At 72.2% G+C, this 81,363-nt stretch carries 50 protein-coding genes and 1 tRNA gene; 36 read left to right on the top strand and 15 right to left on the bottom strand.

All coding sequences use genetic code 11. The features are described from left to right. A partial coding sequence (locus VLK66_RS20735) for a MazG nucleotide pyrophosphohydrolase domain-containing protein (RefSeq protein WP_325311387.1) occupies nt 1–410 on the bottom strand: 410 nt, incomplete at its 3' end. A gap of 23 nt (nt 411–433) precedes the next feature. On the opposite strand from VLK66_RS20735, the gene alr reads away from it, so the two are divergent. The 4 genes from alr to VLK66_RS20755 all read left to right on the top strand — a co-directional run bounded on the left by alr (nt 434) and on the right by VLK66_RS20755 (nt 6,238). Continuing rightward, nucleotides 434–1,597, top strand: a complete 1,164-nt coding sequence (gene alr, locus VLK66_RS20740; RefSeq protein ID WP_325311388.1) for an alanine racemase — start codon at nt 434–436, stop codon at nt 1,595–1,597. A 12-nt stretch (nt 1,598–1,609) separates the two neighbouring features. Further along, nucleotides 1,610–2,899 (top strand): hypothetical protein, encoded by a 1,290-nt coding sequence (locus VLK66_RS20745; protein ID WP_325311389.1) that lies wholly within the window; start codon nt 1,610–1,612, stop codon nt 2,897–2,899. Continuing rightward, nucleotides 2,896–4,059, top strand: coding sequence for a hypothetical protein (locus tag VLK66_RS20750; RefSeq protein WP_325311390.1), 1,164 nt, complete (start codon nt 2,896–2,898; stop codon nt 4,057–4,059). Before VLK66_RS20745 ends, VLK66_RS20750 begins: the two co-directional genes overlap by 4 nt. Nucleotides 4,060–4,618: 559 nt before the next feature. Continuing rightward, nucleotides 4,619–6,238 (top strand): S41 family peptidase, encoded by a 1,620-nt coding sequence (locus VLK66_RS20755; protein ID WP_325311391.1) that lies wholly within the window; start codon nt 4,619–4,621, stop codon nt 6,236–6,238. A gap of 160 nt (nt 6,239–6,398) precedes the next feature. On the opposite strand, the gene VLK66_RS20760 is transcribed toward VLK66_RS20755, so the two are convergent. Then, nucleotides 6,399–6,578 carry a hypothetical protein gene (locus VLK66_RS20760; protein ID WP_325311392.1) on the bottom strand — a complete coding sequence of 60 codons (180 nt, stop codon included), beginning with the start codon at nt 6,576–6,578 and terminating at the stop codon, nt 6,399–6,401. A 321-nt stretch (nt 6,579–6,899) separates the two neighbouring features. On the opposite strand from VLK66_RS20760, the gene metH reads away from it, so the two are divergent. The 11 genes from metH (at nt 6,900) to cysW (ending at nt 20,556) form a co-directional block, all read left to right on the top strand. Further along, on the top strand, nt 6,900–10,370 hold the full coding sequence (gene metH, locus VLK66_RS20765) for a methionine synthase (RefSeq protein ID WP_325311393.1): 3,471 nt from the start codon (nt 6,900–6,902) through the stop codon (nt 10,368–10,370). Nucleotides 10,371–10,889: 519 nt separating this feature from the next. Then, the gene (locus tag VLK66_RS20770) at nt 10,890–11,261 is read left to right on the top strand and encodes a hypothetical protein (protein WP_325311394.1); all 372 of its coding nucleotides are present in this window, start codon (nt 10,890–10,892) and stop codon (nt 11,259–11,261) included. Between the two features lie 43 nt (nt 11,262–11,304). Beyond that, a complete protein-coding gene (locus tag VLK66_RS20775; protein ID WP_325311395.1) occupies nt 11,305–13,215 on the top strand; it encodes a bifunctional homocysteine S-methyltransferase/methylenetetrahydrofolate reductase in 1,911 nt (636 codons plus the stop codon). A gap of 104 nt (nt 13,216–13,319) precedes the next feature. After that, nucleotides 13,320–13,613: a type II toxin-antitoxin system RelE/ParE family toxin gene (locus VLK66_RS20780; RefSeq protein WP_325311396.1), complete on the top strand. Its 294-nt coding sequence runs from the start codon at nt 13,320–13,322 to the stop codon at nt 13,611–13,613. A 10-nt stretch (nt 13,614–13,623) separates the two neighbouring features. Then, a complete protein-coding gene (locus tag VLK66_RS20785; RefSeq protein WP_325311397.1) occupies nt 13,624–13,989 on the top strand; it encodes a HigA family addiction module antitoxin in 366 nt (121 codons plus the stop codon). Nucleotides 13,990–14,341: 352 nt separating this feature from the next. After that, a complete protein-coding gene (locus tag VLK66_RS20790; RefSeq protein ID WP_325311398.1) occupies nt 14,342–15,451 on the top strand; it encodes a sulfate/molybdate ABC transporter ATP-binding protein in 1,110 nt (369 codons plus the stop codon). Then, the gene (locus VLK66_RS20795; protein WP_325311399.1) at nt 15,448–15,636 is read left to right on the top strand and encodes a YezD family protein; all 189 of its coding nucleotides are present in this window, start codon (nt 15,448–15,450) and stop codon (nt 15,634–15,636) included. Before VLK66_RS20790 ends, VLK66_RS20795 begins: the two co-directional genes overlap by 4 nt. Before the next feature lie 259 nt (nt 15,637–15,895). Continuing rightward, the gene (locus tag VLK66_RS20800) at nt 15,896–17,326 is read left to right on the top strand and encodes an OprO/OprP family phosphate-selective porin (protein ID WP_325311400.1); all 1,431 of its coding nucleotides are present in this window, start codon (nt 15,896–15,898) and stop codon (nt 17,324–17,326) included. Nucleotides 17,327–17,366: 40 nt separating this feature from the next. Further along, nucleotides 17,367–18,368: a sulfate ABC transporter substrate-binding protein gene (locus VLK66_RS20805; protein ID WP_325311401.1), complete on the top strand. Its 1,002-nt coding sequence runs from the start codon at nt 17,367–17,369 to the stop codon at nt 18,366–18,368. A gap of 122 nt (nt 18,369–18,490) precedes the next feature. Next, nucleotides 18,491–19,384: a sulfate ABC transporter permease subunit CysT gene (cysT, locus tag VLK66_RS20810; protein ID WP_325311402.1), complete on the top strand. Its 894-nt coding sequence runs from the start codon at nt 18,491–18,493 to the stop codon at nt 19,382–19,384. Nucleotides 19,385–19,689: 305 nt separating this feature from the next. Next, a complete protein-coding gene (gene cysW, locus VLK66_RS20815; RefSeq protein ID WP_349260526.1) occupies nt 19,690–20,556 on the top strand; it encodes a sulfate ABC transporter permease subunit CysW in 867 nt (288 codons plus the stop codon). Between the two features lie 243 nt (nt 20,557–20,799). Here the strand turns inward: cysW and VLK66_RS20820 are convergent, their stop codons facing one another. Both VLK66_RS20820 and VLK66_RS20825 read right to left on the bottom strand, forming a co-directional pair. Then, entirely contained in the window at nt 20,800–21,864 is a 1,065-nt protein-coding gene (locus VLK66_RS20820; protein ID WP_325311404.1) for an agmatine deiminase family protein, read from the bottom strand. Then, nucleotides 21,864–22,796: a carbon-nitrogen hydrolase gene (locus tag VLK66_RS20825; RefSeq protein ID WP_325311405.1), complete on the bottom strand. Its 933-nt coding sequence runs from the start codon at nt 22,794–22,796 to the stop codon at nt 21,864–21,866. Before VLK66_RS20825 ends, VLK66_RS20820 begins: the two co-directional genes overlap by 1 nt. Before the next feature lie 464 nt (nt 22,797–23,260). Between VLK66_RS20825 and VLK66_RS20830 the strand changes: the two genes are divergently transcribed. Beyond that, complete coding sequence (locus VLK66_RS20830) at nt 23,261–24,355, top strand: multicopper oxidase domain-containing protein (RefSeq protein ID WP_325311406.1); 1,095 nt, start codon at nt 23,261–23,263, stop codon at nt 24,353–24,355. A 144-nt stretch (nt 24,356–24,499) separates the two neighbouring features. Here the strand turns inward: VLK66_RS20830 and VLK66_RS20835 are convergent, their stop codons facing one another. Then, nucleotides 24,500–26,410: an NBR1-Ig-like domain-containing protein gene (locus tag VLK66_RS20835; RefSeq protein WP_325311407.1), complete on the bottom strand. Its 1,911-nt coding sequence runs from the start codon at nt 26,408–26,410 to the stop codon at nt 24,500–24,502. Nucleotides 26,411–26,727: 317 nt separating this feature from the next. Here VLK66_RS20835 and VLK66_RS20840 point away from each other — a divergent pair, with 317 nt between their 5' ends. Further along, a complete protein-coding gene (locus VLK66_RS20840) occupies nt 26,728–28,104 on the top strand; it encodes a CHAP domain-containing protein (protein WP_325311408.1) in 1,377 nt (458 codons plus the stop codon). 177 nt (nt 28,105–28,281) lie between these two features. On the opposite strand, the gene asnB is transcribed toward VLK66_RS20840, so the two are convergent. Then, a complete protein-coding gene (gene asnB, locus VLK66_RS20845) occupies nt 28,282–29,946 on the bottom strand; it encodes an asparagine synthase B (protein WP_325311409.1) in 1,665 nt (554 codons plus the stop codon). 719 nt (nt 29,947–30,665) lie between these two features. Here asnB and VLK66_RS20850 point away from each other — a divergent pair. Beyond that, on the top strand, nt 30,666–30,878 hold the full coding sequence (locus VLK66_RS20850; RefSeq protein WP_325311410.1) for a tetratricopeptide repeat protein: 213 nt from the start codon (nt 30,666–30,668) through the stop codon (nt 30,876–30,878). A gap of 252 nt (nt 30,879–31,130) precedes the next feature. On the opposite strand, the gene VLK66_RS20855 is transcribed toward VLK66_RS20850, so the two are convergent. Next, nucleotides 31,131–31,256, bottom strand: coding sequence for a hypothetical protein (locus VLK66_RS20855; protein WP_325311411.1), 126 nt, complete (start codon nt 31,254–31,256; stop codon nt 31,131–31,133). Between the two features lie 242 nt (nt 31,257–31,498). On the opposite strand from VLK66_RS20855, the gene VLK66_RS20860 reads away from it, so the two are divergent. The 7 genes from VLK66_RS20860 to VLK66_RS20890 are packed head-to-tail and all read left to right on the top strand — an operon-like array spanning nt 31,499 to nt 39,362. Next, the gene (locus VLK66_RS20860) at nt 31,499–32,866 is read left to right on the top strand and encodes a hypothetical protein (protein ID WP_325311412.1); all 1,368 of its coding nucleotides are present in this window, start codon (nt 31,499–31,501) and stop codon (nt 32,864–32,866) included. A gap of 34 nt (nt 32,867–32,900) precedes the next feature. Continuing rightward, nucleotides 32,901–33,767, top strand: a complete 867-nt coding sequence (locus VLK66_RS20865) for a TauD/TfdA family dioxygenase (RefSeq protein ID WP_325311413.1) — start codon at nt 32,901–32,903, stop codon at nt 33,765–33,767. A 49-nt stretch (nt 33,768–33,816) separates the two neighbouring features. After that, nucleotides 33,817–35,454, top strand: coding sequence for a pyridoxal phosphate-dependent aminotransferase (locus VLK66_RS20870; RefSeq protein ID WP_325311414.1), 1,638 nt, complete (start codon nt 33,817–33,819; stop codon nt 35,452–35,454). Next, nucleotides 35,451–36,272, top strand: coding sequence for a BtpA/SgcQ family protein (locus VLK66_RS20875; protein WP_349260525.1), 822 nt, complete (start codon nt 35,451–35,453; stop codon nt 36,270–36,272). The genes VLK66_RS20870 and VLK66_RS20875 overlap by 4 nt, the downstream gene beginning before the upstream one ends. A gap of 32 nt (nt 36,273–36,304) precedes the next feature. Then, nucleotides 36,305–37,477 carry a hypothetical protein gene (locus VLK66_RS20880; protein ID WP_325311416.1) on the top strand — a complete coding sequence of 391 codons (1,173 nt, stop codon included), beginning with the start codon at nt 36,305–36,307 and terminating at the stop codon, nt 37,475–37,477. Further along, complete coding sequence (locus VLK66_RS20885) at nt 37,470–37,721, top strand: phosphopantetheine-binding protein (RefSeq protein ID WP_325311417.1); 252 nt, start codon at nt 37,470–37,472, stop codon at nt 37,719–37,721. The genes VLK66_RS20880 and VLK66_RS20885 overlap by 8 nt, the downstream gene beginning before the upstream one ends. A gap of 15 nt (nt 37,722–37,736) precedes the next feature. Next, complete coding sequence (locus VLK66_RS20890) at nt 37,737–39,362, top strand: class I adenylate-forming enzyme family protein (protein ID WP_325311418.1); 1,626 nt, start codon at nt 37,737–37,739, stop codon at nt 39,360–39,362. 335 nt (nt 39,363–39,697) lie between these two features. Here VLK66_RS20890 and VLK66_RS20895 read toward each other — a convergent pair whose 3' ends face one another. Next, nucleotides 39,698–39,943 carry a hypothetical protein gene (locus VLK66_RS20895; RefSeq protein ID WP_325311419.1) on the bottom strand — a complete coding sequence of 82 codons (246 nt, stop codon included), beginning with the start codon at nt 39,941–39,943 and terminating at the stop codon, nt 39,698–39,700. 281 nt (nt 39,944–40,224) lie between these two features. Continuing rightward, nucleotides 40,225–40,716: a hypothetical protein gene (locus tag VLK66_RS20900; RefSeq protein ID WP_325311420.1), complete on the bottom strand. Its 492-nt coding sequence runs from the start codon at nt 40,714–40,716 to the stop codon at nt 40,225–40,227. A gap of 382 nt (nt 40,717–41,098) precedes the next feature. Between VLK66_RS20900 and VLK66_RS20905 the strand changes: the two genes are divergently transcribed. The 10 genes from VLK66_RS20905 (at nt 41,099) to VLK66_RS20950 (ending at nt 71,490) form a co-directional block, all read left to right on the top strand. Next, the gene (locus tag VLK66_RS20905) at nt 41,099–42,091 is read left to right on the top strand and encodes an aldose epimerase family protein (protein ID WP_325311421.1); all 993 of its coding nucleotides are present in this window, start codon (nt 41,099–41,101) and stop codon (nt 42,089–42,091) included. A gap of 34 nt (nt 42,092–42,125) precedes the next feature. Next, entirely contained in the window at nt 42,126–42,758 is a 633-nt protein-coding gene (locus VLK66_RS20910) for a Type 1 glutamine amidotransferase-like domain-containing protein (protein ID WP_325311422.1), read from the top strand. Nucleotides 42,759–42,844: 86 nt separating this feature from the next. Continuing rightward, nucleotides 42,845–43,861 carry an NAD-dependent epimerase/dehydratase family protein gene (locus tag VLK66_RS20915; RefSeq protein WP_325311423.1) on the top strand — a complete coding sequence of 339 codons (1,017 nt, stop codon included), beginning with the start codon at nt 42,845–42,847 and terminating at the stop codon, nt 43,859–43,861. A gap of 144 nt (nt 43,862–44,005) precedes the next feature. Then, a complete protein-coding gene (locus tag VLK66_RS20920) occupies nt 44,006–46,744 on the top strand; it encodes an FkbM family methyltransferase (RefSeq protein WP_325311424.1) in 2,739 nt (912 codons plus the stop codon). Nucleotides 46,745–46,908: 164 nt separating this feature from the next. Then, nucleotides 46,909–48,234: an MFS transporter gene (locus VLK66_RS20925; protein ID WP_325311425.1), complete on the top strand. Its 1,326-nt coding sequence runs from the start codon at nt 46,909–46,911 to the stop codon at nt 48,232–48,234. 76 nt (nt 48,235–48,310) lie between these two features. After that, nucleotides 48,311–52,627 carry an AMP-binding protein gene (locus VLK66_RS20930; protein WP_325311426.1) on the top strand — a complete coding sequence of 1,439 codons (4,317 nt, stop codon included), beginning with the start codon at nt 48,311–48,313 and terminating at the stop codon, nt 52,625–52,627. 219 nt (nt 52,628–52,846) lie between these two features. Beyond that, nucleotides 52,847–54,064 carry a hypothetical protein gene (locus VLK66_RS20935; RefSeq protein WP_325311427.1) on the top strand — a complete coding sequence of 406 codons (1,218 nt, stop codon included), beginning with the start codon at nt 52,847–52,849 and terminating at the stop codon, nt 54,062–54,064. A 255-nt stretch (nt 54,065–54,319) separates the two neighbouring features. After that, nucleotides 54,320–68,455, top strand: coding sequence for a non-ribosomal peptide synthetase (locus tag VLK66_RS20940; protein ID WP_325311428.1), 14,136 nt, complete (start codon nt 54,320–54,322; stop codon nt 68,453–68,455). A gap of 201 nt (nt 68,456–68,656) precedes the next feature. Beyond that, nucleotides 68,657–70,054, top strand: coding sequence for an aminotransferase class III-fold pyridoxal phosphate-dependent enzyme (locus VLK66_RS20945; protein WP_325311429.1), 1,398 nt, complete (start codon nt 68,657–68,659; stop codon nt 70,052–70,054). A 275-nt stretch (nt 70,055–70,329) separates the two neighbouring features. Continuing rightward, nucleotides 70,330–71,490 carry a hypothetical protein gene (locus VLK66_RS20950; protein WP_325311430.1) on the top strand — a complete coding sequence of 387 codons (1,161 nt, stop codon included), beginning with the start codon at nt 70,330–70,332 and terminating at the stop codon, nt 71,488–71,490. Between the two features lie 852 nt (nt 71,491–72,342). Here VLK66_RS20950 and VLK66_RS20955 read toward each other — a convergent pair. Further along, nucleotides 72,343–72,416: transfer RNA gene (locus tag VLK66_RS20955), tRNA-Pro, on the bottom strand. 261 nt (nt 72,417–72,677) lie between these two features. Between VLK66_RS20955 and dcp the strand changes: the two genes are divergently transcribed. Continuing rightward, entirely contained in the window at nt 72,678–74,870 is a 2,193-nt protein-coding gene (gene dcp, locus VLK66_RS20960) for a peptidyl-dipeptidase Dcp (protein ID WP_325311431.1), read from the top strand. A 192-nt stretch (nt 74,871–75,062) separates the two neighbouring features. Here dcp and VLK66_RS20965 read toward each other — a convergent pair whose 3' ends face one another. The 5 genes from VLK66_RS20965 to VLK66_RS20985 form a co-directional block, all read right to left on the bottom strand. After that, nucleotides 75,063–76,865 carry a M61 family metallopeptidase gene (locus tag VLK66_RS20965; RefSeq protein WP_325311432.1) on the bottom strand — a complete coding sequence of 601 codons (1,803 nt, stop codon included), beginning with the start codon at nt 76,863–76,865 and terminating at the stop codon, nt 75,063–75,065. Further along, nucleotides 76,865–77,914: a proline dehydrogenase family protein gene (locus VLK66_RS20970; RefSeq protein WP_325311433.1), complete on the bottom strand. Its 1,050-nt coding sequence runs from the start codon at nt 77,912–77,914 to the stop codon at nt 76,865–76,867. The genes VLK66_RS20965 and VLK66_RS20970 overlap by 1 nt, the downstream gene beginning before the upstream one ends. 44 nt (nt 77,915–77,958) lie before the next feature. Further along, entirely contained in the window at nt 77,959–78,378 is a 420-nt protein-coding gene (locus VLK66_RS20975) for a hypothetical protein (RefSeq protein WP_325311434.1), read from the bottom strand. Between the two features lie 379 nt (nt 78,379–78,757). Continuing rightward, nucleotides 78,758–80,833 (bottom strand): ATP-dependent DNA helicase RecG, encoded by a 2,076-nt coding sequence (gene recG / locus VLK66_RS20980; protein WP_325311435.1) that lies wholly within the window; start codon nt 80,831–80,833, stop codon nt 78,758–78,760. A 213-nt stretch (nt 80,834–81,046) separates the two neighbouring features. Continuing rightward, nucleotides 81,047–81,363: hypothetical protein (locus VLK66_RS20985; protein ID WP_325311436.1), on the bottom strand; the 317-nt coding region annotated here is incomplete at its 5' end.

Here is an 81,363-nt window from a genome sequence, read left to right on the forward strand (position 1 = left end):
AGGATCGAGTCCGGATCTCCGCGCCCGGCCCGCTCGCGCGCCTTGATGGCCGCCCACTCTTCCCGCTCGCCGCCGTAGAGGTGCGGGTGCCTCCGGCGCATCTTTTGCTCGACGGCGCGCACCACGTCGTCGCGGCCGAAGGCGCCCGCCTCCTCCGCCATCACGACCTGGAAGGCCACGTTCAGCAGCAGGTCGCCCAGCTCGTCACGCAGCGAGGCGGCGTCGCCGGCCGCGATGGCGCGGGCGGCCTCGTGCGCTTCCTCGAGCAGGTAGGGCTGCAGCGAGAGCGGCGTCTGCGCCGCGTCCCACGGGCAGCGGGCGCGGAGGAACGCGGCCAGCGCCAGGGCGCGGTCCAGCGTGCCGCCGGAGTGCGGCCCGGGAGGCGGGTTTTCGGCTTGCGACGGGTTCACAGGCGGCCTAGAATACCGGTGTCGTGTCCGATCCGTCAACCGCGGTTTCGAGGGCCTGGGTCGAGGTGGACCTGGGCGCGCTGGGGGAGAACCTGCGCCAGGTGCGGAACGCCGCGCCCGGCGCGGGCGTCGTTCCCATGCTGAAGGCCGACGCCTACGGCCTGGGCGCCGCGCAGGTGCTCCGCGCCGTCCTGGCCGAATTCGCGCCCGACGGCCCCTGGGCCATCGGCGTGGCCGCCGTCAGCGAAGGCGAGGCGCTCCGCGCGCTGGGGTGGGCGGGGCGCGTGCTGGTCTGCGCCCCCGTGGCCCCCGGCGAGGAGCGGCGCGCGGCGCTGGCCGGCCTCACCCTTTCCATCTCCGCGCTCGACGCGCTGGACCGCTGGGCCGCGGCGGCGCGCGACACCGGCCGGAGCGTGAGCTTCCACACCGAGATCGACACGGGGATGGGGCGCGCGGGGCTCCCCGCCGGCGCCGCGGGCGAATGGGGCCCCGCGGTCGCGGAGCGGTCGGGGGATCTTATCGCATGGGAAGGGTGTTTTACGCACTTCCATTCCGCGGACGAGCCGGACCTGGGCCCCACCGAGGCCCAGGTCCGCCTGTTCCGGGCGGCGCTGGCGGAGCTTCCGCCGGAGCCGGAAGGCGCGCCCCGGAGGGTGGTCCACTGCGCCAACAGCGCGGCGGCGCTCCGCCGGGGCGGGTTCGGGATGGACCTGGTGCGCCCGGGGATCTTCCTCTACGGCGGCCAGGCCGGGGTGGAGACGCATCCGGCGCCCGTCGCCTCTGTCCGCGCCCGCGTGGTGCGGGTGGCCGACGCGCCGCCGGGGGCCACGGTGGGCTACGGCGCCACGTACCGCTCGCGTGGGCCGGAGCGCTGGGCCACGCTGGCCATCGGCTACGGCGACGGGCTCCGGCGCGCGCTGGCCACCGCGGGCGGTGAGGCGCTGCTCCACGGGCGCCGCGTGCCGGTGATCGGCCGCATCTCGATGGACGTGACCGTGGTCGACGTGACCGGCGTCCCCGGGGTTTCCGCCGGCGACGTGGCGACGCTGGTCGGCCGCGATGGAGACGACGAGATCCGGGTGGACGAGGTGGCCGCCCGTGTGGGCACCATCAGCTACGAGATCCTGACCGGGCTGGGCCCGCGCCTGCCGCGCGTGTACCGCGACGGGCCCGGGCCAAAACCTTAGACGCAGCACCGAATGCCGTTCCTGAACGTCCGCGCGCGGGCCGTGCTCGCGCTCCTTCCGCTGCTGGCGGCGGCTGCCTGCAAGGACACCACGCCCACCCTGTCGGGCGACGAGTTCTTTCCGGGCGGCGGCCGGCCGGTGACCCTCGAGGCGATCATCCCCGCCTCGCAGTTCCTGCAGACCATCGGCTCGTTCGCGGGCTTCGAGAGCGGGCACACCTTTCCCGAGCAGCTGGTGGCCAACCAGTACCAGGGCGTGCTGAACGCGCACGCGCTGGACCGGTTCGGCTTTCCCGACTCGCTGGTCTTCAGCCAGGACGGCTCCAGCAAGACCGACACGCTGTTCGGCGTGCGGAGCGCCCGGCTGGTGCTGACCATCGACACGCTGGGCAGCGCGCTGGCCGGGAGCACCACCATCCAGGCGTTCGAGCTGGCCCAGCGCTACGACGCGCTGACCGCCACCTGGGACTCGGCGTTCAACACCGACAGCACCAGGGTGCTGTGGACGCAGCCCGGCGGCACGGTCGGCGCGCTGCTGGGCCAGGGTACCTACACGCACGCCGCGGGCGACTCGGTGGTCATCGCGCTGGACTCGGCCACGGCGGCGCGCATCCGGCCGGACTCGTTTCCCGGGGTGCTGCTGGCGGTGAACAGCGGGAAGCGGCTGCAGATCGCCAGCACGGTGCTGCGGCTGGCGGCGCGCCCCAGCAACGCGGTGCGCGACACCACCATCACGGTGAACGTGAACGCCAGCGAGCAGGCCTTCGTGTTCACCCCCCAGCCGCCCACGCCGGCGGGAAGCTGGCTGGCCGGCGGGGTGACCGCGGCGCGGACGCTGTTCAGCGTGGACCTGGACCAGCCGCTTCCCGGCTGCGCGGGCCCCACGGCGTGCGCCACGGTGCGGCTGAAGGACGTGCAGCTGAACCGGGTGTCGCTGCTGCTGAAGCCGCTGCCGTCGCCCGCCGGGTTCGACCCGCTGCGGCCGGTCACCCTCACGCTGTGGACGGTCGACGAGCCCGAGCTGGGGCGGCGCGCGCCGCTGCAGCAGCTGGCGATCGACGCCGACCTGGCGCAGAACTCGTTCGTCAACCAGCTGGTCGCCGACACGGTGGTGGAGCTGCCCATCACGCTGCTGGCCCGCCAGCGCGCGCAGCTGGACTCGCTGCAGCTGTCGTTCGCGCTGCTGGGGCAGACGCCCCCGGTGAGCGGCGCCAGCTTCCGCAGCTTCGGGCTTTCGCGCTTCGACGCGCTGCCGCGGCTGCGCATCGTGTACACGCTGCCCACCCGTCCCCAGCTTCCATGATTCGCACGCTACTGCGAGGGGCCGCCCCGGCGGCCCTGCTCGCCGCCGTCATCGCGGGGCCCGCCGCCGGGCAGAGCCTGCTGGCCAGCCGCGGCCTGGGGTACCCGCTGGAGCCCATCGACGCGCGGTCGCGCGGGCTGGGCGGGGTCACCACCGGGCTGTCGGACCCGTTCCCGTCGCTGGTGAACCCGGCCTCGGCCGCGGGGATCCCTGCACCGTCGTTCATCGTGACGCTGCAGAACGACCACTACGACGCCACCGCGGGCGCCGAGCGGACCTCGGGGAGCACCGCGCGCTTCCCGCAGCTGCTGGGCGTGTTCCCGGTTTCCGGCCGCCTGGCGCTGCAGCTGGGATACGGCTCGTACCTGGACCAGCACTGGCAGGTGGCCCGCGACGACTCCATCACCCTGAGCACCGGGCGCACGGCGGTGAACGACCGCTTCATCTCGGCCGGCGGGGTGGCGCGCTTCCAGGGCGGCGTGGGGTACCGGCTGAACGAGAAGATCTCGGTGGGCGCGTCGCTCGACGTGTTCACCGGCGCGGCCAACGACAGCGTGGTGCGCACCATCACCGGGCTGGAGTCGGTGACCAGCGCGGTGACCTACACCTACACCGGCGTGCAGGTGGGTGGCGGGGTGCGCTTCCAGCCGCTCACCAACCTCAGCCTGTCGGCGGCGGTGCACGGGGGCGGGCACGTGCGCGCCAGCTCCGACAGCACGGGCACCGAGCGGAAGGACTACGCCAACCCGCTGACCGTGGACGCCGGCGCCAGCACGCTGCTGGGCGGGCGCACGATGATCGTGGCCTCGGGGCACTGGGCCCGGTGGAGCGCGCTGGACGGCGACCTCTCGGCCACCGGCGGCGCGCGCGACGCGTCCAGCGTCTCCGCGGGCGTGGAGTACACGGGGTTCCAGCTCTTCCGCAAGGTGCTGCCGCTGCGGGTGGGCGGGCGCTACGCGCAGCTCCCCTTCCGCTGGACCGGCACCGACCCGGCGTTCCCGAACGAGCGGGCGATCACCGCCGGGCTGGGGTGGCGCTTCGCGGGGCGCGGCGCCGCCATCGACATCGGCGGCGAGCGCGGATGGCGCGGCGGGACCGCGGCGGGGATCGACGAGCCGTACTGGCGGTTCGCGTTCTCGGTCCAGGTGCTCGGGCGATAGGAAGAAGTGCCGAGTGCCAAGCGCCGAGTGCCTGGTAACGGCATCGGTTGATCGAGACGCGGATCGTGAGATGATGACAATCCCCCTGCCCGGAGATCGGGTCAGGGGGATTGTCGTATGGCGCGGGTGAGGCAATCTTCCGATATACCGTCGAGATCGGCAGGGATGCATCCGGGCTGGGCCACGATGCCCGGCGAGGGCCACGCGCCGAGCGGACGCCGACGAGTGCGCCACCACCTGCGCGCCGCGGTCGAAGTTACCCCCTCCCGTTATCGGGGCCCGTTATCGGGAGGGAGTACGCGGCCCCAGCCGCGGGGGAGGGCCCCACGGGGGCCGCGGACCCGCCTCGGAGCCCCCCGTCGGAGCGGACGCGCCGTATCCCCCCATCCGGCCGTCCGCCGTCGCAGTTCAGGAAGCCCGTCGGGGGCCCGTTCCTTGCCGCTCGGGCGCGAAGCCGCGAAACCTTTTGCGCCACGCGGGTTTATCAAGCACCAGCCGCGCCGCCCCGTCCACACACCGGGGACGGCGCCCCCGCAATGCGTGACCTTCCGGAGGCCTGATGAAGCTCAAGCGTACCGTCGTTGCGCCCGCCCTGGTGGCCGGCGTCGCCCTGGTGTCGGGCGGCTGGCTGCTGCAGCGCGGGGTGACCGGCCAGCAGAGCGTGTTCCAGCGTGCGCAGCTCTTCGACGAGGTGCTGCACTACGTGGAAACGCGCTACGTGGACGAGCACGCCGAGGGCGACCTGTACCAGAAGGCGATCGAGGGGATGCTGGGGCAGCTGGGCGACCCCCACACCGTCTTCATGACCGCCGACGAGTACGCGCAGCTTCACCTGCAGACCAGCGGCGAGTACGGCGGCCTGGGGATCCAGCTCGCCCCGCGCGAGGGGTACATCACCGCCGTGAGCGTGCTCCCCGGCACCCCGGCCGAGCGCGCCGGCATCCGCGTGGGCGACATGCTGGTCGAGATCGACGGCAAGGACGCCAAGGGGTGGAACGAAGACTTCGCGGTGAAGGCGCTGCGCGGCGCCATCGGCACCCCGGTGAACCTCACCGTGCGCCGCGTGGGGGTGGACCAGCCGCTGCACTTCACCATCAACCGCGAGGAGATCCACCTGCACTCGGTGCCGTACGCCTACATGGCGGCGCCCGGCGTGGGGTACGTGGACCTGCTGGTGTTCTCGCAGACCTCGACCGACGAGCTGCGCGCCGCCATCGAGCGGCTGAAGCAGCAGGGCGCGCGCAAGCTGGTCCTGGACCTGCGCGGCAACCCCGGCGGGCTGCTGGACCAGGGCGTGGCCGTGTCGGACCTGTTCCTGCGCCGCGGCCAGAGCATCGTGGAGACGCGCTACCGCAACCCGATGGAGAGCGAGACCTATCGCGCCAGCAGCGACGAGGCAGTCGACCTGCCCATGGTGGTGCTGGTGGACGCCTACAGCGCCAGCGCCGCCGAGATCGTCTCGGGCGCACTGCAGGACCACGACCGCGCGCTGGTGATCGGCACCACCAGCTACGGCAAGGGCTCGGTGCAGTCGGTCTACCGGCTGTCGGGCGGCAACTTCCTGAAGCTGACCACCGGCAAGTGGTACACGCCGTCGGGGCGCTCCATCCAGAAGCCGTACCGCCCCGGCCAGACCGAGGCCGACGCGGACGCCGACAGCGCGTCGGCGGCGGCCGACACCACGCGGCGGCGGGCGTACCGCACCGACAGCGGGCGCACGGTGATGGGCGGCGGCGGCATCGTGCCGGACCTCACGGTGCGCGATACCACCACGCTGGCCGAGCGCGCCTTCATCACCGCGGTGTCCAGGAAGGCGTCGGTGTACAACAGCGTGGTGATGCGCTACGCGCTGGAGTACGAGCGCCGCATGCCCAACCTGCAGCCGAGCTTCCCCGTGACGCCGCAGATGCGCCAGGAGCTGTTCACCCGGCTGCGCGCCGCCGGGGTGGAGATCACCCCCGAGCAGTACGCCGGCGCGCAGCGCTGGGTGGACCGGCAGCTGGCCAACCAGATCGCGGTCTCGCGCTTCGGCCAGTCGGCGGCGGCGCAGCGCAACGACGTGGACGACAAGGCGCTGCAGGAGGCCGTGCGCCTCCTGCAGGCTTCGCCCAACCAGGCGGCGCTCTTCCGCGCCGCCGAGCAGGCGCAGGCGCGGCAGCGGGTGGCGACGGGGCAGTAAGAAAGTACGGAAGTACGAGAGTACGGAAGTACGGAACGACACGGGCGGGCTCGCGAGGATGCGAGCCCGCCCGTCTGCTGTCGCGTCTCCTGGGCCTCGCGGGATCTCACGCGGAGACGCGGAGGGCGCGCAACGAAGCTTCGCCGCGCGCCCCTCGTCTTCAGCAGTAGATGCCGCAGGTCGCGCAGGCGGAGTAGACGCAGTTGGAGAGCGGCAGCGTCTTCACGAGGGGCGTGGGCTCGGCCTCGAGCGCGTGGACGGTGCCGGGGCTCGCGGCCTCCGCGGCGGCCTCGAACGACTCCACGGCCAGGCTCTCCACGTCCAGCTTCAGCTTGTGCATCGGTCGGATCTCCAGGTTTGCGAGGATGAAAAGGACTGGCGCGAGGTAGCAGGTGCCGTGCCCGCGACTCCCCCGCATCGCTGGATCTCCGGGTGGCTGGGGACGCGGGAAGATGCGCGGGGTTGCGCCGGAAGGAATTCGGGATAGATTCGACGGTGCATGCTCCCGCGTGCCGAGGATGGATTTGCGACCGCTTGCGACCTCGATAAAAAAACGCTAAAGAGTCGGGATCAGCCCGGAGCCGGAACAAACCGGGCCCACCATCCCCGCACTCGGATCGAGTCGCGGGGCTTTTTGTATTCGAGAAAGATCCGAACGCCGATGTCCGACCAGACGACCAGCCCGTACCTGTCCGCGCTCCGCGAGCGCGTGCTCGTGTTCGACGGTGCCATGGGCACCTCCATCCAGCGCTACGACCTGACCGCCGCCGACTTCGGGGGCGAGCGCCTTGAGGGGTGCAACGACTACCTCGTCATCTCCAGGCCGCAGGTGATCGAGGAGATCCACTCCGGCTACATGGAGGCCGGGTGCGACGTGCTGGAGACGGACACCTTCCGCTCCAACCGCATCACCCTCCGCGAGTACGGGCTGGAGGACGAGGTCCGCGAGATCAACGTGGCCGCCGCCTCGCTGGCCCGGCGCGTGGCCGACCGCTTCGCGGCGGACGGGCGGCCGCGCTTCGTGGCCGGCTCCATCGGTCCCAGCGGGTTCCTTCCCTCGGCGTCGGACCCCACGCTGGGCAACATCACCTTCGGCGAACTGGTCCCCGTCTTCGCCGAGCAGGCGCGGGCGCTGATCGAGGGCGGCGTGGACGTGCTGCTGATCGAGACCAGCCAGGACATCCTGGAGGTGAAGGCGGCGGTGTTCGGGTGCCGCGAGGCCATCCGCGAGGCCGGCCGCCCGGTCGCCCTGCAGGTGCAGGTGACGCTGGACACATCGGGGCGCATGCTGCTGGGCACCGACATCGGCGCGGCGATGGTCACGCTCGAGGCGCTGCGGGCCGACGTCATCGGGCTGAACTGCTCCACCGGCCCCGAGCACATGCGGCAGGCCGTGCGCTTCCTGGGCGAGAACAGCCGGCTTCCCATCTCCTGCATCCCCAACGCGGGGATCCCGCACAACGAGGCGGGGTGCGCCGTCTACCCGCTCGAGGCCGACCCCTTCGCCGCGCAGATGCGCGAGTTCGTGGAGGAGTTCGGCGTCTCCATCGTGGGCGGGTGCTGCGGGACCAACGCCGAGCACATCCGCCGCCTGGTAGAGGCCGTGCGCCCGCTGAAGCCGAAGCAGCGCGAGGTCGACTACGTCCCCCGTCTCTCCTCGGCCATCCGCGCGACCGACCTGGTGCAGATCCCCGCGCCCACCATGATCGGCGAGAGGGTGAACGCGCAGGGGAGCCGCAAGGTGAAGCGCTTCCTGCTGGCCGACGACTACGACGGCGTGCTGGAAGTCGGGCGCGAGCAGACGGAGAGCGGCGCGCACGTGCTGGACGTCTGCGTGGCGCTCACCGAGCGGCAGGACGAGGCGGCGCAGATGCGCACGGTCGTCAAGCTCCTGTCGCAGGGGGTGGACGCGCCGCTCTGCTTCGACAGCACCGAGGCCGACGTGCTGAAGGCGGCGCTGGAGCAGTCGCCCGGGCGGCCGATCGTGAACTCCATCAACCTGGAGAACGGCCGTGAGCGCGTGGACGCCGTCCTCCCCCTCGTCGCCGCGCACGGCGCCGCCGTCATCGCCCTTACGATCGACAAGGATCTCGGCGGGATGGCGAAGACGGCCGAGACCAAGCTGGCCGTCGCGCGGAAGATCCACGAGATCGCCACGCAGGAGTACGGGCTGGCGCCGGACGCGCTGATCTTCGACGCGCTGACCTTCACGCTGTCCACCGGCGACGAGGAGTTCCGCCGCAGCGCGCTGGAGACCATCGAGGGGATCCGCGCCATCAAGCGCGAACTGCCGGGCGTGCTGACCACGCTGGGCGTGTCCAACGTCTCGTTCGGGCTGCAGCCGCACGCGCGCACGGTGCTGAACTCGGTCTTCCTCCATCACTGCGTGGAGGCAGGGCTGGACACGGGGATCATCAACCCGGCCCACGTGAAGCCGTACTTCGAGATCGACTCGGACGACCGCAAGCTGGCCGACGACCTGATCTTCGACCGGCGCACGGAGACGCACGACCCGCTGGCCGCGTACATCGCCCGCTTCGAGAGCGCGTCGGTCGAGCAGGAGAGCTCGGCGGACCCCACCGCGGAGATGACGCCCGAGGCGGCGCTGCACTGGAAGATCCTGCACCGCAAGAAGGACGGGGTCGAGGAGCTGATCGACGCCGCCGTGGAGAAGCTGGGCGCCGTGCCCGTGCTGAACGACGTGCTGCTCCCGGCGATGAAGGAGGTGGGCGACAAGTTCGGCGCCGGCGAGCTCATCCTCCCCTTCGTCCTCCAGAGCGCCGAGGTGATGAAGAAGGCGGTGGCGCGGCTGGAGAACTATCTCGAGAAGACCGAGGGGCAGACCAAGGGGAAGGTGGTGCTGGCGACCGTGTACGGTGACGTGCACGACATCGGCAAGAGCCTGGTGAACACCATCCTCACCAACAACGGCTACACGGTGTTCGACCTGGGGAAGCAGGTGCCGGTGAACACCATCATCGAGAAGGCCGACGAGGTGGGCGCCGACGCCATCGGCCTTTCCGCGCTCCTCGTCTCCACCAGCAAGCAGATGCCGCTCTGCGCGCAGGAGCTGTTCCGGCGCGGGAAGGAGTATCCGCTCCTGGTCGGCGGCGCGGCCATCAACCCCAGCTTCGTGCGCGCCGCCGCGGTGATCGGCGACGGCCAGCCGTACCCGTCGGGGATGTTCTACTGCAAGGACGCGTTCGAGGGGTTGTCGGTGATGGACCGGCTGATGAGCGGCGAGCGCGACAGCTGGGTGCGCGAGCACAACGAGGCGATGGTGCGCCGGAGCGAGGAGTACGCGCGCTCGAAGGCGCGCGCGGGCGAGCTGCGTCCGGCCTCGCGCGCGGGGGCCACGGTGCCCGAGGCGGACGTCCCATCGCCGCCGTTCTGGGGGTGGAAGGTGCTGGACACCATTCCCGTGGACGACGTGGTGGAGTGCATCGACCGCAACACGCTGTACCGCATGCAGTGGGGCGCGCGCAACCTGAAGGGCGAGGAGTGGGAGCGCCTGCTGCGCGAGGACTTCGAGCCGCGGCTGAAGCGCTACACGCTGGAGGCGCGGACGCAGGGATGGCTCCGCCCGCGGGCCATCTACGGCTACTTCCCCGTGGGGCGCGAGGGCGACGACGTGGTGGTGTTCGACCCGGCGGACCGCGCGAAGGAGATCGGGCGCTTCTCCTTCCCGCGGCAGGAGGACCGCGAGGAGCTGAGCCTGGCCGACTACTTCCGCCCGCTGAACGGGAACGGGCCCGGGGACGTGCTGGCGCTGCAGGTGGTGACCAGCGGCGACCGCGCGGCCGACTTCATCGCCAGGCGCAACGCCAGCGGCGACTACACCGAGGGGTACTTCCTGCACGGCTTCAGCGTGCAGACGGCGGAGGGGACGGCGGAGTACATCAACCGCCGCGTGCGCAGCGAGCTGGGGCTCGCCGAGCCGCGCGGGCTGCGCTACAGCTGGGGGTACCCCGCGTGCCCTGACATCGAGCAGCACGAGGTGCTGTTCGGCATCCTTCCGGTGAAGGAGACCATTGGCGTGGGGCTGACCAGCGCGTGGCAGCTCGATCCCGAGCAGAGCACGGCCGCGATGGTGGTGCATCACCCGGCGGCGAAGTACTTCTCGGCGGGGTGAGAGGGGCTGGCTTTCACCCCCCACCCCCGAATGAATTCGGGGGCAACAACCGCACAAAGTCCCTGCGGGACTGCGGCCGCGGCATCCCGGCTCGAGAGTGGCTGAGGTGCGGGCGAGGTGAGGTTGCGCGGCGAAGCCTGAACCCCGGCCAACCCTCTCCTGCTGTCGGGAGAGGGTGGCGAGCCTGGGCGAGCCGGGTGAGGGCTGCACGGGCGCGGCGGATCCGCTCCGGTGGTTCGGCCCGCACGGTTGGGCTGTGGGATGTCGAGTTGGGACGTCGAGTATGCGGATTGGGAGATGGGATTTGGGGGATGGGGTGGGATGGCGATGGGGATGGGCGGTGATCGGGGATGAGCATTCCGGCGCCAATCCTGCAGCGGGGGCGGCGTCCGCGAAACCGCCCACCCGCACCGCGCCACCGCCGCGCAGGAGGACCGCATCGCCGCAGCGTACGACTCCATCGACCGGGCGCTGAAGACGCACAAGCCCGGGTCGCGGCGGCTGAGCCTGCTCATCCTGGTGCTCGGGCTGATCGCCGTGGCCGTGGCGCTGTACTTCTCGCCCGACAACCGGCGCCGCCGCGCCGCCGGGGCCCTGCCGGCACGGGCCGACACCGCGCTGGTGCTGCGCACGCTGGGGCCGCGCCCCACCCGCTGCCCGCCGGGGGCGATGGAGCACGTCCGCGGCGAGCTGAGCGAGTCCGACACCGACTCGGTGATGGCGCAGCTGCGCCGCGGCACGCGCCAGCGCTGGATCTACCCCGGCCGCCACGGCTGCACGCCCCAGAAGGGCGAGACGGAGCTGGGGATCGACGCCGCCGGCCGGATGCTGTGGATCCAGCCCGGCGCCGGGAAGGGGGACGTGAAGCTCTCCCCCGCCATTTCATTCTGAGCGCGCCCGGACGTGGCGCGCGACCTGACACGGATCGCACGCCATGCCCGACTTTCGCGAGCTGCTGGCCGACGGACGCCCGCACCTGTTCGACGGTGCCATGGGCACCATGCTGTACGGCAAGGGCGTCTACATCAACCGCTGCTACGACGAGCTGAACGTCAGCCAGCCGGACCTGGTGCGCGACATCCACCGCGCCTACGTGAAGGCCGGCGCCGAGATCCTGGAGACGAACAGCTACGGCGGCAACCGCCCCAAGCTGGCGCGCCACGGGCTGGAAGACCGGCTGGAGGAGATCAACCTCAGGGCCGCCCAGGTGGCCCGCGCGGCCGCCGGCGACCGCGCCTGCGTGGCCGGCGCGATGGGGCCGCTGGGGATGCGCATCGAGCCGTACGGGCCCACTTCCGTCGCCGAGGCGCGCGGCTTCTTCCGCGAGCAGGCGGCGGCGCTGGCGGCCGGCGGCGTGGACCTGTTCGTCCTGGAAACCTTCAGCGACCTGGACGAGATCGAGCAGGCGCTGCTGGGCGTCCGCGACGTCTCCGACCTCCCCGTGGTCGCGCAGATGGTGATCCGCGAGGACGGGCGCACGCCGTTCGGCACCGAGGCCGCCGTGCTGGTGGAGCGGCTGGACGAGCTGGGTGCCGACGTGGTCGGGCTCAACTGCTCGGTGGGGCCCAACGCGATGCTGAACGTGGCCGAGCGGCTGGTGGCGGCCACCACGCGCCCCATCTCCATGCAGCCCAACGCCGGCCTCCCGCGCGACGTGGACGGGCGCACCATCTACATGGCCAGCCCCGAGTACATGGCGACGTATGCCGCGCGGATGATCCGCAAGGGCGTGCGCTTCGTGGGCGGGTGCTGCGGGACCACGCCGGAGCACGTCGCGCGCATCTGTGGGGCGCTGCGCATGCTCTCGCCCGTGCAGCAGCCGCGCGTGTTCGTGGGCGGCGGCGAGACGGACGGCACGGCGTTCGAGCCGGTGCCGCTGGCGGAGCGCTCCAGCTGGGGCGCCAAGCTCGCCCGCGGCGAGTTCCTGACCACGGTGGAGATCGTGCCGCCGCGGGGGACCAATCCCGAGCCGATGCTGGAAGGGGTGCGGCTGCTGAAGGAGGCGGGGGTCGACGGGGTGAACGTGCCCGACGGCCCGCGCGCGCAGAGCCGCATGGGGGCGCTGGCCACGGCGCTGCTCATCCACCAGCGCGTGGGGATCGAGCCGGTGATCCACTACTGCTGCCGCGACCGCAACCTGCTGGGGATGCTCAGCGACCTCCTCGGCGCGCAGGCGCTGGGGCTGCGGAACATGCTGTTCATCACCGGCGACCCGCCCAAGATGGGCCCGTACCCGGACGCGACCGCGGTCTTCGACATCGACGCGATCGGGCTGACCAACCTGGCGGCGCGGCTGAACCGCGGGCTGGACCCCGGCGGCAACGTGCTGGGCGAGCCCACCTCGTTCGTCGTCGGCGTGGGCGTGAACCCCGGCGCCGAGGACTTCGAGCACGAGATGCGGCGCTTCTACTGGAAGGTGGACGCGGGCGCGGAGTACTGCATCACCCAGCCGGTGTTCGACCTGCGCCAGCTGGAGCGCTTCGTGAACCACATCGAGCGCGAGGGGATCAGGATTCCCGTGATCGCGGGCGTGTGGCCGCTGGTGTCGGCGCGCAACGCCGAGTTCCTGGCCAACGAGGTCCCCGGCGTGGTCGTGCCCGAGGGGGTGCTGGAGCGGATGCGCCGCGCGAGCGCCGAGGGGAAGGAGCAGGGGACGCTGGAGGGCACCATGGTCGCGCAGGAGATGCTCCGCGACGCGCTGGGGATGATCCAGGGTGTGCAGGTGAGCGCCCCGTTCGGGCGCGTGCCGCTGGCGCTGAAGGTGTTCGAGGTGCTCCCCGGCCGCGAGCCGCAGGCGGCGCCGGATGCCGCGGCGACGACGGAGGTGACGGCCGCGGTGGTGTGACGGCGGCGCTCGTCCATTCTTGTCCATTGTTTGCACTTTCACGGATGCGTGGATAGCATTCCGGCCGCGTGAACCCAAACGGCAGCCCGGAATGAATCCCATCCGTGATCATCAGCTTCCGAAACCGCGGCACCGAGGACATCTTCAGACAGGTGGACTCGCAGCAGGCGCGGAATCTCTGCCCTCCGGACATGTGGCCTGTCGCGCGGCGAAAGCTGGCCGCGGTGGACGCGGCCGAATCGCTCGCCAAGCTCAAGACACCGCTTGGAAACCGGCTCCATCCTCTCCGGCGCGAGCGCGTCGGACAGCACGCGATCCGAATCAACGACCAGTACCGCGTGTGCTTCCGGTGGACCGAATCTGGAGCTGAAGATGTCGAGATCACGGACTACCACTGAGCCGCTGCGGATGCATGGGTTCAGCCCGCAGGACCTTCTCATCCGGGTGCCAACCCACGGTCCGTCGCCTCATCCGGGCGAAATGTTGCGGGAGGACTATCTGCCCGATTACGGGTGGTCGGCCGAGGAGTTCGCGGCGCGGCTGCGGGTGCCGCTGGCAGTGGTCGAGGAACTGCTCGCGGAGCGCGTGCCGGTGACGCCGGAACTGGCGTTGCGGCTGGCGAAGCTGTTCCGCCAGAGCCCGGGGATGTGGATCAAGATGCAGCTCGCGCACGACTACTGGGACGCCTTCCGCGCCGCGGATGCGGACCTCGAGCAGATCGTACCGGTCGACGACGTCGAGGCCGAGCCCGAGCCCGTGCGGAAGGCGAGCTGACGCGTCGGGCGCTCTCCGTGCCCGTTCGCGTCACCCATCCGCACTTCGTACCTCGGGCATTGACGCCCCGCGGGAGGGTGATTACCCTTTGAATCAGGTTGCGGTCACACGCTCCACACCAGGACCCGAATCGTGCGTTCCACCTTCCGCTGCGCCGCGATGTGTTGTTCGGCCCCCCTCCCAGTGCCGGGAAGCGGGTCCGGAGAGCCGTGGTATCCAGCGGGGTGAGGTGACGCCCGCGCGCTAGCAGGGATACGAATCGGACCACGCCGCCCCGGCTTTCCAGCCGGGGCGGCGTTTTTCGTCTCCCTCCATCCCATCTGCGGTCCCGTTCGCAAAGGAGAGTCGGAAAGTGGGAATCCGAGTGCAGGGCGTCACCCGCCGCTTCGGCGCGTTCACCGCGGTGGACGACGTGAGCTTCGAGGTGGCCACGGGCGAGCTGGTGGCGCTGCTGGGCCCCTCAGGCGGCGGCAAGAGCACGCTGCTGCGCATCGTGGCCGGGCTGGAGACGGCGGACCGCGGCTCGGTGTGGCTGGACGGCGAGCGGGTGGACCACGTGCCGCCGCAGCACCGCCGCGTGGGGTTCGTCTTCCAGCACTACGCGCTGTTCCGCCACATGAGCGTGGAGGAGAACATCGGCTACGGGCTGAAGGTGCAGCGCGTCGGCAGGGCGGAGAGGCGCGAGCGGGTGGCCGAGCTGGTGTCGATCATGGGGCTGTCGGGGCTGGAGCGGCGGATGCCCGGCCAGCTCTCGGGCGGGCAGCGGCAGCGCGTGGCCCTAGCCCGGTCGCTGGCCCCGCGCCCGCGGCTCCTTCTCCTCGACGAGCCGTTCGCCGCTGTGGACGCGCGGGTGCGCGAAGAGCTGCGCGCATGGCTGCGGAGGCTGCACGACGAGGTGGGCGTCACCTCGATCTTCGTGACGCACGACCAGGAAGAGGCGTTCTCGCTGGCCGACCGCGTGGTGGTGATCCAGGGCGGGCGGCTGGAGCAGGCCGGCTCGCCGCAGGAGATCCTGGACGACCCGCGATCGGAGTTCGTGGCCCGCTTCATCGGCGACGTGAACGTGCTGGAAGCCGACGCGCGCAACCACGTGGCCACGGTCGGCGCGCTCCGCATTCCCCTGCCCCACCCCAACGGCCACGCGCGGGTGCGCCTGGTCATCCGCTCGTACGACCTGAAGTTCTGGCGCGCCGACGACGGCGTGGCCACGGTCCGCCGCGTGGTGCCGCTGGGCGACCGGGTGCGGGTCGAGACGACCATCGACGGCGCGGGGCCGCTCTTCGCGCAGTTCCCGCGGCGCAGCTCGCTGCTGGCGGGGATCGAGCCGGGCGCGCGCGTGGCCGTCGAGGCCACCCACGTCCGCGCCTACCCGGTCGAGGGAAGCGAGATCGCGCCGGAGCCCGACATCCCCGCGGAGCCCGCCGCGCCGCGCCGCCTTTCGCTCTGGGGGCAGCCCGCATGAGCCCGCCCGCCACCTCCGCCCTGCGCGCGGTCCGCGACGGCAATCCGCAACCCGTTCCGACGGTCGACGAGATGATCCTCGAGGCGGTGCGCGCCATCCGCTTCGGCACGGTCCAGATCACGATCCACGATTCGCGGGTCGTGCAGATCGAGCGGACGGAGAAGGTGCGAGTCACGAAGTCCTGAGTCCTAATATAAGTCCTAAGTCCTAAGTCCTGAGTCCTAAGTGCTGAGTGCTGAGTGCTGAGTGCTGAGTGCTGAGTGGAGATTGGGAAAGGGGATGAAGATGAAGAGCGGGGGATGACGGAATCTCCATCTCCCTGATCCCAAGCGCACGACGAGATCACGCCGGCCGGATGACCGGAGGCGGACGGAAACATCCACCGATACCACGTGACGCGACCCGACCGGACCGCCGGAGGTTCCCGCGGCAGGAGAGAGCGAGATGCGCAGGAACCGAACATTCGCGGGGGCGGCCGCGCTGTGGGCGGCGCTCGCGCTGGTGCCAGGAGGCGCGGCGGCGCAGGGCGCGTCCGCGTCGCCGCCGGCGGAGGGGCCCGCCGCGGCGCCCGCGGACACGGCGGAGCCGGGCGACACCGCCGCGCGCCACGTGGAGGAGCTGGAGCAGCGCGTCCGCATCCTGGAGCGGCGGCTGGAGCTGGACCACGAGGCCGCCGCGGCGGCGAAGGCATCGGCCTCCACCCTCACCGCCGGGCCGGAAGGGGTGCAGTTCCGCTCGGCGGACGGCGCGTACGCGGTGAGCTTCCGCGGCTACGTGCACAGCGACGGTCGCTTCTTCGTGCAGGGCGCGGCAAAGTCCGCCAGCACGCTGGAGTTGCGCCGCGTCCGCCCCATCCTGGAGGGCACCGTGGCGCGCCACTACGGCTTCCGGCTGATGGCGGACTTCGGCGAGGGGAAGGTGCTGGTGCAGGACGCGTATCTGGACGCGCGCCTCTTCCCCTTCCTGCGCGTCCGCACGGGAAAGTTCAAGCCGCCCATCGGGCTGGAGCGGCTGCAGTCGGCGACGGCGCTGGCGTTCGTGGAGCGCGCGCTCCCCACCGCGCTCGTCCCCAACCGCGACGTCGGCGTGCAGCTCTGGGGCGATGTCGGTGGTGGCGCCGTCTCCTACGCGGCGGGGGTGTTCAACGGCGTGGCGGACGGCGCCAGCGGCGATCTGGACGCGGACGGGCGCAAGGAGGTGGCAGGGCGCGTGTTCGCGCAGCCGTTCCGCAACCGGCCCAGCGGCTTCCTGCGCGGCTGGGGCTTCGGCGTGGCGGCCTCGCACGGAAGCGAGCGGGGGAGCGCGGCGGCGCCGGGGCTGGCGTCCTACAAATCGCCCGGGCAGCAGACGTTCTTTGCCTGGCGCGCCAACGGCCAGGCGGCGGGAACGGCGATCGCCGGCGGCGCGCATGACCGCATCTCGCCGCAGGCCTTCTTCTACCGCGGCCCGCTGGGCGTGCTGGCCGAGCACGTGACCTCGCGGCAGCAGGTGCGGCGCGACACCTCGGCCGCGCGGCTCACCAGCCGGGCGTGGCAGGTGGCGGCGGGATACGTCCTCACCGGCGAGGACGCGTCGTTCGCCGGGGTGCGGCCGCGGCAGGCGTTCGATCCGTCGAAGCACGCGCCCGGGGCGATCGAGTTGACCGCGCGGCTCAGTGCGCTGGAGGCCGATCCCCACGCTTTCCCGCTCTTCGCCGACCCGGCGCGGTCGGCGCGCGCGGCGCGGGAGTGGGCGGTGGGCGCCAACTGGTACCTGAACCGCAACGTGAAGGTGACGCTGGACTACGGCCGCACCCGCTTCCGCGGCGGCGCGGCGGACGGCGGCGACCGGCAGGCCGAGGAGGGGATCCTCACCCGCCTGCAGCTCGCCTTCTGACCCCACGAACCCGATCTCGAACCCGGACGTGAATCTTCGTATGCGATTTCGATCCTTCGCCCTGGCCGCCGCGCTGCTGGCGGTAGCGGGCGCGGCGCGCGCGCAGGGACGCGCGGTGACGCTGCTGAACGTGAGCTACGACCCCACGCGCGAGCTGTACCAGGAGTACAACGCCGCGTTCGCCCGCTTCTGGCGCGCGCGCACCGGACAGGCGGTGACCGTCCGCCAGTCGCACGGCGGCTCCGGCTCGCAAGCCCGCGCGGTGCTGGACGGGCTGCAGGCCGACGTGGTGACGCTGGCGCTGGGATGGGACGTGGACGCGCTGGCGCAGGCGCGGCTCATCCCCGCCAACTGGCAGGCGCGCCTCCCCGACAACAGCGCGCCGTACACCTCCACCATCGTCTTCCTGGTCCGCAAGGGAAACCCCAGGCGCATCCGCGACTGGGGCGACCTGGTGCGGCCCGGCGTCTCCGTCATCACCCCCAATCCCAAGACGTCGGGCGGCGCGCGCTGGAACTACCTGGCGGCGTGGGGATGGGCGCTGCGCGCGAACGGCAACGACGCGGCGAAGGCGCGCGACTTCGTCACCCGGCTCTTCCGCAACGTGCCCGTGCTGGACACCGGCGCGCGCGGGGCGACCACGACGTTCGTGGAGCGCGGCATCGGCGACGTGCTGATCGCGTGGGAGAACGAGGCGCTGCTGGCGCGAAAGGAGAACGGGGCCGATTTCGAGATCGTGGTCCCCTCGCTCAGCATCCTGGCCGAGCCGCCGGTGGCCATCGTGGACCGCGTGGTGGACCGGCGCGGGACGCGCGCGGTGGCGCAGGCGTACCTGAACTGGCTGTACTCCGACGAGGGGCAGGAGATCGCGGCGAGGTGGTTCTACCGGCCGCGCTCGGGGGCGGTGGCGGCGCGCCACGCGGGCCAGTTCCCGCAGGTGCGGCTCTTCACGGTGGCCGAGGTGTTCGGCGGCTGGGCCGCCGCGCAGCGCACGCACTTCGCCGACGGCGGCGTGTTCGACCAGATCTACCGTCCGCACTGAGGCTTCCGCGCGCGGCCAATCCCGGCTGATCTCACGCGGAGACGCGGAGACGCGGAGGGCCGGGGAGTGAGTCAACAGCGTCTCCGCAGCGTCCGGGTGGGGCAATCAAGAGGCGGCGGAGGATGATCGGCTACGAACCAAGAGAGGCGATGGAGATGGCGACGATGGTGATGCCGCTGCGGCGGCGACGGCGGGGCGTGCTCCCCGGGTTCGGCTTGTCGATGGGGATGACGCTGGCGTACCTGGGGGTGCTGGTGCTCCTTCCCCTGGCCGCGCTCTTCCTGCGCTCGGCCACGCTCTCGTGGGAGCGGTTCTGGGGGACGGTGACCGAGCCGCGGGTGGTGGCGGCGTACGCGCTGAGCTTCGGGGCGGCGTTCGCGGCGGCGCTGGTGAACGTCGCCTTCGGGTGCGTGCTGGCGTGGGTGCTGGTCCGCTACCGCTTTCCCGGCCGTGGGCTGGTGGACGCGCTGGTGGACCTCCCGTTCGCCCTCCCCACGGCGGTGGCGGGGATCACGCTGACGGCGCTGTTCGCCAAGAACGGCTGGCTGGGCCGGCCGCTGCACGGCCTGGGTGTGGACGTGGCGTTCACGCGGCTGGGGATTGTGGTGGCGCTGGTGTTCATCGGCCTGCCCTTCGTGGTGCGCACCGTCCAGCCGGTGCTGGAGGACCTGGGCCCCGAACGCGAGGAGGCCGCCGCGTGCCTGGGCGCCACGCGCTGGCAGAGCGTGCGCGGCGTGGTGCTGCCCGAGCTGCTGCCGGCGCTGCTCACCGGCTTCGCGCTGGCGTTCGCGCGCGGCGCGGGGGAGTATGGCTCGGTGGTGTTCATCTCCGGCAACCTGCCCATGAAGACGGAGATCGCGCCGCTGCTCGTGGTCACCCGCCTGGAGCAGTACGACTACGCGGGGGCGACGGCAATCGCGGCGGTGATGCTGATGCTGTCGTTCGGGCTGCTTCTGCTGGTGAACGGGCTGCAGTGGTGGACGAACCGGCGGCGGGCGGGGTTGGAGAAGGGATAAGTCCCAAGTCCCAAGTGCTGAGTGCTGAGTGCTGAGTGCTGAGTGCTGAGTGCTGAGTGCTGGGTGCTGAGTGCTGAGTGCTGAATGTGTGGCTGGACTGATTGACAGCTCGCGGGCTGGCCCCCGCACCGGCGACTGAAGTCGCAGCAACAACCACGGGAAGCCTCGCAAACTGCGCGAGGCTGTTCGGCTCGGAAGCTGGTTCCGGCTGCGGAGTCGACTCGCAGCGCGGGGACGACTCAGGAGGACGCCGGTGGGGTTTGGCGCGAGAGATCTACGGGAGCACGGGAGACGATTCTGACATGATGACCATCGCGATCTCCGCCGCGCGCGCGGATGCCCTGCCCGCCTCGCGCGCCGCGGCCGAGCCGGCCTGGGTGCGGCGCGCGCTGATCGGCGTTTCGCTGGCGTTCGTGGGCGTGTTCCTGGTGCTGCCGCTGGTGGCGGTGCTGGCGGGCGCGCTGAAGGAGGGCGGCTCGGCCTATCTCGCCGCGATCCGCGACCCGGACGCGCTCGCGGCGGTGAAGCTGACGCTGCTGGTGGCGGCGATCGCGGTGCCGGTGAACCTGGTGTTCGGGGTGGCGGCCGCGTGGGCGATCGCCAAGTTCGAGTTCCGCGGCAAGAGCGTGCTGATCACACTCATCGATCTGCCGTTCGCGGTATCGCCGGTGGTGTCGGGGCTCATCTTCGTGCTGCTGTTCGGGCTGCACGGCTGGATGGGGCCGTGGCTGGACGCGCACGACCTGCACGTCATCTTCGCCGTGCCGGGGATCGTGCTGGCCACGCTCTTCGTCACCTTCCCGTTCGTGGCGCGCGAGCTGATCCCGCTGATGCAGTCGCAGGGGAGCGAGGAGGAGGAGGCCAGCCTGATCCTGGGCGCGGGCGGCTGGCAGACGTTCTGGCGGGTGTCGCTCCCCAACCTGCGCTGGGGGCTGCTGTACGGCGTCATCGTGCTGAACGCCCGCGCCATGGGCGAGTTCGGCGCCGTCTCCGTGGTTTCGGGGAAGATCCGCGGCGTCACCGCCACCATCCCGCTGCACGTGGAGATCCTGTACAACGAGTATAACTCCGCCGCCGCCTTCGCCGTGGCCTCGCTGCTGACCATGCTCGCGCTGCTTACGCTGGTGCTGAAGCAGGTCGCCGGCCGGCGCATCGGGCTGCGGGAGGAATGAGGCTCGGAAGACCTGGGAAGGGCGATTGAAATCGCGGCAACAACGGCCCGAAGTCCGCCTTCGCGGCGCCTTCGCGGACTCCCACCCTGGCAACTCCGCTCGTAGCAAGCCGCCAGAAGGCCTCGAATTTCGCCTCCCCCCGCCGAACCTGGCCGAACAGCCTCGCGCAGTTTGCGAGGCTTCCCGTGGTTGTTGCTGCGGCTTCAGCCGCCGGTAGGGCCCTTCTTCCGTCTCCATCTCCCCTTAGGAGTTGCCGGACACGACGGCCGCCGGCTGCTGCTGGGTGAGGCAGTGGAGGGTGCCCAATCCCCAGACGAGGTCCACGGCGTGGATGCCGACGACCTCGCGGCCGGGGAAGAGCTCGGCCAGGGTGTTCAGGGCGATGCGGTCGTTGCGGTCGTTGAAGGTGGGGACGATCACCACCCCGTTGGCCATGTAGAAGTTGGCGTAGCTGGCCGGCAGCCGCTCGCCGTCCATGATCACCGGCCGGGGATACGGCAGCTTCACGATGCGCAGCCCGCCGGGATGGTCCTTCGCCGCATGCTCCAGGCGGCGGAGGTTGTCTTCCATGCGCCGGTGGTTCTCGTCCGCCGGGTCCGGCTCGTACGCCAGGACGACGGTGTGCGCGTCGACGAAGCGCGCAATGTCGTCCACGTGGCCGTGCGTGTCGTCGCCCACGCAGCCCTCGCCCAGCCAGACCGTCCGCCCGATCCCCAGGTACTCCGCGAAGGCTCGCTCGTAGTCTTCGCGCCCCATCCCCTTGTTGCGCACCTGCACGTCGGAGAGGAGCCACTCCTCCGTCACCAGCATCGTCCCGGCGCCGTCGGTTTCGATCCCCCCTCCCTCCAGCACCAGTCGCCCGCCGCCGTCCGGCCGCATCGCCTCGACGGCCGGGTGGCCGCTCAGCTCGGCCACGGTGCGCGAGATCTTCTCGTCCGCCGCGTAGTTGTCATACTTGGCCCACGCGTTGAAGGCCCAGCTCACCCATTCGAACCCGTCCGCACCGTACACGCCCGTCGGCCCCGAGTCGCGCAGCCACACGCGGTCGGTGGGGACCAGGTGCAGCGTCACGCGGCCGAGGTCGACGTCGTGCGACGTCAACGCGGCGATCGCCTCCTCCCGCGTCTCCTCCCCGTTGCAGAGGATGTGGACGGGCTCGTGGGCGTGCAGCACGCGGACGATCTCCGCGTAGACCCAAGGGATCGGCTCGAACTTCCCCGGCCAGTCGGGGCGATGGTGCGGCCATCCCACCCACGTCGCATCGTGCCGCTCCCACTCCGCCGGCCAGCGCCGCCGCGCCATCGCCATCACCCGATGTAGCGGTTGAGGATGGGGCCGTACGCGTCGATGCGGCGGTCGCGCAGGAAGGGCCAGTTGCGGCGCGTGTACTCGATGCGGTCGGGATCGACCTCGGCCACCAGGATGGCCGGGTCCGTCCCCGCCTCGGCGATGATCCGGCCGAAGGGGTCGGAGATGAAGGAGTGGCCGAAGAACTCGATCCCGTCGGTCCCCGGCTCCGGCTCGAAGCCCACGCGGTTGGCCGCGGCCACGTACACGCCGTTGGCGATGGCATGGCCGCGCTGGATGGTGCGCCACGCGTCGGCCTGCGGCACCGCCCACTCCTCCTTCTCGGCCGGGTGCCAGCCGATGGCGGTGGGATAGAACAGCACCTGCGCCCCCATCAGCGCGGTGATGCGCGCCGCCTCGGGGTACCACTGGTCCCAGCAGATCAGCACGCCGATGCGCCCGAACTTCGTGTCGAAGACGCGAAAGCCGCGTGGGCCGGGTCCCACGTCGTCGGCCGGCCGCGACTCGCCGTGCTGGTAGACCTCGCCGGGGATGAAGTAGTACTTCTCGTAGTAGAGCGGGTCGTCGGGGATGTGCATCTTCCGGTAGATGCCGAGCATCGCCCCGTCCGCGTCGACGACGGCGGCGGAGTTGTGGTAGACGCCGGGGCCGCGCTTCTCGAACATGGGCACGATGATGACCACGCCCAGCTCCTTCGCCAGGCGCTGCATCCGCTCGGTGGTGGGGCCGGGCATGGGCTCGGCCAGGTTGAAGCGCTCGGCGTCGGTCACCTTGCAGAAGTAGGGCGCGTCGAACAGCTCCTGCAGGCAGATGACCTGCGCGCCCTGGGCCGCCGCGTCGCGGATGGCCTGCTCGTGCGCGCTGACGGTGGCCTCCTTGTCGGCCCCCACGGCAAGCTGGACGAGCCCGATCTTGTACGGTTTGCTGGACATCTCTTCCCAACCCGGATGATGAGGATGCGTCGCCCCGGCGGCGACGGGCGCGGCAATCTCCGCCGCGCGCCCCCGTGATGCAAGCACGCGTCCGCGGAAGTGCGGGAGTGCGGGAGTGCGGGAGTGCGGGGGTGCGGGGGTGCGGGAGTGCGGGGGTGCGGGAGTGCGGGAGTGCGGGAGTGCGGGTGTGCGGAAGTGCGGGAGAGAAGGACGCCGGGGGGCGAGATGATGGTGGCGCGAAAATGCGACTCAAGTCGCGGCTACAACGGCACGCAGTCCGCCTTCGCGGACTTCACATCGGCCACGCCGAACCGGCGGCGCGCGGCCGACGCGTTCGTTGATCTCCCGGGATGCCTGGCGATGGGACGGAAGGTGACGAAACGGGCCGGGGGTGATGGGGATGGGCACGCATCTTCCGGCGCCCGTGGCCCGAACCCGGGATCACCCGCGAACCCAGGATGCAGATGAACGTCACGCTCCCGTTCCCCGGTCTGGACGAGACCACCGACCGCCGTTCGTTCCTTCAGCGCGCGGCGCTGCTCGGCACCGCCACCGGCGTGCTGGCCGGCTGCGCGCGCGAGGATGAGAGGCCCGCGGCCGGCCAGGCCGACACCACCGCGCACGCGCAGCACCCCGGCGGCCCGGTGAACAACGACGACGCCGCGGGCGCCGGCACGCAGCCGCCCTCGCAGGGGCAGCCCGCGCTGAAGCCCGACGCGGCGTACCGCCGGTACGATCCCACGCTCCCGCCGGTGGCGCCCGGCGCCGTGGTGAACCTGCAGATGACCGTGCGCGAGCTGAACCTGCACATCGCCCGCGACGTGGTGGTGCCCGCGTGGACCTTCAACGGCACCGTTCCCGGCCCGGTGGTGCACGTCCGCCAGGGGCAGACGGTCAACTTCACCCTGACCAACCAGGGAAAGCTGCCGCACTCCATGGACTTCCACGCCGCGCAGGTCAACCCGAAGGAGGCCTTCCGCTCCATCGTTCCCGGCCAGCAGGTGCAGTTCAGCTTCACGCCGAAGTACGCGGGCGCGTTCATGTACCACTGCGGCACCCAGCCGGTGCTGCTGCACATCGGCTCGGGGATGTACGGCGCCATCATCGTCGATCCGCCCTCGCCTCTGCCGCCGGCGAAGGAGTTCGTGCTGGTGCAGAGCGAGTTCTACGTGGGCAAGGACGGGGCGGGACACCCCACGCTGGATTACCAGCGGATGATGTCCACCATGCCCGACTACGTGTGCTTCAACGGGATCGCGGGGCAGTACCAGGCCGAGCCCATCGTGGTGCAGAAGGGCGACCGCGTGCGCTTCCACGTGGTGAGCGCGGGGCCCACGCACCCGTGCAACTTCCACATCGTGGGCGAGCAGTTCGACGTGGTGTACCTGGGCGCGCCGCCGGGAAATCCGCTGCGCGGCGTGCAGACCTTCTCCGTGCCGCCGGGCGGGGGGATGGTGTTCGAGCTGGACTGCGACATACCGGGCGAGTTCCCGTTCGTGAACCACGGCTTCGGCCACGGCCAGAAGGGCGCCATCGGGATCCTCGTCGTGCAGTCGTAACGGGGGACACATCGGCCACGCCGAACCGGCGGCGCGCGGCCGACACGTTCGTTGGTCTCACGCGGAGACGCGGAGGCGCGGAGAACTCAGCCATGCATTGGACCGATCAGATTAAAGGCGCGACGGTTGTGCATTGCCAGCCGATCAGGGCCGGCTTCCTCCGGCGGCAGATCGTGGAGTCGATCCGCCCTCAAGGTTCGCCCCGGTACCGCCGCGGACGTCGAAGTCGGCCCAGATCGTATATGTCCGGGAGATCCGGACGCTGTCACCCGCGTTGTTGTACATCTGCCAGTGAACGCGATAATGACCCGGTATTGACGGCCCTCTGAAGGGAGCACGGAAGGTGTACGTCCCCTGTGGAGGTACCGGCCGGCCCGTGACGGCTTGCGGAAGCGAACGGTTGGCAAACTCCGGATCGGATCGCACACCCGTCAGGCGGAGTGCGCCCTTCGGCCAGGTGCAGTCGCCTCGGTTCAGCAGCGTCCACTCCTTCGGGATCCACGCGCCCGGCGACACCGTGGAACCGTCCACGACGGATTCGGTGTTCATGAACGTCACCACCTCTTCCCCGGGCGCGCACTCGGCTGCGGATGCACGGATTTCACCCTCCCGCGACACGATCAGCCGAATGTCCACACCCGGCTCGTCCGAGACACGCACCACGCCACCGTCCGGGCCGGTCAGCTCCCACGCTTCGAGGTACGAGCCATCCGGACCGGGCGCCTGCATCGAGACGTGGAAAGCATATCCGAACGACGGCAGCACGGGCTCCTCCACACGAATGACAGACAAAGTGCTGTCGCTCAGCCTGGGACCGCTGGCGCTGCGGAAGCGCAGCGCCACCGACGAATCCCAGACGCATTCTCCCCGGTTCGCGATCGACCAGCTCACCGGGATACGTTCTCCGGGACGGACCCGCGTATCGCGCCGCGGATGACTCTGTGCCAGCAGTTCGGCCACAACCTCACCTGCGCGACACACCGGCAGCCGGGGTGGGAGCACCTGGAAACGCACGTGCAGCGCCGCGCCCTCCGCAATGCTCACGGGTTTCGCGAACCCGTCCTGAAGCACCCAGTCTTCGCCGTAACGGCCCGCCGGCTTGGGCCCGCGTAGGCCGATCCCCACCTCCGCCACGCCTCCCGGCTGCACCACGTGGCCAATTCGAGCCGCGATATTCGAGCTGAGCTGCGCCGGGCCGAAGGCGCGGACGCGGACCACCCGTGCCCCCGCGCCCCAGGCGCAGGTGCCTACGTTCCTCAGGTACCAGGTGGGTGTGTACCGCTCGCCCGTGCGTATCGCCAGGTTCGCCTCTGCCGGATAGGTCTGCCGCACCAGTTGGGCGCGCGCCTCGCCGGGCCGGCAGGTAGAGGCCGCGCCCGGCGTTCCTGGCCCCGTCAGCAGCATGATTCCCACTCCGCAGGCGGCCAACGCCATCCCCAGCCGAGGGATTCGGGCGCTTACCCGGGCCTGTTTCGCCCGGCTGGTCCACTCCTCGTCCCCCGTCCATCCGGGCAGCGACTCGCGGCCCTTCCGTGCGAGCTCGCGTACCCGGCTCCAGTCCCTTGTGGATGACGCGGCGGCGAGGTGCTCCTCCAGCCCCCGCTGCAACCCGGTGGAGAAGCCGGCGCGACGCTCCTCCATCCAGGCGAGAAAGCTCTCGGCACCTTCGCCGAGCCGGAACTCAAAGCCATCGAGGAACGGCGCCCGGTGCGCCTCCAGTGCGCGGCTGAATGCCGCCGAGTCACCCACAGCAGCGTCCGCCAACACCGCGTCGGCGTCGCACGCGAGGTCTCCTGCCAGCATCACCGGATCGGCGCCGGGCGGAATTGCCCCTTCCGGGAGCGAACGCCGGAGCGCCGAGATGGCGGTGTTGACGGAATTGTTCCGGCCGATCGAGATGTTGGACCACAGCAGCCGCCCGAGTGCGCCCCGCGTGTGCGCACGGGCCGTGACTCGCAGGTAGACGAGGAGCGCGAGTTCCTTCGCGTTCAGGCGGACATCGCCGTGCTCGCCGCGGAGGGCGGGGGTGCCGAAGGTGTGCAGGAACAGAGGCATCGCACTTCAGGAGGGCGCGCGGAACGGATGATTCGGCTTCTTTAGAGACGCTTTAGACCCCCGCCCATTCCCACGCACGACCGCCCTGGCAATCCTTGTCGCGCCTGTAAATGAGGCAACCCGCCGCCCGAACCGCCACCGTCAAGCCCGGTCGGCGACAATCTTCGGACACAATCTATCGAGAAACGCCGGCGAGTGGAACGTGTGACGGCGGCGGACCTGGAAAGGAGGTGAAGCGGACCCGCACGTGGGGATTGTCGGGAGCACCGGCTTCCGATCCATGTCACGTACGCCATCCTGAACTGGAGGAACTCCCGATGCGCAATTTCGACGCACACCCACCCCGCTCCTCGGAGTCCACTGCCGTCCCGGTTGCCGCTTCCACGTCCACGGGCGAGCGCCGATGGGCGCAGTTCGTCCTCCTCGCGCTTGCCCTCCTTGTCCTGGGCGGTTGCGGCGAATCCGGCTCGCCGCTCGGACCCGTCCGCGGTCCGGCGTCCGCCCCGGGCGCCGACGCGGTGCCGCCGTCCGGGTGCGGCCGCCTGCTCCCGGGCGAGTCGCTGCAGCAGGAACAGTTCGCCGTGTCGTGCAACGGCGTGGCGGAGCTCATTCTCCAGACGGATCAGACGCTGGTGATGTACGACTCCGCGGGTGCCTCGTGGAACGCGCCGAATACCGGCGCCCAGGGAACGGCGTTCGTCCAGATGCAGGGCGACGGCAACCTGGTCGCGTACGATGCGGCGCTGCATCCGCTCTGGGCGACCGGCACCGCGGGGCACCCGAACGCATGGCTCGCGGTCCAGAACGACTGCAACCTGGTGATCTACGCCGGACCGTTCCCGCAGGGCGGCGCCGTGCTCTGGACGAGCAACACCTCGTGCCGGGCGCCTCGGCCCGCCGCGGGCCGGATGCTGCCGGGCGACCGCCTCTCGCGCACGGTGGAGGTCAGGTCCGTTGCCGGCAATGCCACGCTGGCGGTTCAGGGCGATGGAAACGTCGTGCTCTACGGCTGGCAGGTCCCGCTCTGGACGGCCCCCAACACGGTGAACCACGGGACCAGCCTCCTGATGATGCAGGGAGACGGGAATCTCGTGGCGTCGGACGGCAACGGGGTGGCGTTGTGGACCTCCGGCACCGGCGGGCACCCCGGCGCCTGGCTCGCCATCCAGGACGATTGCAACCTCGTGATCTACGCGGGACCATATCCCCAGACGAACGGCGTGCTATGGGCATCGGGCGCCGTATGCGCGCCCAACCGCCCGATTGGGGACGACTACCCTCGCTCATGGATCATCGGCCCACCCTGCACGACCGGCGGAGACACATACAACTTCGTGAAGTCGAACTGCACTTCGTTCGCGGCCTGGCGTCTCGAACGGGATGGCAAGCGGATCAGCAACTTCGACGGTAACGTACCCTCGTACGTCTGCTCGAACGGCCAGCCGAAGACGAGATGGTCCGACGCCACCTGCTGGGATGAAGCGGCACGCAGGCTGGGCCTGCGCGTGGACAAGTCGCCGGAGATCGGGGCAATCGCGCAGTGGAACGGAACGACAGGTCACGTCGCCTACGTCTCGGCCCGGTTCCTGGACACCGGCGAGATCCTGGTCGAGGAATACAACTACTCCACCGGCTGCCGCTACGGGCGCCGCCGCATTCCCGCCGTGGCCGTGGAGAACTACATCCACTTCTGACGCGCATCGCCTCACCGGCCTTGCGAGACAGGTGGGGACCGGTGGTGTCGGTGACCACGACCGGAGAACGGAGGTGAGGCCCCTGCATCGCCGTGCGATGCAGGGCCTCACTTCCTACACACCGGGGGCCCCGCTTCTCGAACGTGGAGAAGAGGATCACGCGGCCACCGCTTTCCATCAGTACGCGTGCTGGTGGATGCCGCGGACGGCGCGGCCGGACGGGTCCGTGACCGCCGCGAGCGAGGCGTCCCACGCCAGCGCCTCGGGAGTGCTGCAGGCCACCGACGGGCCCGCGGGGACGCACGCCGCGGCCGAGTCCAGCGCGAAGTGCTCGGCGAAGAGCGAGCGGTAGAGATACGCCTCCTTGGTGGCCGGCGTGCCGATCGGGAAGCGGTAGCGGGCAACGGCAAGCTCGCGGTCGCTCACCTCGCCCTCGGCGTGCGCGCGGAGCGCATCGATCCAGCCGTAGCCCACTCCGTCCGAGAACTGCTCCTTCTGCCGCCAGACGATGGAATCCGGGAGCGCATCCGCGAAGGCCTCGCGCAGGATGTGCTTCTCCATCTTCCCGCCACCGGCCATCTTCGCCGCCGGATCGATCCCCATCGCCACGTCCAGGAAGTCGCGGTCCAGGAAGGGGACGCGCGCCTCCACGCCCCACGCGGCCATCGCCTTGTTGGCGCGCAGGCAGTCGAAGCGGTGCAGCCGGTCCAGCTTGCGCACCGTCTCGTCGTGGAAGCTCCGCGCGTCGGGCGCGCGGTGGAAGTACAGGTATCCCCCGAAGATCTCGTCCGAGCCCTCGCCCGAGAGCACCATCTTCACCCCCATCGCCCGGATGCGCCGCGCCATCAGGTACATGGGCGTGGCCGCGCGGATGGTGGTCACGTCGAAGGTTTCCAGGTGGTAGACCACGTCGGAGAGCGCGTCGATCCCCTCCTGCGCGGTGAAGTGGAACTCGTGGTGCACCAGCTCCAGGTGCGCGGCCACCTGGCGCGCGGCGGCCAGGTCGGGCGCGCCCTCCAGCCCGATGGCGAAGGAGTGCAGCCGCGGCCACCACGCGCCGCTCTTCCCCTCGTCCTCCACCCGCCGCGCCGCGAACCGCGCCGCGCACGCCGCGATCACCGACGAGTCCAGCCCGCCGGAAAGGAGCACTCCGTACGGCACGTCGCTCATCAGCTGCCGCCGCACGGCCGACCGCAGCGCCGAGCGCACCGCGGTGGCATCGGCGGGCGCGCCGCGGACCGCGTCGTAGTCGCGCCAGGCGCGGTGGTACCAGCGCCGCGGCTCGGCGTCGCCACTCTCCCACAGGTGCCCAGGCGGGAACTCGGCCACCTCGCGGCAGACGGGGACCAGCGCCTTCATCTCCGACGCCACGTACAGGTTCCCCTCCTCGTCGCGCCCGGTGTAGAGCGGCACGATTCCCATGTGGTCGCGGGCGATGAGCCACCGGTCGCGCTCCGCGTCGTACAGCACGAAGGCGAAGATGCCGTTCAGCTCGCCCAGGAAGTCCGCGCCGCGCTCGCGATGGAGCGCCAGGATCACCTCGCAGTCCGAGTCGGTGGCGAACGCGAACGGCTGGCGCAGCGACGCGCGCAGCTCGCGGTGGTTGTAGATCTCGCCGTTCACCGCCAGCACCAGCGTGCCGGTGGAGTCGCGCAGCGGCTGCGCGCCGTGCAGCACGTCCACGATCGCCAGCCGCTCGTGCGCCAGGATCGCGCGGTCGCAGGCGTACACGCCGGACCAGTCGGGGCCGCGGTGGCGCTGCAGCGCGGACAGGCGCAGCGCGCGGGCACGCAGCGGCGCCGCGGGCCCGTGGATGTCGAGGATGCCGAGGATGGAGCACATGCGAGCTACCTCCGGTCGTCGGGTGGGTGGGTCGCGGATCCGGAGGTCGAGGGGAGATGAAAAACGAAAGCGGCTCCTCGATCTCCGAGGAGCCGCCTGGTGGCCCTGCAGCGTGCGTTCGTCCGCCTACGACAATGCGCGCCCGGTCCCGCGGCTCCTGGAGGAGTCGGGATTGAGGCGATTGTTCAGGTTGCGGAAGATCGCGCGCATCGGGAAAGCCACGGTTGCAGGTGCCGGCCGCGCGCCGGCGTCTTTCGGAAGATCATCACGAAGCCGCGAGTCTGTCAACGGGGGCGGCGGCACCGCTCCGGGCTTCGTGGGAGATTCGAAAAGGTTCATCGCAGAGCTCGCTGCACTCGTACGCGAAAAGGCCCTGCATCGCAAGTCGATGCAGGGCCTTCGCTTATTCTGGTCGGGACGGCCGGATTTGAACCGGCGACCCCCTGAACCCCATTCAGGCGCGTTCCGGCACGAAGTTCGGCAAGCTGTTGGGAACCATCGATGTTCCGGAAGAGCCCTGCCGGTGTCATCGAGGAATCTGCCGGGTTCCGCCGGAAGCGCATGCCCAGAATTATACCCAGCTTGGAGCCTCCCTGACTGATCATCAGGAAGCGTCTCCGGGGCAAGCGCCGTCGGACCCGGAACCGAGCGCCACGACTCCAGCAGGGAGCGCGGAGGTCCAGGAATTCGAGCAGCAGCTGGCTCTCCTGGCCGATGCATTGCTCGCCCGCGGGCGGGCGCCCGACGCCGTGGCGCTGCGCACGCTGGAGACCGAGATCGAGCCGCGCTCCGTGGACGGCCATGCGGGGCTGGGACTGGCGCTGGTGCGGGCGGGCAGGATTTCCGAAGCCCGCGCCGCCTTCCGCCGCGCGCTGGAGCTGGACCGCTACGACACCCGCGCGATGGAGTGGCTACGCCGCCCGGGAGGCTGAGCCGGGACGCCCGCCCGTCATAACTGGCCGGAGGAATTCCACGGCAGGCGGCGACGCGCGGAGTGTCCCGCCTGTGGAACGATTCGCGTCGACGAGCGGGCACATCAGGATCAAGATCATCTTGCGACAGTCGCCTTCGCAGCGCGATGATGCGTGGCATGTCTCGCGGGTCGCTCCGGTCCCACAGTCTCGCGGCGGGGCGTGAGCCGGGCACTCGAACGAAGATGCAGTCGGCCCGTCTCCCCACGGCCGTCACATCTGCGCGCCGCCGTCGATCTCGATCACCCGGCCGGTGAAGAACCCGCACTCCAGCACGAAGCGCAGCGCGAGCCAGACCTCGCCGGGGTCGCCGAAGCGCCCGAGCGGGATCGCGGCCACGGCTTTCCAATCGAGGACGCTGCTTCCTCCCCAGGTGTGAGACTTGCGGTTCCCGTGTCCCGCTACCTGGCCCATTCGACGCGCGGCCGCGGCGGAACGGCGAGCGTCCGGGCGTTCCGACGGAATCCTTGCAACCGGAACTTGCGGTTCCTAGCTTGGCGATGCTGTCGGCGTGGGAGAGCTCCTTGCCGGAAGCGCCTCCTCCTCCGTTTCCGCCGACGTCCTTCTACCCTCCGTTCCCCATGCTGCAGATCAGCGCAGAGCCGCGCGCGACGGAAAAACGCCGGAGTGAAGCCGCGGGGGCGCCGCGGCCGGATACGGCCCCGCCGGCGGCGGAGTTCGCACCCTCCGGGAAGCTGCTTCTCACCGGGCACCCCATCGCCGAAGCCCTGGAGACGTTCGGGACCCCGCTGTACCTGTACAGCGAGTCCGTGCTCCTGGACAACCTGCGGAGGATCACGGACGCGGTTACCTATCCGGACACAAAGTTCTACTTCGCCATGGTGACGAACCGGGCTTGGCCCGTGCTCTGCCGCGCCGCCCGGTTCGGATGGCGTTTCCACTTCAACAGCCCCCTGGAGGCGGACGTACTGGCGTGTGCGCTCGAGCGCGGCGGGCTTTCGCGGGCGGAGATGGAGGCCTGCCTTGCCGAATCGGTGTTTTCGGGGGGGAGCATCTCACGGGAACAGATGATGGCGCTGGTGCGGCACGGGACGTACGTGCACCTGACCGCCTGCGACCAGATCCCTGCTTACGCCGGCGTAGCGGCCGCGACGGCGGGCGCGCCGCGGGCGGTTGGGCTGCGCGTGCAGTTCGACGACAACATGCAGCGGGCGCGGCAGGGCGTCTCCGTGTCCGAGATCCCGGAGACCCTGGCGCTCGCCCACGCCCACGGGCTGCGCATCACCTCGATCCACATGTACCGGGGGACCGGGACCGCGTCGGCCGAGCGGTTCGCTGAGCCCTTCGCCCGGTTCGCGGAGATCGCGGAAGGCTTTCCCGACCTGCTGCACGTAGACATCGGAGGCGGGTTCGGGTACGACTACGAGACCCGGGGCGCCCGGTTCGACTGGCGCGCCCTGAACGCCTTCGTGGAGGGGCTGATGCGGCGGATCAACGCGCACTTCGGCCGTACCCTGACGCTGCGGCTCGAGATCGGCCGCTCCGCCGTGGCATCGGCCGGCGTCTTCGCGACGCGCGTGCTGTCCCGGAAGCCGGGTTTTTCGGAGCGCGAGGTCATCCTGGGCGTGGATGCGTCCTCCATGAGCGTGCGGGCCGCGGCGCCGGCCGTGGTGGGCAAGCGCCACCACTACTTCCTGGAGCGGCAGCGGCCGGGCGCGGATCGCGACGATCTGTACACGCTGGTCGGGCCCACCACCTACACGAGCGACTACTTGGCGAAGCGGGTGCGGATCGCCGGATGCGGGGAGGCTGGGGTACAGCCGGGCGACACGCTCGTGTTTCTGGACTGCGGGGCGTACGGGGCCGTCACGCACAGCGAGTTCCTCACCACTCCCCGGCCGGCGGAGGCGATGATCACCGAAGACGGCGAGTTCCTGCCCATCACCCGCCGCGCGGGCGTCGAGCAGATTACCTCTCACTGGGCGTGACGGTGCAGACCACGAACCGGAGCACACCGCGCCGATGATCGAGGGCACCTTCCTGGAGCGCATGTCGGACCCGCACGTCGCCGGGCGCCGGGCGCTGCTGGAGGCGGGCCCGGTGCTGCCCGCCCCTTCCGCACCCGTGCGGGCCGCCTCCGCGGAGGGGTTTCCCCGTGCGGCCGAAGCAGAGATCCGGGACGACCTGCGGGCGCGCGGCTTGGCGGTCGTGCAGCTCGACGAGCCGGTGCCGGCGGACCGCTTCCTTGCACTGGGACGGCTGCTGGGCACGGCCATGCCCGAGACGGATCCCGCCGTGCAGCCGCAGGTGGAGCAGCAGGTGATCCTGCACCTGGTCTCCCGGCACGGGCACACCCGTGATGTTGCGCTGCAGCCCTTCGCCACCCAGGCCCTTACGCTCCACACCGAGAGCAGCGCCCGGCCGGCCGCCGCCCAGCCCCGCTACATCGTCCTGATGTGCCGCGACCCCGGAGACGACGCCACCGCGGCCCAGACGGTGCTCGTGCCGATGGCGGAGGTGCGTGCGCGGATCACGCCGGAACAGCTTGCCCTGCTCGCGAGCACCCGGTACAGGAACAGCGCCAGCGTACCCTTCATCGTCCGGCACGAGGAGGGCCGCGTGGTGTTCTCGTTCCGGGATTTCCACGAGCACCCCCTCGACTGGGCCCACGCGGCCCCGGACGCCGCCGCCGACGACGTGAACGGCGCCCTGCGGGGGCTGCTTGCGGCGATGTACGCGCCGGAGGGGGCGACGGGCATCCACTGGAACCGGGGGATGCTGGTGATCATGGACAACACGTTCCATTTCCACGGGCGTACGGCGGGTGCGGTAAACCCGTCCAGCCGCCCGCGCCACCTGCAGCGGCTGCGCATCATCGCGCCCCCGTGAGCTTCCGCGCCTGCGCGCCGAAGCACCCGGGTCACCATCGGGATTCCGAATGCCGAAGTTATTCGATACGCTCCCGTCCGCACCCACGCCGCCCGACCTGCCGGGTGCCGCCTACCAGGCGGCTGCTCGCGCCGGCGCCGTCCGTCACGCCCGTGAGAGCTACGTGCCGGTCCTGGACGCGCACGTCCTGGAGGTGTTCGAGCGCGCGCGAGACCCCCGCGATCCGTTCGAGCTGCGAGACCTGTGGCTGGGCCGGGTGGAGCACGGCGCGGGGGTGCCGGGCCACCGTCCGCGGCTGGTGGAGCAATGGCGGGGCTCTCGGCGGCGGCGCACCGTCGAGCCCGAGGAGGTCCTGTCGTCGCGCGCAGCCGTGCGCTTCGTGAAGGAGCTCTTCAACTGGTTCTTTCGGGAAGACCTGTACGGAGACCTGCGCGACAGCGCGCGGGTCATCCTTTCCAGCGGCTCCGTGGACGAGGAACGCTGGGGCCTTCCCAGGGCGTTCAAGGCATGCGTCTCGTACGCCCTGGAGCGGGACTGGTACGGGTATTCCGACTCGCGGGGGCGGGTCCCGGCGCGCGAGGCGGTGGCGGCGTACGAGACGGCGCGCATGGCCGCGGGCGGCTACGGGGCGGACAACGTGGCGCTTACCATGGGGGGCACCTTCGCGGTGAGCTCCCTTGCCGACTTCATCCTCGGGAACTCGGCCGTGGCGGCCCCGGTGCTGTGCGCCATCCCCAACTATCCCCCCCTGGTGGAAGCCGTCGCGCGGCGCGGCGGCGTGCGGCTGGTCCCGCTGACGGCCACGCACGGGACCGTGTCCCTGGACCCGCTCATTGCATCGCTCACCCCAGGCACACCCCTGGTGCTCCTGCAGACGGCGGCCAATCCCACCGGGGCCGCCGTTCCCGAGGCGGAGCTCGCGCGCCTCGTGGCCAGCGCGTCGCCCTCCACCACGATCCTGCTGGACGAGTGTCACGAGTGGCTGGGGCCCGTCCAGCCGTTCTCGGCAGCGCGCGCCGCGCCGAACGTCGTCCGCATCTCCAGCCTGTCCAAGGCTTGGTCGGCCCCAGGGCTCAAGATCGGGTGGATACTGGCGGACGCGCGGTTCATCTCGGAGTACTACGAGTACGCCTCGACCACCTTCGGGGGCCCGCCTTCCTTCTTCTATACGGCGGTGGAAGTGCTGGCCCGCATGGAACGGTGGATTCTGGAAGGTGTCGACACGCCGGGACCCCGCGAGATGGCCGAGTTCGAGGCGTCGTACGGACTGGACGTGCGCGGGCTGAGCGAGGGATATCGCAGCTACCGCGAGGAGCGGCGGTCGCGCGAGCACGCGCTCACCACCCTGCGTGCCGCGGCCGTCGCCGCCCTGGACGGGCCCTCGGCCCACGTGATCGCGCCCCGCTGCTCCATCAATCTGGCGGCCGAGTTCCCCGAGTGGAACGACTCGTACCGCTGCTTCCGGGAGCTCCTGCGGGATACCGGCGTAGCGGTGTTTCCGGGGATCCTGACCTTCTGCTTTTCCGGCGGGCTCATGCGGATCACCACGTCGCGGCGCTGGGAGGACCTGTGCTTCGGCCTCGAGCGGCTGGGCGGGCGGCGCTCCATGCGCGTCCAGCCGGACGATTGTGCTGTGGCCCCGGCGTACGGAGCCGCGGCGGCGGCGGTCCCGGGAGCGCACGCTTGACGCTCCCGCCGGCCGTCCCGTGCGGGGGCCGGCCCCGTGGCAAGCAGATCCTGGGGATGCTGCACCTGCAGCCCCTTCCCGGCACGCCCTACCACGAGCCGGGCTCGCTGGCCCGCACGGTGCAGACCGCGGTCGACTCCGCCCGCGCCCTGCAGGACGGCGGCGCCGACGGCTGCCTGGTGCAGACGGTGGAGCGGGTGTACGGGGTGGCCGACGAAAGCGACCCGGCCCGGGTCGCCGCGGCGGCCCGGGTGGTCCACGCGGTGGTCGAGGCCACGGGTCCCGGCTTCGTCGTGGGCGTGCAGCTCATGCGCAATGCGATCCGGGCCTCGCTGGCCGTAGCCCGGGTGGCCGGGGCCGGGTTCGTCCGCGCGGGAACGCTCGTGGGCGCGACGATGACGGAGTTCGGCCTCGTGCACGCCGACCCCATGGGCGTGATGGAGTACCGCAACAAGATCGACGCTCGCGGCGTGCAGATCATCGCGGACGTGGACTCCGACGCGTTCCGCTGGTTCGGCGAGGCTCGGTCCGCGGGCGACGTTGCGCGGCGCGCCCTGAAGGTGGGCGCCGACGCCGTGGCGGTCGGCCACCCCGACGAGGACGAGGCGCTCCGGAAGATCCACTCGGTCCGGCGGGAGGCTCCCGGGGCGTGCGTATTCCTTTCCGGGCACACCACCCACGCGAACGCCTCGCGCCTGCTGGCCGCGGCCGATGGCGCCTTCGTTGGCAGCTGCCTCGAGGAAGGGGGCTGGGGCGGCCGCATCGACGTGCGCCGCGTACGCGATTACGTGCGTGTCGTCCGGGAGCTGGAGGCGTGATCGTGAGTGGGCCGTCTCCCGGGGCGGATGCCATGCTCCGCCAGCTGGAGCGGCTTGCGGACGACCTGCGGACCGTGGTGGACGCGGTGGACCGGCAGCTGGCGTCGATCCTGGCCGAGAAGGCCTGGAGCCGGACCCGCTCCGTGCACCTGGTGGGATCCGGCGATTCGCGCCACGCCGCCGGCGCCGCGACCATGGCGTTCCACACGATCGGCGGAGTGGACTGCCGGTCCGCGGGGACCCTGCCGTTTCTGGGGTACACACCGCCGCCCGCTGGCGGTACCGGCGAGGGCGGGCGGCCGCTCGTGGTGGCGATCACCGCCTCGGGGGCCACCCCGCTGGTGCTGGAGGCCGTGCAGCGGGCGCGCCGCGACGGCTGCCGCACGCTCGCGCTCACCACGACCGCCGGCAGCCCCGTTACCCGCGCGGCGGACGGGGCGGTGGTGGTGGAGCTTCCGGGACTGGAGCGCTCACCGGGGGTGCGAACCTTCCAGGCGAATTTGGCGGGTCTGCTGGTGCTGGCCATCCGGCTGGGAGAGGTCCGCGGCGGAGTTGCCCCGGACCGGGCGGCGACGCTCCGCCGGGAGCTTCGCGCGCTGGCCGATGCCGTGGAGGTGACGCACGGGGCGAACCGGACCCGGTGCCGGGAGGTGGCGGAACTCGTGGCGGATGCGCCCGCTCAGCTGGTGCTGGGCAGCGGCCCCAGCCACGGGACGGCGCAGTTCGCCGCGGCCAAGCTGACGGAAGGGGCCGGGGTCTTCGCGGCCGCCCAGGACGTGGAGGAGTGGTGGCACGTGGAGCGCTTCGCGTATCCCGTGGACATGCCTCTCTTCGTGGTCGCGCCGCCGGGTCCCGCCCACCGCCGGGCAGGGGAGATCGCGGCTGCCGCGCGCGGCCTGGGACGCCGCGTGGTCGCCGTCACCCCCGCCGAGGACGTGCACGTGGCGAGACACGCCGCCGCCGTGCTCCCCGTGTGGGGAGCGCCGCGCGAGGAGTTCTCGCCGCTGCTGTATCACCTGTTCGCCGGGGCCGTGGCCGCGGCGCTCGCCGCGCTTCTGGGCCGCAGCCCGTTCCAGTCCGACCGCCCGGCGCTGCGTGCCGGCATGGACGCGTATCTCGCCCGCGCGCATGGCGGGGCGGAGAGATCCAGCGCCCCGGTTCCCCGCGCCCCTTCCGGACCGCCGCGGCCGCGCTGCGATGGATGATCTCACGCTCGCGGTCTTCGAGCTGGCGCGCGCGCAGCTTTCCGCCGCCGGAGGCGAGCTGCCCGGACCGGACGCCGGGCTCCGCGAGGCCGGGCTCGGCTCGCTCGAGACCGTGCGGCTGATGCTGGCCGTGGAAGCGCGCTTCGGCGTGCAGTTTCCGGCCGACCTGCTCCGTCCGGAGGTGTTTTCCACCCCCCGCACGCTGGCGCGTGCGGTGCGATCCCTGCTGGGCGCCCGGGACTGACTTCGCCGCCGCCGCATGAACCTCACCGTTCCACACGCCGCGGAAGACGCGTTCACCGCAGACTTCGAGGGCGCGCACACCTACCGGGGGCGCCCGTTCCGTGAGCGCCTGCCCATTCCCCACACGCTGCTGGACCTGCTGGCGCGGCGGGCGAGGGCCCAGGAGGGCCGCCCATTTCTGACGGCGATTTCCGCCGCGGGAGAGGCGGCCACGCTGACCTACGGCGCGCTGCACCTGCGGAGCCGCGCCCTGGCCGAGTGGCTGCGCCGCGAGGCCGGCGTCGCCCCCGGCGGCGTGGTCGGGCTGCTGCCGCTGAACGACGTGCCCTCCATCGTGGCCGTGTTCGGGGTGCTGCACGCAGGATGCGCGGTGTTGCTGCTGAACCCGGCGGACCCGCCGGCACGCCTGGGGCAGCAGACCGCGGCGCTCGGGGTGCGGGTCGTCCTGCGCGGCGCCGGTGTTGGCGAAGACGCGTATCCCGGCGCCCTTCTCCTTCCGGACGGTGCCGCGCTGCAAGGGATTCCGCCCGGGGCCCCGCGCGAGACCGCCGTGCTCCCCGAAGCCGATGCGTTCTTCTTCGGGACGTCCGGGTCCACCGCGGCCTCCAAGCTGGTGGCCCAGTCCCACTACAACGCGGCCGTGAACGCCGAGGGGGTGCGCCGCCACCATGCGCTGGCGGCCGGCGACCGCCTCCTGGCGTGCCTTCCGGTGCACCACGTGAACGCGCTGCACCTCACCGTCTTCGGGACGCTGGCGGCGGGCGCGCACGTGGTGTTCGCGCACGCCCTGGACCCGTTCGGATATCCGGCGCTCGTGGAGCGCGTCCGCCCGCGGATCGCCAGCGTGGTGCCCAGCATCCTGGAAGTGCTCGTGGAAACGTGGCGCGGCCGCTCCGTTCCCGCCGGGCTGGAGTACTTCGTCTCGGCGGCGGCGCCCCTGTCCGCGCGGACCGCGCGGCGGGTCCTGGAGCGGCTCGGCGCGCGGGTGATGCAGGGGTACGGGCTCACGGAAACCGTGAACTTCTCCACCACGATGCCGCGCGGCCTTTCGGACGCGGCCTACCGTCGCCTGATGCTGGACCGCGACATCCCGTCCGTGGGAACGGCGCTGTACGGGAACGAGGTGGCGGTGCTGGGCCCGGACGGGGTTCCCGTCCCGCCGGGAACCGTGGGCGAGGTATGCGTGCGCGGCCACAACGTGATGATGCGCTATGCGAACAACCGCGAAGCCACGGCCGAGGCGTTCCGCGGCGGATGGTTCCACACCCAGGACCTGGGGTTCCAGGTGCACGACGAGGCGTGCGAGCACCCCTTCCTGGTCCTGACCGGGCGCACCAAGAACATCGCCAAGGTTCGTGGCGAGTCGGTCTCGCTGGACGAGATGGACCGCGTGCTCCGGTCCCTTCCCGGAGTGGTGGACGGCGCGGCCGTTGCCGTGCCCGACCCGCTGCTGGGCGAGGCGGTGCTCGTGGCGGTGGTCTACCCGGGAGACACGCGCGAGGTGCTCGCGGGGCTCCGCGCCGCCTTTCCACCCGCGGCCCTGCCGCGGCAGATCGTGCGGCTCGACGCCATCCCCCGCACCCCCACCGGAAAGATCCTGCGGATGGAGCTCGCGCGTACGCTCGGCGCCGGGCCGCAGTGACTCCGGGGAACGGAGAGTGCCCCGGGACGGACCGGCAGAGGGAGGGGCTGGATCAGGCGGTTGGCGCCTCCACGGCTTGGTGAGGGCACCTTCGGATGCACCACCAACGGCCGAGGTAGGCGGGCTTGCGCGGGGGGGGGAACACGGACGGGTCCGCCGCGAACGGCGAGCCGCAGGTGAGCGTGGCCGTGGGCTACAGGCACGCCCTCGTGCCGAGGCAGGTGCACGGCTTCCTCGCTTGCCGCGCCGAAGTCCGCATCCCCCGCCTCATGGATCCTGGCAGACGCTTGGATGGCCGCCGTCGGTGCAGAACGAAATCGAGGACCAGTCCAGTATCACTTCTCCTCAATCACGAAGCTGTTCGCGAGTCGGCACGTTTTCGGGTCCGCTGCCTGCTCACGGGTCCCGGTTATGAGCGCTCCCACCAGCGGCACGTGATCCGTGCGCAGCATCGCGCGGTGCAGGCGTCCCGTCGCTTCCATGCGCACCGGCGGTCCGACCGTGCCGTCGGCGAAAAGAGGCGCTGCCAGCAGGGTCACGCCCGGCGAGGGAATCACCTGCGCTACAAGCACCTGCGCCATTCTGCCCGGCGGGAACCTCAACCGCAGCTCCGCACCCACATCACCGCCTCGGCGGCCCGGTGGGGCACTTCTGCACGCTGGCGACCCGGCCGTGTTGGGATTCGCTGGAGTCATACCAGATCCGGGAGATCAGCTTCTGCATCCGCACTGCACCCCACCCGACGTCATCCTGAGGCCGGTCATACTGCAAGTCGCATCAGCACAACACCTTGCAAGCCGATCTGTGGGCGGGGCAGCACGTGAGTGGGTCGGATGCACCGATGCTTCTCCCGGAGTTCGTATCAGAGCACCTGCTGCAGGTATACGCGGCGCCGGCCGTCGGAGTCCTGGGCGGCGGCATGCTCCACGAATCCGAACAGGTCGAGCAGGGCGCGGACGGAGCGCAGGTCGGGATTGGCTTCCGACCGGAGGACGTCGGCGCCCCCGGCGCGAGCCACTTCCGCGGCGCGGCGAAGGCACTGCACGCCCGCCAGGGTGCCGCGCTCCAGCCACGCGGGATGCACGGCCAGACGGCCCAGGTAGGCGGGCTTGCGGGCGGGGGGGAACACCGACGGGTCCGCCGCGAAGGGCGGACTCCAGGTGAGCGTGAAGGTGGCCACGGGCTCGCCCTGGTTCCGAAGGAGGTGCACGGCGCCTTCGCCCACCCGGCGGCGGGTGGTCTCGGGGTTGCGGACGGGCGCGGGTGCGGCGGGCACCGCCGTGTGCCGGTCGCACGCGCACAGCAGCTCGTGCACCGTGCGGGGATCGGTGGCCACTTCCCAGGACCAGGTCACGGTGCGGGCGGCGGGCGGGTGGGGAACGACGGGCGCCGGACGAACAGCCGGGTTGCGCGGACGTTGGAAGGCCGGCTTCCGCCATACTACAGGAGGCCCCGGAGGAGTGACAAGATCCCCCGGAACGCTTTCGCCTCACCCGGCCAGTCGCGCCTGCAGCGCGTACCCGACGTGGACCCGCGAGCGGCAGTGCCGGAACGTCCCGGCCCGTGCGAATCGCGCCTGGCCCTGCCCGACGCCGGCCAGTCGCCGCCTCCCTCCCTCCTGGCGGGCGCCCGCGGTTGCTGGGGGAGAGGACGGGTGATAGCATGGGGAAACATCCTTCCTTTTCAACGCCACTCCTCACGTTCCTGATTTCGCGGCAGGTGGACGGATGGCAGGGATGAAGATCACCCGCGCGCACGTCGGCACCACGCGCGGCCATGCGGGCCAGGGGCCCACGGCCGTCGACGCGTACACGCTCGACGCGGGCCCCGCGCTCTGTGTCACCGTCTGGACCTACGGCGCCACCCTGGTCGAGACGCTCGTACCGGGGCGGGATGCCGAGCGGCAGAACGTGACCGTGCGGCTGCCCGACCTGGACGCGTACGAGGACCGGACGCGGAACCCCTACGTGGGGGCCACGATGGGGCGGTTTTCCCGGTGCATCGCCCGGGGGCGCCTGCGCATCGGGGGGCGGGAGCACCGTCTGGACCGCAACGTGGGAGAGCACCACTTCCACGGCGGATCCATCGGGTTCGACCGCTACGTCTGGCAGGCCGGCGCGGAGCGTGCCGGGGACGAGCTGGTGCTGCGCCTGTCGCTGGAAAGCGCCGACGGCGACCAGGGCTATCCTGGCGCGCTTTCCGCCCAGGTGCAGTACCGCGTCCACGCAGACGGCCGGCTCGCGTTCCGATACAGCGCCCGCACGACCGCGAGCACGGTCGTGGGGCTGACGAACCACGCCTACTGGAACCTGGCGGGCAAAGACGGAATCGACGGCCACCGGCTGTCGGTGAACGCCGGGCGCGTGGTCGGGGTGGACGGGGCCTTGATCCCCGCGGGACCCCTGCTGCAGACGGCCGGGACCCCGCTGGACTTCCGGGTTCCGCGGCAGATCGGGAGGCTGGAGCTGGACCACTGCTACGCCCTGGACCATGCCGGCCCTGCCGCGGAACTGCACGATCGCGCGAGCGGTCGGACGATGCGCGTGCAGACGGACCAGCCCGCCCTGGCCGTGTACTCCGGCGAGGGGCTGCGCCCTCCGCGCGCGGGGCTGTGCCTCCAGGCAACCGCGCTCCCCGACGCCCCCAACCGCCCGGACTTCCCCTCGGCGCGGCTGGAACCCGGCGAGTGCTACCGGCAGGAGACGGTGCACCACTTCTTCGTCGGCTGAACGCGTTCCCCGCCAGGACCCGGCATTTCGTTCCATGCGGCTGTACCTGTCCTCCTTCAGGCTAGGCAACGCCCCCGACCGGCTGGTGACGCTGGTGGGCGAGAAGCGGCGCGCCGCCGTGATCCTCAACGCCTGCGACGCCATGTCTGCCGGGGACCGGGAGCTGCGCGTCCGGCAGGAGATCGCCGTCATGGAGGGCCTGGGTTTCCAGGCGGGGGAACTGGACCTCCGCGCGTACGCGGGCGCGCCCGCGAGGCTGGCGGAGCAGCTGGCGGGGTGCGGACTGGTCTGGGTGCGGGGCGGCAACAGCTTCGTGCTGCGCGGCGCCATGAAGTCGAGCGGGATGGACGACCTGCTGCGCCGCCTCCTGCGGCGCGACGCGCTGGTGTATGGCGGTTTCAGCGCGGCCGCCGCGGTCCTGGGCCCCTCGCTGCACGGCGTCGAGCTGGTGGACGATCCCCGGGCGGCCGGCGACGGTGAGATCACCTGGGATTGCCTGGGGGTGCTCCCCTATTCCGTGGCCCCGCACTACCGGTCGGATCACCCGGAATCGGCCGCGGTGGAGGCGCTGGTGCAGTATTACATCGACCACGCCATGCTCTTCAGGGCGCTGCGGGACGGCCAGGTGATCGTGGTCGACGGGGCACGGGAGGAGGTGGTGTCCTGACGCGGAGGGTTCACCCGGAGCAGACGCCGTCACGTCCTCGCGGTTCACGCCCCCACGGGGGCCATCTTCCAGGCCGACCCATCGTCATGCGGATCCTGATCGTCGGGGGAACGGGCTTCATCGGCCGGGCGGTGGTCCGGGCAATGCACGGGCACGAGCTGGCGCTGTTCCACCGCGGCGCCACGTGCCGCGAACCCCGGGACACGCACCACCTGCACGGCGACCGCGCGGAGCTGCTGGCGTACCGCGAACGGATTCGAGCGCTCCGGCCGGACGTGGTGCTGGACATGGTGCCCAGGAACGGTCCCGACGCGCAGCGGGTGATCGACGCCGTCCGGGGGATCGTGCCCCGGGTCGTCGCCGTTAGCAGCGGAAGCGTGTACCGCCGGTTCGGCGTGCTCATGGGTTCGGAGCCCGGGGCCGTGGACAACACGCCGTCGCGAGAGGATTCGCCGCTGCGCACGCGGCTTTTCCCCTACCGGAGCCACTCGGTGGAGCCCGGACCCCTGCACGACTACGACAAGATCCCCGCCGAGCAGGCGTACTTTCGCGCGACGGACCTGGCGTGCAGCGTGGTTCGCCTGCCCATGGTCTACGGCCCCGGCGACCCGGACCACCGCCTGACGCCGTACGTGCGCCCCATGCTCGACGGCCGGCCGGAGATCCCCCTGCAGGAGACGGCAGCCCGGTGGCGCAACGCGCGGTCCTACGTGGACAACGCGGCCGCCGCCATCGCCCGGGTGGTAGAAGCCGGTGCGCCGGGCCGCGCGTACAACGTGGCCGAGCTGCAGGACTTCACCGAGCTGGAGTGGATCCGCCGCATCGGCGCCGTGGTGGGGTGGCAGGGCGCCGTCCGCCTGGTTCGCGACGGGGGCAGGCTGGGACGGCCCTCGGTCTCGGAGCTGCCGGAAACCACGAACTTCGCGCAGCACCTTCTCATGGACAGCAGCCGCATCCGCGGAGAGCTGGGGTACACCGAGGTGGTGGAGCCCGAGGAGGCGCTGTGCTCCGCGGTGCGGGCGGCGGCAGCCGCCTCAGCGCCGGCCGACTCGCCGGGGGACGACGGGGTGGACGGACGGGAAACCTCGCGGCCGGGAACGTGAGCCCACGCCGGGCGGCCGCCCCGTGGGAACGTACGGTGAACGCGTTCGCGGGGGTGAGCCGATCGGCAACCGTACGGCCGCGCCGCGGCGGGCGCAGGGAATCCCTCGGGTAGGCCGGACACCTCACGCCGACATGGATCTTCCATGGCCATGCCAGACAAGCTCGACAGCGGCTCCAGCGTTCCGGCGGCGATCGCGGGAGGCGTTCCGGCCGGGGCGGCCGCCCCGACGCCGGCGACCCCCGATCCGGCGGGGGCGGCCGGCTTTCCGGCCGCGGAGCGCCTGCGCCTGCCCAACGGCATGACCATCGTCACGCAGAGCCGGGTGGAGGCCGGGCACTTCTTCGAGGACCTCTTCGTGAAGCGCGTGTATCTGCGCCACGGCCTTACCCTGCACCCCGGCGACTGTGTGTTCGACGTGGGCGGCAACATCGGCATGTTCGCCCTGTTCGCGCACTGGCACGCCCCGGGAGCGCGCATCTACACCTTCGAGCCGGCCCCTCCCCTGTTCCGCCGCCTGTGCGCCAACCTGGCGCTAAACGGCGCCGCCGCCCGCACCTTCAACCACGGGATCGCCGACGCGGAGCGCACCGCGCGCTTCACCTTCTATCCCGGCAGCTCCGGGATGTCGTCGTTCTACGCCGACCCGGAGGAGGAGCGCGCGGTGCTGCGGGCGATGATGGATCGCCGGCGCCGGGAGGGAGCGGCGGAGATGGACGCGCTGATGGAGTACGCCGAGGAGCTGCTGGACGAGCGTTTCCGGGCGGAGGAGATGGAGTGCAGGCTGCGCCCGCTCTCGGCGGTCATCCGCGAGGAGGGGGTGGAGCGGATCGACTTCCTCAAGGTGGACGTGCAGAAGGCGGAGATGGACGTCCTGCGCGGGATCGCCGACCACGACTGGCCCCGCATCCGCCAGATCGCCATGGAGGTGCACGACCTGGACGGGCGCCTGGAGGCGGTCGCGCGGCTCCTGGAAGGGCGCGGCTTCCGCGTGGCCGTGGAGCAGGACGAGGCGGTGGAGGGCTCCGTCCTGCACAACCTCTTCGCCGTGAACCGCCGCATGCCGCGTGCGCGGGACCCGCTGCGTGGCGCCGGGACGGCGGACGCATGCCCGCGGGTTTCCACGGGGGCGGCGGGCCGGGAGGCGGCCGCGGGGCCCGCCCCCTTCCCGGCCGGGGCGGAGTCCTGGCAGCTCCTCCTCCTGTCGGCCGCCACGCGGCCGGGGCTGGACGCGGGCGCGGAGCGCCTGGCGCGGCACCTGTCGGCGCACCCGGAGCTGCCGCCGGCCGGCGCCGCCCTGGCGGGGAGCTCGCGCGGGGGCGACCTCGCGTACCGCCGGGCCGTGGTCGTGGGCGCGGGGGACGACGCCTGCGCGCGCCTCCGCGCCCGCGACCCGGCATGGACCTCTGAAGGAGTGGTGGACGGGTCCGGCCGCTCCGTGGTCTTTCTCTTCCCCGGTGTGGGCGAGCAGTACCCCGGGATGGGACGCGGGGTGTACGAGACGGAGCCCGTTTTCCGGGCCGAGCTCGACCGGTGCGCCGTCCACCTGCGGACCCACCTGGGGTGGGACCTCCGCGACGTCCTCTTCGCGGCGGATCGGGAGCCGCCACCGGGGGCGCCTCCCGGCGGGCTGGACCTGCGGCGGATGCTGGGCCGCGCGCCCGCTTCCGGGGCCGCCGGGCTTCTCCATCGCACCGACGTGGCGCAGCCGGTGGCGTTCGCCGTGGGCTATGCGCTTGCCCGCCTGTGGGAGTCGTGGGGCGTGCGCGCCGACGTGGTGGCGGGCCACTCGCTGGGCGAGTACACGGCCGCCTGCGTGGCCGGCGTCTTCTCCCTCGAGGACGCCCTGGCGCTGGTGGCGCTCCGCGCCCGCGCCATCCAGGAGCTTCCCCCGGGCGCCATGCTCGCGGTCTCCCTTGCTCCCGACGCGCTGGGCCCATGGCTGGCCGAAGACGTGGCGCTGGCGGCGGTGAACGCGCCGGGGCTGTCCGTGCTCTCGGGCGCGGAGGAGGCGATCACCCGCGTCGAGAAGAGCCTGGCCGGGAGCGGACACGCCGTGCGCCGCCTGGCGGCCACGCACGCGTTCCACTCGCCGCTGCTGCAGCCGGTGGCCGACCGGGTGGCCGCGCTCGCCGCCGGGATGCGGCTCAGGGCCCCGCGCATTCCCATGCTCTCCAACGTTACCGGGAGCTGGTTGAGCGCGGCCGAGGCCACGGATCCGCACTACTGGGCGCGGCACCTGGTCCGCACGGTGCGCTTTGCCGCCGGCGCGGCGGAGCTTCTGGCGCAGCCGGGGCGCGTGCTGGTGGAGGCGGGGCCCGGCGGCTCGCTGGGCACGTTCGTCCGCCAGCAGGCCGCGGCGAGCGGGGCCGAGCCCCCCGTGGGGGTGGCCTCGCTCCCGCACGGGGCCGACGACACCCCGGAGCCCGCCTTCCTCCTGGGCGCGCTGGGACGGCTCTGGGCCGCGGGGGTGCGGCCGGACTGGACCGCCGCCGGGGGTGGCCGGCGGTGCCACAGGGTCCCGCTCCCTCCCGGGCCGGACGGCCCGGCCGGCATCGATGCCGCCTCCGCGGCGGCGCCGGCGCCCGGGGCGCCCGGAGCCATGGCCGGCGCGGAGGAGCGCGGGAGGGAGGGCGGGAGCGGCGATGGAGGGGACGTGGCGCGGGTGCTGGCAGGCGTATGGTCCGAGCTGCTGAACGTGCAGCCGCGCGGCGACGACGACTTCTTCCTGCTGGGGGGGCATTCCCTGGTCGCCACCCGGCTGATCGCCCGCGTGCGCGAGCGGTTCGGGGTGGAGATGCGCCTGCGGACGATCTTCCAGACGCGCACGGTGTCGGCGATGGCACGCTGGATCGAGGACGCCACGACGCCGGACCGGAGCTGAGCCCTCCGTGCGGCACGCGCCGCCGTCCGGCGCTCCGCGGGTTTCGTCCGCCTGCGTCCGCACGGGTATGCAGCGAGCCCGGAAAGCGGGGAGTGGCACGGCCGCCGCCGGCCGGCCGAGGGAAGGAGCAAGCATCACCGGTCACGACGAAGCCGCATCCGCGAATGACCACGCCTGCCGGCACGGCCGCCGTATCTCCCGCCCCGGTCCACCCCGCCGGGGCCGCCGGGCTGCGCACCTTCCTGGCCGTCTGGCTCGGGCAGACCGTTTCCGCGACGGGAAGCGGGCTGACCAGCTTTGCGCTGGGCGTGTGGGTATACCAGCGCACCGGCTCGATCACGCTCTTCGCCGGGATCCTGGTCTTCACCACCATTCCCGTCATCCTGCTGCTCCCCGTGGCCGGGAGCGTCGTGGACCGCTACGACCGGCGGTGGCTGATGATCGGCGCGGACACGGCGGGCGTGCTCTCGACGATCGCGGTCGCGCTGCTGGCCGGCGCGGGGCGGCTGGAGCTATGGCACGTGTACGCCGCGGTGGCCTGGAGCGCGGCGTGCGCCTCCGTCCAGCGCGCGGCATGGTCGTCGTCCGTGGCCCTGCTGGTTTCGCGCGAGCAGCTGGGGCGCACCGCCGGGCTGACCCAGCTGGGCCAGGGCGCCGCCATGCTGATCGCACCGCTGCTGGGCGGCGTGCTGCTGCTGAGCGTGGGGCTGCGCGGGGTGATCCTGCTGGACGCGGCCACCTACCTGGTCGGCGCCACCGCCACGGCGCTGGTCCGCATCCCGCGCCCCCCGGCACCCACCCGTGGCCCGGGCGGCGGCCTTCTCCGCCTGACGGCGGAGGGGTGGCGCTTCACCCGGTCGCGCCCCGGCCTGCTGGAGGTAACGCTGTTCCTGGCGGTCGTGAACCTGTCGACCAGCTTCCTCCAGGCCGTGCTCACGCCGATGGTCCTGAGCTTCACCACCGCCGACCGGCTGGGCGTGGCCGTGGCGGCGGGCGCTGTGGGAATGCTGGCCGGGGGATTGCTCATGGGCGTGTCGGGCGGGCCGGCGCGCCGCAGCCTGGGGGTCGTGGCCGGCGGCGCGCTGATGGGAATGGCGCTGCTCGCCGTCGGCGCGCGTGCGTCGGTGGGAGGCGTCGCGGCCGCGCTCGCCGTCTGCTACTTCGCGGCCACCCTGAACGGCGCGTGCAGCACGGCGCTGCTGCAGGCGTCGGTCCCGCCGGAGATGCAGGGGCGCGTGTTCACAGCCCTGCGGATGATCGCGTTCACGGCCAGCCCCATCGCCTACGCCACCGCGGGCCCGCTCGTGGACCACGCCTTCGCCCCCGTCGCCGCACGCATGCGGGGCGGGTTCGCGGGGATGTGGACGCACCCGGGCGGTGGCCCCGCCCTGCTGCTCGCCGCCGCGGGTGTGCTGATGCTCGCGGCAAGCGCCGCCCTGCACCTGAGCGCGTCGGTCCGGACGCTCGATGACGCGGCCGCGTTGCGCTAGATTCACCATCGTCCCGGCCGCCGCGACCTCCTCCGCACCCGCACCTTTCCCCGGCCCCGCAGGCACCCCTGGCCCAATGCATCTCGACAAGATCATCCAGCACTCGCACGAGAGCCCGGGACGCCTGGCGCTGGTTGCGCGGGATGCGGAGCTCGACTACGGGGAGCTGCGCCGGCAGGTCGACGTGGTGGCCGCCGCGCTGGCGAGCCGGGGGATGGGACGCGGCAGGGTGGTTGCCGTGTGCATGGAGCGGAGCGCCGCGGCCGTGGTCTCGCTGCTGGGGGCCATGCGGTGCGGAGCCGCGTTCACGGTGGTCGAGTGGGGCGGCAACGATGCCGAGTGCCTCGCCCGGCTCCGGGGCATCGCCCCCGACCTGGTCGTGGCGCGGGGCGGCGCGGCCGCGCAGGCCGCCGCGTGCGGGCTGCGCACCGTCGTGTACGAGGACGCCGTGGGGGGCCGGTCGGGCGCGGCGGTCCCCCACGCGCTGCCTGCCCCCGGGGACGTGGCGTACGTCCTCTATACCTCCGGCTCCACCGGAGTACCCAAAGGCGTCCAGGTCACCCACGCCAACCTCCGGCACTACACCCGGTCGATGGCCGGCCGGCTGGCCATCCGGCGGCCGCTGGGCTACGCGCACGTGAGCGCGCTGTCGGCCGACCTCGGCAACACGGGCATCCTGCTCTCGCTCTGGACCGGCGGAACGCTGCACGTGGTCGACGACGACACGAGGTGGGATGCGGGCGCGTTCCGCGAGTACGCCCGGTCGCGGGGGATCGGCTTCCTCAAGATCACCCCCTCGCACTTCCAGGCGCTCTTCCCGGGGCTGGCGGAGCCCCGGGGCGGCCGGGCGGCGTTCGAGTACCTGGTCCTGGGCGGCGAGGCGCTGCCCGTGGGCCTGGCGCGCGCGATCCTCGGCTCGGGGATCGCCCGCGTGCTGGTCAACCACTACGGGCCCACCGAGGCAACGGTGGGCGTGGCCGTGCACGTGCTGCGCGGCCCGGGCGACCTGGCCTCCGTGCGCGGCGGCACGGTCCCGGTCGGGTGCCCGCTCGGCAAGACCCGGCTGTACGTGCGCACCGCTTCGGGATCGTTCCGGAGCCGGGATGCCTGCGGCGAGCTGTACATCGGCGGCCCCTCGGTAGCCCTGGGCTACTTCAACGCCGAGGACCAGACCCGCGAGCGGTTCGTAACGGGGGTTGAAGGGGACCTCCGCTTCTACCGCACGGGCGACCTGTGCCGGGTGGACGGCGACGGCGTGGTGGAGTTCCTGGGCAGGGTGGACCGCCAGGTGAAGATCAACGGCCACCGCGTGGAGCTGGAACACGTGGCCGCCGCGCTCCGTGCGCACGCGGGGGTGCAGGACGCCGTCGCATTCCTGGTTGAGCGCGACACCCGGCCGCGGCTGGTGGCCGCCTACCTGGCGGCGGGCGCGGTGGACGAGGCGGGGGTGGTGAACGACCTGCGGGCGCGGGTTCCCGGCTACATGGTGCCCGCGCGGCTGGTGCGGTTCGAGGAGTTCCCGCTCAACCCCAACGGCAAGGTGGACGTCGCGCGCCTGGAGGCCGCGGTCGCCGGGGCGCTCGCGCGCCGCGACGCCCTCCCCGGCCACGCGGGCGAGCCGCCGGGGCCGGGCGCCGGCGACCCGGTCCGCCGGCACGTACGCGAGGCGTGGCGGATGCACCTGCGTCACGGCCGCTTCGGCGACGAGACCGACTTCTTCGCGGCCGGCGGCGACTCGATCACGGCCATCCAGGTGATCTCGGAGCTGCAGGTACGCGGCTACCGCCTCACTCCCGCCCGCTTCCTCGGACACCCCACCGTCCGCGGCCTGGTGGAGGCGATCCGGGACGCCGATGCCCCGCCCGCCGGCGGCCACCCGGCGCCGCTCACCGAGAGCACGGAGTTCTCGGCCGCCCAGAGATGGTTCTTCCGCCAGCGGTTCGAGGAGCCGGACCACTGGAACCAGGCGCTCCTCCTGCAGTCCGCCGCCTCGCTGGACGAGGAGACGCTCGGCAGGGCGCTGGCGTCGGTCCTGGCGCTCCACCCCATGCTGCGCTGCAGCTTCCGGAGAACGGAGGAGGGGTGGCGGGCACGCACGGTCGGGCAGCCGGCCACTCCGTGCCTCACCGTGTGCCGGGTCGTGGACGGTCCGGCCGGGTTGGCCGCGGCGGTGGAGCGGGCCTCCGAGGCGCTGAACCAGCGGATCCGCCTGGCCACCGGCGACGTGTTCAAGGTGTGCCTGCTCAGGGTGGAGCACGGCGGAGACCATCTCTTGGGCGTCTGCCACCACCTGTCGGTGGACGCCGTGTCCTGGCGGATCATCGTGGATGACCTGGTGCGATTCTACAGTGCGTACGCCCGCGGCATCACGCTGGACGTTCCTCCCTCGCCGGAGGGGTTCTGGGAGTGGGTGCGCCACGTGAACCGCGCCCGCCCGATGCTGGAGGCCGACCTCGCCTGCTGGCGCCGGGCCGGCGACCCGCCCGCCGGCCAGGACGCGCACGCCGGCGCGAACCGGGAGAGGGACGCGAGCACGGTGTGGATGCGGTTCCCGGCCGACGAGACCGAGGCGCTGTCCGTCCGCCTGCCGGCAAGGGCCGACACGCAGCCGCACGTGGCCCTGCTGGGCGCCTTCGCCTGCGCGTACGGCCGGGCGGCCGGCCGGGACCACCTGGTGGTGGACGTGGAAAGCCACGGCCGCACGTCGTTCGACGAGGGCGTGGACGTGTCGCGCGTCGTGGGGTGGTTCACCTCCACCTTTCCGGTACGCCTGGACCTGGCCGGAAAGGGAACGCACGAGTGCATCGCGGCGGCCGGGGCGGCGCTGGCCGCCGTTCCCAACCTGGGGGTGGCGTACGGGGAGCTGTACGGCGAGCCCGCCCGGAAGGGGCTGGGGCCGCTGCGGGCGGAGATCTGCTACAACTACCTGGGCGGTTTCCACATCCGCCAGGACGACCGGTTGCCCCTGACCGTCTCCCGGTACCCGCTCGCTCCCGCCCGGGGGCCGGCCAACGATCGCGTCCACGATCTCAAGCTCACGGCGCGGACGGTGAACGGCGAGCTGGTGGTGGACCTGTCGTTCTCGCGGGCCCGGCACGACGTGGCGCGGATGAGCCGCGTGCTGCTTGCCACCCGCGAGGCCCTGCTCCGGGAGATCGGCCTGGCCCCGCGGGCGGAGGCCGGGGTGGTGGTGGACCACCGTACCGGCAGCGGGCTGTTGACCTACGTGCCCCACGCGCTGGAGCCGGAGACGGCGGCGCGGCGGCCCAGGCGCTACCGCGAGGTCCTCCTCACCGGGGCCACCGGCTACCTCGGCGTGCACGTGCTGCACGAGCTGCTCCGCCAGACCGACGCCCGCATCCACTGCCTGGTGCGCGGCGGCGATCCGGACACCGCGCGCGCCCGGCTCGCCGAGGCGTACCAGCACTACCTGGGCCCCGCGGCGGAGCCGGACCCGGGGCGCGTCGCGGTGGTGCCGGGCGACGTGGCGGAGCCCATGCTGGGGCTGTCGGCCGGGGCCTTCCGGGAGATGGGGATGCGGCTCGACGCGATCTACCACTTTGCGGCGGACACGCGGCTCTTCGGGCCCCCCGAGCGGTTCGAGCGGCACAACGTGGATGCGGTGAGGTGGCTGATCCGGCTGGCGTCGAGCTACCGGGCCAAGGACCTGCACCACATGTCCACGCTGGCCGTGGCCGGGGTCAACCGGAGCCGGGAGCCCAGGGTGTTCTCCGAGCTGTGCCTCGACATCGGGCAGGACTTCCAGAACGAGTACGAGCGCTCCAAGTTCCGCGCCGAGAAGCTGGTGTTCCAGTTCAGGGCGGAGGGCGGCCCGGCGTACATCTACCGCTCCGGCAACGTGTCCGGGCGCCTGGACACCGCGCAGTTCCAGCGCAACGCCGCCGACAACCGGCTGGTGCAGCTGCTCCGGGCCATCTGCAAGGCCGGCAGGCTGCCCGGGGCGGTGGACGAGCGCATTGCGCTGAGCCCCGTAGATGCGGTGGCGCGTGCCATCGTCAGGATCTCGCTCGAGGCGGGGCTGGCCGCGGGGGTGTTCCACGTGGACACCACGCACGATGTACCGTTCGCGTCGCTCCTGGAGGGGCTCAGGGAAATGGGCTTCGCCCTGGAAAGCACGGGCGAGAAGGACTTCCGGACGGTGTTCGAGGAGTTGCAGGGCTCGCACGACCCCGACCTGGCGCTCGGCCTGTTCTGGACGGGCAGGTCGTCGCGCAACGTGGTGTACGTGCACGAGAACACGCACCGGCTGCTGGACCGGATGGGGTGCGCCATCCCGCCGGTGGACGCCGGCTGGCTGCGGCGGTACCTGGGCGGACTGGTGCGGAGCGGCGTGTTGAAGGCGGGGGGCGGCGGCGTTCCGGACCCGGCCTAGGCGGGGGCCGATCGTCCGGGCCCCGGGCCTTCCCGCCCGGTCCCACCACGGCTCCGCTGCGGTCCGTGCGGCGGATGGGACGTGGGCGCGGGCTGTCCGCCGGAGCCGCGCTTCCGGGGATCACCCCCTCCGCCGCCCGCGGGGTTGCCGGACCGAAAGGCGCGTTGCTGGTCGCTCCCCCGATATCTATAATGGCCCGGACCCCTACGGAGGCATGTCATGTATCGCTACGACCAGATCCGCCACGCACACCTGGAGCCCACGACGGTATGCCAGGCCGGCTGCCCGATGTGCGCCCGGAACGCGTGCGGAGTGACGGCCCCCGGGCTGGGCCGGGCAGAGCTGCGCATCGGCGACGTGCGGACGATCCTTCCCGAGCCCTTCGTGGCGTCCCTCACCGGCTTCGATCTCTGCGGGGCGTACGGCGACCCGGCGGCCGCGGCGGACCTTCCGGCGATCGTCGCGTACGTTCGCGGCGCGAGCCCGAACGCCCTGATCACGGTGTACACGAACGGGGGGATCCGTTCACCGGGGTGGTGGGCGTCCTTCGCGAACACCCTCGGCGCGCCCGGACGCGTGGTCTTCGCCATCGACGGGCTGGCGGAGACGAACGGGACGTACCGGCGAGGCGTCTCGTTCCAGAAGGTCGTCGACAACGCGCGTGCGTTCATCCAGGCGGGTGGCGAGGCGCGCTGGGAGTTCCTTGCCTTCCGCCACAACGAAGCCGACATCGAGGGCGCGCGTGCGCTGAGCGAGGAGCTCGGGTTCCGCGAGTTCTCGGTTAAAAAGACGGCGCGGTTCCTCGAGCCGCTGTACGAGTACATCCCGGAAGTCCAGGGGCAGCCCGACATCGACCGCTTTCCCGTCTTCGATGCCGGGGGGGCGGTCGTCGGGTACCTGGAGCCGCCGGAGGACACCGGGCTCGTGAACGCGTCGATGGTGAGGTACGAAGAGCTGATCGCACGCTACGGGTCGCTGGACGGGCTCTTCTCCGCCACCCCCATCCGGTGCCGCGTGCTGGACTCTGCGAGCGTATTCGTCAGCGCCACGGGACACGCCTATCCATGTTGCTGGACGTACGTGCAGGCGACGCGAGCCGAGCTCTTCGGCTTCCCGGCGCACGCCGACCGGCAGATGGCGGACCTGGTGCGGCAGACGGGCGGCTTCGAGCGGCTGGACGCGCGGACGCTCGGGCTGCGGGCGGTCGTGGAGGGCCCGCTCTTCTCCGCCATCGAACGCAGCTGGTCGTGCGGCTCGGTACAGGACGGACGGCTGCGGGTTTGTGCCCGTGCGTGCGGCGTCGACTTCCCGTCGTACTCCGACCAGTTCACCGAGCTGAAGCTGCAGCCGCGGGGGCTGCAGCCGCAGCGCGCGGTGTCCGGGTCCTCGTTGCCGGTGATCCCCCCCGCGCCGGCCGCGACGCCCTTACCTGCCTGAAGCCATGCGACCCGGAAGAGCCCCGCGCGGATGCGGCCGGGCGACGATCCGGTGCCCGGCTCAGGGTACGCCGCCTTGGGCGATCCGGCGTTTCTCAGGGGCTTCCCGGGATGGCGGGCGGGGGCGGTGGGCGAAAGCGCAGCCAGTCGCTGAACCCGTACCGATGCACGATGGAACCTGGACCGGGTGTCGCTCGCCTGCCAGGTAGCCCGGCCGGGAGCGAAGTCCGGATCCTCCGACCCGAGGTATCGCTGAATGTCGACGACGATCGTCGAGCCGGTCCGCCGCACGGACTCGTACCCCCTCTCACCCCTCCAGCACGGGATGCTCTTCCAGACCCTGCTGGCGCCGGGGTCGGGGATCAACGTCGAGCAGGTCGTCTGCCGGATGCGCGAGCCCGTGGACCCGGGGGCGCTGGAGCGGGCATGGTCGCGGGCCGTGCAGCGCCACGACGTCCTCCGCACGCGCTTTCGCTGGGCGGACGTCCAGGACCCGCTGCAGGTGGTCGTTCCCGAAGTCCGCCTGGCGATCGCGCAGCACGATTGCGCGGGGCTCCCGCCGTCCGGGCAGGAAGCGCGGCTGCACCGGTACCTGGCCGAGGACCGCGCCCGGGGGTTCGACCTGGCGCAGGCGCCCGCCATGCGGCTGGCGCTCTTCCGCATGGCCGGCGGGTACGTCCTGGTGTGGAGCTTCCACCACATCCTCCTCGACGGGAAATCGGTCGCTCATGTCCTGGAGGAGGTGTTCGCGGCGTACGACGGGGCCGGGGAGGAGACGGAAACGCCGGAGCGACGCCCCTTCCGCGACCACGTCGCGTGGCTGCGCGAACGCGACGCCGCGGCGGACGAGGCCTACTGGAGCGGGCTGCTCGGCGGCCTTCCGGCGCCGGCCGCCATGCCGGCGGGGAGGAGCGCGCCGCGTGATGCGGCGGCGGAGCCGGCCGCCGGCGAGCGCGAGCTGCGTCTTTCCGCCGGGGTCACCGGCGCGCTCCGCGCCTTCGAGCGGGAGCAGGGCGTGTGGCTCAACACCCTCGTGCAGGGGGCGTGGGCCCTCCTGCTGGGCCGCTACACCGGCAGCGACGAGGCGGTGTTCGGGGTGGTGCGCGGCGGGCGCGGCGCCGCGGCGGAGGGAGCGGACGCGATGGTGGGGCTCCTCATCAACACCGTGCCCTTCCGCGTGCCGCTCCCGGCGTGCACGCCCGTGATCGAGTGGCTGGACGAGATCGGCGAGCGCACCGCCGCCCTTCTCTCACACGAGCACGCCGCGCTCGCTGACATCCGGCGCTGGGCGGGCTTTCCGCCCGGGGTCGAGCTGTTCGACACCGTCGTCAACTTCCAGCCGCAGCCGTTCGACGCCGCCCTCCGCGCGCTGGGGGGAAAGTGGGGCGGGCGGGAGCTGCGGATCCTGCGGCATCCGGGATTCCCGCTGACGGTGGAGGTCGCGGCCGAGGAACGGCTGCGGGTGCGGATCCACTACGACGCGGATCGCTTCGACGCCGCGTGGGTGGACCGGTTGCTGGGCCACTTCGCGCGCCTGCTGGAGGAGATGGTGGCGGACCCGGGCAGACCGCTTTCGCGGCTCCCGCTGATCGGGCCCGCGGAGCGCGAGGCGCTGCTGGCGGCGGGGCGGGCCGTCCGGAGCTTTCCCGTGGCCGAGTCGATCGGGCGCCGCTTCGAGCGGCGCGCGGCGGAGCGGCCGGACGCGTCGGCGGTCACCTTCGCGGGGGCCACGCTCTCGTATGGCGAGCTGAACGCGCGCGCCAACCGCGTGGCGCACCGGCTGCGCGCCCTGGGGGTGGGCGCCGGGACGCGGGTGGGGATCGCGATGGAGCGCTCGGCCGAGCTGGTGGTGGCCGTGCTGGCCGTCCTGAAGGCGGGCGGCGCCTACGTCCCGGTGGACCCGGCGTACCCCGCCGAGCGGACCGCCTTCGTCTTCGGCGACGCGGGCGCCGCCGTGCTGGTGACCACGAGCGACCTCCTGCCCCGGCTGGCCGGGTTCGGGGGCGCCGTGCTGTGCGTCGACGCCGAGGCCGGGGCGATCGCCCGCGAGAGCGGCGAGAACCCGGCGGCCGGCCCGGGGCCCGAGTCGCTCGCGTACGTCATCTACACCTCGGGATCGACCGGGAAGCCCAAGGGAGTCCAGGTCACGCACGCCAACGTCGTGCGGCTGTTCGACGCCACGGAGGAGTGGTTCGGATTCGGCGCGGGTGACGTGTGGACGCTCTTCCACTCGCCCGCGTTCGACTTCTCGGTGTGGGAGATCTGGGGCGCGCTCCTGTACGGCGGGCGGCTCGTGGTCGTTCCCTTCCTGACCACCCGCTCGCCGGGCGACTTCCACCGCCTCCTCGTGGACGAGGGCGTCACGGTCCTCAACCAGACGCCGAGCGCCTTCCGGCAGCTCGTCGCCGCCGACCTGGCGCTGGGCGCAGACCCGTCCGCGCTGCGGCTGCGGCACGTCGTTCTCGGCGGCGAGGCGCTCGACCCGCGGGCGCTCCGTCCGTGGATGGATCGCCACGGCGACGAGCGGCCGCGGCTGGTGAACATGTACGGGATCACCGAGACCACCGTGCACGTCACCCACCGCGTGGTCACGCGCGCCGACCTGGAGCGCGCCTGGAGCCCCATCGGCGTGCCGATCCCCGACCTCTCGCTGTACCTCCTGGACCGGAACCTCGAGCCCGTACCGCCCGGTGCCCCCGGCGAGCTCTTCGTGGGCGGCGCGGGGGTGGCGCGCGGCTACCTGAACCGGCCGGAGCTCACGGACGAGCGCTTCATCCGCGACCCGTTCCAGGCGGGCGCGGGGGGGCGGCTCTACCGGACGGGCGACCGGGCGCGGCGGCTCGCCGACGGCGAGCTGGAGTACCTGGGGCGCAACGACCAGCAGGTGAAGGTCCGCGGGTTCCGCATCGAGCCGGGCGAGATCGAGGCTGCCCTGGCGGCGCACCCCGGCGTGGCGCACGCGGCCGTGATCGCGCGCGGCGATGCGGGCGGCCAGCAGCTGGTGGCCTATGTGGCCGCCCCGCCCGGAGCCCCGGCTCCCGGGGCCGCGGAGCTGCGCGCGCACGTGGCGGCGATCCTCCCCGAGCACATGGTCCCGGCCGCGTTCGTGGCCCTCGACGCGCTTCCGCTCACCGGGAACGGAAAGCTGGACCGCGATGCCCTCCCGGCGCCGGACGCGGGTGCGGCTGCGCGGGCGCCGTACGCCGAACCGCGCTCGCACGCCGAGGCGGCGCTGGCCGAGGCCTGGGCCGAGGTGCTGGGCGTCGACCGGGTGGGGATCGACGACAACTACTTCGCGCTGGGGGGCGACTCGATCCGGAGCGTGCGGCTGGTTGCCGCTGCGGGCCGCCGCGGGCTCTTGCTTTCCATCCCCCAGATCTTCCGGCACCAGACGCTGCGCGAGCTCGCCGCGGCCGGCGTCTGCGCCGGGGCGGCGCCGGCGCCCCGCGCGGAGCCGTTCGGGCTCCTCGATCCGGAAGCACGGCGCGGTCTCCCGGACGACGTGGAGGACGCCTACCCCGCGAGCCCGGTGCAGCTTGCCATGCTCTTCCACACCGAGCGCGATCCGGCGTCGCTCCTGTACCAGAACCTCAACGCCTACCGGGTGCACACCCGCTTCGACGAGGCGGCCATGCGCGAGGCGCTCCGCGTGGTCGCGGCGCGCCACCCGGTCCTGCGCACCTCGTTCGACCTGGCCGCGACCCCGGAGCCGCTCCAGCGCGTCCACCGCGGCGTGGAGATCCCGCTGGCGGTGGCCGACCTGCGCCACCTGGACCCCGCCGGACAGGACGCGTGGATGGACCGCGAGAAGGGGCGCGGCTTCGACTGGACCGTCCCGCCGCTGCTGCGCTTCCATGTCCACCTCCTCCGCGACGACGCGTTCCGCCTGATCCTCGCCGAGCACCACGCGCTCCTCGACGGGTGGAGCGTGGCCTCGCTGGTGACGGAGCTGGTCCGGGTCTTCACCGCCCTGCGCGACGGCGTGGCGCCGCCCGTGGGCCCGCCCCCCGCCGCGCGTTTCCGCGACTTCGTGGCGCTGGAGCGCGAGGCCGTGGGCTCCGATGCGTCACGAGAGTTCTGGCGGCGCATGGTGGACGACGCGCCGCCCGCCACGCTCCCGCCGCGCGAGGGAGAGGAAGGAGAGCCGGCGCCGGACGAGGCCCCGTGCCTGTGGGTGGACCTCCCGGCCGAAACACAGGCGGGGCTCAGGCGCGTGGCCTCGGACGCGGGGGTGCCGCTCAAGACCGTGCTCCTGGCGGCCCACGTGCGCGTGCTGGCGCTCATGGCCGGCCGCGGCGACGTGGTGACCGGGTACGTGACCAGCGGCCGGCCCGAGCTGGAGGACGGCGACCGGGTGCTCGGCGTGTTCCTGAACACGGTGCCGCTCCGTGTGCGGATGGAGGGGGAGACGTGGCGGGAGCTGGTGCGCCGCGCCTGGGCCGCCGAGGAGTCCGTGCTGCCACACCGGCGCTTTCCCCTTGCCGAGATCGTGCGCGAGGCGGGCGGGCGCACCCCCTTCGAGGCGGCGTTCAACTTCAGCCACTTCCACGTCTACGACGCACTGGCCGGCGGCGGGGTCCGGCTCGAGGCCGACGGCTTCTTCCAGAAGACGGAGGTGCCCCTCTTCGCCGGCGCGTCGGTGGGCTTTGCCGACGGCGCGCTCCGGCTGCAGCTGGACTACGATCCCGCGCGGCTGAGCGCGGCGCGGGCGCGCGCGATCGCGCGGTGGTATTCCCGTGCGCTCGCCGCCCTGGCCGCGCGCCCGGACGCGCGGTGGGACGAGGCCGACCTCCTGGACGAACCGGAGCTCCGCCTCGTGCTGGGGGAGTGGAATCGCACGGACACGGACGATCCCGCCGCGAGCCCGGTGCACCGGCTGTTCGAGGCGCAGGTGGAGCGGGCGCCGGACGCGGTATCCGTCGTCTGCGAAGGCAGGGCGCTCACCCGCGCGGAGCTGAACCTCCGGGCGAACCGGCTCGCGCACCGTCTCATCGCGCTCGGCGTCGGACCCGAGGCGCGGGTGGGGATCTGCATGGAGCGGAGCCCGGAGCTGGTGGTCTCCATCCTGGCCGTGCTGAAGGCGGGCGGCGGTTACGTGCCGCTGAACCCGGCCCACCCTGCGGAGCGGCTGGAGACGATGCTCGCCGACGCGGCCGTGGCGGTGCTGCTGACGCAGGAGACGCTGCGCGCCTCGCTGCCGTCCCGCGCGGGGCTCGAGGTGCTGAGCGTGGACGGCGAGTGGGCCCGGGCCGCGGGCGAACGCGCGGAGAACCCGGAGAGCCGGGCGGATCCGCGGAACCTGGCGTACGTGATCTACACCTCCGGATCGACCGGGACGCCCAAGGGGGTGGCCATCGAGCATGCCGCGCTCGCCAACGAGATGCGCTGGTCCCTCGGCGACCTGGCCCTGGACGAGGCGGACCGGGTCCTGCAGGTGGCGCCGGCCACCTTCGACGCCTCGGTCTGGGAGCTCCTCGCGCCCCTCCTCGCCGGCGGCCGGCTGGTCCTTGCCCGCCACGACGGCGAGCGCGATCCGCAGTACCTGGCGCAGACCCTCCGGAGCCAGGAGATCACCGTGCTGCCGCTCGTTCCGTCGCTCCTGCGGGCGTTGCTGGAGGAGCCGGAGTTCGGGAGATGCACGTCGCTGCGCTACGTGGTCTGCGGCGGCGAGGCGCTTCCGGGCGAGCTGTGCCGGCGCCTTTCGGAGCTCCTTCCGCAGGCCCGCCTCGTCAACCTCTACGGTCCGTCGGAGTGCTGCGTCGACGCGTGTGTCCACCGCTGCGCGGAAGACGACGTCCACGCCGCGGTGGTGCCGATCGGACGTCCGGTGCCGAACACGCGCTCGTTCGTGCTGGACGCGGGGCTGCGCCCCGTCCCAGTCGGCGTGCCGGGCGAGCTGTGCATCGGCGGCGCCCAGGTGGGGCGCGGCTACGTAGGCCGGCCGGGGCTCACCGCGGAACGGTTCGTTCCCGATCCCTTCTGCACCTCGCCGGGGGCGCGGCTGTACCGCTCCGGCGACCGGGTGCGCTGGCGCTCCGGCGGTACGCTGGAGTTCCTGGGGCGCGAGGACGCGCAGGTGAAGGTGCGCGGCTTCCGGGTGGAGGCGGGCGAGGTCGAGGCGGCGCTGCGCCGGCACCCCGATGTGCGCGAGTGCGCCGTGGTGGCGCGCGAGGACGCTGCCGGCGGCCGCCGGCTGGTGGCATACGTGGAGGGCGAGGCCGATGGGGCGGTGCTGCGCGCGCACCTGCGGCGGAGCCTGCCGGAGTACATGATCCCGGGGGCGTTCGTCGTCCTCGGCCGGCTTCCGCTGACCCCGAGCGGGAAGCTGGACCGGAAGGCGCTCCCGGACCCCGGCGACGTGCCCGCCACCCGGCGCCACGTGCCCCCGCGGACCCCTGCCGAGGAGGGGGTGGCGGCGATCTGGGCCGAGGTGCTGGGGCGCGGACCGGTAGGGGTGGACGACGACTTCTTCGAGCTGGGCGGCCACTCGCTGCTGGCCGCACGCGTGGTCTCGCGCGTGCGCGCCCGCTTCGGCGTGGGGCTGACGGTGCGCGCGCTCTTCGAGGCGCCCACCGTGGAAGCCCTCGCCCGCGCGGTGGACGCGGAGCGCGCGGGCGCGAGCGACCCCGAGGGGGCGATTCCCTGCGTCCGGCGTGACCGTCCCCTCCCGCTCTCAGCGGCGCAGACGCGCCTGTGGGTCCTGGACCGCCTCCACCCGGGGCTCCCCCTCTACAACGTGACGGCCGCCCGGCGCCTCTCGGGACCGCTGGACACCGACGCGCTGGCGGCGGCGCTCTCGGGAGTGGTGCTCCGGCACGAGCCCCTCCGCACCGTGTTCCGGGCGGTGGACGGAGAGCCCGAGCAACGGGTCCTTCCCGCCGCGCCCGTCCCGCTTCCCCTCGAGGACCTCTCGGCGCTCCCCGGTGCCGGCCGCGAGGCCGCGGCCGCCGAACGGCTCCGCCGCTGGGCCGGCACCCCGTTCGACCTGGAGCGGGGGCCGCTCTTCCGGGCGGCGCTGCTGCGGCTCGGCCCCGAGGAGCACGTGCTCTTCCTGGCCATGCACCACATCGTCTCCGACGGGTGGAGCATGGGGATCCTCTTCGGCGAGCTGTCGGCGCTCTACGCGGCACGCCGCGGCGGAGGCGAAGCGGCGCTTCCCGGCCTGCCGGTGCAGTACGCGGACTACAGCGCCTGGCAGCGCGAGAAGCTGTCCGGCGGGCCGCTGGAAGAACAGGTCGCGTGGTGGCGCGCGCGGCTGGCGGGCGCGCCCACGCGGCTGGAGCTTCCCACCGACCGGCCGCGCCCCGCCGCGCAGAGCTACCGGGGCGCGCTGCACCGCTTCACCCTCCCGGCCGCCCTGGCCGATGCGCTGGAGGCGCTGGCGCGGCGCGAGGGGGCCACCCTGTACATGGTGCTCCTGGCCGCCTTCCAGCTCCTCCTGGCCCGGTACGCACGGCAGGAGGAGGTGGTGGTGGGAAGCCCGGTCGCCAACCGCTCCCGTCCGGAGGTGGAGGGGCTCGTCGGCTTCTTCACCAACACCCTCGCGCTCCGGACCATCCTGTCGGGCGGGCCCACGTTCCGCGGGCTGGTGGCGCGGGTGCGCGAGACCACGCTGGACGCCTACGCGCACCAGGAGGTGCCGTTCGAGAAGCTGGTGGAGGAGCTGCATCCCGAACGGAGCCTGGGGCACAACCCGCTCTTCCAGGCCTTCTTCGCGCTCCAGAACACCTCGGCCGGAGAGCTCCGGCTCCCGGGGATCACCGTCCGGCCGGTGGAAACCGGGGGCGGGACGGCCAAGTTCGACCTGTCGCTCTTCCTTGCCCGGGGTGACGACGGGCTGGAAGGGATGATCGAATACGCCACCGACCTCTTCGACGCGGCCACCATCGAGCGCACCGCCGGGCACCTGCGGGTGCTGCTGGACGGGGCGGTCGCGCACCCCGGGCGCCCGGCCCTGGCGCTGCCGGTCGTCGGCCCGGCGGAGCGGGAGACGATCGTGCGGCAGTGGAGCGGGGCGGGCGAACACTGCCCGGCCGGCGGCGCGCTGCACCAGCGCTTCGAGGCGCAGGCGGCGGCGCGGCCGGACGCGGTCGCCGTCACCTGCGAGGGCGTGTCGCTGACCTACGCGGCGCTGAACGCGCGGGCCAACCGCCTGGCGCGGCGCCTCCGCGCGCTCGGCGTGGTCACCGAGTCGCGCGTGGGCCTGGTCGCCGGGCGCTCGCTCGACCTGGTCACCGGCATCCTCGCGATCCTCAAGGCGGGCGGCGCGTACGTCGCGCTCGATCCCGCGTACCCCGCCGAGCGCCTGGCCTACATGGCGGCGGATGCGGGGATCAGGGTGCTCCTCGCACAGTCGTCGCTCCGCGACCGCGTTCCGGCCGGCGACCTCGAGGTCGTGCCGCTGGAGGATGTGCCGGCCGACGAGATCGCCGACGATCCCGGTGTCGCGGTCGATCCGTCCAACCTCGCGTACGTCGTCTACACCTCCGGCTCCACCGGCCGGCCCAAGGGCGTCGGCGTGACGCACGGCAACGTGCTGCGGCTCTTCGACTGCACCGCGAAGAGCTTCGGGTTCGGGCCCGGCGACGTGTGGACGCTCTTCCACTCCTGCGCCTTCGACTTCTCGGTCTGGGAGACCTGGGGCGCGCTGCTCTACGGCGGCCGCGTGGTGGTGGTGCCGTTCGACGTCAGCCGCGACCCGGTGGCCTTCCGCGCGCTGCTGGCCCGCGAGCGGGTGACCTCGCTCAGCCAGACGCCCTCCGCCTTCCGCGCGCTCGCGCGGGTGGACGAGGACGCGGCCGAGCCGCTCCGGCACCTGCGGCTCGTCGTCTTCGGCGGCGAGGCGCTGCAGTACGAGTCGCTGCGCGGGTGGCTGGACAGGTACGGGCCGAAGCGCCCGCGGCTGACGAACATGTACGGGATCACCGAGACCACCGTGCACGTGACCTGGCACACCGTCACCGGCGCGGAGCTGCGCGATCCGGCGGCGGGGAGCCGCGTGGGCGTGCCGATCCCGGACCTGCGCGCCTACGTCCTCGACCCATCGGGCGATCCCACGCCGATCGGCGTTCCCGGCGAGCTGCACGTGGGCGGGGCGGGGCTGGCGCGCGGCTACCTGGGCCGGTCGTCGCTCACCGCGGGCCGCTTCGTTCCCGACCCGTTCTCGGGCCGGGCGGGCGCGCGGCTGTACCGCTCGGGCGACCTGGCCCGGTGGCGCGCCGACGGCACGCTGGAGTACCTGGGCCGCATCGACCAGCAGGTGAAGATCCGCGGCTTCCGCATCGAGCCGGGCGAGGTCGAGGCCGTCCTCCTGGCGCAGCCCGGCGTGGCCCAGGCGGCGGTGGTCGTCCGCGGCGAGGGCGACGACGCGGCGCTGGTGGGCTACTTCGTCCCCAGCGGGATCGCTCCCGCGCACTCCACGCTCCGCGACGCGCTGAAGCAGCATCTCCCCGAGCACATGGTGCCGGCCGCGTTCGTCGCGCTGGACCGCATCCCGCTGACGGCCAACGGCAAGCTGGACGGCGGGGCGCTTCCCGAGCCCCAGGCCGCCGGCGCCGAGGCGGGAGAGGCGTTCGTGGCGCCGCGCACGCCGGTGGAGGAGGTGCTGGCCGGGATCTGGTGCGAGGTGCTGGGTGCCGAGCGCGTGGGCGCGCTGGACAACTTCTTCGACCTCGGTGGACACTCGCTGCTGGCCATGCGGGTGATCTCGCGGGCGCGGCAGGCGTTCGGGACCGAGCTGCCGCAGCGCTTCCTGTTCGAGTCGCCCACGGTGGCGGAGCTGGCCGGACGCGTGGAGGCGCTGAGGAGTGCCGGCGCTCCCGTGGCGCCGCCCATCGAACCCGCCCCCAGGACGGACCCGCCGCCGCTGTCGTTCGCGCAGCAGCAGCTCTGGCTGCTGGACCGCATCGATCCGGGCAGCGCGGCCTACAACATGTCCTTCGCGCTGCGCCTGCGCGGCGCACTCGACGTGCCGGCGCTGAGAGACAGCCTGGACGCGCTGGTGCGGCGGCACGAGACGCTGCGGACCACGTTCGGCTTCCAGGACGGCAACCCCGGCCCGGTGCAGGTGATCCACCCGCCGGCGCCGGTGCCGCTACCGGTGGTGGAGCTGGGCCAGGCTTCCGCCGCGGCACGGGAGCGGGAGGCGGAGCGGCAGGCCGCCGCGGAGGCGCTGCGGCCCTTCGACCTGGCCTCCGGCCCGCTCCTGCGCACCCTGCTGCTGCGCCTGGCGGACGACGACCACGTGCTCTGCATCGGCCTGCATCACATCGCCAGCGACGCATGGAGCATGCAGGTGCTGGTGCGCGAGGTCTCCACGCTCTACGCCGCGTTCGCCCGGGGCGAGGCGCCCTGTCTGCCGGAGCTTCCGGTGCAGTACGCCGACTTTGCCGTCTGGCAGCGCGCCTGGCTGCGGGACGAGAGCCTGGAGGCGCATCTCTCCTACTGGCGGGACCGCCTTTCGGCTGCGCCGCCCCTGCTGGAGCTCCCGGTCGATCGTCCTCGCGCCGTGGGGCAGAGCCCGCGTGCGGCGGCGCACGCGTTCGTCCTGGGGCCCGAGCTGTCGCGGAAGCTGCGGGAGCTGTCGCGCCGCGAGGGAGCGACGCTGTTCATGACGCTGCTGGCGGGGTGGCAGGCGCTGCTGGGCCGCTATGCCGGGCAGCACGACGTGGTCGTGGGCACCCCCGTCGCGGACCGGGGCCGGCGCGAGGTGGAGGGGCTGATCGGCTTCTTCGTCAACATGCTGCCCTTGCGGACGGAGCTGGCCGCGGAGCTCACCTGGCGGGAGTTGCTGGCGCGGGTCCGCGAGGGGGCGCTGGGGGCGTACGACCACCAGGAGCTGCCGTTCGAGCGGCTGGTCGAGGAGCTGGGCGTGGCGCGCAGCCTGACGCACACCCCCCTCTTCCAGTCGACCTTCGCCCTGCACCGCGAGGGCAGGTGGCACGAGGGGCTGCGGCTGGGCGAGGTGGCGGTGGAGCCGTTCGGCGGCGGCGAGCGCGTGGCCAAGTTCGACCTGGACCTGGTCGTCACCGAGGACGGGGAGACCCTGGACGCAGTGCTCGTCTACCGGGCGGCGCTCTTCGACGCCGCCACGATGGCGCGCCTGGCGGGACACCTGGAGAGCGTGCTGGAGGCGATGGCGTCCGGCCCGGAGCGGCGCCTGGCGGAGCTGTCGCTGCTGCGCGGAGCCGAGCGCTCGCAGGTGCTCGAGGCGTGGAACGCCACCGTGCGGCCGTACCCGGCAGGCGTGTGCCTGCACCAGCTGTTCGCCGCGCAGGCGAGCCGCACGCCGGACGCCCCCGCGCTCTTCTGGGGGGACGAGCGGGTGACGTACGCCGAACTGGAGCGCCGGTCCGGCCGGATGGCCGCCGCCCTGCGGGGGCGCGGCGTGGGGCCGGAGACGCGCGTGGGCGTGTGCATGCACCGCACGCCGGAGCTGGTGGTCGCGCTTCTCGGTGTCCTGAGGGCCGGGGGCGCGTACGTGCCCATGGACCCCGCCTACCCCCGGGAGCGGCTGCGCTACATGCTGGCCGACTCGGGCGCGGCGCTCCTCCTGGCCGACGCTGCCGCGGCCGAGCGGCTGGGCGAGTGCGGGGTGGAGGTGGTGCGCCCGGACGCAGCCGGCGCGGCCGGCACCCCGGAAGAACCGCACGCCCCGGTGCACCCGGAGAACCTGGCGTACGTCGTCTACACCTCGGGATCCACGGGCACGCCCAAGGGCGTGCTCGGGACCCACCGGGCCATCCTCAACCGCTTCGCCTGGGGGTGGAGCGAGTACCCGTTCGCGCCCGGCGAGGTATGCTGCCAGAAGTCCTCCCTGGCCTTCGTGGACTCGGTGGTGGAGGTCTTCGCGCCGCTGCTGGCCGGCGTTCCCTCGGTGCTCGCCCCGGACGAGGACGCCCGCGACCCCGAGGCGCTCGCCGCCATCCTTTCGCGGCACGGCGTGACGCGGATCGTCCTGGTTCCCTCCCTCCTGCGGGCGCTGCTCGACCGGTACCCGCGGCTGGGCGAGCGCTGCCCGCGCCTGCGGGTGGTGGTGAGCGGCGGCGAGACGCTCCCTCCCGAGCTGGCCCGCCGCTTCGCGAAGGCGGTTCCCGGGGCGGTCCTCCTGAACGTGTACGGGATGTCCGAGGCGGCCTCGGAAAGCACCCACCATCCGCTCCGCTCGGCCGGCGATGCCCCGGGCGAGCGGGTCTCCGTCGGCCGCCCGATCTGGAACACGCGGATGTACGTGGTGGGCGCGGGGATGGAGCCGGTGCCGGTGGGGGCCCCGGGGGAGCTGTACCTGGCCGGCGACGGGCTGGCGCGGGGGTACATCGGGCGCCCGGCGGCAACGGCGGAGCGCTTCGTCCCCGACCCCTTCGCCAGCACCCCCGGGGAGCGCCTGTACCGGACGGGCGACCGGGCGCGGTGGACGGCGAACGGGGAGCTGGAATACCTGGGCCGGTCCGACCACCAGGTGAAGGTGCGGGGCATCCGCATCGAGCTGGGCGAAATCGAGGCCGCGATGCGGGCGCACCCGGCGGTGCGCGATGCGGTGGCCGTGGTGCGGGACCGTGCCCCGGGTGACCAGCGGCTCGTGGCGTACGTCGTTGCCGGCGAGGGGGAGGGGCTCTCCCCGGCGGAGTTGCGGGCGCACCTGGGGGCGCAGCTGCCGGAGTACATGGTGCCGGGTGCCATCGTCACGCTGGAGCGCATGCCGCTGACCGGCAGCGGAAAAGCCGACCGGCGGGCGCTGCCGCCGCCGCAGTGGGACGCGGAGCTCGCGTACGTGGCGCCGCGGACAGCCACGGAGGATCTTCTGGCGGGGATCTGGGCAGAGGTGCTGCGCCACGAGCGCGTCGGCGTGCACGACGACTTCTTCGAGCTGGGAGGGCACTCGCTGCTGGCCACGCGCGTGGTCTCGCGGATCCGGGAGGTGCTTGCCGTCGAGGTGCCGCTGCGCGCAATCTTCCAGGGCCCTACCGTGGCGGAGCTGGCCGGGCGGGTGGATGCGCTGCGGCGCGCGGGGCTCCCGGCGCTGCCGCCGGTGGTTCCCGCCGGGCGCACGGGGCCCTACCCGCTTTCGTTCTCGCAGGAGCGGCTCTGGCTTCTGGACCGGCTGCAGCCCGGGAACGCGCTGTACAACCTTCCCTGCGCGCTCCGGCTGGACGGCGCGCTGGACCGGGCCGCGCTCCAGCGCGCCCTTGGCGAGGTCGTGCGGCGGCACGGAGCGCTCCGCACGGTGTTCGGCGAGCAGGAGGGAGAGGCGGTGCAGGTCGTCGTTCCCTTCGACGGCTTCCCGTTGCCGGTGGAGGACCTCACGGGCCTGGACGAAGCGGAGCGTGCGGCGGAGACGAGGTGCCGGTGCGCCGCGGAGGCGGCGCTTCCCTTCGACCTCTCGACCGGTCCGCTCCTCCGCGCCAAGCTGCTGCGGCTGGGCCGCGAGGAGCACGTGCTGATGCTCACCCTGCACCACATCGTCACCGACGGATGGAGCACGGTCATCTTCTTCCGCGAGCTCTCCGCGCTGTACGGGGCGTACCGGGAAGGGCGCGAGTCGCCGCTCCCGGAGCTGCCGGTGCAGTACGGCGACTACGCGGTCTGGCAGCGAGGGCACCTGCAGGGAAGCGCTCTCGAAGGGCAGCTGGCATACTGGAGGACGCATCTCTCGGGCATCCAGGCGCTGCCGGAGCTTCCGACCGACCATCCCCGCCCGGCGGTACAGACCTTCCAGGGCGCCTACCTGCCCGTCCGGCTTTCCGCCGAGCTCACCGGGCGGCTGGAGGCATTGGCGCGCCGCGAGGGCCTGACCCTGTTCATGGTGCTGCTGGGAAGCTTCCAGGTGCTGCTGAGCAGGTATTCCGGGAGCGACGACGTCGTGGTCGGCAGCCCGGCCGCCGGCCGGACACGGCGCGAGGTGGAGGGGCTGATCGGATTCTTCGTCAACACGCTCGTGCTGCGTGCCCACTTCGGCGGCGATCCCACGGTGCTCGAGGCGCTAAGGCGCGTGCGCGAGGCCACGCTGGGCGCGTTCGAGCACCAGGAGGTGCCTTTCGCCAGGCTGGTGGCCGAGCTCAGGCCGGAGCGCACCCTCAGCCCCGCGCCCCTGTTCCAGGCCAGCTTCGCCCTGCAGAACAACGAGCGCTACCACTTCGGCCTGGAGGGGCTGAGCGTCCGGTGGGCCGACGTGGTGATCCAGACGTCCAAGTTCGACCTCTGCCTGGACCTGGCGGAAACCTCCCACGGGCTGGAGGGCCGGCTGATCTACAGCACGGAGCTGTTCGAGCGACCCACGATCGTCCGTATGCTGGGGCACCTGGAGCAGCTCCTCGCCCAGGTCGCCGGGAGCGCCGACGTGCGACTCTCGGAGCTGGCACTGGCCGACGAGGCCGAGCGCGGGCAGGCCGTGTAGGCGGGGGACCCGCCGGGAAGCCGCACGGCCCGGTAGTGCCGGCCAGTGCTCCCCGGAGTGCGGCGCGGGCGTTGCGCGCGGGCGGAAGCGGATATGTTCTCTCAAGTGAATCGCATCAGGAACTCGTGACCAATCCGGCCGTGACGGTCGTCGCGGGCGTCCGTCCGGGCTTCGTTCCACACCACGCCTCTGGAGCGAGCGATGTCGATCGTCGAGGAAACCGTGAGCGAGACCCTGAAGCCCGAGACCCTGCGGCAGCTGCGGGCCGGCGCGGCCCTGCACATGGACCATTACGGCGGCCAGCGCTTCCCGGTCGCCTGCCTGGAGGCGAAGGGGATCCTCCAGCGCGTCGCCGCGCTGGAGGGCCCGCAGGCGGGGCGCGTCTTCGAGCTCGTGGACGCCAGCGGCGCCTACGCCAGCGCCTGCCTGGGGGCGGGCCATCCCGTCATCAAGCGCGCCCTGTCGGAGGCGGTCGAGCGGGTGGGGTACGTCAGCGACGAGGTCGGCTCGCTGGAGCGCGCGAAGCTGCTGGACCTGCTGTTCGGCGAGGAGGGGGTGCTCGGCCCCGAGTACCGCGGCGGGCGCTACCACGTGAGCGGCCGCAACTCGGGCTCGGAGGGGCTGGAGCTGGCGCTCCGCCTGGTGGTGGAGAGCCGGGTCGACCACGGCCGGCGCACCGTCCGCGAAGGGTACGCCGAGCGCCGCACCATCCTGGCCTTCGAGGGAGCCTGGCACGGCTGGACCGCGGGCGCCGCATCGCTCCTGAACCGGCCCTACTTCCGCCACGGACTCCCGGAATGGAGCCGGGAAGGACCGTACGGCCTGGACGTGACGCACATCCCCTTCGGCGAGCCGGGGATGCTGGAAGAGCTCTTCGCCCGCAGCGGGCACACCCTCGCCGCCGTGTTCGTGGAGCCGGTCCAGGGAGACGCCGGCATCCTGGTTCCGCCCGCCGGCTACCTGCGGCGGCTTTCCGGGCTCTGCCGCGAGCATGGCGTGATCCTGGTGGCGGACGAGGTGCTCACGTTCGCCAAGACGGGGCGCCTCCTGGCCATGGCCGACGAGCAGGGCCCGATCCCGGCGGACGTCACGGTGGTGGGGAAGAGCCTCGGGATGGGCGTGCTCTCCACCTCGCTGGTGATCGCCCGCCGCGAGCTCACGGTGCGGCCGATCGGGGCGGTGACCACCTCCGACCTGCGCCCCCTCACCTGCGCGGTGATCCGCCGCGGGCTGGAGCACATCGTGGATGAGGGGCTGCTGGAGCGCTCCCGCGTGCTGGGCGCGGAGTTCCGCGAACTCCTCCGCAGCGAGATCGTGGAGCGCTTTCCCGAGGTCTACACCGAGGTGCGCGGGCTGGGCTATCTGAACGGGATCGAGGTCACGGAGAGGGTTGCGCCGGCCGTCACCGCGCTCCGCGGCAGGCTGGTGGAACACGGAGTGTACACGGAGAGCATGGCCGGAGTCCGCCGCTCCGGCGGGCTGCGGCGCATCTACCCCTGCGTCCGCCTCGCGCCCCCGCTCATCACCACCCGTGAGGACCTCGGCCGCATCGTGGAGCATCTCCGCGCCGGCACGGAAGCCTTCGTCCGGCACGGGTGACGCATGGGCGGGGGGCGGACCGCGGCGGATGCGGAGCTTCTGCGCGCGTGGAATCCTTGCGCCGGCGATTGTCCTGCTACCGCCCGGGACAGGGGATACCGCTTGCCGCTCATCCACGGGCCGGAAGAGAGTCCATGATGTATGTCCGATCGTCGCGCCTTTCGCTACATCAGGCGAGAGGCGCCATGTGGAACGCGGGGGATCGGCCGTCCGGGCGGGTGAGAGCGCCCGCCCCAGCATCCCAACCTCCCGCATAAGACCCGGTAAGACGTCGAATGCAACGGACTTCCCTCCCGGCGGCGCGCCACGTCCCCCGCTCCGCGATCTACACCGACCCCGCGGCCGGCCCGCCGATCCCGTCGCCGGTGAGCAGCTTCACGGAATGGGATCCGCTGGAGGAGGTGATCGTCGGCCGCGCCGACCATGCCTGCGTGCCCGAATGGCACCCGGTCCTGGCCGCCACCATCCCCCGCCGCCACTGGCCATGGTTCAAGGCCCACGGCGGCAAGTCCTTTCCGGCCGACCTGCTTGTCGCGGCCGCCCGTGAGCTGGACGCGTTCGCGCGAATGCTGGAAAAGGAAGGAATCACGGTGCGCCGCCCCGACCCGGTGGACTGGCAGGCCCCGTTCTCGACCCATCGTTTCGGGCCGGTCACCGGGATGTACGGCGCCATGCCGCGCGACTGCCTGCTGGTGGTGGGCGACGAGATCATCGAAGCGCCGATGGCCTGGCGGAGCCGCTACTTCGAGACACGCGCCTACCGCAGGCTGATCAAGGAGTACTTCGCCGCCGGGGCCCGCTGGACGGCCGCCCCCAAGCCCGAGCTGGCCGACGGCTTCTACAACGCAGACATCCCCGACACCGAGTTCGACGTGAACCGGGGGCGCAGCGTGATCACCGAGGCCGAACCGGTGTTCGACGCGGCGGACTTCTGCCGGATGGGCACCGACATCTTCGTCCAGCTGAGCCACGTGACCAACCGGTTCGGGGTAGACTGGCTGGCCCGGCATCTGGGGCCCGACTACCGGATCCACGTGCTCGAGTTCGACGACCCGCACGCGATGCACATCGACGCCAGCTTCATCCCTCTGGCGCCGGAACGGCTGATGATCAACCCGGAGCGCGTCGGCCGCTCCATGCTCCCGGCCATGTTCCGCGGCTGGGAGATCCTGGAGGCGCCCGAGCCGACGGTTCCCGACGACCACCCCTTCTACTTCACCAGCAGGTGGCTGTCGGTGAACGTCCTGAGCCTGGACGAGACGCGCGTGGTGGTGGAGGCGGCGGAGGCACCGATGATCGCCTTCCTGAAGCGCCACGGCTTCGAGCCGATCCCGGTGCCGTTCCGGAACTTCGGCAGCCTGGGCGGGGGCTTCCACTGCGCCACCTGCGACATCCGCCGCCGAGGCGGGCGTCAGAGCTACTTCGGCACGCCGTGACGAAACGGCTCGCGGGGAGATGAGCCGTCCCGGCGCGGCCGCGTGGTCCATCGCACGAACCCGATCCGACCGGCAGAGACAGGCGACAGCCTCGAGCGGGGTCGCAGCCCGATCAGGTGTTCCCTCCTGGGGGTCAAGCGTGACCTCACGCCGGAAGAGCGTGCCGCGATCGACAGTGCCCTGGCGGGATACCTTCGCGACCTCGAACGCGAGTTCCAGGACGGGGTGCGCGCCGACTACTCCGTCTTCCAGGCGGGTCGCCTCCGCTACGACGTGACGCCGAGCCGGCCTCCGCGAAAAGGTCAAGCCGCGCTGATCGAGCCGGTCCGCCGGGCCCGCACGGACGGTCCCGACCAGCCTATCAACAAGCGCACGATGACGGACATGTTCCACCAGCTCGAACGCGTTGCTGGGGGCATGCCGATGGAGGGCCGCGGGTGGTACGGGATCCGTCGCAAGGCAAGTGACGTCTGCGAGGACTTCGAATCGGACGAGCGCGTGCTGAACAGTGCCACCGGCCACCGAAGCTCCGATACCCGCCGGAAGAAGTACCAGCAGCGCGACCGCCCGGAGATTCTCGCCAAGACCGCGGAAACGCGCCGCCGGGTCGGCACCGAAGCGTCGGACGGCAGAGCCTCAACGGCGATGCCCGGCCCGCAACGTAGGTTTGGCGGGCTGGTCCCCGCCGCGCCGCGCAGCGCTTCTCTGCCCGGGGAACCCCCTGATATTCCGGCAGAGAGCCCCCGGAGATGCGCCACATACACTACCACATACACCAGGGGCCGTTTCGGGTGGTGTATGCGTGAAAAGGCCCCACATCGTAAACCGATGCAGGGCCTTCACTTAAACCAGTCGGGACGGCCGGATTTGAACCGGCGACCCCCTGAACCCCATTCAGGTGCGCTACCGGGCTGCGCCACGTCCCGAACCCCGGTCTCCGTCCGCGCCGAAACGCGGCCGAAGAGCACCTAAGCTAAACCATTCCGCCGCCCGGGTCAACCCACGCTTCCATCCGTTTCCCCGCCCCGTCGGCGGCCGGGCTCAGCCGCGCGGCCGGAACTTTGCTGCCCGCTCCGCGTATCCGCGCAACGCGGCGGGCGCGGAGTCCGCCGCGCATCCGTACCGGACCGGATCGCGCCGGCCCGCCCCGGCGCCCCGCTTCCCGCACCCGATTGGAAAACATCCGCATGCTTCGTCCCCGTCTGCCGATCGTCGCCGCCGGGCTGGCGCTGGCCGGCTGCGCGCCCGCGGCCGCGAACACCGGCGCCCCCGCGGCGCCCGCCGGCTCCGGATCGCCCGCGCCGGCGGCCGCGCCCGCGCGCGAGAACCCGTTCTTCACCGCCAGCACGCTCCCGTACCAGGCGCCGCGCTTCGACCTGATCCGCGACCAGGACTACCAGCCGGCGCTGGAAGAGGGGATGCGCCAGCAGCTGGCCGAGATCGAGACCATCGCCGGGCAGGCCGCCGCGCCGACCTTCGACAACACCATCGTGGCGATGGAGCGCTCCGGGCAGCTGCTCACGCGCGTGTCCAAGGTCTTCGGCGCCGTGGTCCAGGCCAACAGCGACTCCACGCTGGAGCGCGTGCAGACCGAGGAGGCGCCGCGCCTGGCCGCCCACAGCGACGCCATCTACCTGAACGACCGGCTCTTCCAGCGGGTGAAGAGCCTGTACGACCGCCGCGCCTCGCTGGGCCTGACCCCCGAGCAGGACCGGCTGGTGGAGCGCTACCATCAGAGCTTCGTCCGCGCCGGCGCCAACCTGTCCGAGGCCGGCAAGGCGCGGATGCGTGAGCTGAACCGCGAGGAGAGCACGCTCAGCACCGCCTTTACCACGCGGCTGCTGGCGGCCACGAAAGCCGCGGCGGTGGTGGTGTCCGACCGCGCGGAGCTGGCGGGGCTCGGCGAGGCGCAGATCGCCGCGGCGGCCGAGGCGGCGCACCAGCGCGGGCTGGACGGGAAGTGGGTGCTGCCGCTGCAGAACACCACCCAGCAGCCGGTGCAGGTGTCGCTGGAGAACCGGGCGCTCCGCCAGCGCGTCTTCGAGGCCTCGGCCCGGCGCGCCGAGCAGGGCGACGCCAACGACACGCGCGAGCTCATCCGCCGGCTGGCGCAGCTGCGGGCGCAGAAGGCGCAGCTGCTGGGCTTCCCGACGTACGCGGCGTACTCGCTCGACAACCAGATGGCGAAGACGCCGGACGCGGCCATCCGGCTGCTGACGCAGGTGGCCACGCCCGCCAACGCCCGCGCGCGCGCCGAGGCGCGGCGCATCCAGCAGCAGATCGACCGCGAGCACGGCGGCTTCACGCTGGCGCCGTGGGACTGGCAGCACTACGCCGAGCAGGTGCGGCGCGCCGAGTACGCCATCGACGAGTCGCAGGTGAAGCCGTACTTCGAGCTGGACCGCGTGCTGCGGGACGGCGTGTTCTTCGCCGCCAGCCAGCTGTACGGGCTCACCTTCCGCGAGCGGCACGACATCCCCGTCTACCACCCCGACGTGCGCGTGTTCGAGGTGTTCGACGCCGACGGCAAACCGCTGGCCCTGTTCTACTGCGACTACTTCAAGCGCGACAACAAGGGCGGCGGGGCGTGGATGGACAACTTCGTGGACCAGTCGGGGCTGATGGGCACGCTTCCCGTGGTCTACAACGTGGCCAACTTCCAGAAGCCGGCCGCCGGGCAGCCCGCGCTGCTCACCTTCGACGACGTCAGCACCATGTTCCACGAGTTCGGGCACGCGCTGCACGGGATGTTCTCGAACGCGCAGTATCCCACCCTCTCGGGCACCAGCGTGCCGCGCGACTTCGTGGAGTTCCCGTCGCAGTTCAACGAGCATTGGGCCACCGACCCGGCCGTGTTCGCGCACTACGCCCGCCACTACCAGACCGGCGCGCCCATGCCGGCCGAGCTGGTGGAGAAGATCAAGCGCGCGCGCACCTTCAACTCCGGCTTCGAGACCAGCGAGCTGGTGCAGGCCGCGCTGCTGGACATGGCCTGGCACACGCTTCCCGCGTCGGCGCCGCCGCAGGACGTGGATGCGTTCGAGAAGCAGGCCCTGGCCCGCTACGGCGTCGCGATCGACGAGGTGCCGCCGCGCTACCGCACCAGCTACTTCGCGCACGTCTGGGGCGGGGGCTATGCGGCGGGCTACTACGCCTACCTGTGGAGCGAGGTGCTGGACGACGACGCCTTCGCCTGGTTCACCGAGCACGGCGGGCTCACCCGCGCCAACGGCCAGCGCTTCCGCGACATGATCCTGTCCCGCGGCGGCACCGTGGAGCCGGGCGCGCTCTACCGCGCCTTCCGCGGCCGCGACCCGCAGGTGGGGCCGCTGCTCGAGCAGCGCGGTCTCGCCTCGCCGCCCGCGTCGCCGCGGCAGTGAACCGCGTTTTCGGTAGATGAAGAAACGACGAAGCCCCGCGGCTCATCCGCGGAGCTTCGTCGTTTTTCCGATCGATCCGGGGAAGATGGATCTCACGCGGAGACGCGGAGTCGCGGAGTCGCGCGACGGATTCTCCACGTTTTCGCGGCGCCCCGTGTGATCCAGCGACGCCCGGGAGGCGCGGAGGATGCCTCAGCCAGGCGATGCCACCGTCGTAGCGGGAGATGGCGCGGGCGGATCCTGCCGCAGCCAGTGCTCCAGCAACGCCCGCTGCTCCGGCGTGGGGTTCTCCACGCTCTTCGGCGCCAGGCGCTGCGGCGGGCCGAACTCCACGGAAAGCGGCAGCGTCGTCAGCTCGTCGCGGCGGAACACGGTGAGCTGCACCGTGCTCCCCGGCGCCTTCTCCTGCAGCCGCATCCCCAGGCTCATCGCGTCCACGCGCAGGCCGTCGAGCGCCACCACCTCGTCGCCCGCGGCCACGCCGGCGCGCCAGGCGGGGGTCCCGGCCAGCACGTTGCCCACCACCGTCTTCCCCCCCTCGTACTTGAACTGGAAGCCGATGCGCGCCTCGCGCTGCGGCTCCGCGGGCGGGCGGGGCGGCTGGCCGGGCGCGGGCGGCGGGCGCACCTCGTGCGCGGGAACCAGCTCCAGCCCCGCCGCGGCCAGCCCCGGCGCCAGGTCCAGCTCCTCCGCGCTCCGCAGCCAGCGGTCGAAGAGCGGGCGCAGGTCGGTCCCCGCCACCTCCGACGCCAGCTCCTCCACCCGGCGCTCGGGGAATCCCACGTCGGGGCGGCCGTGCCCGGCCCAGAGCGCGCGCATCACGTCGTCCAGCGAGCGCTCGTTCCCCGTGGCGCGCCGGATCTCCAGGTCCGCCAGCAGCGCCACCAATCCCCCCTTGTGGTAGTAGGAGATGGTGGCGTTCGCGCTGTTCGCGTCGGGCCGGTAGAACTTGATCCAGGCGTCGAAGCTGGCGTCCTCCAGCGGCTGCACCAGCCGCCCGGGGATGGCCATCAATCGCGTGACCTGCTCGGCCAGCTTCTCCAGGTAGCGCTGCGGGTTGAGGATCCCCGCGCGGCGCAGGATGAGGTCCGTGTAGTAGGTCGTGATCCCCTCGACCACCCACAGCTCGCGGGTGTACGCCTCGCGCACGTAGTCGAACGGGCCCAGCACGGCCGGGCGGATGCGCTTGCCGTTCCACGCGTGGAAGAGCTCGTGCGCGACCAGGGCCAGGAAGCTCTCGTACTGCGGCCCGCGGAAGCTCCACCGGTCGGCGACGAGGACCGTGGAGTCGCGGTGCTCCAGCCCGCCCGAGCCGCCGGGGATAAGGTGGAGGATGATGGTGTACGCGCGGTACGGCAGCTCGCCGAATAGCGCCTTCTCCGCACGGACGATCTTCGTGGTGTCGGCGATCAGCCGCTGCGCGTCGTAGTTGCCGCGCCCCCAGATGGCGTAGCGGTGGGGCACGCCGTCGACCTCGAAGTCGATCACCGCGTGCGTGCCGATCTCCAGCGGGCTGTCGGCCAGCTCGTCGTAGTGCGCGGCGCGGAACACGTTCGGCGCCGTCTCCTCCATCGCCGTCGTCACCCGCCACCCCTGCGGCGGCTGCACCTCCAGCCGCACCTCGTCGTCCTGGCGGCCGTCCAGGTACATGAACACGCTGGTGCCGCTGACGAAGGCGTGGGTGCTGTCCAGGTGGCTGGTGCGGACGGAGAGCTCGTCGGCGTTCACGAGATACCGCGCGCGCAGCACGCCGTCCGCCGGCGCGGCGATCTCCCAGGTGTTCTTGTCGGTCTTGGCGAAGGCGAGGGGGTTCCCGGCGCCGTCCACCGCGGCGAAGGTCACCACGTTGCGCGGGAACTCGCGCATCAGGTACGACCCCGGCGTCCACGACGGCATCACCAGCCGGGCGGGCGCGGTCACGCCCTCGGCCTGGACGTCGACCAGGAAATGGTGGGTCTGCGGCTCGGGAAAGGCCAGCCGGTAGGTGATGGGCATCAGCGGCGGCCGCGGCGCGGCTTGTTCTTGCGCTTGCGCCCGCGCCACACCAGCGCGGCCGCCGCGCCGGTGGCGATCCCCGCGCCGATGGCGGCGGGGTTCAGGAAGCGGCCCACGCCCGACTCCTTCAGAATGCTGCCGGCCATGAACACCACGTTGGCGGGGCGCTCGGCCAGGCGGCGCATCAGGTACGGGTACCAGCTGTCGCCGAAGGGAACGTAGACGCGCACGTTGTATCCCTCCTCGCGCAGCCGCGTCTGGATGTCGCGGCGCACGCCGTACAGCATCTGGAACTCGAAGCTGTCCTTGCCGATCCCCTTCTCGAACACGAAGCGGCGGGCGTGGTCGATGATGGCCTCGTCGTGCGTGGCGATGGCCGGGTACTTCCCCGCCTCGAGCAGGCGCTCCATCTCCTCGATGTAGGCCCGGTCGGTGTCGGCCTTGTCGGGAAAGGCCAGGTCGTCGGGCTCCTTGTACGCGCCCTTCACCAGCCGCACGCGCGAGCCCAGGGCGATCAGGCGTTCCAGGTCGTCGGGGGTGCGGCGGAGGTAGCTCTGCAGCACGGTGCCGGTGTTGTGGAAGCCGTCGGCCCACAGCTGCTCGACCAGCGCCACGGTGCGCTCGGTGTACGCCGTGCTCTCCATGTCCAGGCGGACGAAGACCTCGCCGTCGCCGTCGCCCAGCTCGCGGGCGCGCTGCAGCACCATCTCCACGTTGGCGCGGCAGAAGTCCTCGTCCAGGTCCAGCCCCAGCTGCGTGGGCTTCACCGACACGTTGGCCTCGATCCCCGTCCGCGAGATCGTCTCCAGGATGCGGATGATCATGTCGGTGGCCGCCTCGGCCTCCTCGCGCGTCTTCACCGACTCGCCCAGGAAGTCCAGCGAGGCGGCCAGCCCGGCCGCGTTCAGCGCCCGCGCGGCCTGCACCGCGTCTTCCAGCGTGTCGCCCGCCACGAAGCGCATGGCGAAGGCGCGCGACACCGGGGCGCGGGTGATCACGCTCTTCGCCGCGCTGCTCTCGCTGAGCAGGAGAAGGCTTTCCTTGAGCATCGGTTCAGCTTCGGGTCGATATCCGGTGACGCGTCCGCGGACGCTCAGTCGTCTGCATCTTCTTCCCCATCCCCGTCTTCATCCGTATCGGGAGATAGGTCCGTCTCCGTGGCGCGGGCGCGGATGGTGTCTTCCAGGATCTCGCGCACGCGGGCCAGTGGGAGCGACTCCAGCGCGGCGCGGGCCTCATCTTCCGTCGACGCGGTGGCGAGGTCGCCGGTCTCCAGGTGGCCCATGATGGCCGTTCCGGTCTGCGCCCAGCGCACGAAGACCAGGTACGCGCTCCAGGGCGCGCCGGGGTCGCCGGTCTCGTCGGTCTCCACCGCGGCGGTGTAGGGCTCGCCGTCGCTGGCCTCGAACGCCGCCGCGCGGCCGTGCACGGCCTGGTAGCCGCCCAGCGTGTCGTCGGTGATCTCCGGCGGGGTGACGGGGTTCAGCCGGTCTTCCGCGCTGGCGTACTTCATGGGCGGGCAAAGTACCGGTGGCGTGGGGAGTACGAAAGTACGGGAGTACGGAAGTACGACGCGGGACGGAAGAAACGGGCCGGGGAGGGGGATCGATCAACAGCGGGCGGCGCTGCGCGCCGGGGCCCTCTCCCCCCGTCCCCCTCCCCCAAAACTGCCCTGGGGGAGGGGGAGACCTCGGTGCGAGAGAGGCGGCGGCTCGGGGAGGCCGCACCCTTCAACTGCCTGCGTGCGCGGGGTTTCTGTTGCAGTTACCTCTCCCAGGCTGTTCTGGGAGAGGTCGAAAAATCGAGGAGGAGAAGACGGCAGTTTGTCTTCTCCTCCTCGATTTTTCGGGTGAGGGCCCCTGGCGCGGCCGCACCTATCGCCTGGATCTGAATCACCCCACGTGGTACATCCGTGCCCGCTCCCCGTACCGCTCCTCCAGCACGCGCCGCAGCAGCGGATGCCGCTCCAGCTCGGGGTCGGCGTCCACGATGCGGCGGGCCTCGGTCTGGGCGCGGCCGAGCAGCACCATGTCCTTCTCCAGGTCGGCGAAGCGGAACCCCGGCAGCCCCGTCTGCCGCGCGCCGAACAGGTCGCCGTAGCCGCGCTGGCGCATGTCGTACTCGGCGATGCGGAAGCCGTCCTCGGTGCTCGCGAACAGCTTCAGGCGCTCGCGCGCCTCGGCGCCGCTCGCCAGCAGGATGCAGAAGCTGTCCTCCGCGCCGCGGCCCACGCGCCCGCGCAGCTGGTGCAGCTGGCTGAGCCCGAACCGGTCCGCGTGCTCGACGACCATGACCGTCGCGTTGGGGACGTCGATCCCCACCTCGATCACCGTGGTGGAAACGAGCACGTCCACGTCGCCCGCCGCGAAGGCGCGCATCACCTCGTCCTTCTCATCGCCATGCATCTGCCCGTGCACCAGGGCCACGCGGAGATCGGGGTACACCTCGCTCTTCAGCCGCTCGTACTCCTCCGTGGCCGACTTGAGGTCCACCTTCTCGGATTCCTCCACGAGCGGGTAGACGAAGTACGCCTGGCGCCCCTTCTCCACCTCCTCGCGCACGAAGCCCAGCACCTTGGCCCGCGCGGACTCGTAGCGCAGCGCGGTGCGCACGGGGCGGCGGTTGGGCGGGCGCTCGTCGATCACCGAGACGTCGAGGTCCCCGTACAGCGTCAGCGCCAGCGAGCGGGGGATGGGGGTCGCGCTCATTACCAGCATGTCGGCCAGCGTCCCCATCTCCGCCAGCGCCATCCGCTGCTTCACCCCGAAGCGGTGCTGCTCGTCCACGACGACCAGCCCGAGCCGGTCGAAGGCGACGCTCTCCTGGATCAGCGCGTGGGTGCCGACGGCGATCCCCGCGCCGCCGCTGGCGATGCGGTAGCCGGCCTCGCGCCGCTGCTTCGCCCCCATCCGCCCGGTGAGGAGCGTGACGCCCACGGGAAGGCCGTCCAGCAGCTTCGTCAGCGTGCGGGCGTGCTGCTCGGCCAGGATCTCGGTGGGCGCCATCAGCGCGGCCTGGTAGCCGTTCTCCACCGCGCGCAGCATGGCGAACAGGGCGACGATCGTCTTGCCCGACCCCACGTCGCCCTGCAGCAGCCGGTTCATGCGCCGCGGGCTCCCCATGTCTTCGCCGATCTCCCTGAGCACGCGCTTTTGCGCATCCGTCAGGGTGAACGGCAGCGACTTGTGGAACGGCTTCACGAGCCGGTCCGTCCGCTGAAAGGGGATCCCCGGGCGCTCCATGGCGGCGCGGTGGTGCGCCTGGGCGTAGAGCAGCTGCAGGAAGAACAATTCCTCGAACGCCAGCCGCCGCCGCCCCGCCTCGGCATCCAGCAGCGACGCGGGGCGGTGCATCCACTCCAGCGCCTGCGCCATCCCGGCCACGCCCACGCGCTCGCGCAGCTCCGGCGGCAGCGGGTCCTCGTCGCGCGCCTGGCGTAGCAGGTCGTCCAGGTTCTCGGCGATGAGGGTGCGGACCTGGCGGTGCGTGAGCCCTTCCGTGGCGGGATATACGGGGAAGATGGTGCCGCTCTCCTCCGTGGCGTCTTCGCCTTCCCGCGCCAGGACGGTGTATTCCTTGGGCTGGAACTGGCGGCCGTGGTAAAAGCGGACGGTGCCGCGCAGCAGGAGCAGGTCGCCGCGGGTGATGGTGCGGTCCAGGAACGGCTGCCCCGGCCAGGAGCACTCGATGAGCCCGGTGGAGTCGCGCACGACGGCCTGGAAGATCCGCAGCCCGCGCCGCGTGGGGAGCACGCCCTTGGACACGACGCGGCCCACGATGGTGGCCTCCATCCCCGGCTCCAGCGCCTTGATGCGGGTGACGGTGGAGGCGTCCTCGTACCGGTGCGGGACGTGAAAGAGCACGTCCCGCGCGGTCAGCAGACCCAGCTTGGCCAGCAGGTCTGCCCGCTTGGGACCCACGCCCTTGAGGAACTGCGCGGGCCGGTCGAGGTCGGTGTACGTGGGCACGAACGGCTTCCGGGAAACGGGCGGCGCGGGCACGCCGATGGACGTTCGGAATGTATTCGGCAGGCGGGATGCGCGCGAGTGGGACGGACGAAAGTGCGGAAGTGCGGAAGTGCGGAAGTGCGGAAGTGCGTGAGTGGATACGTCCGGACGCGCACGGACGCACACGCCCCCGCCGGCGGAACCGGCGGGGGCGGCAGGCCGGAGGGCGGTGGATCAGCAGCCCAGATGGCCAGGACTGGTGTTGCAGCCGGTGAACGTCTCGCACCCTTCGTAGCAGGTCTCCCCGAGGTGGTGATTGCAGGTGGCGCAGGAGGCATCAAACTCCGAGGCGGCCGTGCACCAGCACCCTTCCTGCTCGCAGGTGGTATTGGTGGCGCCCGGGCAGAAGCACCCCCGCTGCCAGCAGGTCGTATCGCTGACGGCCTTTCCCCGCACGGTGCCGCGCTGCTCAATCTGCTTCTCCGCCGTCTCGAACGATTCCACGTGCAGGGCATCAACCGTCAGCTTCAGCTTCTTCATCGTCTTCCCTC

It is taken from the genome of Longimicrobium sp. (genome assembly GCF_035474595.1).
Classification (GTDB): Bacteria; Gemmatimonadota; Gemmatimonadetes; order Longimicrobiales; family Longimicrobiaceae; genus Longimicrobium.

What these genes read in the sequence shown, in the direction of transcription:
- VLK66_RS20745 (WP_325311389.1), top strand. Translation starts at nt 1,610, where the DNA reads ATGCCGTTCCTGAACGTCCGCGCGCGGGCCGTGCTCGCGCTCCTTCCG.
- VLK66_RS20750 (WP_325311390.1), top strand. Translation starts at nt 2,896, where the DNA reads ATGATTCGCACGCTACTGCGAGGGGCCGCCCCGGCGGCCCTGCTCGCC.
- VLK66_RS20755 (WP_325311391.1), top strand. Translation starts at nt 4,619, where the DNA reads ATGAAGCTCAAGCGTACCGTCGTTGCGCCCGCCCTGGTGGCCGGCGTC.
- VLK66_RS20760 (WP_325311392.1), bottom strand. Translation starts at nt 6,578, where the DNA reads ATGCACAAGCTGAAGCTGGACGTGGAGAGCCTGGCCGTGGAGTCGTTC.
- metH (WP_325311393.1), top strand. Translation starts at nt 6,900, where the DNA reads ATGTCCGACCAGACGACCAGCCCGTACCTGTCCGCGCTCCGCGAGCGC.
- VLK66_RS20775 (WP_325311395.1), top strand. Translation starts at nt 11,305, where the DNA reads ATGCCCGACTTTCGCGAGCTGCTGGCCGACGGACGCCCGCACCTGTTC.
- VLK66_RS20785 (WP_325311397.1), top strand. Translation starts at nt 13,624, where the DNA reads ATGCATGGGTTCAGCCCGCAGGACCTTCTCATCCGGGTGCCAACCCAC.
- VLK66_RS20795 (WP_325311399.1), top strand. Translation starts at nt 15,448, where the DNA reads ATGAGCCCGCCCGCCACCTCCGCCCTGCGCGCGGTCCGCGACGGCAAT.
- VLK66_RS20800 (WP_325311400.1), top strand. Translation starts at nt 15,896, where the DNA reads ATGCGCAGGAACCGAACATTCGCGGGGGCGGCCGCGCTGTGGGCGGCG.
- VLK66_RS20805 (WP_325311401.1), top strand. Translation starts at nt 17,367, where the DNA reads ATGCGATTTCGATCCTTCGCCCTGGCCGCCGCGCTGCTGGCGGTAGCG.
- cysT (WP_325311402.1), top strand. Translation starts at nt 18,491, where the DNA reads ATGATCGGCTACGAACCAAGAGAGGCGATGGAGATGGCGACGATGGTG.
- cysW (WP_349260526.1), top strand. Translation starts at nt 19,690, where the DNA reads ATGACCATCGCGATCTCCGCCGCGCGCGCGGATGCCCTGCCCGCCTCG.
- VLK66_RS20820 (WP_325311404.1), bottom strand. Translation starts at nt 21,864, where the DNA reads ATGGCGATGGCGCGGCGGCGCTGGCCGGCGGAGTGGGAGCGGCACGAT.
- VLK66_RS20825 (WP_325311405.1), bottom strand. Translation starts at nt 22,796, where the DNA reads ATGTCCAGCAAACCGTACAAGATCGGGCTCGTCCAGCTTGCCGTGGGG.
- VLK66_RS20830 (WP_325311406.1), top strand. Translation starts at nt 23,261, where the DNA reads ATGAACGTCACGCTCCCGTTCCCCGGTCTGGACGAGACCACCGACCGC.
- VLK66_RS20835 (WP_325311407.1), bottom strand. Translation starts at nt 26,410, where the DNA reads ATGCCTCTGTTCCTGCACACCTTCGGCACCCCCGCCCTCCGCGGCGAG.
- VLK66_RS20840 (WP_325311408.1), top strand. Translation starts at nt 26,728, where the DNA reads ATGCGCAATTTCGACGCACACCCACCCCGCTCCTCGGAGTCCACTGCC.
- asnB (WP_325311409.1), bottom strand. Translation starts at nt 29,946, where the DNA reads ATGTGCTCCATCCTCGGCATCCTCGACATCCACGGGCCCGCGGCGCCG.
- VLK66_RS20860 (WP_325311412.1), top strand. Translation starts at nt 31,499, where the DNA reads ATGCTGCAGATCAGCGCAGAGCCGCGCGCGACGGAAAAACGCCGGAGT.
- VLK66_RS20865 (WP_325311413.1), top strand. Translation starts at nt 32,901, where the DNA reads ATGATCGAGGGCACCTTCCTGGAGCGCATGTCGGACCCGCACGTCGCC.
- VLK66_RS20870 (WP_325311414.1), top strand. Translation starts at nt 33,817, where the DNA reads ATGCCGAAGTTATTCGATACGCTCCCGTCCGCACCCACGCCGCCCGAC.
- VLK66_RS20880 (WP_325311416.1), top strand. Translation starts at nt 36,305, where the DNA reads ATGCTCCGCCAGCTGGAGCGGCTTGCGGACGACCTGCGGACCGTGGTG.
- VLK66_RS20885 (WP_325311417.1), top strand. Translation starts at nt 37,470, where the DNA reads ATGGATGATCTCACGCTCGCGGTCTTCGAGCTGGCGCGCGCGCAGCTT.
- VLK66_RS20890 (WP_325311418.1), top strand. Translation starts at nt 37,737, where the DNA reads ATGAACCTCACCGTTCCACACGCCGCGGAAGACGCGTTCACCGCAGAC.
- VLK66_RS20895 (WP_325311419.1), bottom strand. Translation starts at nt 39,943, where the DNA reads ATGGCGCAGGTGCTTGTAGCGCAGGTGATTCCCTCGCCGGGCGTGACC.
- VLK66_RS20905 (WP_325311421.1), top strand. Translation starts at nt 41,099, where the DNA reads ATGAAGATCACCCGCGCGCACGTCGGCACCACGCGCGGCCATGCGGGC.
- VLK66_RS20910 (WP_325311422.1), top strand. Translation starts at nt 42,126, where the DNA reads ATGCGGCTGTACCTGTCCTCCTTCAGGCTAGGCAACGCCCCCGACCGG.
- VLK66_RS20915 (WP_325311423.1), top strand. Translation starts at nt 42,845, where the DNA reads ATGCGGATCCTGATCGTCGGGGGAACGGGCTTCATCGGCCGGGCGGTG.
- VLK66_RS20920 (WP_325311424.1), top strand. Translation starts at nt 44,006, where the DNA reads ATGGCCATGCCAGACAAGCTCGACAGCGGCTCCAGCGTTCCGGCGGCG.
- VLK66_RS20925 (WP_325311425.1), top strand. Translation starts at nt 46,909, where the DNA reads ATGACCACGCCTGCCGGCACGGCCGCCGTATCTCCCGCCCCGGTCCAC.
- VLK66_RS20930 (WP_325311426.1), top strand. Translation starts at nt 48,311, where the DNA reads ATGCATCTCGACAAGATCATCCAGCACTCGCACGAGAGCCCGGGACGC.
- VLK66_RS20935 (WP_325311427.1), top strand. Translation starts at nt 52,847, where the DNA reads ATGTATCGCTACGACCAGATCCGCCACGCACACCTGGAGCCCACGACG.
- VLK66_RS20940 (WP_325311428.1), top strand. Translation starts at nt 54,320, where the DNA reads ATGTCGACGACGATCGTCGAGCCGGTCCGCCGCACGGACTCGTACCCC.
- VLK66_RS20945 (WP_325311429.1), top strand. Translation starts at nt 68,657, where the DNA reads ATGTCGATCGTCGAGGAAACCGTGAGCGAGACCCTGAAGCCCGAGACC.
- VLK66_RS20950 (WP_325311430.1), top strand. Translation starts at nt 70,330, where the DNA reads ATGCAACGGACTTCCCTCCCGGCGGCGCGCCACGTCCCCCGCTCCGCG.
- dcp (WP_325311431.1), top strand. Translation starts at nt 72,678, where the DNA reads ATGCTTCGTCCCCGTCTGCCGATCGTCGCCGCCGGGCTGGCGCTGGCC.
- VLK66_RS20965 (WP_325311432.1), bottom strand. Translation starts at nt 76,865, where the DNA reads ATGCCCATCACCTACCGGCTGGCCTTTCCCGAGCCGCAGACCCACCAT.
- VLK66_RS20970 (WP_325311433.1), bottom strand. Translation starts at nt 77,914, where the DNA reads ATGCTCAAGGAAAGCCTTCTCCTGCTCAGCGAGAGCAGCGCGGCGAAG.
- VLK66_RS20975 (WP_325311434.1), bottom strand. Translation starts at nt 78,378, where the DNA reads ATGAAGTACGCCAGCGCGGAAGACCGGCTGAACCCCGTCACCCCGCCG.